Source organism: Arthrobacter sp. TMS2-4, from assembly GCF_054511075.1.
Map to the genome: position 1 here is coordinate 55,931 of NZ_JBTNDI010000008.1, position 111,029 is coordinate 166,959.

General features: G+C 69.1%; 103 protein-coding genes and 2 riboswitches (2 of these 105 running past the window's edge). Of the genes, 50 read left to right on the forward strand and 53 right to left on the reverse strand.

The annotated features are described in order from the left end of the window. Together ACX80F_RS11540 and ACX80F_RS11545 are read right to left on the reverse strand one after the other, a co-directional pair. Positions 1 to 145, reverse strand: partial view of a class I SAM-dependent methyltransferase gene (locus ACX80F_RS11540; RefSeq protein WP_459336537.1) — the beginning only. 584 nt of this gene lie to the left of the window's left edge; the window shows 145 of its 729 coding nt (coding positions 1–145); the start codon lies at positions 143 to 145; the stop codon falls past the left edge of the window. Next, positions 142 to 1,419: a type III polyketide synthase gene (locus tag ACX80F_RS11545; protein ID WP_459336538.1), complete on the reverse strand. Its 1,278-nt coding sequence runs from the start codon at positions 1,417 to 1,419 to the stop codon at positions 142 to 144. The genes ACX80F_RS11540 and ACX80F_RS11545 overlap by 4 nt, the downstream gene beginning before the upstream one ends. An 83-nt stretch (positions 1,420 to 1,502) precedes the next feature. On the opposite strand from ACX80F_RS11545, the gene ACX80F_RS11550 reads away from it, so the two are divergent. Together ACX80F_RS11550 and ACX80F_RS11555 are read left to right on the forward strand one after the other, a co-directional pair. Further along, on the forward strand, positions 1,503 to 2,402 hold the full coding sequence (locus tag ACX80F_RS11550; protein WP_459336539.1) for an SDR family oxidoreductase: 900 nt from the start codon (positions 1,503 to 1,505) through the stop codon (positions 2,400 to 2,402). Positions 2,403 to 2,524: 122 nt separating this feature from the next. Further along, positions 2,525 to 3,199 (forward strand): hypothetical protein, encoded by a 675-nt coding sequence (locus tag ACX80F_RS11555; protein ID WP_459336540.1) that lies wholly within the window; start codon positions 2,525 to 2,527, stop codon positions 3,197 to 3,199. 115 nt (positions 3,200 to 3,314) lie between these two features. On the opposite strand, the gene ACX80F_RS11560 is transcribed toward ACX80F_RS11555, so the two are convergent. Both ACX80F_RS11560 and fdhA read right to left on the reverse strand, forming a co-directional pair. Continuing rightward, the gene (locus tag ACX80F_RS11560) at positions 3,315 to 4,028 is read right to left on the reverse strand and encodes a transglycosylase family protein (protein ID WP_459336541.1); all 714 of its coding nucleotides are present in this window, start codon (positions 4,026 to 4,028) and stop codon (positions 3,315 to 3,317) included. A gap of 421 nt (positions 4,029 to 4,449) precedes the next feature. After that, positions 4,450 to 5,667, reverse strand: a complete 1,218-nt coding sequence (fdhA, locus tag ACX80F_RS11565) for a formaldehyde dehydrogenase, glutathione-independent (protein WP_459336542.1) — start codon at positions 5,665 to 5,667, stop codon at positions 4,450 to 4,452. Positions 5,668 to 5,867: 200 nt separating this feature from the next. Between fdhA and ACX80F_RS11570 the strand changes: the two genes are divergently transcribed. Further along, complete coding sequence (locus tag ACX80F_RS11570) at positions 5,868 to 6,632, forward strand: SDR family NAD(P)-dependent oxidoreductase (protein ID WP_459336543.1); 765 nt, start codon at positions 5,868 to 5,870, stop codon at positions 6,630 to 6,632. A 6-nt stretch (positions 6,633 to 6,638) separates the two neighbouring features. Here the strand turns inward: ACX80F_RS11570 and ACX80F_RS11575 are convergent, their stop codons facing one another. Continuing rightward, complete coding sequence (locus tag ACX80F_RS11575) at positions 6,639 to 6,950, reverse strand: hypothetical protein (RefSeq protein ID WP_459336544.1); 312 nt, start codon at positions 6,948 to 6,950, stop codon at positions 6,639 to 6,641. Positions 6,951 to 7,115: 165 nt separating this feature from the next. On the opposite strand from ACX80F_RS11575, the gene ACX80F_RS11580 reads away from it, so the two are divergent. The 8 genes from ACX80F_RS11580 to ACX80F_RS11615 all read left to right on the forward strand — a co-directional run bounded on the left by ACX80F_RS11580 (position 7,116) and on the right by ACX80F_RS11615 (position 16,475). Then, positions 7,116 to 7,379 (forward strand): YegP family protein, encoded by a 264-nt coding sequence (locus tag ACX80F_RS11580; protein WP_459336545.1) that lies wholly within the window; start codon positions 7,116 to 7,118, stop codon positions 7,377 to 7,379. A gap of 117 nt (positions 7,380 to 7,496) precedes the next feature. Continuing rightward, positions 7,497 to 10,340: an aconitate hydratase AcnA gene (gene acnA, locus ACX80F_RS11585; RefSeq protein WP_459336546.1), complete on the forward strand. Its 2,844-nt coding sequence runs from the start codon at positions 7,497 to 7,499 to the stop codon at positions 10,338 to 10,340. 99 nt (positions 10,341 to 10,439) lie between these two features. Further along, positions 10,440 to 11,105, forward strand: a complete 666-nt coding sequence (locus tag ACX80F_RS11590; protein ID WP_459336547.1) for a GntR family transcriptional regulator — start codon at positions 10,440 to 10,442, stop codon at positions 11,103 to 11,105. Between the two features lie 2 nt (positions 11,106 to 11,107). Further along, a complete protein-coding gene (locus ACX80F_RS11595; protein ID WP_459336548.1) occupies positions 11,108 to 12,148 on the forward strand; it encodes a nucleoside hydrolase in 1,041 nt (346 codons plus the stop codon). Positions 12,149 to 12,389: 241 nt separating this feature from the next. Continuing rightward, positions 12,390 to 13,328 carry an ECF transporter S component gene (locus tag ACX80F_RS11600; RefSeq protein ID WP_459336549.1) on the forward strand — a complete coding sequence of 313 codons (939 nt, stop codon included), beginning with the start codon at positions 12,390 to 12,392 and terminating at the stop codon, positions 13,326 to 13,328. Positions 13,329 to 13,331: 3 nt separating this feature from the next. Then, positions 13,332 to 14,078: an energy-coupling factor transporter transmembrane component T gene (locus ACX80F_RS11605; protein ID WP_459336550.1), complete on the forward strand. Its 747-nt coding sequence runs from the start codon at positions 13,332 to 13,334 to the stop codon at positions 14,076 to 14,078. Then, the gene (locus ACX80F_RS11610) at positions 14,075 to 15,571 is read left to right on the forward strand and encodes an ABC transporter ATP-binding protein (RefSeq protein WP_459336551.1); all 1,497 of its coding nucleotides are present in this window, start codon (positions 14,075 to 14,077) and stop codon (positions 15,569 to 15,571) included. Before ACX80F_RS11605 ends, ACX80F_RS11610 begins: the two co-directional genes overlap by 4 nt. A gap of 40 nt (positions 15,572 to 15,611) precedes the next feature. Further along, positions 15,612 to 16,475: an alpha/beta fold hydrolase gene (locus tag ACX80F_RS11615; protein WP_459336552.1), complete on the forward strand. Its 864-nt coding sequence runs from the start codon at positions 15,612 to 15,614 to the stop codon at positions 16,473 to 16,475. A 39-nt stretch (positions 16,476 to 16,514) separates the two neighbouring features. Here the strand turns inward: ACX80F_RS11615 and ACX80F_RS11620 are convergent, their stop codons facing one another. After that, complete coding sequence (locus ACX80F_RS11620; RefSeq protein ID WP_459336553.1) at positions 16,515 to 19,811, reverse strand: DEAD/DEAH box helicase; 3,297 nt, start codon at positions 19,809 to 19,811, stop codon at positions 16,515 to 16,517. Between the two features lie 222 nt (positions 19,812 to 20,033). Between ACX80F_RS11620 and ACX80F_RS11625 the strand changes: the two genes are divergently transcribed. Continuing rightward, positions 20,034 to 21,335, forward strand: coding sequence for a cation:proton antiporter (locus ACX80F_RS11625; protein ID WP_459336554.1), 1,302 nt, complete (start codon positions 20,034 to 20,036; stop codon positions 21,333 to 21,335). A 4-nt stretch (positions 21,336 to 21,339) separates the two neighbouring features. Here the strand turns inward: ACX80F_RS11625 and ACX80F_RS11630 are convergent, their stop codons facing one another. After that, entirely contained in the window at positions 21,340 to 22,527 is a 1,188-nt protein-coding gene (locus ACX80F_RS11630) for a benzoate/H(+) symporter BenE family transporter (protein ID WP_459336555.1), read from the reverse strand. A 78-nt stretch (positions 22,528 to 22,605) separates the two neighbouring features. On the opposite strand from ACX80F_RS11630, the gene ACX80F_RS11635 reads away from it, so the two are divergent. Next, positions 22,606 to 23,154, forward strand: coding sequence for a helix-turn-helix domain-containing protein (locus ACX80F_RS11635; RefSeq protein ID WP_459336556.1), 549 nt, complete (start codon positions 22,606 to 22,608; stop codon positions 23,152 to 23,154). An 11-nt stretch (positions 23,155 to 23,165) separates the two neighbouring features. On the opposite strand, the gene ACX80F_RS11640 is transcribed toward ACX80F_RS11635, so the two are convergent. The 6 genes from ACX80F_RS11640 to eat all read right to left on the reverse strand — a co-directional run bounded on the left by ACX80F_RS11640 (position 23,166) and on the right by eat (position 29,253). Next, positions 23,166 to 23,324 (reverse strand): hypothetical protein, encoded by a 159-nt coding sequence (locus tag ACX80F_RS11640; RefSeq protein WP_459336557.1) that lies wholly within the window; start codon positions 23,322 to 23,324, stop codon positions 23,166 to 23,168. Between the two features lie 97 nt (positions 23,325 to 23,421). Beyond that, on the reverse strand, positions 23,422 to 24,219 hold the full coding sequence (locus tag ACX80F_RS11645; RefSeq protein WP_459336558.1) for a 3-oxoacyl-ACP reductase: 798 nt from the start codon (positions 24,217 to 24,219) through the stop codon (positions 23,422 to 23,424). A 28-nt stretch (positions 24,220 to 24,247) separates the two neighbouring features. Next, complete coding sequence (locus ACX80F_RS11650) at positions 24,248 to 25,630, reverse strand: aldehyde dehydrogenase family protein (protein WP_459336559.1); 1,383 nt, start codon at positions 25,628 to 25,630, stop codon at positions 24,248 to 24,250. Further along, positions 25,627 to 26,394, reverse strand: a complete 768-nt coding sequence (locus ACX80F_RS11655) for a gamma-glutamyl-gamma-aminobutyrate hydrolase family protein (RefSeq protein WP_459336560.1) — start codon at positions 26,392 to 26,394, stop codon at positions 25,627 to 25,629. The genes ACX80F_RS11650 and ACX80F_RS11655 overlap by 4 nt, the downstream gene beginning before the upstream one ends. Before the next feature lie 9 nt (positions 26,395 to 26,403). Continuing rightward, complete coding sequence (locus ACX80F_RS11660) at positions 26,404 to 27,777, reverse strand: glutamine synthetase family protein (protein WP_459336561.1); 1,374 nt, start codon at positions 27,775 to 27,777, stop codon at positions 26,404 to 26,406. Between the two features lie 42 nt (positions 27,778 to 27,819). Next, positions 27,820 to 29,253, reverse strand: a complete 1,434-nt coding sequence (eat, locus tag ACX80F_RS11665; RefSeq protein ID WP_459336562.1) for an ethanolamine permease — start codon at positions 29,251 to 29,253, stop codon at positions 27,820 to 27,822. Between the two features lie 196 nt (positions 29,254 to 29,449). Between eat and ACX80F_RS11670 the strand changes: the two genes are divergently transcribed. The 3 genes from ACX80F_RS11670 (at position 29,450) to ACX80F_RS11680 (ending at position 31,725) form a co-directional block, all read left to right on the forward strand. Next, complete coding sequence (locus tag ACX80F_RS11670; protein ID WP_459336563.1) at positions 29,450 to 30,181, forward strand: FadR/GntR family transcriptional regulator; 732 nt, start codon at positions 29,450 to 29,452, stop codon at positions 30,179 to 30,181. Positions 30,182 to 30,321: 140 nt separating this feature from the next. Further along, a complete protein-coding gene (locus tag ACX80F_RS11675; protein ID WP_459336564.1) occupies positions 30,322 to 31,317 on the forward strand; it encodes an LLM class flavin-dependent oxidoreductase in 996 nt (331 codons plus the stop codon). A gap of 204 nt (positions 31,318 to 31,521) precedes the next feature. Continuing rightward, positions 31,522 to 31,725: a cold-shock protein gene (locus ACX80F_RS11680; RefSeq protein WP_026533290.1), complete on the forward strand. Its 204-nt coding sequence runs from the start codon at positions 31,522 to 31,524 to the stop codon at positions 31,723 to 31,725. Between the two features lie 87 nt (positions 31,726 to 31,812). Here the strand turns inward: ACX80F_RS11680 and ACX80F_RS11685 are convergent, their stop codons facing one another. Beyond that, the gene (locus ACX80F_RS11685) at positions 31,813 to 35,502 is read right to left on the reverse strand and encodes a TM0106 family RecB-like putative nuclease (RefSeq protein ID WP_459336565.1); all 3,690 of its coding nucleotides are present in this window, start codon (positions 35,500 to 35,502) and stop codon (positions 31,813 to 31,815) included. Between the two features lie 166 nt (positions 35,503 to 35,668). Here ACX80F_RS11685 and ACX80F_RS11690 point away from each other — a divergent pair, with 166 nt between their 5' ends. From ACX80F_RS11690 to ACX80F_RS11710, 5 genes are read left to right on the forward strand one after another with little or no spacing between them, the layout of a single operon-like run. Further along, positions 35,669 to 36,127, forward strand: a complete 459-nt coding sequence (locus ACX80F_RS11690) for a DUF3817 domain-containing protein (protein WP_459336566.1) — start codon at positions 35,669 to 35,671, stop codon at positions 36,125 to 36,127. Positions 36,128 to 36,134: 7 nt separating this feature from the next. Continuing rightward, positions 36,135 to 36,503, forward strand: coding sequence for a 2-polyprenylphenol hydroxylase (locus ACX80F_RS11695; RefSeq protein ID WP_459336567.1), 369 nt, complete (start codon positions 36,135 to 36,137; stop codon positions 36,501 to 36,503). After that, positions 36,496 to 36,852: a DUF3253 domain-containing protein gene (locus ACX80F_RS11700; protein WP_459336568.1), complete on the forward strand. Its 357-nt coding sequence runs from the start codon at positions 36,496 to 36,498 to the stop codon at positions 36,850 to 36,852. Before ACX80F_RS11695 ends, ACX80F_RS11700 begins: the two co-directional genes overlap by 8 nt. A gap of 28 nt (positions 36,853 to 36,880) precedes the next feature. Then, a complete protein-coding gene (locus tag ACX80F_RS11705; protein ID WP_459336569.1) occupies positions 36,881 to 37,498 on the forward strand; it encodes a glycoside hydrolase family 2 TIM barrel-domain containing protein in 618 nt (205 codons plus the stop codon). After that, a complete protein-coding gene (locus ACX80F_RS11710) occupies positions 37,491 to 38,180 on the forward strand; it encodes a phytanoyl-CoA dioxygenase family protein (RefSeq protein WP_459336570.1) in 690 nt (229 codons plus the stop codon). The genes ACX80F_RS11705 and ACX80F_RS11710 overlap by 8 nt, the downstream gene beginning before the upstream one ends. 104 nt (positions 38,181 to 38,284) lie before the next feature. Here the strand turns inward: ACX80F_RS11710 and ACX80F_RS11715 are convergent, their stop codons facing one another. Continuing rightward, on the reverse strand, positions 38,285 to 39,313 hold the full coding sequence (locus ACX80F_RS11715) for an isopenicillin N synthase family dioxygenase (RefSeq protein WP_459336571.1): 1,029 nt from the start codon (positions 39,311 to 39,313) through the stop codon (positions 38,285 to 38,287). A 44-nt stretch (positions 39,314 to 39,357) separates the two neighbouring features. Beyond that, positions 39,358 to 39,936: a YkvA family protein gene (locus ACX80F_RS11720; RefSeq protein WP_459336572.1), complete on the reverse strand. Its 579-nt coding sequence runs from the start codon at positions 39,934 to 39,936 to the stop codon at positions 39,358 to 39,360. Between the two features lie 201 nt (positions 39,937 to 40,137). Between ACX80F_RS11720 and ACX80F_RS11725 the strand changes: the two genes are divergently transcribed. Next, complete coding sequence (locus ACX80F_RS11725) at positions 40,138 to 40,458, forward strand: putative quinol monooxygenase (protein ID WP_459336573.1); 321 nt, start codon at positions 40,138 to 40,140, stop codon at positions 40,456 to 40,458. Here ACX80F_RS11725 and ACX80F_RS11730 read toward each other — a convergent pair. Together ACX80F_RS11730 and ACX80F_RS11735 are read right to left on the reverse strand one after the other, a co-directional pair. Next, a complete protein-coding gene (locus ACX80F_RS11730) occupies positions 40,455 to 41,165 on the reverse strand; it encodes a GNAT family N-acetyltransferase (protein ID WP_459336574.1) in 711 nt (236 codons plus the stop codon). The genes ACX80F_RS11725 and ACX80F_RS11730 overlap by 4 nt on opposite strands. 96 nt (positions 41,166 to 41,261) lie before the next feature. Further along, positions 41,262 to 43,064, reverse strand: a complete 1,803-nt coding sequence (locus tag ACX80F_RS11735; protein ID WP_459336575.1) for a bifunctional metallophosphatase/5'-nucleotidase — start codon at positions 43,062 to 43,064, stop codon at positions 41,262 to 41,264. A gap of 157 nt (positions 43,065 to 43,221) precedes the next feature. On the opposite strand from ACX80F_RS11735, the gene ACX80F_RS11740 reads away from it, so the two are divergent. Next, on the forward strand, positions 43,222 to 44,208 hold the full coding sequence (locus ACX80F_RS11740; RefSeq protein WP_459336576.1) for an alpha/beta hydrolase: 987 nt from the start codon (positions 43,222 to 43,224) through the stop codon (positions 44,206 to 44,208). Between the two features lie 110 nt (positions 44,209 to 44,318). Here the strand turns inward: ACX80F_RS11740 and ACX80F_RS11745 are convergent, their stop codons facing one another. The 4 genes from ACX80F_RS11745 to ACX80F_RS11760 form a co-directional block, all read right to left on the reverse strand. After that, positions 44,319 to 44,882, reverse strand: a complete 564-nt coding sequence (locus tag ACX80F_RS11745; RefSeq protein ID WP_459336577.1) for a dihydrofolate reductase family protein — start codon at positions 44,880 to 44,882, stop codon at positions 44,319 to 44,321. Positions 44,883 to 45,113: 231 nt separating this feature from the next. After that, positions 45,114 to 46,181, reverse strand: coding sequence for an alpha/beta fold hydrolase (locus ACX80F_RS11750; protein WP_459336578.1), 1,068 nt, complete (start codon positions 46,179 to 46,181; stop codon positions 45,114 to 45,116). Next, positions 46,178 to 47,029: an SDR family NAD(P)-dependent oxidoreductase gene (locus ACX80F_RS11755; protein ID WP_459336579.1), complete on the reverse strand. Its 852-nt coding sequence runs from the start codon at positions 47,027 to 47,029 to the stop codon at positions 46,178 to 46,180. Before ACX80F_RS11755 ends, ACX80F_RS11750 begins: the two co-directional genes overlap by 4 nt. Continuing rightward, positions 47,026 to 48,549, reverse strand: coding sequence for a flavin-containing monooxygenase (locus ACX80F_RS11760; protein WP_459336580.1), 1,524 nt, complete (start codon positions 48,547 to 48,549; stop codon positions 47,026 to 47,028). Before ACX80F_RS11760 ends, ACX80F_RS11755 begins: the two co-directional genes overlap by 4 nt. Before the next feature lie 97 nt (positions 48,550 to 48,646). Between ACX80F_RS11760 and ACX80F_RS11765 the strand changes: the two genes are divergently transcribed. Both ACX80F_RS11765 and ACX80F_RS11770 read left to right on the forward strand, forming a co-directional pair. After that, the gene (locus tag ACX80F_RS11765) at positions 48,647 to 49,669 is read left to right on the forward strand and encodes an AraC family transcriptional regulator (protein WP_459336581.1); all 1,023 of its coding nucleotides are present in this window, start codon (positions 48,647 to 48,649) and stop codon (positions 49,667 to 49,669) included. 37 nt (positions 49,670 to 49,706) lie between these two features. Next, a complete protein-coding gene (locus tag ACX80F_RS11770) occupies positions 49,707 to 50,690 on the forward strand; it encodes a LacI family DNA-binding transcriptional regulator (RefSeq protein WP_459336582.1) in 984 nt (327 codons plus the stop codon). A gap of 284 nt (positions 50,691 to 50,974) precedes the next feature. Here the strand turns inward: ACX80F_RS11770 and ACX80F_RS11775 are convergent, their stop codons facing one another. After that, on the reverse strand, positions 50,975 to 52,870 hold the full coding sequence (locus ACX80F_RS11775) for an adenylyl cyclase (RefSeq protein ID WP_459336583.1): 1,896 nt from the start codon (positions 52,868 to 52,870) through the stop codon (positions 50,975 to 50,977). A gap of 214 nt (positions 52,871 to 53,084) precedes the next feature. Between ACX80F_RS11775 and ACX80F_RS11780 the strand changes: the two genes are divergently transcribed. Next, positions 53,085 to 53,399 carry a DUF6457 domain-containing protein gene (locus ACX80F_RS11780; protein WP_459336584.1) on the forward strand — a complete coding sequence of 105 codons (315 nt, stop codon included), beginning with the start codon at positions 53,085 to 53,087 and terminating at the stop codon, positions 53,397 to 53,399. Between the two features lie 108 nt (positions 53,400 to 53,507). On the opposite strand, the gene ACX80F_RS11785 is transcribed toward ACX80F_RS11780, so the two are convergent. The 5 genes from ACX80F_RS11785 to ACX80F_RS11805 form a co-directional block, all read right to left on the reverse strand. Then, positions 53,508 to 54,818, reverse strand: a complete 1,311-nt coding sequence (locus ACX80F_RS11785; RefSeq protein WP_459336585.1) for an MFS transporter — start codon at positions 54,816 to 54,818, stop codon at positions 53,508 to 53,510. A gap of 343 nt (positions 54,819 to 55,161) precedes the next feature. Continuing rightward, positions 55,162 to 55,479, reverse strand: coding sequence for an SHOCT domain-containing protein (locus ACX80F_RS11790; RefSeq protein WP_459336586.1), 318 nt, complete (start codon positions 55,477 to 55,479; stop codon positions 55,162 to 55,164). A gap of 12 nt (positions 55,480 to 55,491) precedes the next feature. Continuing rightward, on the reverse strand, positions 55,492 to 55,953 hold the full coding sequence (locus tag ACX80F_RS11795; RefSeq protein WP_459336587.1) for a DUF6325 family protein: 462 nt from the start codon (positions 55,951 to 55,953) through the stop codon (positions 55,492 to 55,494). A gap of 69 nt (positions 55,954 to 56,022) precedes the next feature. Then, positions 56,023 to 56,304 (reverse strand): hypothetical protein, encoded by a 282-nt coding sequence (locus tag ACX80F_RS11800; protein ID WP_459336588.1) that lies wholly within the window; start codon positions 56,302 to 56,304, stop codon positions 56,023 to 56,025. Between the two features lie 215 nt (positions 56,305 to 56,519). Then, positions 56,520 to 58,931 (reverse strand): FdhF/YdeP family oxidoreductase, encoded by a 2,412-nt coding sequence (locus ACX80F_RS11805; RefSeq protein WP_459336589.1) that lies wholly within the window; start codon positions 58,929 to 58,931, stop codon positions 56,520 to 56,522. 286 nt (positions 58,932 to 59,217) lie between these two features. Between ACX80F_RS11805 and ACX80F_RS11810 the strand changes: the two genes are divergently transcribed. The 6 genes from ACX80F_RS11810 (at position 59,218) to yicI (ending at position 67,911) form a co-directional block, all read left to right on the forward strand. Then, on the forward strand, positions 59,218 to 60,930 hold the full coding sequence (locus ACX80F_RS11810) for an MFS transporter (protein ID WP_459336590.1): 1,713 nt from the start codon (positions 59,218 to 59,220) through the stop codon (positions 60,928 to 60,930). Between the two features lie 218 nt (positions 60,931 to 61,148). Then, positions 61,149 to 62,165, forward strand: coding sequence for a LacI family DNA-binding transcriptional regulator (locus tag ACX80F_RS11815; RefSeq protein WP_459336591.1), 1,017 nt, complete (start codon positions 61,149 to 61,151; stop codon positions 62,163 to 62,165). Positions 62,166 to 62,270: 105 nt separating this feature from the next. Beyond that, positions 62,271 to 63,572: an ABC transporter substrate-binding protein gene (locus ACX80F_RS11820; protein ID WP_459336592.1), complete on the forward strand. Its 1,302-nt coding sequence runs from the start codon at positions 62,271 to 62,273 to the stop codon at positions 63,570 to 63,572. Between the two features lie 96 nt (positions 63,573 to 63,668). Next, complete coding sequence (locus ACX80F_RS11825) at positions 63,669 to 64,625, forward strand: carbohydrate ABC transporter permease (RefSeq protein ID WP_459336593.1); 957 nt, start codon at positions 63,669 to 63,671, stop codon at positions 64,623 to 64,625. Continuing rightward, entirely contained in the window at positions 64,625 to 65,521 is an 897-nt protein-coding gene (locus ACX80F_RS11830; RefSeq protein ID WP_459336594.1) for a carbohydrate ABC transporter permease, read from the forward strand. The genes ACX80F_RS11825 and ACX80F_RS11830 overlap by 1 nt, the downstream gene beginning before the upstream one ends. Before the next feature lie 2 nt (positions 65,522 to 65,523). Beyond that, entirely contained in the window at positions 65,524 to 67,911 is a 2,388-nt protein-coding gene (yicI, locus tag ACX80F_RS11835; RefSeq protein ID WP_459336595.1) for an alpha-xylosidase, read from the forward strand. Between the two features lie 19 nt (positions 67,912 to 67,930). Here the strand turns inward: yicI and ACX80F_RS11840 are convergent, their stop codons facing one another. Continuing rightward, on the reverse strand, positions 67,931 to 68,650 hold the full coding sequence (locus ACX80F_RS11840) for a VIT1/CCC1 transporter family protein (RefSeq protein ID WP_459336596.1): 720 nt from the start codon (positions 68,648 to 68,650) through the stop codon (positions 67,931 to 67,933). A 77-nt stretch (positions 68,651 to 68,727) separates the two neighbouring features. Here ACX80F_RS11840 and ACX80F_RS11845 point away from each other — a divergent pair, with 77 nt between their 5' ends. Next, a complete protein-coding gene (locus ACX80F_RS11845) occupies positions 68,728 to 69,462 on the forward strand; it encodes a glutamine amidotransferase (protein WP_459336597.1) in 735 nt (244 codons plus the stop codon). A 34-nt stretch (positions 69,463 to 69,496) separates the two neighbouring features. Here the strand turns inward: ACX80F_RS11845 and ACX80F_RS11850 are convergent, their stop codons facing one another. Then, positions 69,497 to 70,753 carry a polysaccharide pyruvyl transferase family protein gene (locus ACX80F_RS11850; RefSeq protein ID WP_459336598.1) on the reverse strand — a complete coding sequence of 419 codons (1,257 nt, stop codon included), beginning with the start codon at positions 70,751 to 70,753 and terminating at the stop codon, positions 69,497 to 69,499. A 180-nt stretch (positions 70,754 to 70,933) separates the two neighbouring features. On the opposite strand from ACX80F_RS11850, the gene ACX80F_RS11855 reads away from it, so the two are divergent. The 3 genes from ACX80F_RS11855 (at position 70,934) to ACX80F_RS11865 (ending at position 74,028) form a co-directional block, all read left to right on the forward strand. Beyond that, the gene (locus ACX80F_RS11855) at positions 70,934 to 72,151 is read left to right on the forward strand and encodes an NAD(P)/FAD-dependent oxidoreductase (protein ID WP_459336656.1); all 1,218 of its coding nucleotides are present in this window, start codon (positions 70,934 to 70,936) and stop codon (positions 72,149 to 72,151) included. Between the two features lie 62 nt (positions 72,152 to 72,213). Further along, on the forward strand, positions 72,214 to 73,215 hold the full coding sequence (locus ACX80F_RS11860; protein ID WP_459336599.1) for an acetamidase/formamidase family protein: 1,002 nt from the start codon (positions 72,214 to 72,216) through the stop codon (positions 73,213 to 73,215). Positions 73,216 to 73,266: 51 nt separating this feature from the next. Continuing rightward, on the forward strand, positions 73,267 to 74,028 hold the full coding sequence (locus ACX80F_RS11865) for an SDR family NAD(P)-dependent oxidoreductase (RefSeq protein WP_459336600.1): 762 nt from the start codon (positions 73,267 to 73,269) through the stop codon (positions 74,026 to 74,028). A 123-nt stretch (positions 74,029 to 74,151) separates the two neighbouring features. On the opposite strand, the gene ACX80F_RS11870 is transcribed toward ACX80F_RS11865, so the two are convergent. Next, positions 74,152 to 74,985 carry an alpha/beta fold hydrolase gene (locus tag ACX80F_RS11870; protein WP_459336601.1) on the reverse strand — a complete coding sequence of 278 codons (834 nt, stop codon included), beginning with the start codon at positions 74,983 to 74,985 and terminating at the stop codon, positions 74,152 to 74,154. A 94-nt stretch (positions 74,986 to 75,079) separates the two neighbouring features. Between ACX80F_RS11870 and ACX80F_RS11875 the strand changes: the two genes are divergently transcribed. After that, complete coding sequence (locus tag ACX80F_RS11875; RefSeq protein WP_459336602.1) at positions 75,080 to 75,658, forward strand: TetR/AcrR family transcriptional regulator; 579 nt, start codon at positions 75,080 to 75,082, stop codon at positions 75,656 to 75,658. On the opposite strand, the gene ACX80F_RS11880 is transcribed toward ACX80F_RS11875, so the two are convergent. Then, positions 75,655 to 75,948 carry a GNAT family N-acetyltransferase gene (locus ACX80F_RS11880; protein WP_459336603.1) on the reverse strand — a complete coding sequence of 98 codons (294 nt, stop codon included), beginning with the start codon at positions 75,946 to 75,948 and terminating at the stop codon, positions 75,655 to 75,657. The genes ACX80F_RS11875 and ACX80F_RS11880 overlap by 4 nt on opposite strands. 126 nt (positions 75,949 to 76,074) lie before the next feature. Between ACX80F_RS11880 and ACX80F_RS11885 the strand changes: the two genes are divergently transcribed. After that, complete coding sequence (locus ACX80F_RS11885) at positions 76,075 to 76,833, forward strand: SDR family NAD(P)-dependent oxidoreductase (RefSeq protein WP_459336604.1); 759 nt, start codon at positions 76,075 to 76,077, stop codon at positions 76,831 to 76,833. Between the two features lie 64 nt (positions 76,834 to 76,897). Here the strand turns inward: ACX80F_RS11885 and ACX80F_RS11890 are convergent, their stop codons facing one another. Together ACX80F_RS11890 and ACX80F_RS11895 are read right to left on the reverse strand one after the other, a co-directional pair. After that, positions 76,898 to 77,116, reverse strand: coding sequence for a hypothetical protein (locus tag ACX80F_RS11890; RefSeq protein ID WP_459336605.1), 219 nt, complete (start codon positions 77,114 to 77,116; stop codon positions 76,898 to 76,900). Next, entirely contained in the window at positions 77,113 to 77,733 is a 621-nt protein-coding gene (locus ACX80F_RS11895; RefSeq protein ID WP_459336606.1) for a helix-turn-helix domain-containing protein, read from the reverse strand. Before ACX80F_RS11895 ends, ACX80F_RS11890 begins: the two co-directional genes overlap by 4 nt. 188 nt (positions 77,734 to 77,921) lie before the next feature. Continuing rightward, a riboswitch (SAM riboswitch) is annotated at positions 77,922 to 78,035 on the forward strand. Between the two features lie 36 nt (positions 78,036 to 78,071). On the opposite strand from ACX80F_RS11895, the gene ACX80F_RS11900 reads away from it, so the two are divergent. Both ACX80F_RS11900 and ACX80F_RS11905 read left to right on the forward strand, forming a co-directional pair. Further along, positions 78,072 to 79,460 carry an LLM class flavin-dependent oxidoreductase gene (locus ACX80F_RS11900; protein ID WP_459336607.1) on the forward strand — a complete coding sequence of 463 codons (1,389 nt, stop codon included), beginning with the start codon at positions 78,072 to 78,074 and terminating at the stop codon, positions 79,458 to 79,460. 257 nt (positions 79,461 to 79,717) lie between these two features. Continuing rightward, entirely contained in the window at positions 79,718 to 80,371 is a 654-nt protein-coding gene (locus ACX80F_RS11905) for an SDR family oxidoreductase (protein ID WP_459336608.1), read from the forward strand. Positions 80,372 to 80,526: 155 nt separating this feature from the next. Here ACX80F_RS11905 and ACX80F_RS11910 read toward each other — a convergent pair whose 3' ends face one another. From ACX80F_RS11910 to ACX80F_RS11950, 9 genes are all read right to left on the reverse strand, one after another. Next, complete coding sequence (locus tag ACX80F_RS11910; protein ID WP_459336609.1) at positions 80,527 to 82,161, reverse strand: HNH endonuclease signature motif containing protein; 1,635 nt, start codon at positions 82,159 to 82,161, stop codon at positions 80,527 to 80,529. 208 nt (positions 82,162 to 82,369) lie between these two features. Then, positions 82,370 to 83,638, reverse strand: a complete 1,269-nt coding sequence (locus tag ACX80F_RS11915; RefSeq protein ID WP_459336610.1) for an acyl-CoA dehydrogenase family protein — start codon at positions 83,636 to 83,638, stop codon at positions 82,370 to 82,372. Beyond that, a complete protein-coding gene (locus ACX80F_RS11920; RefSeq protein ID WP_459336611.1) occupies positions 83,635 to 85,437 on the reverse strand; it encodes a dipeptide ABC transporter ATP-binding protein in 1,803 nt (600 codons plus the stop codon). The genes ACX80F_RS11915 and ACX80F_RS11920 overlap by 4 nt, the downstream gene beginning before the upstream one ends. A gap of 2 nt (positions 85,438 to 85,439) precedes the next feature. After that, positions 85,440 to 86,339: an ABC transporter permease gene (locus ACX80F_RS11925; protein WP_459336612.1), complete on the reverse strand. Its 900-nt coding sequence runs from the start codon at positions 86,337 to 86,339 to the stop codon at positions 85,440 to 85,442. Further along, entirely contained in the window at positions 86,336 to 87,337 is a 1,002-nt protein-coding gene (locus tag ACX80F_RS11930; protein ID WP_459336613.1) for an ABC transporter permease, read from the reverse strand. The genes ACX80F_RS11925 and ACX80F_RS11930 overlap by 4 nt, the downstream gene beginning before the upstream one ends. Next, a complete protein-coding gene (locus ACX80F_RS11935; protein ID WP_459336614.1) occupies positions 87,334 to 88,998 on the reverse strand; it encodes an ABC transporter substrate-binding protein in 1,665 nt (554 codons plus the stop codon). Before ACX80F_RS11935 ends, ACX80F_RS11930 begins: the two co-directional genes overlap by 4 nt. A gap of 105 nt (positions 88,999 to 89,103) precedes the next feature. Further along, positions 89,104 to 89,202, reverse strand: a riboswitch (SAM riboswitch). Positions 89,203 to 89,301: 99 nt separating this feature from the next. Continuing rightward, entirely contained in the window at positions 89,302 to 89,847 is a 546-nt protein-coding gene (locus ACX80F_RS11940; RefSeq protein WP_459336615.1) for a heme-degrading domain-containing protein, read from the reverse strand. Between the two features lie 151 nt (positions 89,848 to 89,998). Next, positions 89,999 to 91,012, reverse strand: a complete 1,014-nt coding sequence (locus tag ACX80F_RS11945) for a matrixin family metalloprotease (protein ID WP_459336616.1) — start codon at positions 91,010 to 91,012, stop codon at positions 89,999 to 90,001. A 307-nt stretch (positions 91,013 to 91,319) separates the two neighbouring features. After that, on the reverse strand, positions 91,320 to 92,276 hold the full coding sequence (locus ACX80F_RS11950; RefSeq protein ID WP_459336617.1) for a pullulanase X25 domain-containing protein: 957 nt from the start codon (positions 92,274 to 92,276) through the stop codon (positions 91,320 to 91,322). A 277-nt stretch (positions 92,277 to 92,553) separates the two neighbouring features. Here ACX80F_RS11950 and ACX80F_RS11955 point away from each other — a divergent pair, with 277 nt between their 5' ends. Beyond that, a complete protein-coding gene (locus ACX80F_RS11955) occupies positions 92,554 to 93,030 on the forward strand; it encodes a DoxX family protein (protein ID WP_459336618.1) in 477 nt (158 codons plus the stop codon). A 67-nt stretch (positions 93,031 to 93,097) separates the two neighbouring features. Further along, a complete protein-coding gene (locus tag ACX80F_RS11960; protein WP_459336619.1) occupies positions 93,098 to 93,967 on the forward strand; it encodes a Rieske (2Fe-2S) protein in 870 nt (289 codons plus the stop codon). Positions 93,968 to 94,194: 227 nt separating this feature from the next. Here ACX80F_RS11960 and ACX80F_RS11965 read toward each other — a convergent pair whose 3' ends face one another. Continuing rightward, positions 94,195 to 95,634 (reverse strand): sodium:solute symporter family protein, encoded by a 1,440-nt coding sequence (locus ACX80F_RS11965; protein WP_459336620.1) that lies wholly within the window; start codon positions 95,632 to 95,634, stop codon positions 94,195 to 94,197. A 124-nt stretch (positions 95,635 to 95,758) separates the two neighbouring features. Beyond that, positions 95,759 to 96,622, reverse strand: a complete 864-nt coding sequence (locus ACX80F_RS11970) for a MurR/RpiR family transcriptional regulator (protein ID WP_459336621.1) — start codon at positions 96,620 to 96,622, stop codon at positions 95,759 to 95,761. A gap of 78 nt (positions 96,623 to 96,700) precedes the next feature. On the opposite strand from ACX80F_RS11970, the gene ACX80F_RS11975 reads away from it, so the two are divergent. After that, positions 96,701 to 97,939: a metal-dependent hydrolase family protein gene (locus ACX80F_RS11975; protein ID WP_459336622.1), complete on the forward strand. Its 1,239-nt coding sequence runs from the start codon at positions 96,701 to 96,703 to the stop codon at positions 97,937 to 97,939. Positions 97,940 to 98,096: 157 nt separating this feature from the next. Here the strand turns inward: ACX80F_RS11975 and ACX80F_RS11980 are convergent, their stop codons facing one another. Both ACX80F_RS11980 and ACX80F_RS11985 read right to left on the reverse strand, forming a co-directional pair. Beyond that, a complete protein-coding gene (locus ACX80F_RS11980; protein ID WP_459336623.1) occupies positions 98,097 to 98,567 on the reverse strand; it encodes an excalibur calcium-binding domain-containing protein in 471 nt (156 codons plus the stop codon). A gap of 128 nt (positions 98,568 to 98,695) precedes the next feature. Further along, the gene (locus ACX80F_RS11985) at positions 98,696 to 99,019 is read right to left on the reverse strand and encodes an NIPSNAP family protein (protein ID WP_459336624.1); all 324 of its coding nucleotides are present in this window, start codon (positions 99,017 to 99,019) and stop codon (positions 98,696 to 98,698) included. A 199-nt stretch (positions 99,020 to 99,218) separates the two neighbouring features. Here ACX80F_RS11985 and ACX80F_RS11990 point away from each other — a divergent pair, with 199 nt between their 5' ends. Next, positions 99,219 to 99,740: a hypothetical protein gene (locus ACX80F_RS11990; RefSeq protein WP_459336625.1), complete on the forward strand. Its 522-nt coding sequence runs from the start codon at positions 99,219 to 99,221 to the stop codon at positions 99,738 to 99,740. Between the two features lie 104 nt (positions 99,741 to 99,844). On the opposite strand, the gene ACX80F_RS11995 is transcribed toward ACX80F_RS11990, so the two are convergent. Further along, positions 99,845 to 100,642, reverse strand: coding sequence for a nitrilase-related carbon-nitrogen hydrolase (locus tag ACX80F_RS11995; RefSeq protein ID WP_459336626.1), 798 nt, complete (start codon positions 100,640 to 100,642; stop codon positions 99,845 to 99,847). 134 nt (positions 100,643 to 100,776) lie between these two features. On the opposite strand from ACX80F_RS11995, the gene ACX80F_RS12000 reads away from it, so the two are divergent. The 5 genes from ACX80F_RS12000 (at position 100,777) to ACX80F_RS12020 (ending at position 104,971) form a co-directional block, all read left to right on the forward strand. Further along, positions 100,777 to 100,947 carry a hypothetical protein gene (locus tag ACX80F_RS12000; protein ID WP_459336627.1) on the forward strand — a complete coding sequence of 57 codons (171 nt, stop codon included), beginning with the start codon at positions 100,777 to 100,779 and terminating at the stop codon, positions 100,945 to 100,947. After that, positions 100,944 to 102,431, forward strand: a complete 1,488-nt coding sequence (locus ACX80F_RS12005) for a purine-cytosine permease family protein (RefSeq protein ID WP_459336628.1) — start codon at positions 100,944 to 100,946, stop codon at positions 102,429 to 102,431. The genes ACX80F_RS12000 and ACX80F_RS12005 overlap by 4 nt, the downstream gene beginning before the upstream one ends. After that, complete coding sequence (locus tag ACX80F_RS12010; RefSeq protein ID WP_459336629.1) at positions 102,428 to 103,525, forward strand: alcohol dehydrogenase catalytic domain-containing protein; 1,098 nt, start codon at positions 102,428 to 102,430, stop codon at positions 103,523 to 103,525. The genes ACX80F_RS12005 and ACX80F_RS12010 overlap by 4 nt, the downstream gene beginning before the upstream one ends. 155 nt (positions 103,526 to 103,680) lie before the next feature. Further along, on the forward strand, positions 103,681 to 104,304 hold the full coding sequence (locus ACX80F_RS12015; protein ID WP_459336630.1) for a TetR/AcrR family transcriptional regulator C-terminal domain-containing protein: 624 nt from the start codon (positions 103,681 to 103,683) through the stop codon (positions 104,302 to 104,304). Positions 104,305 to 104,404: 100 nt separating this feature from the next. Then, positions 104,405 to 104,971 carry a DUF7010 family protein gene (locus ACX80F_RS12020; RefSeq protein ID WP_459336631.1) on the forward strand — a complete coding sequence of 189 codons (567 nt, stop codon included), beginning with the start codon at positions 104,405 to 104,407 and terminating at the stop codon, positions 104,969 to 104,971. A 67-nt stretch (positions 104,972 to 105,038) separates the two neighbouring features. Here the strand turns inward: ACX80F_RS12020 and ACX80F_RS12025 are convergent, their stop codons facing one another. The 4 genes from ACX80F_RS12025 to ACX80F_RS12040 form a co-directional block, all read right to left on the reverse strand. Continuing rightward, the gene (locus ACX80F_RS12025) at positions 105,039 to 106,130 is read right to left on the reverse strand and encodes a class I SAM-dependent methyltransferase (protein ID WP_459336632.1); all 1,092 of its coding nucleotides are present in this window, start codon (positions 106,128 to 106,130) and stop codon (positions 105,039 to 105,041) included. Between the two features lie 281 nt (positions 106,131 to 106,411). Next, a complete protein-coding gene (locus ACX80F_RS12030) occupies positions 106,412 to 108,040 on the reverse strand; it encodes a LuxR C-terminal-related transcriptional regulator (protein WP_459336633.1) in 1,629 nt (542 codons plus the stop codon). 90 nt (positions 108,041 to 108,130) lie between these two features. Beyond that, entirely contained in the window at positions 108,131 to 108,472 is a 342-nt protein-coding gene (locus tag ACX80F_RS12035; RefSeq protein WP_459336634.1) for a hypothetical protein, read from the reverse strand. Positions 108,473 to 108,596: 124 nt separating this feature from the next. Then, a complete protein-coding gene (locus tag ACX80F_RS12040) occupies positions 108,597 to 110,147 on the reverse strand; it encodes an alpha/beta fold hydrolase (RefSeq protein ID WP_459336635.1) in 1,551 nt (516 codons plus the stop codon). A 227-nt stretch (positions 110,148 to 110,374) separates the two neighbouring features. Here ACX80F_RS12040 and ACX80F_RS12045 point away from each other — a divergent pair, with 227 nt between their 5' ends. After that, on the forward strand, positions 110,375 to 110,809 hold the full coding sequence (locus tag ACX80F_RS12045) for a hypothetical protein (protein WP_459336636.1): 435 nt from the start codon (positions 110,375 to 110,377) through the stop codon (positions 110,807 to 110,809). Positions 110,810 to 110,887: 78 nt separating this feature from the next. Here the strand turns inward: ACX80F_RS12045 and ACX80F_RS12050 are convergent, their stop codons facing one another. Continuing rightward, positions 110,888 to 111,029, reverse strand: partial view of a hypothetical protein gene (locus ACX80F_RS12050; protein ID WP_459336637.1) — the 3' portion only. Its footprint extends 110 nt past the window's final position; the window shows 142 of its 252 coding nt (coding positions 111–252); its start codon lies off the right edge, out of view; its stop codon occupies positions 110,888 to 110,890.

Genomic DNA, 111,029 nt, shown 5'->3' on the forward strand with positions numbered 1-111,029 from the left:
AGGTGCGCCGCCAGCCGGACACGACGGCGTTGACCATGCCGAACTGGGCATACGTACGGTCGAGCCTGTCGGGGTCGCAATCGGGCCGGTCCATCTCCTCGACGGCATCCGGGTCACGCTCGGCAAGGAACCCCCGGGGCCTCATGCGCCCGCATCGGTGAGGATGGGCGCGAGATCGGCGGGCACGTCGTCCTCGGGGTCGCTCACGGAGTCGTTCACGCCCGTCGCTCTCGTCGGTGCCGGCGCCGTCGCCGTCGTCGGTGCCGCTTCCGGTGCCGCGGCGCCCGGCCCGGCACCGATCCTGGTGAGCAGGGCCGTCTCCACCGTGAGCCCCGGACCGAAGGCCATGGAGCAGATGCGGTCGTTCCCGTGGGAGGCGGGCTGGTCGAGGATGTGCTTCAGGACGAACATCACGGTCGCGCTGCTCATGTTGCCGTAGTTCCGCAGGGTCTCGCGGGCCGGGACGAGCTGCTCGCGGGTCAGGCCCAGCTTGGCCTCGACCTTGTCCAGGATGCTCCGTCCGCCGGGGTGGATGGCCCAGTGCTCGATCTCCGAGTAATCGAGGCCCTGCAGCGACGCATCGCCTGCGAGCAGGGGTTCCAGGGCCCCGATGATGTGGTCGTCGATGATGTGGGGGACGTATGTGCCGAGGACCATCTCGAACCCCTCGTCGCCGATGTTCCATGCCATGGACTCCTCGCCGACCGGGGTCAGCACGGTCTCGAAGTGGTCGAGGGTCAGGGCCGGCCCGGTCAGGGGAAGATCCCGGGCGGAGACGATCGCCGCTGCGGCGCCGTCGGCGAACAGCGACGAGCCGACGATGGTGTCGGGGTTGTTGGAGGACCGCACGTGGAGCGAGCACAGCTCGGCGGCGATCACGAGGACGACGGCGTCGGGGTCTGCGTCGCAGAAGGCCTTGGCCGCGCGCAGGGCCGGGAAGGCCGCGTAGCAGCCCATGAAGCCGAGGTGGTAGCGCTGCACCGAGGGCGCCAGGTCCAGCGCACGCACCACCTTGTAGTCGGGGCCCGGGGCGAAGAAACCGGTGCAGGACGCGGTGACGACATGCGTGACGTCCGCCGCCTCGATGCCCCCGGCCGCGTCCAAAGCCTTCCGGGCCGCCTCGACGAAGAGCTTCGTGCCTTCCTCGGCGTAGACCTCGTTGCGGGTCTTCGTGCTCGGCGTCAGGATCAGCAGTTCCTCCTGGTCGAAGAACACGGGGTCCTCGGACGCGCCGTCGAGGGTGAGTTCCTTGACGGCGGTGTAGCGCGTCTCGATACCGGAGGAGTCGAAGGCCGCGCCGACCAGGCGCTGGCCGAGCCGCGTGAGGCCCGGTTGTGCGGCGAAGACATCGCGGACCTGGGATTGCACCATGATCGTTTCGGGTACGGCGGTTTCGAGGGACCTCAGGATCACAGTCATATGTCCATTACTAGAGGACTGACGCCGCAAACACAATGCGCAGTAGGCTTAGTATTCACCCTCCCACTGCCACCAGGAGCATCATGTCGAACGAACCATCGGGCACCCTCGACCACGACGACCCGCGCGGGCCCGCCGTCGATCCCTCGACCGAGTTGCAGCAGTATCCCGGGTTCACGGAGCGCATGGATCCGCGCCCCGACCACGGCGAGGACAGCTACACCGGGCACGGGCGCCTCAGCGGCCGACGCGCGTTCATCACCGGCGGCGACTCGGGCATCGGCCGGGCCGTGGCCCTTGCCTTCGCGCGGGAGGGGGCCGACGTCGCCATCGGGTACCTCCCCGAGGAGGAGGAGGACGGCGCCAGCTGCCTCGAGCTGATCCGCGCCGAGGGCCGGACGGCCCTGGCCGTGCCGGGCGATCTCCGGGACGAGTCCTACGCACCCTCGGCGGTGTCCCAGGTGGTGGACGGCCTCGGCGGTCTGGACATCCTCGTGAACAACGCGGGCTACCACATCGCCCAGCCGAACGGCCTTCCCGACGTCGACGCCGACCAGCTCCGGCGCACCTTCGAGACCAATGTGTACGGGACGATCTGGCTCACGCAGGCCGCCCTGCCCCACCTGAGCGCCGGGGCGTCGATCATCAACACCACGTCCGTGCAGGGCTACCACCCGTCGCGGAACCTCATGGACTACGCCGCCACGAAGGCCGCCCTCAACAACCTGACGTCCAGCCTGGCCGAGCTGCTCGGGGAGCGCGGCATCCGCGTCAACGCCGTCGCCCCCGGCCCCGTCTGGACGCCCCTCCAGCCCGCGACGACGACCAGTGAGAAGCTGGAATCCTTCGGTGAGGGCACACCACTCGGACGCATGGGGCAACCGGCGGAACTGGCCGGCGCCTACGTCTTCCTCGCCTCCAACGACGCCCGGTACGTCTCCGGCGAGATCCTCGGCGTCACCGGCGGCACGCCCCTCGCCTGAGGGCCCGCATCCGGTGGCGGGGTGATCGCCCCGCCACCGGACCAAGCCGCCGCGGGGTGCGGAACGAATCCCAGGCACCAGCGCCGGTCCTCCGGCGGCCGGCCGACATGAATGGGCTCACCGTGAAACTCCTGACCGCACTGCCACGCCGTCGCGGCCCCGCGTTCCTCGCCGTCGCTCTCGCGTCGTCCCTGGCACTCGCCGGCTGCGGGTCCGTCGAGGAGAACCCGCTCGGGGTGAACACCACGGACGTCGGCAGCGGATCGGCAACCGACCCGGCCGGTGGTCGGGACGGCAGCCGGGCGGAGCCGGTGGGCAGCGACCTCGGCGATGATCCCCTCAACGTGGGCGTCGACGGCGCGGAACTGTGCGGCGTCCAACCCCAGGACAGCCGCCTGCGCTACACCGTCATGCTGCACAACCCGACCCTCGAGACGTTCACGTTCGGCGAGATGGCGCTCGGCAGCCCCGACGGCCTCGAGCTTCTGTCGGCCGAGGTGCAGACGGCGAACCGCGAGGGACACCACCACGCGGGACCCGCGACGGGCGGGCACGAGGAGCACGCCGCGTCTCCTCCGCCGACCAGGGCGGCCGAACCGATCGGGCCGCCCGTGCCTGCGGAGGGCTATCGCTTCCTCCCCGACGCGCATGTCAACATCATCGTCACGGTGGAACTCGCCGACGGAGTGACCCACGGCAGTGCCGACAACATCGTCGTGGCGTTCTCGTCCCCGGACCGCGACTACTCCGTGGCCCACAATCTCGGCATCGACGTCGACGCGACCTCGTGCAGCTGAATCCCCGCACCGGTTAACGCACCGGAGCCCCCGTCGTGATGACGGGGGCTCCGGTGATTCGTGCAGTGCGGGCGGCAGCGTCTCTGGGAGCTACCGGATCCGGGGTGCTCCTGGACTAGGCCGGGAGCTGCAGGACGTGGCCCGTGAAGATCAGGTCCGCGTGGATGACGGTGTCGGTGTTCGCGGCGAACAGGGCCTGCCAGCCGCCGTCGATGCCGAGCTTCGCGGCGATGGAGCTCAGGGTGTCACCGGACTGGATGGTGTAGGTCTGGCCGCTCAGTGCCACGGGGGCGGCGACGGGAGCCTGGGCGACCGGGGTCTGGACGACGGGGGCGGCGACGGGTGCCTGGACGACCGGGGCCTGGACAACGGGGGCGGCGGGTGCCTGGACGACCGGGGCCTGGACGACGGGCGCCTGGGCAACCGGAGCCTGGACGACGGGAGCCGCGACAGGCGCCGGGGCCTGCTGGGCGGAGACGTAGCCCGTGGGCGAGCCGCCGTTGAGGCCGAGCTTGGCCGAGCAGGCGGGCCATGCGCCCCAGCCCTGCATCTGCTGGAGCTCCGCGGCGACGCGCTTCTGCTCGGCGACGCTGGCTCCGGCGGGCGAGCCCTGACCGCCAGCGGCGATCCAGCTCGACTGGGAGAACTGCAGGCCGCCGTAGTAACCGTTGCCCGTGTTGATGCCCCAGTCCCCGCCACTCTCGCACTGTGCGAGCTGGTCCCAGGTGTCCGCGCTGGCCGCACCGGCCGCTGCGCCGAGGCCGAGGCCGGTGAGTGCTACTGCTGCAAGTCCGCGACGGGCGGCGGTGCTGAATTTGGTAGTGTTCATGGCGTTACGATGCTCCGAGAGGCCACCCGCACTAGGTCCGTCCCCGGACTTCTTCGCGCCGCTGCTCACCTTGACGGTATTGAGGTCATGGTTCGGCAGCCGCCTGTTGAGCAACGAGCGGTGGAGGGGCGGCGCCGGGCATTCCCGCTGCTCGCCGTGCGGCAGCGTTTTCGCTTCCCCTGACGGGGAACTACCCCTACCGTAGAGTAGTTTTCTTTCGTTGCCAAATCGGTACTGAGTCGTGCTTGACTTTCCACACAAACAGGAGTTTTTACTGGACCGATCTCGATTTGTCTGCCACACTCACCCGCACTGGGTGATCCGGCCGTCGCCGGGAGGGGCTGCGTGCCCACGAAAAAGGGGGCCCGGACCATGACGGTCCGAGCCCCTTTCCGTTCCGCTCAGGCGGACGACCCCCCGCTCAGGCGGCGACCATCCCGTGGGGATCGAGCACGTACTTCGTCGCAGCTCCGGCGTCGAACTCCTCGTAACCGCGGGGTGCGTCCTCCAGGCCGATCGGCTTCGCGTTCACGGCCTTGGCGATCTGCACGCGGTCGTGCAGGATCGCCATCATCAGACCGCGGTTGTACTTCATCACCGGGCACTGGCCGGTGGTGAAGGACAGCGACTTCGCCCATCCGGTGCCGAGGCTGATCGACAGCGATCCGACCTTCGCGGCCTCGTCGATGCCTCCGGGGTCACCCGTGACGTACAGTCCCGGGATGCCCAGGGCGCCGCCGGCCGTGGTGATGTCCATCAGGGAGTTCAGGACCGTGGCGGGCGCCTCGCTCGCAGAACCCTCGCCGTGCCCGCGGGCCTCGAAGCCCACGGCGTCGACGCCGCAGTCGACTTCCGGTGTGCCCAGGAGCTGCTCGATCTGGTCCTTGGGGTGCCCCTTGGAGACGTCCACGGTCTCACACCCGAAGCTGCGTGCCTGCGCCAGCCGGTCCTCGTTGAGATCACCGACGATGACGACGGCTGCTCCCAGCAACTGGGCCGAGACGGCGGCGGCGAGGCCCACCGGGCCGGCTCCTGCGACGTAGACGGTCGAGCCGACGCCCACCCCTGCCGTCACGGCCCCATGGAACCCTGTCGGGAAGATGTCCGACAGCATCGTCAGGTCCAGGATCTTCTCGAGGGCCTGATCCCGGTCGGGGAACTTCAGCAGGTTCCAGTCCGCATAGGGGACCAGGACGTACTCGGCCTGCCCGCCCACCCAGCCGCCCATGTCCACGTAGCCGTAGGCGGCTCCGGGCCGGGCGGGATTGACGTTGAGACAGATGCCCGTCTTCCGTTCCTTGCAGTTCCTGCACCGCCCGCAGGCGATGTTGAAGGGGACGGAGCAGATGTCACCCTTCTTGATGAATTCGACGTCACGCCCCACCTCGACGACCTCGCCGGTGATCTCGTGTCCGAGCACGAGGTCCGCGGGCGCCGTCGTGCGCCCGCGGACCATGTGCTGGTCCGAGCCGCAGATGTTGGTGGTGACGGTCTTGAGGATCACCCCGTGGTGGAGGGCCCGGCCCACGTTGGCCGGATTCACCCCCGGCCCGTCCTTCAGTTCGAATGTGGGGTAGTCGGTGTCGATGACCTCGACCTTCCCCGGTCCCTTGTACGCAACAGCTCTGTTACCGCTCATGGAACTTCCTCTCATGACGCATCGGTCGCGCCGGTTGGGGTCGGCGCTGGACTCGACGGACAGAGCGCGCACGCAGGCGTCGCTCGACCGCCGGTAGCGCCGAACGTACACCGCAGGGGGTCGCATCGACGTTGCATTGCCGACGGCGGGTGCATCGGCCCGCGCTTGTGCTGCCGGCCACCGTCGGGGAGGGTGGTGGAATGACCGACACCGTACTGATCACCGGGGCCACCTCGGGGATCGGCGCCGAATTCGCACGCCAGTTCGCAGCGCAGGAATGCGACCTGGTGCTGGTCGCCCGGTCCGAGGGCCGCCTCGAGGAGGCAGCGGCCGCGTATCGGGCGCAGGGCGTCGGGGTCGAGGTGATCGCGGCGGATCTGCTCGACGACGACGGCCGCGCCCGCGTGCTGGACCGGCTGCGTGCCGCGGGGGACGACCGCGCACCCGTGACGGTGCTCGTCAACAATGCCGGGTACGGTCTGGTCGGGTCGTTCGCGGACAACACGCTCGACGACGAGATCCGGCACCTGAGGATCCACGTCGAGGTGCCTCTGGCCCTCGCGCACGCCGCCCTGCAGTCGATGCGACCCCGCCGTGCCGGGACGGTCATCAACGTGGCCAGTGTCGCCGGCTTCACCCCCCGGGGTACCTACGGCGCGGCGAAGGCGGCGATGATCAGCTTCAGCCGGTGGGCGAATCTCGCCTACGGACGGGAGGGGATCCGGGTCACCGCCGTCTGCCCGGGTTTCGTGCGGACCGAATTCCACCAGCGCATGGGGGTGGAGCCATCGTCCGTCCCCGCCGGCCTGTGGCTCGTCGTGGGTCCCGTGGTGCGGGAAGCACTGCGTGACACAGCGGCCGGCAAGGCCGTCTCCATTCCCAGCCTCCGCTACAAGGCCCTCGTGGGACTGGCGCGGTTGGCGCCGTCCTTCCTCGTGGCCCGACTCGCGGCCCGGGGGCGCTGAGCGCCGTCAGCGCCCTGCGCTTCCGCCGTCCCAGGCATCGTGCTCGGAGAGGGCGTCTTCGGGATGGCGTGGACGACCGGCGCCGTCGGGCCCGTCCGCCGTTCCGTCCCCGTCGAAGGCGGCAGGGACGGCGCCTGCCTCGTGGATCCCCTGCTCGTCCCTGATGCTCTCGGCACGGTGGCCCCGAGCTCCGGGAGACGGTTCGAGGATCTCCTCGCGCCGGTCGCGGTCCGGGTGGCCGTCCGAGGGTCCGTCGGATGCAGGCCCGTGCGCGCGGCGTACTCCGTCAGGGGTTCCTGTGCTGCTCGACTCGGTCATGGTGCTCCTTCTGCCGCCCGGCGCGCCTACCCTGCGCGGGCGCCGGTCATGGGCGGCCGGACCCTCCATCAGGAGCATCCGGCGACCCCGTGTCAGAGGCGGTAAGTATGCTTATGATAGGGGATCACAGATTGCTGAAGTTGCCCCTTACAAGGAGGTAAGACGATGGCTGGATACTTCAAACTGGTGGACGCTCACGACGACGGTTTCCGGGTGAAACTGACTGCCCCGGATGGGACCCTCGTCGCCGTGTCCGCCTACTACGCCACGAAAGAGGAGGCGGTCGCGGGGATCGAACTCATCCGCGAGATCGCCGGTACGGGCCCCGTGGTGGACCACAGCCGCGTCGAGTCCTCGGAAGAGGCGGCGTTCCTGTTCGGCCTGAGGGCCGGCCAGGACGGTGAAGGCACACTCCGTCACCGGCCCTGAGTCTCCCTCGCGGGCGTCCGGAGAGTTCCGGGGACACGGTGTACGACTGTATACAGTGTCCCCGCTCGTGGAATAGGATGGAGTCATTCCACAACCTCTCTGAAGGGAGCCAACGTCATGTCGACCGCGGACTCATTCGGCGCGAAGGGCGTTCTCGACGTCGCTGGCGCCAGCTACGAAATTTTCCGGCTCAGCGCGGTTGACGGCGCCGAGAACCTTCCGTTCAGCCTCAAGGTCCTGCTGGAGAACCTGCTCCGCACCGAGGACGGCGCGAACATCACGGCAGACCACGTCCGCGCCCTGGCGCAGTGGGACGCGGCGGCGGAGCCCAGCACCGAGATCCAGTTCACCCCGGCACGCGTGATCATGCAGGACTTCACCGGCGTGCCCTGCGTCGTCGACCTCGCAACGATGCGTGAGGCCGTCGCGGACCTCGGCGGCGATCCCAAGCGCGTGAACCCGCTCGCACCCGCCGAGATGGTCATCGATCACTCCGTCCAGATCGACGTGTTCGGCAATGCCGGCGCCCTCGAGCGCAACATGGAGATCGAGTACCAGCGCAACGGGGAGCGGTACCAGTTCCTCCGCTGGGGGCAGACCGCCTTCGACGACTTCAAGGTCGTCCCGCCGGGGATGGGCATCGTGCACCAGGTCAACCTGGAGTACCTGGCCCGCACCGTCATGACCCGCGAGGTCGACGGCGTGCTCCGCGCCTACCCCGACACGTGCGTGGGCACCGACTCGCACACCACCATGGTCAACGGTCTCGGCGTTCTCGGCTGGGGCGTCGGCGGCATCGAGGCCGAGGCGGCCATGCTCGGCCAGCCCGTCTCCATGCTCATCCCGCGCGTCGTCGGCTTCAAGCTCACCGGGGAGATCCCGGCGGGCGCCACCGCCACCGACGTCGTCCTCACCATCACGCAGATGCTGCGCAAGCACGGCGTGGTCGGCAAGTTCGTCGAGTTCTACGGGGAGGGCGTCGCATCCGTGCCGCTCGCCAACCGCGCGACCATCGGCAACATGAGCCCCGAGTTCGGCTCGACCGCCGCCATGTTCCCGATCGACGACGTCACACTCGACTACCTGCGCCTCACCGGCCGGCCGGCCGAGAACGTGGCACTCGTCGAGACCTACGCCAAGGAGCAGGGCCTCTGGCACGATCCCTCCCGCGAGATCCGCTTCTCCGAGTACCTGGAACTGGATCTGTCCACGGTGGTCTCTTCCATCGCCGGGCCCAAGCGCCCGCAGGACCGCGTGGAGCTCAGCAGGTCCAAGGACCAGTTCCGTGAGGACCTGCGCAACTACTCGAACGACCCCGACCTGTCGTTCGCGCCCGGTGGCACCGTGGATGAGTCCTCGCAGGAGAGCTTCCCCGCCTCCGACGCGCCGAGCTTCACGCCCGGGACGACGTCGACGGTCACGGACGAGAACGCGGAGCCCCGCGAGACGGTCGGCGCCGAGGCGAACGGCTCCTCCCGTCCGTCGAAGAAGGTCGCCGTGACCATGAAGGACGGACGCGAGTTCGAACTGGACCACGGCGCCGTCAGCATCGCGTCGATCACGTCCTGCACCAACACGTCCAACCCGTCGGTCATGCTCGCCGCGGCCGTTCTGGCACGCAACGCCGTCGAGAAGGGCCTCGTGTCCAAGCCGTGGGTCAAGACCTCCGTGGCTCCGGGGTCCAAGGTCGTCACCGACTACTACGAGAAGTCGGGTCTCATCCCGTACCTGGAGAAGCTCGGCTTCTTCACGGTCGGATACGGCTGCGCCACCTGCATCGGCAACTCCGGTCCGCTGGAGGAGGAGATCTCGCAGGCCATCCAGGACAACGACCTCGCCGTCACCGCCGTCCTCTCGGGCAACCGCAACTTCGAAGGCCGCATCAACCCGGACGTGAAGATGAACTACCTGGCGTCCCCGCCCCTGGTGGTCGCCTACGCCCTCGCCGGCACCATGGACTTCGACTTCGACACCGAGCCCCTGGGCCAGGACGACGCCGGCAACGACGTCTTCCTGAAGGACATCTGGCCCAACCCGGTCGAGGTCCAGGAGGTCATCGACTCCTCGATCGACGAGGAGATGTTCACCTCGAGCTACAAGACCATCTTCGAGGGCGACGAGCGCTGGAAGTCCCTGCCGACGCCCGACGGCGACACCTTCGCCTGGGATCCCGAGTCAACCTACGTGCGGAAGCCGCCGTACTTCGACGGCATGCAGCGCGAGACGAGCCCGGTCGAGGACATCGACGGCGCCCGCGTGCTGCTGAAGCTCGGCGACTCGGTCACCACCGACCACATCTCGCCCGCGGGCTCCTTCAAGTCGGACACCCCGGCCGGCCGGTACCTCACGGAGAAGGGTGTCGAGCGCAAGGACTTCAACTCCTACGGCTCGCGCCGTGGCAACCACGAGGTCATGATCCGCGGCACCTTCGCGAACATCCGCATCAAGAACCAGCTGCTCGACGGCGTCGAGGGCGGGTTCACGAAGGACTTCTCGCAGCCGGACGCGCCGCAGGCGGCCGTCTACGACGCCGCGGAGAACTACCGCGCGGCGGGCACGCCGCTCGTGGTCCTCGCCGGCAAGGAGTACGGTTCCGGGTCCTCGCGTGACTGGGCTGCCAAGGGCACCGCGCTGCTCGGTGTCAAGGCCGTCGTCGCCGAGAGCTACGAGCGCATCCACCGCTCGAACCTCATCGGGATGGGCGTCCTGCCCCTGCAGTACCCGGAGGGCCAGAACGCCGAGAGCCTCGGCCTCACCGGCACGGAGACCTTCGCGGTCAGCGGCGTCACCGAGCTCAACGAGGGCCGCACGCCCCGGACGGTGAAGGTCACCGCCACCCCGGCCGACGGCGGGACGCCGATCGAGTTCGATGCCGTCCTGCGCATCGACACCCCGGGTGAAGCGGACTACTACCGCAACGGCGGCATCCTGCAGTACGTGCTGCGCCAGCTCGCGAGCTGACGCCGGCCGATCCGGGCCGGGAGGCCTGCCTCCCGGCCCGGACCGTCCCCGGGGCAGCAGCCCCGACATCCGACCCACGAGACCTCCGAGGAGGGCGCCATGGCAGAGTCCGCGGAACTGTCGGCGCGCGTGGACGGCGATGCGATCTTCCGGGTCCTCCGCAGCGAGATCCTCGCCGGGGTGCACCCGCCCGGGACAGCACTGCGGGAGGTGATGATCTCGGAGCGGTTCGGGGTGTCGCGGACCCCCGTGCGCGAGGCGCTCAGCCGGCTGCAGCACGAACGGCTGCTCGAGCGCGCCGCCCGCGGCCTCCAGGTGCCGCAGATCGACCCGCAGGAGGTCATCCAGATCTACGACCTCCGCGTGATGCTCGAGGAGGAAGCCGCCGGGCAGGCCGCCCTCAACCGCGGTACGGCCGACATCATGCGCCTCGAGGCGCTGCTGGAACGCGACCGCGCCGTCGTCGACCCCGATGACACCACCAAGGTGACCAACAACCTCGAGTTCCACACCTCGCTCTGGGCGGCCGCGCGCAACCCCATCCTCATGGACCTGCTGCAGCGGCTCTCGACCCACCTCATCCACACACCGCGCTCCACGCTGTCGGTGGGGAACCGCTGGCAGGAGGTGCTCCTCGAGCACGAGGCGCTGATCAGCGCCATCACCGAGCGGCGCAGCGACGACGCCCGGGCGATCGCGCGCCGGCACATGGAGACGGCCCGCACCATCCGCCTGCAGCTGCTCCGCACCACGGCCGCGGACTGACGGTGGAGCACGAGGGCGGTCGGCACCGCCTCCTGCTCGACGCCGACACGGGCATCGACGACGCCGTCGCCCTCCTGTACCTCCTCGGGACGCCGGGCGTGACGCTGGAGGCCGTCACCTGCACCGCGGGCAACGTCGGTGCCCGCCAGGTCGCCGCGAACAACCTTGCCCTGCTCGAATTGTGCGGCCACACCGGCGTGGAGGTCGCCATCGGCAGCGAGGTGCCGCTGGAGATCCCCCTGGTCACGACCGAGGAGACGCACGGCGACCAGGGCATCGGCTACGCCGTCCTGCCCGCACCGCGCCGAGGAGTGTCGGAGCGCCACGCCGTCGACGTCTGGGTCGACACCGTCCGGAACCACCCCGGGCAGGTCACCGGACTCGTCACGGGTCCGCTCACCAACCTCGCGCTCGCGATCCGCGCCGAACCGCGACTCCCGATGCTGCTGAAGGGCCTCGTCATCATGGGCGGGGCGTTCAACTATCCGGGGAACACGACCCCGGTCGCCGAATGGAACACGCATGTGGACCCCCATGCGGCGAAGGAGGTCTACGCGGCCTACGAGGGCCTGCCGTTCGGGAAGCTGCCCGTCGTGTGCGCGCTCGAGACGACGGAGCGGATCGAGTGCACCCCCGCGCACGTCGACGCGGTGTCGCGTGCTGCCGGCGCCGGGGCCGAGGTGCTCGATCCGGGCGAGGCCGAGGGGACGCGCAGCAGGAGCGGGAACGCCGTCGTCGCCTGCGTGTCCGATGCCCTCCGGTTCTACATGGAGTTCCACCGCCTGTACGACCAGGGGTACGTCGCGCACCTCCACGACCTGTTCGCCGCGATGGTCGCGACGGGGGAGGCGGGCTTCGAGGAACGCCTGGCGACCGTGGACGTGGAGACCGGATCCGCGCTGACCTTCGGGCAGACGGTCGCCGACGTCGCGGGGATGTGGAAGCGGGCGCCCAACGCGAGGATCGTCACGGGCAACGACCCCGCGGCGGTGTTCGAGGTGATGGTGCGTAGGCTGTCCGACGTCGCACGCCGGCACGGCTGAGGTTCTTCGCCGGCCCGGTCCGGTTGAAGGCTGTCGTCGCTCCGCTGGGGCCGTCGTCGCTCCGCTGGGGCGGACCGCCGCGGCGGCGGTGCGGACCCGTGGGGGCGTTCCCCCGGGTCCGGGCACCCGCCGCGGCGGTGCAAGCCCCCGGTACACTGGGAGCTGCCACGCACTGCTGCGCGGCCGGCGCCGAGGTGACATGAGGTGCGTCCTCATCCCTCCACCGCGCCCAAGGAATATCGTGAGTTCATCCCTGACCCAGGCCTCCGAGCCCGCCGCCCAACGGCCGCGTCGCCTCCTCATCGTCCTCGGGGCTGCCCTCATCGCCGCCACGTACGTATTCCTCGTCGTGGTCCAGCCTGCCGAGATCGCCGGCGGCGTGGGCAGCACGGCGTCGCTCGTCTCGCTCTTCGGCTTCCTCGGGGGCGGAGCACTCCTGGTCGGGGGCATCCTGCCGATGCTCACCACGAGCTCGCTGGTGATCATGCCGCTGGGCATCGCCCTGAACATCGCGGTCGGCCAGATCGCCGGATCCTTGGGCATGCAGATCTACCTCGACGCCATCGGCACCGTCCTCGTCGCCGTCCTGGCCGGCCCTGCCGCGGGCGCTGCGACGGGTGCGATCAGCAACGCCATCTGGGGACTCTTCAATCCCTTCGCGCTGCCCTTCGCAGCTGGTGCCGCCCTCATCGGGCTACTCGCGGGCCTGGCCGCACGGTACGGAGCCTTCCGCAGCCTGTACTCCGTACCCGTGGCAGGGCTCGTCGTCGGCGCGGTCGGCGGCCTCGTCGCCGCACCGGTGGCGGTCTTCATGTTCGGTGCCGCCGGGACGTTCGGAACCAACGCGATCATCGCGGTCTTCCGTTCGATGGGGGACAAGCTGCTGGTCGCGGCGACGAAGCAGGGCCTGCTGTCCGACTCCCTGGACAAGATCGTGGTGTTCGTCATCGTCGCCCTGATCGTCTACTCACTGCCGCAGCGTGCCGTCCGCCAGTTCCCCTTCGCCAGGACGTACCGGGTTCTCGGTCACCGGATGGGTACCACGCGTGACCGCGCCGGTACCGGCAGCGGCACGGCCTCCGGCCCGGGCTCCAGCAACGCCCGCACCACCGGGAGCACCGGTACCACCATCGACGCAGCGCCCACTCCCGCCCGCGGGAACGGCACCGGCACCGACTGAGCCATGCCCCGCCGCAGGATCTACAACCCCCTGACCGAGCTGCTCGCCGCAGTCCTGCTGGTGGTGCTCGTCCTCGTGGTGAACCGCTGGGAGTTCTCCCTCGCGATGCTGGTCCTCGTCGTACTCCCGGCCGTGCTCCTGTCGGGCCGGCCCCGCCAGATCGGCCTGGCGATCGCCTTGGTCGCGGGGCCCCTGCTCGTCTCCTCCCTGCTGCTCCACGGGCTCTTCTTCCCGGAGGGCACCACGGTCCTGGCCGACCTCGGCGTCGCCCGCGTGACCGCCGAGGGCCTGACCTTCGCCGCCGTCATGGGTCTTCGCATGACCGTGTTCACTGCGGCACTGCTGACGGCGGCCATGACACTGGACATCTCCGACCTCCTGGCCACCATGACCCACCGCGGCTGGAACCGGAAGCTCGTCTTCGTCGTCGGGTCCGCCGTCGGGCTCCTCCCGCACGTCGCGCAGCGCGCACGCCGCATCACGCGGGCCCAGCAGGCCCGCGGCCTCGTCGTCGGGCGCGGACCGCTCTCCCGGGTGCGGGCCCTGCTGGCCGTGCTCACACCGCTCGTCATCGGGCTGCTCGTGGACGCCTCCGAGCGCACCCGCATGCTCGAGGCGCGTGGCTTCTCGTCCCCGGGCCCGCGCACGAGCTATTCGCCGGACTCCGACACCGCCCGCCAGCGTGCGGCACGCCGCGCGATGGTCGCCGTCGTCGGCCTGTTCTCCGCGGCCTGGCTGGTCGCGGGATGATCGCGCTCGACTGCACGGCCTTCGGGCACGACGACGGCGCCGCGGTCCTCTCCGGTGTCGCCCTCACCGTGGAGGCGGGTGACCACGTGGTGGTCGTGGGGGCCTCCGGGTCCGGCAAGACGACGCTCGCCCGGCTGCTTGCGGGCATGACGGGTACGGACACGGGCTCCGCGTTCACCGGAGCGATCACGCTCGACGCCGAGACGGTGCGCTTCCGGGGGACGCCGGGCGATCCGCGGATCGATCCCGCCCGGTGGAGCGCGAGGGTGGCGTACGTCGCCCAGGGCGCCTGGGGCCAACTGTCCATGATGTCCTCCACGGTCGGGGAGGAGATCGCTTTCGGCCCCGCAAACCGTGGCATGCCCGCTCGGGAGATGCGGCGGGCCGTCGATGACATCGCGGCCGCCCTGAGGCTGACGCCCCTCCTGGGGCGTGATCCCCGCAGGCTCTCGGGCGGGCAGCTGCAGCGCACCATCATCGCCGCCGCCGTGGTCCAGCGACCCGCGGTCGTCGTCCTCGACGAGCCGTTCCAGGGGCTCGACGACGACGCCGCGCAGGATGTCGCCGAGGCGCTGGAAGGGCTGAGGCGGACCGGGACGGGTGTGGTGGTCTGCGCGCCCGTGCTGCCGCGCCACGCACCATCGGGTGCGCGCGTCCTGGCGCTCGACCGCGGCCGTCCGGTGTTCGACGGGCCGCTCACCGAAGCGCGCCGGGCGGGGCTGCGGCGCGTCGATATCGGCACGGAGGGGGATCCGCTCCGACTGGACGACGACGCCACCCCGCTTCCCGTCGATTTCACGGGTCACGAGCTCGTCACGCTACGGGATCTGGACTACCGCTACCCGGCTGAGTCCGGTTCTGCGGTGCCGCCGGCGGGGCTGTCGGGCGTCGACCTGTCCGTCCGGGCGGGGGAGGTGGTCGCCCTCCGCGGCCCCAACGGGTGCGGCAAGTCGACCGTGCTGCAGCACCTCAACGGGTTGATCCGGGCGGACCGCGGTACGGTCACGTCGGGCGGCGTGCGGATCGGCCGTCAGCCGACGGGCGCACTCGCTGCCACCGTCGGTTACCTGTTCCAGGACACGGACCAGCAACTCTTCGAGCGCACGGTCCTGCGCGAGGTCTCCTACGGTCCGCGAGCTGCAGGGCTGCGGAAGGACGACGCCGCACGGCGGGCCGCGGCGGCCCTCGACTCGCTGGGACTCGCCGACCTCGCGGAGGCACACCCGTACGAACTGGGTTTCGCGCAGCGGCGCATGGTGGCGCTGGCCTCCCTTCTCGCCACGGGTCCGGCCGTCTGGGCGCTCGACGAGCCCACCGCCGGCCTCGACGACCCGGCGAGGACCCTGCTGGCGGGCGTCCTCTCCCGTCACGCACGGGGTGGCGGCTGTGTCCTCATGGCGACGCACGACGTCGGTTTCGCCGACGCCGTCGCGCACCGGAGCGTCTGGCTCGACGACGGCAGGATCCATCCGGAGGCTGCGACGCCGCGCTGAGTCGCCTCCGCCGGACCGCCACAGCCCCTAGGGTGGACCCATGGACCTACTGCGCGAACGGCACCGGACGATCGAGTCGGACGGCGCCGAGCTGGCCGTGTTCGAGTACGGCCTCGACCCGGACCCGTCCACGCCGACGATCGTGTTCCTGCACGGCTACCCCGACGACCATCGCGTCTTCCACCCGGTCCTCAGGGAGCTCGCCCCGACGCACCACCTGGTCGCGTTCGACACCCGCAACGCCGGCCGGTCCCGTGCCCGCGAAGGCGCCGGGTTCACCCTGGCAGAGCTCGTCGATGACCTCTTCGCGGTGCTTGACGCCGTGGACACGCCGGGCGGTGTCCGGCTGGTGGGCCACGACTGGGGCTCGATCCAGGGCTGGGCCGCAGTGCAGGACGAGCGTGCGCGGGGGCTGATCCTCGACTACACCAGCATCTCCGGACCCGATCTGCGGCACTTCTCCCGGTGGCTGCGGGGGCGCCTCAGCACCCCCCGGCTGGCTCCCCAGGGCGTGGGCCAGCTGCTGCGCAGCTGGTACGTCGGCTTCTTCCGGCTCCCGGTGCTGCCCGAAGCGCTCTGGAAGCATGGGCTGACACGGCAGTACGAGCTGACCGCGCGACGCAATGTGGGGTCCGACCCGGTACGGGGCCTCGCGCTCTACCGCACCAACATGTCCGCCGCGGTGCGACCGCCGCGCCGGCGTCCCGTCACCGTCCCCGTGCAGGTGATCGTCCCGCTGAAGGATCCCTTCCTCTCGCCGCACCTCGTGGACGGGCTCGAGGACTGGGTGTCGGATCTGACCGTCACCCGCGTGCCGGGCGGCCACTGGTGGATTGCGGCCCGACCCCGCGCCTTCGCCGAACTGCTCGACCCCGCGCTCCGGAACCAGGACGGGCACGACTGACCTCGGCGTGCGCTGCGCGGATAAGCACATCCAGGGGGCTCAGGCGTCCAGCAGGCCCCGGATGTCGTCCGCGGTCAGCGCGGAGGAGAAGACGGCGTCGTCGTCCATGACGGACGTGAACAGCTTCGCCTTCTTCTCCTTGAGCTTCATGACCTTCTCCTCGATCGTCCCCTTGGACACCATGCGATACACCATGACGTTCTTCGTCTGGCCGATGCGGTGGGTGCGGTCCACGGCCTGGGCCTCGGAGGCCGGGTTCCACCACGGGTCCAGCAGGAAGCAATAGTCGGCCTCCGTCAGGTTCAGGCCGAACCCGCCGGCCTTGAGGCTGATGAGGAACACGGGGGCCTTGCCGTCCTTGAAGGAGTCGATGACCTCGCCGCGGCTGCGCGTGGAGCCGTCCAGGTAGGCGTACTCGACGCCGCGGGCATCGAGCTGTTCGGCCGCCTTCTTGAGGTAGGACGTGAACTGGCTGAAGACGAGCGCCCGGTGCCCTTCCGCGAGGACGTCCTCGAGGTTCTCGAACAGGACGTCGAGCTTCGCGGACGGGACGCCCTGGTGCGCGGGGTCCACGAGCGAGGCGTCGAGGCTGAGCATGCGCAGCAGGGTCAGGGACCGGAACACGATCATGCGGTTGCGGTTCATGTCCTCGATCAGCCCGAGGAGCTTCTGACGCTCGCGCTGCAGGTACGTCTCGTAGATGTGCCGGTGCTCGGGGTGGAGCTCCACCTCGAGGACCTGCTCCTGCTTCGGCGGGAGATCGGAGGCGACGGCCTCCTTGGTGCGGCGCATCATCAGCGGACGGATGCGCTTGCGGAGCCGCACGAGCGGCCGGTTGTCGCCGATCTTCTCGATCGGCGTGCGGTAGTCCTCCGTGAACTTCCGGGCCGAGGGGAAGAGGCCCGGGGCCACGATGTTGAACAGCGACCACAGCTCCATGAGGTTGTTCTCCATGGGCGTGCCGGTGATCGCGAGCTTGAAGGGCGCGTCGAAGTCCTTCGCCGCCTGGTGCACCTTCGACGCGCGATTCTTCACGAACTGCGCCTCGTCCAGCACGAGGCCGGACCAGGCGAGGTCCTGGTAGGCCGGGAAGTCGAGCCGGAAGAGCGTGTACGAGGTGATGACGACGTCGGCGTCGCCCACCTGCGCGTCGATCGGGACGCCGGAGGCACCCTGCGTGTCGGTGATCGTGACGACCTTGAGGCCCGGTGCGAAGCGTCGCGCCTCGTTGGACCAGTTGGGCGCCACGGAGGTCGGGGCGACGACGATGAACGGTGCGTCGAGCCCCGATGTCTCCTTGGCATGGATCATGAGGGCCAGGGCCTGCAGGGTCTTGCCGAGCCCCATGTCGTCGGCGAGGACCCCGCCGAGGCGGTGCCGCCAGAGGAACGCGAGCCAGCTGAAGCCCTCGGCCTGGTACGGGCGCATGTCCGCGGTCAGGCCCGACGGCGCGGGAGTCGCCGCGACGTCCTCGAGCTCGAGCAGTCCGCTCACGGCGTCGCGCCAGGACTGCGCCTGCTCGGTCTCCTCGGCGAGGTCCTCGAACTCGGCCCACAGCCCGGCCTGGTAGCGGCTGATCTGCAGTCCCGACTCGGGGTCCCACTCGCTCAGCGCCCGGGCTTCCTCGATGAGCTCGCGGAGCTGGTCGAAGACGGGCTGGTCGAGCGAGAGGTAGCTGTTGTCGACGAGCTTCAGCTTCTTCCGGCCCTGGGCCAGCGCCCGGAAGACGGAGTCGAAGGGGATGGTGCGGCCGCTGACGGTGACCATCACGCCGAGATCGAACCAGTCGCGGTCATCGGTCTCCACGGTGCTGATCCGCAGGGTGGGTGTCTCGGTCAGTTCCTGGTAGTCCGGCTTGTCACCGACCACCTCGACGCTGACGCCGTCGAGTTCGGCGAGCCGCGGCAGGACGTCCTCGACGAACTCGACGGCCTGCATGTCCTCGAGCCGGAGCGCCTTGATCGGGATCGCCCCGAGGACCTGGCGCGCGGAGGCTGCGAGGGTGTCCTCGACGTCGGTCTCGCGGTAGCCGTCGTCGCTGCCGGGACCTCCCCGGCGGAAAGGCCGGCGCTGCACGGCCTCGCCGAGGGTGTAGTCGAAATGCCAGTCGAGGGCCACCGAGCCGTCCGCGCCGTAGGCGGTGGTGAGGACGAGCGCCGGGGGCTGGATCTCGGGGAGTTCGACGCTGCCGTCGCTGCTGTCCACGTGGATGGACTGCCGCAGTTTCGGATAGTAGTCCTGCAGGAAGAGGGACTTCTCCTCCTCCGGCACGACGACGGCGTGCCCGCGCTGGAGGAGCTCGATGTCCTTCGTCGTCAGCCTGCGCGAGGTCGGGGCGAGGGTGATCGTGTCGTCGGGGGCGACGGTGTAGATGCCGTGCGTGCTGATGACGTGGGCCGTCTCGGACGGGTGGGGGCGGCCGTCGACGTCGAGGGCAGGAGACAGCCGCAGCGCACCGTCCTCCGTCTCGGTCGCGTCGAGCTTCAGGACGGCACGGGCCGCGAGGTCGATGGTGACCGACTTCTTCGACCCCACGAAGGCGATACCGAGTCGCTGCGCCTCATCCAGCAACTGCCAGAGCAACGGGTTGCTGAAGTCGTCGAGGTACAGCCAGGAGTCGTTGTTCCCGAAGTAGTTGACGCCGGTGCCGCGGTGCAGCGCCGGGAACTGCGAGAACCATCGGTGCTGGTCCGGGTCCAGCGTCAGTCCGTAGGTCTGGTAGCTGATGCTGCCCCAGGACAGGTTGTTCTTGATCCACTTGCCCTTGCCGTTCTGGCTGACGGGCCGCACCCCGAGGCGTGTGTTGAGCGTGCGCTGGCCCTGGCGTTCGGCGGCGGACCCCCACCGCTGCACGGCGACCTCCGGGGTGCGCAGCTCGAACTGCAGACCGAGGGCCGTCCGCGGGGCAGGCGGGGCGTCGACGGCGGGGTCGGCGTCCAGGAGATCGGTGAGGGAGGCCTGCCAGCCCTCGGGGACGGAGGTGCGCGCAGCGGATCGGGCGCCGAGATCACGCTCGTGCTGTGCCAGCAGGTTCTCGGTGTTGCTCTGCAGGGCCGTGGCCGCCACGTGCTTGCAGTCCGCGCCGATGGGGCAGCTGCAGAAATTCTCGAGGGGGCGGAACCGGCCATCGCCCTTGAGTCCGAGGCGCAGCTTGGTCCGGTAGTCGTTCGGCGCCGTGCCGCGGACCTTCCCGGTCAGCAGCCGTGATTCGGCGTCCCAGGCGAGGGAGCTGACGGCGCCGTCCTTGGCGTAGGTCTGCCCACGCTGGAACGCAGCGCCGCCCACGATCCGGATGATATCCGTGACATCGACCATGGGGTGGGTGGAAATGGGCATAATTCCATGCTCTCATGCGGCGGTGACGCTCCCCTCGCCAGGGGCTGCGTTTCACCCGCGGCCGCAGGCAACCGGCGGGCGATCGACCAGAAACGACCGAACAGTCTACCCCTCGCCGACCGGCAGGCACGACCAGGCCACCGCGATCCTGAGGCACGTCCGCCTGACCTATCCTTGGCGGGGGCTGATCGCCAGGTTGCAGGGAAACGGAAGAGGTTGCACGTGTTCGAGGCTCCAAGCGTCATCTATGCGGCGGCCGGGCTCGCCGTGTTCGCGGCAGCACTCCTGCCCCGCCTGCTCATGCGCGCCCCGGTGTCGATGCCCATGGTCTTCTTCGCCGCAGGCATCCTCATCTTCACGTTCGCCGGCGACCTCCCGGACCCCGATCCCATCAAGTACAGCGACGTGACCATCCACCTCAGCGAGGTCTGCGTCATCATCTCGCTCATGGGCGCCGGGCTGGCCCTGGACCGCAAGCTCGGCTGGCGCCGGTGGTCCACCACCTGGCGGCTCCTCGGCATCGCGATGCCCCTGTGCATCCTCGGCCTGACCCTCATGGGTATGTGGGTGCTCGGCCTGGGTGTCGCGTCCGCCCTGCTGATCGCCGCGGCCCTCGCGCCGACCGATCCCGTCCTGGCCTCCGAGGTGCAGGTCGGCGAGCCGTCCGAGTCGGAGGAGGACCTGGACGCCGAGGACGAGGTGCGTTTCGGGTTGACCTCCGAAGCGGGCCTGAACGACGGGCTCGCCTTCCCGTTCGTCTACCTCGCGATCCTCCTGAGCACGGTGGGGCTCGCTCCGTCGGCCTGGTTCCCGGAGTGGGTGCTGCTGGATGTGCTGTGGCGCATGATCATCGGCTGCGCGCTCGGCGTCGGCATGGGCAAATTCCTCGCCCGCATCTTCTTCCGCACGCCCATGAAGAGCGTCCGGCTCGCCAACCACTCCGAGGGCTTCGTCGCCCTCGCCGCCACCTTCCTGACGTACGGGGTGACCGAGGCGGTCGAGGGCTACGGCTTCATCGCCGTCTTCGTGTGCGCCCTCACCATCCGCGCCGGGGAGCAGACGAACGGCTACCACGGGGTCCTGCACAGCTACATCGAGCAGCTCGAGCGCCTGCTGACCGTAGTCGTGCTCGTCCTGCTCGGAGGCGCCGTGGCCCGAGGCCTCTTCGAGGGCCTCCGCCCGCTCGAAGTGTTGGTCGCCGCCGCGTTCATCCTCCTGGTCCGGCCGATCACCGCCTGGCTCAGCCTCGCCCGGGGGAAGACCGGTCCGAGGGAGCGCCGCACCCTCGCCTTCTTCGGTGTGCGCGGCATCGGCTCCATCTACTACCTCAGCTACGCGCTGTCGAAGGGCGAATTCACGGCCGACGAGTCGACCCTGTGGCGGATCGGTGCGCTGGTGATCGTGATGTCGATCGTGGTGCACGGCATCACCGCGGCGCCGGCCATCAATGCGCTGGACCGGGCACGGCAGCGCAAGGCCCGTGAACAGGGCGACGAGGCGCAGGCGCCCACCACGGCCGTCTGACCGGTCAGGTCGGCCGCCTCCGCTCGATGGCGGCCCGCACCGCGAGCCCCCCGATGAGTGCCCAGAAAGCCCCGCCGATGCCGAGGACGGAGAGGCCGGACGCCGCGAGAAGGAACGTCACGGCGCCGCTCATGCGGCCGGTCTCCTCCCGGAAGGATGCCGTCACCGCCGTCGCCATGGTGCCGATCAGGGCGAGTCCCGCCACCGCCTCCACGAGCCCCGCCGGTGCGGCACCCACGACGGTGACGAGCGCGCCCGAGCAGGCGGCGAGCACCAGGTAGGACAGGCCGGCGGTCAGGGCCGCGATCCACCGGCGGTCGCGGTCCTCGCCCGCTCCTTCGCCCGCGGACAGTGCGGCCGACAGGGCCGCGAGGTTGACCGCGTGTCCGCCGAAGGGCGCGACGACGGCGGTCCCGGTTCCCGTGACGGCCAGTGCGGGACGCCAGGGTGCCCGGTAGCCGAAGGACGAGAGCACGGCGACGCCCGGAAGGTTCTGCGACGCCATGGTGACCACATAGAGCGGCAGGGCGATGCCGATGACGGCGGCGGGCTCGAGCGCCGGCACGGTGAAGACCACGGACGGCGCCAGGGACGACGCGTCGATGGCGGTGCCTGCGAGCCCGAGCTGAATGCCGATCACGGCGAGGGCCGTGGCGAGCGCGAGCGGGACCGACCACTTCGGGGCGAGGGCCGATGCGACGAGCCAGACGAGGATCACCGGCAGCACCAGGAACGGGATGGTGCCGAGCGACTGGAACGGCGCCAGGCACAGGGGGAGCAGCACGCCCGCGAGCATCGCCTGCGCGAGATGCTGCGGGATGCGGGCCACCAGCCGGCCCAGCCACGGCACCGCCGCGGTCAGTGCGATCAGGACGCCCGTGACCAGGAAAGCGCCCACCGCCGCGGGCCAGCCGCCGGACGGGATGCTGGCGCCGGCCAGCAGCGCGGCTCCCGGGGTGGACCAGGAGAGCGTGACGGGGATGCGGTACCGCAGCGACAGCAGGACGGTCCCGAGGCCCACGACGACGGTCAGCGCCAGCAGTCCGGAGGCGGCCTGCTCCGGCGACGCGCCGGTGGCCCGCAGGCCGGCGAGCACGACGGCGAACGACGACGTGAAGCCCACCAGGGCGGTGACGACGCCGGCGAGGACGGGTTCGTGCAGGCCTGACCGGACGGAGGATCGGGTGTTCACCGCGGGGCTCCTGTCGGGGACGCCGCGGCGTCCGCCAGAATCGTTCTGTATACGGAACGGCCAGAGTAGGATGCAGGGATGCCCCAGGACAAACCGGCCGCCGATGTGTCGCTGCGCTCCGCCGTCGCGAGCAGGATCACGCGGCTGCGCCAGGACCGGGGGCTCTCCCTCAGCGGCCTGGCCCTGCAGGCCGGCATCGGGAAGGGCACGCTGTCCGAACTGGAGGCAGGGGCTCGCAACCCGACCCTGGAGACCCTTTACGCGCTCGCGGGACCCCTCGGGGTGCCGCTCACCGGGCTCGTGGGCGACGAGCCGGGGCGCGGCGTCTCCGACGGCGTCGTCGACACCCGGCTGCTCACGGTACGCACACACGACGACGGCGGGACCACCGAGGTCTTCTGGCTCATCATCTCCCCGACGGGGACACGGGTGTCACCGGCCCACGGGTTCGGGACGGTGGAGCACCTCCGGGTGGTGCGGGGCCATGCCCGCGTGGGGGTGCTCGGCGCGGAGCAGGACGCGGGGCCCGGCGACGCGCTGTCCTGGCACGCGGATGTGGTCCACTCCTACGCGTCGACGGGCGGGGGCGCGGAGGGGGTCCTGACCATCGAGACGCCGGCGCCCTGACCCGGGGTCGCTCAGGTGGTGCGCCGCTGCTCGAGCGTGCGCTGGATCGCCTCGAGCTCGTCACTGAGGGTCTGCAGGCGCGCGGAGTTCTGCTCCACCGCCAGTTCGCGGACGAGGAGGTCCTGGCGCTCGCGGAGTGCGGATTCGGAGGTCGGGAGGTCGCTGGGCATGGACCCAGTCAAGCAGATCGGGTGCCGGCCAGGGGTCCGGGCTCCGTCACGCAGGCGTGACGGAGGCGCCGGAGCCGACCCAGGGGTCTGGGCTCCGTCACAGGGGCGTGACGTAGGCGCCGGCAATACCGCCGTCGACCATGAACTGGCTCGCCGTGATGAAGGAGGAGTCGTCGGAGGCCAGGAAGGCGACGGCGGCCGCCAGCTCGTCCGGTTCGGCGAAGCGCCCCAGCGGGACATGGACGAGCCGGCGCCGGGCCTGCTCGGCGTCGCTGGCGAACAGCTCCCGCAGCAGGGGGGTGTTGACGGGCCCGGGGCAGAGCGCGTTCACGCGGATTCCCTGCCGGGCGAACTGGACCCCCAGCTCACGGCTCATGGACAGTACGCCGCCCTTGGACGCGGAGTAGGAGATCTGGGACGTGGCGGCGCCGAGGACCGCCACGAAGGAGGCCGTGTTGATGATCGATCCCCGTCCCTGCGCCTGCATGTAGGGCAGGACGTACTTGCAGCAGTAGTACACGCTCGTCAGATTCACCTCCTGGACGCGGCGCCAGGCATCGATCCCCGTGTCGAGGATGGAGGAGTCGTCGTCGGGCGAGATCCCTGCGTTGTTGAAGGCGATGTCGATGGATCCGTAGGTGGCGAGGGCGAACGCGTACATCGCCCGGACGTCATCCTCGCTCGTGACGTCGGCACGGATGAAGCTGCCGCCGAACTGCTCCGCCAGCCCCTCCCCGACAGCGTCCGGACAGATGTCCGCGATCACCACGTGCGACCCCTCGTGGGCGAGGCGCCGGGCGGTGGCAAGACCGATCCCGGAGGCGCCCCCGGTGACGACCGCAGTGCGCCCCTGCAGGCGATTGGTCACGAGCCCGTTGTACGGCAGAGCTGTCATGAGGCCTCTTTCGTGGGAGGGACGCCGCTCAGGCGTCGGTGGCTAGGAAGACGTTCTTGGTCTCGCTGAACGCGTCGAGGGCCTGGGGGCCGAGTTCCCGGCCGAGGCCGGACTGCTTGAAGCCGCCGAACGGTGTGGAGTACCGGACGGAGGAGTGCGAGTTCACGGAGAGGTTCCCGGCGTCGATCGCGCGTGAGACACGGAGCGCGCGCCCGACGTCGCGGGTCCAGATGGACCCGGACAGGCCGTAGGCCGAGTCGTTGGCGATCCGCACGGCGTCCGCTTCGTCCTCGAACGGGACGACGCAGACCACCGGGCCGAAGATCTCATCGGTGAAGGCGGCGGACCGCGGATCCGACGGTGTGATGACGGTGGGCGGGAACCAGAAGCCGGGCCCGTCGGGAACTGCGCCCTGGAACGCCACGTCGGCCACCGGCTTCCCGTCCGAGTCGTGGACGAAACGGGCCACGGACTCGCGCTGGGCTGCCGAGATCAGCGGTCCCATGTGCGTCTCCTCGAGCCGTGGGTCGCCCACCCGCACGGATTCGACCGCGGCTCCCAGCATCTCCAGGACGTCGTCGTACACGGAGCGCTGGACGAGCACCCGGGACCGGGCGCAGCAGTCCTGCCCGGCATTGTCGAAGGCGCCGTCGGGCACCGCGGCGGCGGCCTTCTCCAGGTCCGCGTCGGCGAAGATGACGTTGGCGCTCTTCCCGCCGAGTTCGAGGGTCACCCGTTTGACCTGGTCGGCGCAGCCGGCCATGATCTGCTTGCCGACGCCGGTGGAACCCGTGAAGACGACCTTGCGGACCGCCGGGTGGGTGACGAAGCGTGCACCGACGACAGACCCCTTGCCCGGCAGTACGGTGAAGACGCCCTCGGGGATCCCGGCCTGCAGGGCGAGCTCTGCGAGCCGGATGGCCGTCAGGGGGGTGAGCTCGGCCGGTTTCAGGACCACGGTGTTGCCTGCGGCGAGCGCAGGGGCGAAACCCCACGCTGCGATCGGCATCGGGAAGTTCCACGGCACGATGATGCCGACGACGCCGAGCGGTTCGTGGAAGGTCACGTTCACGCCGCCCGCGACGGGGATCTGCTGCCCGGTGTGGCGCTCGGGGGCCGCCGAGTAGTACGTCAGGACGTCCCGCACGTTCCCGGCCTCCCAGCGCGCGTTCCCGATCGTGTGGCCCGCGTTGGCCACCTCGAGCGCGGCAAGCGCCTCGATCTCGGCGTCGACGGCCGCGGCGAAGCGCCGGAGCAGCAGCGCGCGGTCCGCAGGGGATACCTGCCGCCATGCGGGGAAGGCGGCGGCCGCACGCAGGATCGCGGCATCGGTATCGTCGGGTCCCGCCATGGTGACCGTCGCGATCGCCTCCTCGGTGGCGGGGTCGAGGACGGGATGGGTGGAGCTCATGACGCGGTCCTTTCCGGGGTTCTGGGGTGGGATGCGTAGGTGCGGGCAGCGTCCACGAAGCCGCCGAACAGGCGGCGGTCCTGTCCGTTCTCCTCGGGATGGAACTGGACGCCGAGGGTCCACCCGGCGGGGCCCCCGACCGCCGCTTCGACGACCTCCACCGTGCCGTCGTCGGCAAGGGCCGTCACGCACAGTCCGTCGGCGATCGTGTCCAGGCCCTGGTGGTGGTAGCACGGGCTCGACGCCCGCTTCCCCAGCAGCTGCCGGGCGATCGATGTGGGTTCGGTGGTGAAGTCGACGCTGCCGAAGACGCCAGGGGCGGGCTGGTACCGCGCTGCGTCCCTGCGTACCTCCGGCAGGTGCTGGTGCAGCGTGCCGCCGAGGGCGACGTTGAGGATCTGCGCCCCGCGGCAGATGGCGAACAGGGGGAGAGCAGCGGCCAGCGCGGCCCGCGTCAGCGCGAGATCGTGGTCGTCGCGTTCCGGCTGGGCCACCGTGGTCGGATGCGGGACGGCACCGTAGTGCCCTGGATCGACGTCGACGCCGCCGATGACGATCAGACCATCGAGCAGATCGAGGACACTGGTGTCGGTGCCGACGGGTGGCAGCAGGAGGGGTGTGCCGCCGGCGTCGACGACGGCGCTCACGTAGGCACCCGGGACGATGGCCGCGGTCCCGTCCCAGACACCCCACGCCGCGGACTGCCAGTAGGTGGTGAGTCCCACGCGGGGCCGGTAGGTGCCGTGCGCTGACCCTGTCGTCACCGGAACGCCCTAGTGTCGTTCAAACCCGCGCCGCACTTCCCAGTCCGTGACCGCTGCGTTGAACTGCGCCAGCTCGACGTCGGCGTAGTGGGTGTAGTGCTCCACCACCTCGTCGCCGAACACCTCGCGCGCGATCGCGGAGCCGGCGAAGAGGTCGCGGGCCTCCTTCATGGTGGCGGGCACGTGGTCGGCGTCCGACAGGTAGGCGTTGCCGTCCATGCGCGGTGGCAGCTCCAGTTCGTTCTCGATGCCGTACAGCCCGCCGGCGAGCATCGCGGCCAGCGCGAGGTAGGGGTTGGCATCCGCGCCCGGGAGTCGGTTCTCCAGGCGGGCGGAGGAGTCGTGGCCCACGAGGCGGACGGAACAGGTCCGGTTGTCCAGCCCCCAGGCCACGGCCGTGGGCGCGAAGGAGCCTTCGGCGAAGCGCTTGTAGGAATTGATGTTGGGCGCGTAGAAGAGTGTGAACTCGCGCATGGTGGCGAGCACCCCCGCGATGAAGTGGTCGTAAAGCGGCGTGCGCCGGTTCGCGGCCTCGTCCCAGAACACCAGTCCGCCGTCGTCACTCCGGAGCGACATGTGGATGTGGCAGGAGGAGCCCTCCCGCTGGTTCGGCTTCGCCATGAAGGTCACCGACTGCCCCCGCTGCGATGCCATCTCCTTCGCCGACAGTTTGTAGACGCTGTGGTTGTCGGCCGTCACGACGACGTCGTCGTACTTGAAGGCGATCTCGTGCTGACCGAAGTTGCACTCGCCCTTGGCCGACTCGACGATCATGCCCGCCTGGTACATCGCGTTGCGGATGTCCCGCAGGAGCGGTTCGACGCGCAGGGATCCCAGGATCGAGTAGTCCACGTTGTACTGGTTGGCGGGAACGAGATCGCGATAGTGCTTGAGGCCGGCATCCTCGAACGAGTCGTTGTAGACGATGAACTCGAGCTCCGTACCGGAGAACGCCCGCAGGCCGCGCGCCGCGGCACGCGCCGACTGGGCCTTGAGGATGCTGCGCGGGGCGACCCTGACCGGTTCCCCGGTGGTGAAGGACAGGTCCGTCTGGATCATGACCGTCCCCTCCCGGTAGGGGAGACGCCGGATCGTGTCGAGGTCCAGCTCGAACACCATGTCCCCGTACCCGGTGTCCCAACTGGACATCGCATACCCGTCCACGGTGTTCATGTCGGTGTCGACCGCCAGCAGGTAGTTGCACCCCTCCGTGCCGTGGCCGAGGACCGTGTCGAGGAAGAACCGGCCGTGGATGACCTTGCCCTGCAACCTGCCCTGCATGTCGGTGAACGCCAGGACCACCGAGTCGATATCACCTGCCTCGACGGCCGAGACGAGTTGGTCGACGGTGAGCATTCGTTCGCTGCGGGGATGCGGGGCCATGAGCTTCCTTCTGTCCTGGGGGTCATCACGGGCGGGGTCGGGTCAGGTGAGGTCCTGTTCCTCCTTCTGCAGCAGGGCGAATTCCTCCTCCGGGGCGCTCGCCACCAGGTGATGCCGGCTGTAGAACCAGAAGTAGGCGAGGGCGCCGAGGAAGATGGCGGCGGTGATGGAGGCCGCGAGGATGTCGACGAAGAACGTGGCGATCAGGGCGACGACGGCGAGGACGAGGGCGACGCCCGTGGTGACCACACCGCCCGGTGTACGGTACCCCCGCTCGAGGTCGGGTTCCCGGACCCGCAGGAGGATGTGCGAGAGGTTCAGCAGGACGTAGGACACCGTGGCGCCGAAGACGGCGATGTTGATGAGGAGTCCGCCGTTGCCGGTCAGCGCGGCCAGCAGGAACCCGATGGTCCCCGGGACGAGGAGGGCCACCCAGGGTGTGTGCCGCTTCGAGGTCAGGGAGAGGATGCGGGGGAGGTATCCGGCCCTGGAGAGGGCGAAGAGCTGCCGTGAGTAGGCGTACACGATCGAGAAGAAGCTCGCGACGAGGCCGGCGAGTCCTGCGTAGTTGACGAAGTCGGCAAGGACGGAGTCCCCGCCCGCCGCCGTGCGCAACGCTTCCGGGAGGGGGGAGTCCGACTGGCCCATCGCTTCGGCGCCTGCTGCCCCCGGCACGAGGAACAGCATGAGCGCGCCGAAGACCAGGAGCAGCAGCATGGCGACGATGATGCCGCGGGGCATGTCCCGCTTCGGGTCGTTCGATTCCTCGGCGGCGAGGGGGACGCCCTCGATGGCCAGGAAGAACCAGATCCCGAACACCAGGGCGGCGAGGACACCCGAGAACCCGTAGGGCAGGAAGGCCGACGATCCGACCGACCCGTCGGGGACGATGTCGAAGAGGTTGGCGGTGTCGAAATGCGGCAGGAGCCCGACGGCGGTCACGATCAGGGCGACGACGGCGACGACCGTGATGCCGACGATCAGCTTGAGCGCCTCACCGACGCCGTAGAGGTGGATCCCGATGAACACCACGTAGGTGACCAGGTAGACCGGCCAGGAGTTGGTGATCCCGAAGAGCCCGAGCGCCTCGATGTAGCCGCCGATGAACGTGGCGATCGCAGCGGGGGCGACCGCGTACTCGATGAGCACCGCCATGCCGGTGGCGAAGCCGCCGAGCGGGCCGAGGGCGCGGCGGGCGAACCCGTAGCCGGCGCCGGACGTCGGGAGCGTCGACGACATCTCGGCGAGGCCGAAGACCATGCACGTGTACATGATGCCCATCAGGATGAAGGCGATGAGCAAGCCGCCCCAGCCGCCCTCGGCGAGTCCGAGGTTCCAGCCGGAGAAGTCCCCGGAGATGACGTAGGCGACTCCGAGCCCTGCCAGCAGGACCCAGCCGGCGGCGCCGCTCTTGAGCTTCCGGTGCTTGTGGTACTGGTCGTCGACGGCGGTGTAATCGATGTTCCTGCGTGCCACGTGTACCCCTTGGTTGGACGGCCGGATGGAGGACGAGTAAGCCGGACTTCGTTCGGTGGAGTTGATTCACGCCTTCGTCATTGGACTGAAATCAGTCCAATGGATGCCCCCATGGTGGTGGCCCCGATCCGGTTCGTCAAGAGGGTGACCGGCGGGCAGGGGTAAAGGGGCACCGGCCGATGCGTAAGCTGGAACCATGGACGACCCCGAGGAGGACGCGTTCCGGCTCATCCAGCCGGCACGCAGGGGGAACGCGTTCGAGGAGACGGTCGAACGGCTCCTGCATGCCATCAAGCTGGGGGTGTTTCCCGCCGGGTCCCGCCTTCCACCCGAGCGGGACCTCGCCGGGCACCTGGGTGTCTCCCGTTCCACCCTGCGCGACGGACTCGCCGACCTGCAGACCGCCGGTTACCTCACCGTCCAGCGCGGCCGCTACGGCGGCGCCACCGTGAGCGCGACACTGCCGACCAGCGGCAACGGTCCTGCCTCCCTCCGGCGCTCCGAGGTGGAGGACATTCTCGCGTTCCGTGCCGTCGTCGAGCCCGGCGCAGCCCGCCTTGCCGCCCAGGCGGCATCGACGGAAGAGGTACGCGGCGGCCTCCTCGAAGCACTGCGGGCAGTGGCCGACGCGGACGCAGCGACGTACCGACCCCTCGACGCCCGGCTGCATCTTGCCATCGCGGAGGCGGCGGGCTCGCCGTCGTTGGCGCTCGCGGTGGCCCAGGCGCGGTTCCGTACCAATGACATGCTCGACCGCATCCCTTTCCTGGCCGTGAACATCAACCATTCGAACCGGCAGCACGCCGCGATCGTGAAGGCCGTGCTCGGCGGCGATGCGGAGCGTGCGCAGGCCGAGATGACCGCCCACCTCGAGGGCACCGCGGCGCTCCTGCGCGGATTCCTCCTCGACGAGGAGGAGGGGGAGTAGCGCTCCTCGCGGCGTGAGGAGAACCACGCCCGGGAACGCCCGGGGCCGGGACCACCGGGAAATAGATGTGCGCGGGCAACCGTTCCTCCCAGAGGTCCGCGACACACCCCGCCGTGGTTCCCGAATCGGAAGGTGTATCCATGACTGTCCCCCTGTCCATCCTGGATCTGGCCCAGGTCGCCGAAGGCTCCACGCCCGCGGAGACGTTCGCCTCGAGCGTGTCGCTCGCCCAGCACGCCGAGCGGTGGGGGTACCGCCGGATCTGGTACGCGGAACACCACAACATGGGCAGCATCGCGTCGTCGGCCACGAGCGTGCTCATCGCCCACGTCGCAGCGCACACGTCCAGCATCCGCCTCGGCTCCGGCGGTGTGATGCTGCCGAACCACTCGCCGCTCACCATCGCCGAGCAGTTCGGCACCCTGGAGAGCCTGCACCCGGGCCGGATCGACCTCGGCCTCGGCCGCGCCCCCGGCAGCGACCAGGTCACGGCCCGTGCCCTGCGCCGGGACCCCACGGCTGCCGACAGCTTCCCCCAGGACGTCCTCGAACTGCAGGGCTACCTGACCGGTGAGAGCCGTGTGTCCGGAGTCCAGGCGACCCCGGGCAAGGGCACGAACGTGCCGCTGTACATCCTGGGATCCTCGCTGTTCGGCGCCCGGCTCGCCGCCGCCCTCGGCCTGCCCTTCGCCTTCGCGTCGCACTTCGCACCCCAGGCCCTGCAGGACGCGGCGGCCCTCTACCGCCGGGAGTTCACCCCGTCCGCGCAGTCGGCGGAGCCGCACTTCATCGCCGGGGTGAATGTCATCGCCGCGGACAGCGCGAACGACGCGCACCACGAGTTCCACGAGGGGATGCTGCGCCGTGTGAGCCTCCTGCTGGGGCGTGGGCAGACCTTCACGCGGGAGGAGTCCGAGGCCATTCTCGCGTCGCCGGGCGGCCAGCAGATGGCCGGCATGGCGCGGTACAGCGCCGTCGGGACCCCCGACGTCGTCCGCGACTACCTGGAGCAGTTCGCCGAGCGGTTCGGGGCCGACGAGATCATCGTCGCGACCCAGGCGGAGAGCACCGACACGTGGCTGCGCTCCTTCGAGTTGCTCGCCGATGCGATGCACCCGATCGCCGCGCAAGCATAGTCGATCGAAGAACTTTGGCTTCCTGCTTGCCTTTACCCTCCATGGTTTGGTTAAGTGGGTGTCAGTTGTAGTGTTGCGCATTTGTATTTCACGCGGTCCGGCCTTCACGGGACGGAACGTGTCTCTGAAAAAGCGGACAAGCACGCCGCGACTGGGGCGCTCCGAAAGCCGGGGTGCGTCTGAATTTCAGAAGGATAAACAAAAATGGCAACAGGTACCGTGAAGTGGTTCAACGCTGAAAAGGGCTTTGGATTCATTGCTCCCGACGACGGAAGTGCAGACGTGTTCGCACACTTCTCCGCCATCAACGCGAGCGGCTACCGCTCGCTGGACGAGAACCAGAAGGTCAGCTTCGACACCGAGCAGGGCCCCAAGGGTCCTCAGGCGTCGAACATCCAGCCCCTCTAAGGCTGAGATCTTCCACTAGATCTTGAACGAAGAAGCAGGTCGGACCCCCGGGTCCGGCCTGCTTCTCTCTTTGACCCCGGACGTCCTTCAGCCCCTCCCGTCGGGCTCCCCGACGCAGAGACCGATGAACGCGCCCAGCTCCTCCAGCGCGGCCGGGGTGGAGGGCATGTGCTCGGTCAGCCGAGGGGACCTGACGACGACGGCGCGCCACTGCCCCCGCGAGACGGCGACGTTGACCCGGTTGCGGTTGAGCAGGAACCCGACGCCGCGTGCCGCTTCCGCCGCGGAGGACGCCGTCATGGTGACGATCACGACGACCGCCTGCTGACCCTGGAAGCGGTCCACCGTACCCACCCTGACGTCCCCGAACCCGGCCGCCCCCAGGGCCTTCCGGGTGAGCTGCACCTGGGCGTTGTACGGGGCGACCACCAGGATGTCCTCCTGCCCGAGCGGGCGCGCGACGGCGCCCGCCTCCGGGATCCACGAAAGACCGAGGTGACGCCGCACCTGCGCCACGACCTCCGCCGCCTCCTCCGCCGACACCGTCGCGTTGTCCGCATGGTCGACGAGGACGCAGTCGATGCCGGCCCGCTCATCCGCCAGGTGCCGCCCGCGCGCTGCTGCAGCCGTGGTGAGCCGGCCGTCGTAGGCGAAGACCGACACCGCGCGGCACAGGTCCGGATGCATGCGCCAGGTATCCGCGAGGAAGTAGCCGAACTGCCCGGGCAGTGTCGCATGCCCGGCGGACAGCCAGCCCAGCGCGGACTGGTCGACCGGTTCCGGGTGGGTGCCCTGGGTGACCTGGGGGAGCTGCTGGGGATCGCCCAGGAGGAGGAGCCGGCGTGCGGCACGGGCCACGGCCATCGTATTGGCGAGCGAGAACTGTCCGGCCTCATCGATGACCAGGAGGTCGAGGGAGTGTGCCGGGACCTTGCTCCCGGTCATCGTCCAGGCGGTTCCTCCTACGAGGCAGCCGCCGGGTCCGCCGATCAGGCGCGCGACGTCGTCGTCGGACCGCTGGGCCCACGGTGCGTCGGGCGCCGCCGTCCGTTTGGCCACCCGGTCGGTGGGGACGCCGGCCTCGATGGCCCGGCGCAGCAGATTCTCGACGACGGCGTGCGACTGCGCGACGACGCCCACCTTCCACCCGAGGCGGACCAGGCGCGCGATGACGTCCGCGCCGACGTGCGTCTTGCCGGTCCCGGGCGGGCCCTGCACCGCGAGATACGAGTCCTCGAGGAGTTGCAGGGCCGCGGTGATGGCCTCGGCGTACCCGTCCCCGTGCAGCGGCGCCGCGGGGAGCCCGGCACCGCCGGCGAGGCGCGGGGGGATGCGTCGGAGGAGGTCGAGCGCGGGATCTCCGGGTACGTCCGGCAGTGCCCGACCCACCCGCTCCGCCAGGGCGGTCAGCGCGCCCTCCATCGACGTCGTCATGAGCGGCTGGTCGGGGGCCAGGGCCAGCGGACGTTCGGCGCGTTCCGGTGCTCCGCGGCGCAGCTTCTCCCGGAGTACCACGGTCACGAGCCCGTCCGCGTCCTCGGACAGCTCCGTCACCTCGACGCCGAACCAGCCGCCGCGTCCCGCGCCGCTGTCGATGCTGTCGGCATCCGGAGGGACGGGCGCATCGTAGATCGCGAAGAATGTCGAGCCCTCCCGGAGGTCGGTGCCCGCCGTCAAGGTTCCGGTCGCCCTGAGCAGCCGCACGGGGTTCGAGCGCGACGTCGGCCTGGCCCAGTCCTGCACCACCTCGAGGGTGCGGAACACGAGCACGTCACGCGCGGTGTCCCAGTCCGCGGGTGAGGCGAGCCGGTCGAAGTGGGACCACCAGAACTGCTTCCGCTCCCGGCGGTGATATCCGACGGCCGCCGCGACGAGGGCGATGGCCCGCTGGTCCGCGTCCCTCCCGGCACCGGCCGGCAGCTCGGCGAGGTACGCCAGCAGCCGGGCTTCCTCCGGTGAGGGTCCGTGGACAGGAGGTTCCGCGTCGTCGGAGGTGGCGGCGTCGGGCGCAGCCACCGGGAGGGCTGCGGTGGCAGGAACCACCCCGGCGGCACCAGGGGGTGTGCTCCCCGCAGCAGCCGCGGACCGGCTCGATGTGTCCTGTGGGGCGGCGCGGTCGCCGCCCCGCTCGGGAGCGTGCAGCCCGGCCCCGTGCTGGACCTCGAGGGAGAGCAGCCAGTCCCGGAGCCGGAGCGTCGAGAGGCAGTCGTAGCGGTTGTAGTCGCTGATGCCGGCCAGGATCTCCGCCGCGGCGGCGCCGTCCCCGGCGTCGCGCGCAGCGCAGTAGGCGGCATAGGCCACGACCGACGCCCCGGCGTCGGTCACGTCTCCGGTGCGCAGGGCACCGCCCATGTAGAAGGGCTCGAGCTTCTTCAGGCTGTAGGAGCGCTCGGAGATGCGGAGGCTGTGACGCACGGTGTCGTAGAGGTCCACGAGCACGCCCTCGCGGAGCAGGGTGTCCACGGCCTCCTCGCCGATCACGTGGACGAGGGACAGCCGCCGCAGGGCGCTCTTCTCATAGGCCGCGTAGTGGTAGACGTGCAGGTCCGGGAACTGCCGGCGGCGCTCCCCGACGTAGTCGAGGAACCGGACGAAGGCTGTGCGCTCCTCCGCCCTGCTGTGGGCCCAGAAGGGACGGAACGGCGGCTCGCCGTCGTCGTCCACGGGTTGCTCGACGACGCCGAACAGGTATTCGATGCCCCAGCTGTTGTCCCCGGGATCCTGCCAGAGGGGATCGCCCTCGAAGTCGAAGAAGATGTCGCCCGGGCTCGATGCGGGCAGGGACCCGAGCGTGTGCTGCGGGAGGACGCGGTAGGACAGGGTGTGCTCGTCGCCGCCCGCGTCGCGGTAGGTGACTCCGCCGTCCCCGGCGACCGCCCCCACCTGCAGGCGGGCCTGCTCCTGCAGCCGCACCAGGGTGGCGTCCGCACGGCTGTCGGGCAGGGCCGCGAGGTCGTCGATCGTGATGACGCCCTGGGTCCGGAGCCGTGCCCGGCGCTCGCCGGTCATCCCGGCCACCAGCAGGAGGTCCCGCGACGCGGTCACCTGCTCGGTGCAGTAGTCGCACCGCCCGCACGCGGCGACACCGGGCGCACCCCAGCTCACGGCGTCCGGCTGCCCGCGGTGGTCGTGGACGAGGTCGAGGAAACGGGCGCGACGCTCGCGGAACACGGGCAGGAGATCGGGCAGCCGATGGACGCTGCGGCTGCGGTCGCCGAGGACGAGCGTCACCTCGTCCGCCGTCGGGATGCGCGCCGCCTGCAGCTGGTCGCCGTACGCGGCGAGCTGCAGCAGGGCGCCGACCTTCGCGTGGCGGGCGAGCTTCGTGTCCCAGACGGCGTAGGCGCCGTCGTCCTGCCGGACGAGGAAGTCCGAGCGCCCGTGGAACACGCCGTCGAAGAAGGCCGCCTGGAACACTACGGCCGCGCCGGAGTGCAGGGCGCGGAGGGACTCCTCGTGCTTGGCCGCCAGGGTGGTGCGGTCCATGGACGCCGCCGGTTCGACGTCGTACACGCCCGACGGATTGCCGGGAGACCAGAGGCCGTGCTCGGCGACCAGCCCGTCGAGGACCCGGTGCTCGTGCACGTCCCCGAGGGCCGCGGCGCGCTGCAGCATCTGGTCCACGGGGAAGTCCGCCCGTGGAACCCGCCCCAGCTTCTCGTCGAGGATCCGCAGGAGCCGGTAGCCGCACTCCGACGCCGTGACCAGGTCCGTCGCCGAGAACACGAGGTCGGGGGAGGTCGTGTCCGCGCTGCCATCGGCGTCGAGCAGGAACATGGGCAGCGTGACCTTTCGTGGTGCCGGTGGGACACCAGTCCACCACGGAACGACGACAATCCTGTGACCGCGGTCATAGGCTGCCCTGCCCGGTCGCCGTCGGGCACGCGGGTGACGGAGGTCTGGGAGAATTGGAGGCACCGACCGCCGACCGACCAGGAGCTCCATGAACCCCCGCACGCTTTTCCGCACCGTCGCCGTCGCGGAGGCGGTGACCTGGGCCTTCCTGCTGCTGGGCATGTTCCTCAAGTACGTCACACGGACCACCGAGGCCGTCGTCCCACCGGCGGGAGCCGTGCACGGCTTCGTCTTCCTCTGCTTCGTGGCGGCCACGGTCTTCATCTGGGTCAACCAGCGCTGGTCGGTGGCGACAGGCCTGCTGGGTATCGCCGCGGCGGTCGTCCCGTTCGCGACCATCCCCTACGAGCGGTGGATCGAGCGCCGCGGGCAACTCGCCGGTGCGTGGCGCCTGGCCCCGGGCGCCGAGGCGCCGCGCACCCCCGTGGAGCAGCTCCAGGCATGGGTGCTCCGCAGCCCACTCGTCGCGCTGCTGGTCGCCGTCGTCGGGATCTCCGTGGTCTTCGGCGTCCTGTTGCTCGTCGGCCCTCCCGGATCCTCGAGCTGAGGCCCCCATGAGCGACCTGGGGAACACCACGGACGACGAACGGTTCTTCCTCCACAGCGGCCGCCGCTGGCGGAAGACCGACCCCTCGCTGCCGGAGGAGGTCAAGGCGCGCCTCATGTCCCACCTCGGGCGCGGACGCTCGGGCGTGCGCAACAGCGCCAAGGGCGACGACGGCGCGGCCCTGCCTCGTGCGCGGCGCACCGTCCAGCTCGCCAAGGAAGGGCTCGGCGAGCGCGGGACGCCGTGGTGGGAGCAGTCTGCGGCCGAACGCACGGCCCGCTGGACGGCAGCCCTGCAGGAGCTCGACCGCCTGCATCCGAAGAAGCCCGGCGGCTCCGGGGACCGCCCGGCGGGCGAGGTAGCCGGCGATGGCTGACGGGGTCGCTGACGGGATGGCTGACGGGGTCGCTGACGTGGTCGGCGATGCCGAGCTGCGGGCCGAGATCCTGCGGATCGCCGCGCATCGTGGCAGCGCGAAGACGCTGTGCCCGTCCGAGGCCGCGCGCAGCATCGGCGGGGAGGGGTGGCGTGATCTGATGCCCGCTGCACGCCGCATTGCGTTCGAGCTGGCCGGGGAGGAGCTCGTCCACGTCACCCAGCACGGCGACCCCGTGGCGCCGGATGTCCGCGGGCCCATCCGCATCCGCTGGATCGACGGCGGGGCAGTACCTCGGGCGGGAACGACGGACGACGGCGTCCCGAGGGGAGCGCCGCCGTCCGGGTGATGCTCGTGCCCGCCGAGGGGCGTGGCTCATGCGGGACCGGTCCCACCCGTGCATCGTCACCTGGGTTCCCCTCAACGAGAGCTGGGGGGTACAGCAGATCTCCCACAGCCCGGAGCAGAAGCATTTCGCGCAGGCCATGTACCACCTGACGAAGGCCCTCGACGGATCCCGGCCGGTCATCTCCAACGGCGGCTGGGAGCACGTGGAGTCGGACATCTTCACCATCCACGACTACGCGACGAACTACGACGACCTCCATGCGAACTACCGGGACCTGCCGGCCTTCCAGTCGCTCGTCGACGGCGTGGGGCCTGCCGGGCGCCGGCTCAGCGTCCTGCCGGGCCTGCCGAGGACGGAGCCGGTCATGGTGTCCGAGTTCGGCGGGATCCTCTACGCGCCGAACAGCCCCATCGAGACGTGGGGCTACTCCACCGCGGAGTCCGGCGAGGACTTCGCCCGGCGCCTGGAGGCACTCTTCTCGGCCCTTCAGGACAGCCCGTTCCTGTCCGGGTTCTGCTACACGCAGCTGACGGACACGCTGCAGGAGGCCAACGGCCTCACGGACGAGAACCGTAAACCCAAGCTCCCCGTGGCAGAAATCCGCAAGATCGTGATGGGCAACTCCTGGAGGCCGGACCATGCATGATTCCACCCGTAAGCACGAGCCGGTCGCATCCCGTATCCCCGAGGGGGCGTCGCCCGAGGCGGCCGCCGCGGTCGAGGGACTGTACACGCGTGGCGTGATCGCCGAGCAGGGCGCCTTCACCCGCGAGTGGGCGGCGCAGATGCGCGAGGACATCGACGCGGCCTTCGCCGAGGCGCTTGCGCGACCGAACGGCGCCGTGGGGCGCGGACCGAAGCGGTACTACGTCGAGATCCATCCGGAACAGCTGCGGGGTTGGGTCGAGCTCGTGGACCACCCATGGGTGCGCATGGTGTGCGAGTCCGTCCTCGGCCCGGATTACGAGATCGTCGAACTCGGCTTCGACATCCCGGGCCCCGGTGCCGTCAACCAGCCGTGGCACCGCGACTTCCCGATGCCCGAGGAGACGCGGGAGACCGGGCGGCTGACGTCGCTGGCGTTCAACCTGACGGGCGTCGACACCGAGGAGGACATGGGACCCTTCGAGGTCGCTCCCGGAACGCAGTGGGACCTGCCCGAGGAATTCGACCACGGGATGTTCCCGCCGAGGTCGGCCTACCCGCGGTACGAGGGGCGAAGCCCTTCTTCGATGCCCTGCCGGAGCGGGTGCGCCGCCACGTGGTGTGCCCTCTCGTGGACACCCTGGTCCCGATCACCCAGAAGCACTCCATCGAGGGCCTCATGATGGGCGAGGCCTGAGCGCCTCCCCGGCAAGACCCTGAACGACGACGGCGGCACCCGGGTGGGTGCCGCCGTCGTCGTCCGTCCCGGGGGTGGGGCCCCGCGAGGCTATCTCCGTGCGAGCTCGGGGTGGTGCAGTTCGGTCACGTCGGGGTGGGCGCGCACCCGCCCCTTGAGGACGTTGGAGCCGTAGGAGGAGAGCATGGGGTTCTCGGGATCGTCCGAGATGCCGCGGGCCGCGGCGCGCAGGTCGTCGGTCAGGGGGACGGGATCGATCACCGCGTCGAGGCGCGGGGACCAGAAGAACGGGACGGCGTAGCGGTCCACGCCCGGCGCGGGGGCTGTGACGCGGTGGATGGTCGCCGCGAGGTAGCCCTCGGTGGCGACCTCGAGCATCTCGCCGAGGTTCACCACGAGAGCCCCGGGGATCGGGGTGACCGGGACCCACTCGTCGGCGCCGTGGGGGAGGACCTCGAGCCCACCCACCTGGTCCTGCAGCAGGAGGGTCACGAACCCGTAGTCCGCGTGCGCTCCCACGCCCTGCGAGCCGGCTCCCTCGACGACGCCGCCCACGTAGTGCACGAGCTTCGCCATCCAGGCCGGGGTGCCCTCGAACGGCTCGGCGAAGTGGTCCTCGGGGAGGTGCAGGGCGACGGCGATGGCGGACAGGAGTTCGGCGCCGACGCGCGACATCAGGGCCGCCCACGCCATGGCCTGCTCCTCGAGCTCGGGCAGCGCGGTACGGGGCCACAGGTTCGGGCCCTGCAGGAGCCAGTACGGCTCGTCGGCGGGGTAGTCCGCCAGGGGCTCGCGTTCGGGGGAGAAGTCGATCTGCTCGCGGGCGTCGGGGCGGCCGCGGGTGATCTCGGTGCCGAGGCCCGCGTAGCCGCGGAAGTGCGGCGAGGACCGGTTGTGGAGGCGAAGGCGCTCCTCCAGCGGAAGGTCGAAGAAGCGGCGGGTGACGTCGAAGAGGTCAGCGGCCTGCGTGGGGGTGGCACCGTAGTTGACGATGTGGAAGAAGCCGACGGTGTGGGCGGCGTCGCGCAGTTCCTCGATGAACCCGGGGGTGAAGGATCCATCGGCGGAACGGGCGGTGCTGAGGTCAAGGGTGGGGATCGATCCCGTGGACTGCTGCATGCGCGAGAGACTACGCCTGTTGAAAAATGGTCCCACCCTTTGCGTTACGCCGTATTTCGGCCGACTGCGTCGGTCCCGGCGCTACCGTCCGTACCGTCACCGGCGTCGGGCTCATCCCTGGTCCCGTCGGGGGCCTCGTCCGCGCCGTCCCCGCCGCCCGCCCGATGGCTGCCATTCGTGCTGACGCCGCGGTCGGCAGGTCCATCGGCGGCAGGCTCTCCCACTCCCGCCAGCGCACGGACGGCGCGGAGGCCGGCATCGGATCCTCGCCAGTGGCGGGCCAATGCCTCCGGGCCCGTGGCCCGGACCACAGCCCGCAGCGTCATGGCGAGCACGACGACGTCGTCCGCGTAGCCGATGACGGGCAGGAAGTCCGGGACGAGGTCGATCGGGATCACCAGGTACACCGCGAGGAGACCGAGCAGCACGCGAGCCCGCACCGGGACGGACCGGTCGGCGCTCAGGCGGCGGACGAGGCCGAGCAGGCCCGGCACGAGGCGCAGCGCGTCCTGCAGTGAGATGACGTCGGGGTGCCGCCGGGCGTAGGTCGCGAGACAGACCAGGAGGGCCCCATAGGCGGCCAGCATCGCGATGACGAGGTGGAGGACCGGCTCCCAGCCCATCACTCTCCTCCCGTTCGGTCCTGCTCCCGTGTGCAGGTTCCGACGTCGGCGCCGCCGGGTCGGGGCGGTGATCCGACCCCCGTGCGCGCGACGTCCCCTGCACCCGACTCCTCCTGCACACGAGGCAGGGCGGCATGCGGCCCGGAAGGGGACTGTATAGGTTGGAGAAATACCGAGCATCCACCAGGAAGGCGTAATCCCATGATTTTCATCGTCGTCAAGTTCACCGTGAAGCCCGAGTGGAGTGATCGCTGGATCGACCTGACGCGCGACTTCACGGAGGCGACGCGCCGGGAACCGGGCAACCTTTGGTTCGACTGGTCCCGCAGCGTCGAGGACCCCCACCAGTTCGTGCTCGTCGAGGCGTTCCAGGACGACGCCGCGGAGGCACACGTGAGCAGCGCGCACTTCTCCCAGGCGATGCTCGACATGCCGCAGGCACTCGTGGAGACGCCGGAGATCATCAGCGAGCGGATCGGCGCCGAGGGCTGGGGTCGGATGGGCGAGCTCACCGTCGCCTAGCCTGCCTGTCCTGGCTCGCCGGGAAGCGCCTGTTCCAGGATGTAGTCGTCCTCGAAGCGGTCACCGAGCAGGAATCGTTTGCTCCCGACGCGCCGGAAACCATGCTTGGTGTAGAACCGGAGGGCCCGCGCGTTCTCCTGGTTCACACCGAGCCAGACCCCGGGCAGTCCGGATCCGGCGGCGAGGTCGAGGGTCCGCCGCATCAGGGCCGCCGCCGCACCGCGCCCGTGGTGGTCGGGGTGGACGTAGAACTTGCTGAGCTCCACGGTCGGTGAGATCGAGAGGGCGGCGAGGACGTCCGGGTCGGTGGGCTGATCCAGCACCACCATGCTCCAGCCACCGATGCGATCGCCCGCACGGAGGCAGAGGATGGTGTGCCGGGGCGATTCGATGTACGCGGCGAAGCGTTCCGCGGAGAGCTGGGTCGCGATGTGCCGCGCGATGTCCTCGGGGAGCGAGTCGGCCGGACATGCCAGGGGAAAGGTGACGGCCGCGACCGCGGCGAGCTGTGCGGCGTCGGCAACGGTCGCCGTCGTGATGGCGATCGGTGCGCCGGTGCCGTCGCCCGTGCTCATGCCGGTGCCGTCGCCCGTCTGGTCACTCGCGCCGGTGAAACCGGCCGTCTGGTCACTCGCGCCGGTGCCGTCGTCCGTCTGGTCGCCCCTGCCGGCGTCGCGGGGCCTGTCCATGGTCCTGTCGGTGCTCATGATGACAATGTAGGCCGAACCGCAGCAGGACGCGGACCATAGGGTTCGCGTCCTGCTGCGGACACAGCCCGGGAAACCCCGGGCTCCGTCGAGGGGCTAGTCGAAGACCGGCTCGCCGTTGCGGGTGAGCTTCCAGTTCTCCTCGAAGAAGGCTGCCGGGTCGATGGTGCCTTCGGCGATCAGGTAGTCGATCAGCAGCTGCCGGATCTCCGTGGTCTGTTCCACCAGGACCGGAGCCGTGGCGATGTGCGGGAAGTTGCCGCCGCCGGACTGCCGGTAGTTGTTCGTGGCCACGGCGAAGCGCTGCTCCGGATCGATGGGCTCCCCGTCGTAGCTGAGGTTCACGATGCGCTGACCGACGGGCTTGCTGATGTCGATGTCGTAGGAGACGCCGGACATCATGTCGTAGTTGTAGTCCGGGGTGCCTGCCGCGTTGGTCAGTGTCGCCGGGTCCACGGTGGTGCCGGGAGCGGTCTGGTTGAAGTACTTCGCCGAGTACTCGAGGTAGTCCTTGACCTGGGCACCCGTCAGTTCGACCCCGAACAGGGTGTTCGGGAAGACGTACAGGCCCGCCATGTCACGGATGGTGACGGGCCCTTCGGGGATCACGGCGGCACGGTTGAACGGTGCCACGATCGAGAGCACCGGGAGATCGGCGTTCGGAGTCCCGTCGAGCGCCTTGTCCACCGCCTCGGCCTGCACCGTGTTCACGAAGTCCATGACGGCGGTGTCGCGGAAGCGTGAATCCGCGGCGGACATGGTCTGCGTCGTGGTGCCGATGGCGGTGTTCACGTAGTCGATGACGCGCTGGTGCTGGTCGGCCACGATCGAGGAGATAACCGGATCCGCGGGAACGGTGTTGGCGTTCAGCAGCTCTGAGCCGGCCGACGTGACGTCCCACTGGCCGTGCACCTTGGTCAGTTCGAAGTCCATGACCGAGAGCCGCATGCCCCAGTTCTTCGGTTCGGTCAGCAGCACCTGCTCCCCGGTCTGCGTGTTCGTGACGAACCGCTCCGGGATCTCCTGGTGCTCGTGACCGGCGAGGATCGCATCGATCCCGGGGACCTGCTCCGCGATCAGCGTGGAGGCGTTCTCGACCGGCAGGGCGTCCCCGTAGGAGGACGTGCCGGAGGGGCCGGAATGCGAGCTCACGACGACGACGTCGGCGCCCGCCGCCTTCATCTCCGGCACGTACTTCTGCGCCTGCTCCACCAGCCCCTCGAAGCGGAGTTCGCCGTCGACGGTGTTCTTGTCCCAGATCGCGCTGCCGGGCGTGGTCAGCCCCAGGATGCCGATCCGGAGGGGCTTCTGCCCCTTGAGCTTGACGGTCTTGAGGACGTACGGCGTGAAAGCGTCCTCGCCCGTGTCCCAGTCCTTGACATTGGCGCCGAGGAGGGGGAAGTCCAGTTGCTCCTCGAAGGTGCGCAGGAGGGGCAGGCCGTAGTTGAACTCGTGGTTGCCGAGCGTGGTGGAGTCGTAGCCGATGGCGTTCATCGCAGCCGCCACCGGGTGGGTCTCGCCGGTCTCGGACACGGGTTCGACGTTGGCGAAGTAATCCGTCAGGGACGTGCCCTGGAGGATGTCGCCGTTGTCGATGAGGAGGGTCGATTCCTCACCGCGGTCCGCCCGCACCTGGTTGACCAGCGTGGAGATCTTGGCGAGTCCGACGTCGTTGTGTGCCGCGTCGTCGTACTCGGCGTTGGTGAAGTAGTCCCAGTTCTCGACGTAGCCGTGCACGTCGCTGGTGCCCATGACCGTGATCGTGGTCGTGGCGTCCTTGGGACCCTTGGCTCCGCCGGGTGCGGCGGATGCGGCGGGCGCGAGTCCGAGGGTTGCGATGCAGCCGGCGGCAACAGCCGCGGCGATGCGGCGATGCCCCCTGATGGACGATAGTGACACGTGGAATCAGCTCCTGTTGGTGGTGCGGTGGCGCCAGCCTATCGGTGACGGATGACACACTGGTGACGCCGGGGTGACCCCGGCGACAAGTGTCCGCGAACGGCCGCCCGCACTGTGCCGGCGGTCGTCCGGCAGGAACAGACCCACGAGGATCACGATGACGACCGAGACGGAACAGCAGGACACCTACCGCGGGGACATTCTCGGGGCGGGTTACGAGGTGCGGACACTGGCGCTGCGCCCGGATGAGGAGGGCGATGTCGTCGCGACGCTCGTGCGCCGCAGCCTCCCCGCCGGCTCGCGGCGGGCCGTGCTCTACGTGCACGGGTTCGTCGACTACTTCTTCCAGACGCACCTCGCCGACGCCTGGCTGGAGGCCGGGTTCGACTTCTATGCACTGGATCTCCGGAAGTACGGGCGGTCCCTGGGGGAGCACCAGACGCCGAACTACATCACGTCGCTCGAGGCGTACGACGAGGAGCTCGACGAGGCGGCACGCATCATCCGCGAGGAGGAGGGCCATGACGTCCTCGTGGTCATGGGCCACTCCACGGGTGGCCTGGTCACGACGCTGTGGGCGCACCGCCGCCGCGGGCAGGGCGTCGTGGACGCCGTCGCCCTCAACAGCCCCTGGTTCGACCTCAACGCGAGCCTGTTCCAGCGCACCCTCGGCACTGCGGCGGTCCACCGCCTCGGTACACTCAGGCCGCGCGTCGTGGTCGGGAAGCTCGGTACCGCGTACGGCCGGTACCTGCACCGGGAGTCGGGCGGGGAGTGGGACTACGATCTGGCGTGGAAACCCCACACCGGGTTCCCCGTCGTCGCCGGCTGGCTGCGTGCCATCCGCCGCGGTCACGCCGAGCTGAACCGGGGACTCGCGATCGACTGCCCCGTATTCGTCGCGTGCTCGGACGCCACCTCGAATCCCGCGACGGAGCCCGAACGCATCTCGTCCACCGATGTGGTGCTCGACGTCGCGCACATCGCCGGCCGGGCGCCGAAGCTCGGCAGGCACGTCACCCTCGTGCGCATCGCGGGCGGTATCCACGACCTTGCGCTCTCCCCGGAGCCGGCCAGATCACAGTTCTTCGAGGAACTGGGGCGGTGGCAGGAGACCTACGTCCCGGGTGCGGACCGGGGCTGACGAGCTGCGGAGCCCTTCGGTGGCGGCGCCGTGGTGGCGCTCATCGGGGCGGTCCGGATCATCCAGCTCCGCGCCGCGACACGACGCAACCGCCGCTGAGTGCAGGCGGCCTAGCGGTTCTCCGTTGCGACATCGTAGGTCAGGACGGCGAACTGCCCCTGCTGCTCGACGGATCGCAGCTGCAACCGATCCGATTCGACCCGAAGGGGCAGCAGCGGCGCTCCCCCCACGAGCGCGACCGGAGCGACGGCAATCCGGATCTCGTCGAGCAGGCCGGCGGCGAGGAACTGCCCCGCGAGATCACCGCCCCCGACCACCCAGATGTCCCGCGACCCCGCCGCGTCGCGCAGCCGCTCGAACACCGGCCGGACGTCCCCTGACACGAACCGCACGTCCGCGCCCTCCGGAACCGGCAGCTCCCTGCTGGTGAACACGAACGTGGGGCGGTCGCCGTACAGCGCACCCCATTTCATCGGCTCGTCCACCAGCCGCTCGAAGTCCAGCACCCACTCGTACGTCGTCGACCCCTCCACCAGCACCCCCACGCTGTCGAAGAAGCGCTCGTGCTGCTCCGGGGGAGGGGGCTCGACGGCGAACAGCCACTCCAGCGAGTTCTGCTCGTCCGCGATGAAGCCGTTCAGTGTGGTGGCGGTATAGAAGATGACCCGTGCCATGGTTCATTCCACCACGCGGTCCGGGCGCGAGTAAGGGGATGGCGCCCCATCGATTCCGACCGGATCCGCCCACCGGACGCGGCCGTCCGCTGTGCATGTGCGTCTATGCCCACTGGAGGCGGACGCCTGATGGGCAGGTCCGTCCATCACGGGCGCAGTCCCTGGGACTCGGGCGACGCGGCCCACTGGAGGGGGACACCGGACGGGCAGGTCCGCCGACGGGGCGCGCCCCTACCCCTGCGCCTCGACCTGGTGGACGAACGTCCGGACGAGGGCGTCGAACTCGTCCTCCCGCTCGATCTGGGGCATGTGGCCGCACTTCTCGAACAGGCGGACCTCGGCGTGCGGGAACACCGTCCGGGCGTGCTCGAGGTGCGATGCCGGCAGGATGCGGTCCTCGTCGCCCCACACCAGGAGGGTGGGTTTGTGCTGGGCGGCGACCGTGCGGAGGAGCTCGGTCCGCCACCGACGGCGTACGCCGCGGACGGTGCCGAGGTGGCGGGCGACGGCGAGCAGCACGTCGTCGTACGCCGGGTTCCGGCCCACCTCCTGCGCGTGGTCGAGCCGTTCCTCCGTGACGAACCGCTTGTCGTAGAACAGGGCGCGCTCCGTCCGGTAGGCGGCCTTGCGGGACTTGTCCTTCATGAGGTGGCGGCCGAGCGGCCGGACTGCGAGCAGGCGGAGCGCGATCGTCACCTCCTTGCCGAAACCGGCACTGTTCGCGAGCACCAGGCTCCGCACGCGCTGCGGCTCGATGGTGCTGATCTTCATGGCGACCGCACCGCCGAGCGAGTTGCCCACCACGTGCAGCGGCCGGTGTTCCCCGAGGACGTCGAGCGCCGCGATCACGAAGCGTGCCAAGGACTCCATCGAGTACCGGCCTGCCGTGCGCTCGGACAGGCCGAAGCCGGGCAGATCCACGCTGATGACCCGGTGGTCCGGGGCGAGGCGCCCGTAGAGCCCCTCCCAGTCCTCGAGGCTGCGGCCGATCCCGTGCAGCAGCAGTACGGGCGGCATCTCCCGGGCGCCGGCGTCGCGATACCGCACGCGGACACCATTCACCCGCAGGTAGCCGTCGTCGCTCCCGGAGGTGCTCTCCAGGGTGCTCTCCGGGGTGCTTCCCAGCGTGCCCACCGAGGCGCGCCCTGGGCCGCCCGCCGCTGGGGACGTCCTGGACGGGACGGTCTCTGACGGGACGGTTTCCGACGCGGACGTCCCCGACGGTGCAGTCTCCGACGCGGACGTCCTCGACGGTGCGGTCCCGGTGGCCGAACCCGCGCCGGGCTGTCCGCCGCTCATCGACGTGCCTTGCCGACGAGGCGCGCGAGGCCTGTGACGCGGCGCTCGAGGGTACCGAAGGACATCGGTGCCACGCGGGCGACGACGTCGGGCAGTTTCGCGCTGAGGCCGATCAGCAGCCGGGCCTTCCGGGCCTTGACCGCCTCGAGCATCAACTCGGCGGCGCGGTCGGCGGGGAAGGTGAGGAGTTTGTTGAACTCGTCCTTCGCGCGGACCACGTCGGAGTCGCTGAGGCTCCCGCCGATCCGTGCGTTGAGGGCGATGTTCGTCCGGATGCCGCCGGGGTGCACGCTGGTGGTGCCGATCCCGCGGGGGAGCAGCTCGTTGCGGAGGGCCTCCGTGAACCCGCGCAGCGCGAACTTGCTGGCGGAGTAGGCGGTCTGGCCCTTCGGTCCCACGAGGCCGAACAGGCTCGAGACGTTGAGAATGTGCCCGCCGGGCGCGATCCGCGGGAGCAGCCGGTGCGTGAGCAGCACGGGCGCGGTGAAGTTGATGGCCATCACCCAGTCGAAGTCGTCCATGCTGATCTGGTCGAAGCGTCCCGCGAGGGCCACCCCGGCGTTGTTGACGAGCAGGTCCACGCGGTCGGTGGCGGCGAGCAGGTCGGTCGCGAGGCGCTCGACGGCGCCGCGGTCGGCGAGATCGGCGGTGAACGTCGTGACGCTGCTGCCCGGGTAGGTGGAGCGGATGGAGGCGGCGACGGCGTCGAGCCGGTCCGTGTCGCGGTCCACGAGCAGCAGTGTGCTGCCCCGCTCGGCGAGGCCGCGGGCGAGGTGCTCGCCCATGCCTGCGGCCGCGCCGGTGACGACGGCCGTGGATCCGGCGAACTGGAAGGGTTGGATGCTCACGCGTGGATCTCCTGGAGGTCGGGTGCCGGGGTGGCCGGCGGGGTGGGGGCGTCGAAGACCATGTTCTTCGCGAGGCTGCCGTGCAGAGCGGTGGGGGCGTCGAGCAGGTAGTTCTGCCGCATGGTCCACGGCTGCCGGTCGCCCTGCTTGGGGAACGCCGAGACGGCGCGCTGCACGTAGCCGGAGGTCAGGTCCAGGATGGGCCGTGCCTTCATGGGCCCGTTGACGGCCGGCGCGGCGGAGCGGTGACCATGGCGGTCCATGTACCGGATGAGGCGGCACACGTACCGGGAGCTGAGGTCCGCCCGCAGCGTCCACGAGGCGTTCGTGTAGCCGACGCACAGGGCGAGGTTCGGGACGCCGCTGACCATCAGCCCCCGGTACACCCACGAGTCGCCGAGGTTCACGGGGACGCCGTCGACGGTGAACGTCGCGCCTCCCAGCGGCAGCATCGAGAGTCCGGTGGCGGTGACGACGACGTCGGCATCGAGTTCCTGCCCCGACGCCAGGCGGATGCCGTGGGACGTGAACGTGTCGATGGTGTCCGTGATGACGGACGCCGAGCCCTGCTTCATGGCCTTGAAGAAATCCGCGCTGGGAGCCACGCACAGGCGCTGGTCCCAGGGGTTATAGGCGGGCGTGAAGTGCTCCGCGACCGTCGACTCGTCACCGAGGATCCGCGCGGTCTGGGTGCGGATGAGCTTCTTCGCGATCTCCGGGCGGCGCCGGCACAACTGGTAGAACGCCTGCGTGAACAGCACGTTCTTGGCTCGCGCCACATGGTGCGCGATCCCGGCGGGCAGGTGGCGGCGCGCGGCGTCGGAGAACCTGTCGCGGCTCGGCACCGCCGTGATGTAGGTGGGGGAGCGCTGCAGCATCGTCACGTGGGCGGCGTCCTTCGCCATGGACGGGACGAGGGTGACGGCGGTGGCTCCGCTGCCGATCACGACGACGCGCTTGCCGGTGTAGTCCAGGTCCTCCGGCCAGAACTGGGGCCGCACGATCTCGCCCTGGAAGGCCTCGACGCCGGGGAAGGTCGGCTCGTGGCCGCGGTCGTAGTTGTAGTACCCGCTGCAGAGATAGAGGAAACCGCACGTGAGCCGGCGTCGTTCCGTCGTAACGGGATCGGTGCCGTCGTCGACCGTGACGTCCAGGTCGAGGGTCCACCGGGCGTCCTCCGAGGACCAGGCGGCGCCGACCAGCTTCGTGGAGAAGCGGAGGCTGTCCCGGATGCGGGGTTCCTCGGCGGTGTCGCGGATGTACTGCAGGATGGACGAGCCGTCCGCGATCGCCTTGGCCTCCGTCCAGGGGCGGAACGGGTAGCCGAGCGTGAACATGTCGCTGTCGGACCGCACGCCCGGGTAGCGGAAGAGGTCCCACGTGCCGCCGATCGCGCCGCGGGCCTCGAGGACGGCGAAGCTCTTCCCCGGCAGTTCCGTCGCGACCCGGTAGGCGGCGCCGATGCCGGACAGGCCGGCGCCCACGATGACGACGTCGAGGTGTTCGATGCTGGAGTCCATTGTTCCCATTCTTCCCGTGCTTCACGTACCTCTCATTGTTCCCGGCGATCGCCCGTCGAACTTGACTTCGTGCGACAGGTATTTACCCTTGGACGACATGGGATCCGTCATCCGTTCGGCCGGCATGCGCGGCTTCCGCGACGTCGTCGAGCAGTTCGGGGGCGACGCCGCTGCGCTCGCGGCGCAGTACCGCGTGCCGCTGGAGGCGATCGACAGCGACGACGTCCTCGTCTCCGACATCGCGATGGCGAAACTCCTGGAGGGTGCCGCCCGTTCCCTGCCCTGCCCGGACCTCGGCCTGCGGATCTCGGAGTACCAGGACATCGGCATCCTCGGCCCGCTCGCGGTGGCCATCCAGAACTCACCGACCGTCGGCGCGGCCCTGGAGTGCGCATCCCAGTTCCTGTTCCTCCACAGTCCGGTGCTGCGGTTCACCATCGTCGCGGACCCCGAGGGGCGGCCGGGCGACGTCGGTCTCTGCTACGGATCCTCCGAGGGTGCTCCGCCGCGGCAGGCCATCGACGCGATTCTCGCGTTCTCGCACCGCATGATCCGCTTTCTGGTGGACGGGCCGTACGGCCTGCACTCGGTCCATCTCTCGCACCTGCCGAAGGCGCCCGCCGCACGGTACACGGAGTTCTTCGGGGCGGAGGTGCGGTTCGGCCAGGCCGCGTCCCTCCTGCGCGTGCCGAGGAGCCTGCTCGACCGCCCGCTCGCCGGGGTGGACGGGACGCTGCGGGAGATCGCCCTCGACTACCTGCACACCCACTTCCCCGAGCCGGGGCGGGTGGTCGCTCCGCAGGTCCGCAACACGATCGACCGCATGCTGGGCACATCGCCCCCGCGCATCGACTCCGCGGCGCGGCTCCTCGGTATGCATGCCCGGACCCTCCAGCGCCGGCTCGCCGCGGAGGGCACGTCCTTCGAGTCCCTGCTCGACGACGCCCGCCGCGATGCGGCGCTGCGGCTGCTCACCCGGACGGATCTGCCGCTGCAGCAGGTCGCCGCCCTCGTGGGACTGTCCGAACAGTCCGCCCTCACGCGGTGCGTCCGCCGGTGGTGCGGGACGACGCCGCGGGCGGTGCGCTCCGGGGGACTTGCGGAGCAGGGTCGCACCTAGACTGGCAGGCAGGAATCGGGTGCGGGAAGGGGAATCGGTGGCCGGGATCACCAGCGCTGACGTGGCCCGTGAGAGCGGGGTGTCACGGACGACCGTCAGCTATGTCCTTACCGGTCGGCAGGGCGTCACCATCTCCGAGGAGACCCGACGCCGTGTGCGGGAGACCGCGTCGCGGCTCGGCTATGCGCCGTCGGCTGCGGCCCGCGCCCTCCGCACGGGTCGCAGCGACCTCGTGCTGTGCCTCCTGCCCGACTGGCCCGTGGGTCCGGTGATCGAGACCCTGCTGGACGAACTCGCCGACGAACTGTCCGGCCGCGGGCTGTCCGTCCTCGTGCATCACGGGCGGGGGACCCGTCCGCTCGCCGAGCTGTGGCGTGCCGTCACCCCGCGGGCGGTGATCGGTTTTGCACCCTTCCCCGACGAGGACCTCCGCATGATGCGGCAGGCCGGCATCCAGGTGCTCGGGACCCTCGGTGAGGAGCATCAGGCCGACCGGGCCCGGCCGTCGGACACCCAGCTCGCCATCGGCGCCCTGCAGGCACAGCACCTCGTCGGGCGTGGGGCCGAGCGTCTCGGCTACGCATGGCCCACCGATCCGCGGATCGAGGACTTCGCGAGGGATCGCCTGCTCGGTGTGCAGCGTGCCTGTGCTGACCTCAACCTTCCGGAGCCGTCCGTCCGACCCGTCGCGCTCGACGTCGCCGCCGCGGCCGCCGCTGCCCGTGCCTGGCGGGACCAGGGGGTCGCCGGTGTGGCTGCCTACAACGACGACGTCGCGCTCGCCGTGCTCGCCGGTCTGCGCGCCGAGGGGCTGTCCTGTCCCGGCGACGTCAGCGTGGTCGGGGTCGACGACGTCCCCGCGGCGGCACTGGCAGCGCCTCCGCTCACGACCGTCGCGCAGTCCATCGAGGTGCAGGCACGCTATCTCGCGGCTCTCGTCCTGGCGGATCTCGACGGGGCGGTGGAGAAGCCCGAGCATCCGGGTGACGGGTTGCGGCTCGTGGAGCGGGAGTCGGGCTGACTGCAGTCCTGGGTGCACCAGCTCGTGCGGCACCGGGATGCGGGCCCACCTAGGTCGGCAACCCGGCGCGGGTGCACCGCCACCTCGAGCATCAGCTAAAGATGCCGTTGTATCGCACCACCACATGCAGGAAGGGCCGGAGCAATCGATCCGCTCCAGCCCTTCCTGACCCTGCCGGCCTACGGTGTGGACCGCGCCGGCCTACAGCGCAGACCGCGCCGGATTCACGGCGCGGCCCGCACCAGGTCTACGGCGCCGCCCACACGAGAAATGCGCAGTCCGCACTACTGAGCCGGGTACCGCACCACGTAGCTCGGCGTCCCGGTGTTGTCGTTGCTGACCGGAGCGCCGGTGTTGTTGACCACGTGGTCGATCGTGCCCGCCCCGAGGTTCACGGTCAGGAGGTGGTTGAGCACCACGCCGGGAGTCTCCGGCACCTCGAATCCGCGGGTGGCGTGGATGCTCGGGTCCACGTTCGTGAAGACGTACGAGCCGCCGCCCCACAGGGTGTGGGTCTCGACGTCGTCGGCCACCTTGTAGCCGGCCCAGCCGAGAACGCCGTCGTGCTGCCAGGCGGCCTGGTTGGGTGGATCGTAGGGGAGCTCGTTCTGGAAGAAGACCGTGCGACCCCTCTCCCCGTTCCAGATGACGTTGTACTCCTGGTAGTGCTCCACGAAGAGGCCCGTCGCGGTGACGTCGTCACCGTTGACGATCACGCCGTTCCGGCCGGTGCTGACGTCCCAGCCGAACGATCCCTCGTTGCCGTGATCCGCCCGCCACACCCAGGTGTGGTCGATCAGCACGTGGTCGCTGTTGATCTCGAGGCTCACATCGGCCTTGCCCACGTGCGGGCCGCCGATCCGGAAGTAGACGTCGCTCAGCGTCGTCGGGTTCGACGGATCGCTGTGCTTGGCCCCGTTGTTGCCGTTCTTCGTCCCCACCTGCAGCAGGATCGGCGAGTTCACGGTGCCGCCGTCGATCGTGACGCCGGCGATGACGACGCCGGGCACGTCTGCGACGCGCATCGGGATGGCGCCGTCGACGGCGGTGAGGGTCGCGTGACCGAGGCCGAGCACCACCGTGTCGGCACGCTTCACCGCGATGGTCGTGCCGATGTCGTAGACGCCCGGGGTCAGGAGGAGGTGCTTGCCGCGGACGAGGGCGTTGTTGATGGCCTGGACGGAGTCGCCCGGGCGTGCCACGAAGAACTCGGACAGCGCGATGGTGCGCCCGGCCGTCAGTCCGTCGCCCCAGGAGATGCCGCGCGACTCGGTCTGAGCGGCGGGCACACGCACGTTGTAGGCACCGGACCCGTCGGCGAAGAGGTAGGGCTTCTCGCGGCTGACCAGCGTGCGGTCGAGGGTCGTGTAGGGAGGAGAGGGGAAGGACCCGTCCGTGGGGGCGCCTTCGGTGCCGGAGAACACGGCGTTCCAGACGCCGTTGGACCAGCTGCCGATCTCCGCATTGCGGGTGAACCACTGCTGCTGCGAACCGTTGACGATGTCGCCGGCCTTCGAGTCGGCGAGGTAACCGCCGCTCGCGTACTGCGGGCCTGCGGTGCAGTAGTCCATCAACGAGAGCGTGCCACCGGTGACGTTGACGCGCCGGAGCGAGACGGCCTGGGATACGGCCCAGAAGTTCGCCGTCGAGCGGCAGCCGTCCTGGCCTGCGCCGTTGATCTCGAGCGTGAGGTTCGAGAGGGTGCGCCAGAAGTTGTTGAGCGCGATGCAGTTGCTGGTGCCGTTGTCCTCGAGGCAGCGGTTGTAGACCTCGATCTTGCCGTTGATCGTCACGTCCGAGGGGGATGCGCCGAGGCCGGCGACCTCCGTGTAGTAGCCGACCTTGAACTGCAGGGGTTGGGCATCCGTACCGTACGTGCCCGGCAGGAAGAGGAGGGCTTCGCGCTCGGTGCCCATCTCGTTGTCGATCTGCCGGGCGTTGACGGCGTCCACGGCGGCCTGGATCTCGCTGACGGGCATGCTCGGATCGAAGATCGTCACATTGGGCCCGAAGTCGGGAGCAGTCGCCGGGGGAGCCTTCTTGGTGGTGACCGGCGTCGTACCTTCCGGAGCCGGCGCTGCGATCGCGGCGACTCCGGTACTGCCGGCCAGGAGCACGGTGGCTCCGAGGGCCGCGGCGAGGCGCGTACGCCCGGTCCGGGTCGAAGGGGGGATGGTCATGCGGGGAGGTTCCTCTCCGTCGAGGTGGTCCTGAACAAGGCAACTGGTGAATCGTGTCACCGGTCGTCTGTGCAGTACATCTCCGAACGCGGGTGAAGTCAAGGAAAGCAGGGGATCGCGGTGTCGGCGTTGAACGGCAGCGGCGCCGGTGATAGAGCTTGGTAGGCGCAGCCGATCGCAGGCAGCCACGACCGCCCCGAACCGAGGAGACACCATGGCAACGCCCGACGACGAACAGCGCACCCTCAACGACTGGAGCCGCACGCTCGGCCAGGCCCTTCAGGTCCTCGACCTCGAACTGGATCACGCCAGGATCGTGGAGCTCGCGGACCGTACCTCGCGCATGCTGACGACCGACGCCGGGACGATCAGTGCCTTCATGGTCGGCTATGCCGCGGGGACGGTCACCACGAACGGGCGCGCCGAGACGGACGCGGCGATCGAGAAAGCCGTGAAGACGGTGCTGACCGTCATCGAGAAGGACGAGCAGACCGAGGAGCAGAAGGGCTGGACGGGTACGGCCCAGTAACGCCCGCGGCGGCGGGCGCGGCGCGCGCTCGCCGCGCCCGTCAGCGCCGTCAGCGTCCGTCAGCGTCCGTCAGCGCCGTCAGCGTCCGTCAGCGTCCGTCAGCGTCCGTCACGCCGGCGCGGGTTCACCGCGCCGCGTCGACGCTAGGCGGGTGAGGGTCCAGGCCACGACGACGGCGACGAGCACCGCGGAGGCCAGGCCGAGACCCGCGTAGCCGAGCAGCACGAGGGCGGGGCCCGCGAGGGCTCCGCCGAGGGCTCCGGCTGCATTCATCAGGAGGTCGGACGTGCCCTGCACAGGCGCCCGTTCCGCCGCTCCCACCGAACCGGTGAGGAGCGCCGACGCCGAGACCACGCAGGCCGACCAGCCGAGGCCGAGCAGCACCAGGCTCGTGGTCACCCAGCCCTCGGACTCCGATCCACGCCATGCCGTCACGAGGGCCAGGATCAGGAGGACCTGACCGCACAGGATCCCCTGCGTCTTCCCGAAGCGGTCCGCGATCCACCCGAACACGGGCGACAGCGCGTACATACCGGCCACGTGCAGGCTGATCGTCAGCCCGACGACGGACAGCCCGGCGCCGTGGTCGTGGAGGTGCACCGGGGTCATGGCCATGAGCGAGACCATGGCGGCGTGGCTCACCGCGATGGTCACCACTGCGAAGCGGGCTGTGGAGTTCTCGGCCAGGATGCGCAGGCCGTTCCGGTGCTCCGGCGGTGCGCTGCCGGCGGATCGGGTGGCCTCCTGCCGGGCGAGTGCCGTCAGGAGCGGGTCGGGTCGGAGTCCCACTGCGTAGACCGTAGCCGCGCCGATCTGCGCCGCTGCGGAGAAGACGAAACCGCCGCTGAGCGGCGGGATACCCAGTACCAGTGCGACCGCCGCACCGGGTTCGAAGAGATTCGGTCCCAGCACCGCGCCGATGGTCGTCGACCACACGACGAGGGCGAGGCTCCGCCCGCGGGTCCCTTCGGTGGCGAGGTCGGTGGCGGCAAAGCGTGCCTGCAGTCCCGTGGCTGATCCCACACCCAGGAGCGCCAGCGCGAGGAGCAGCAGGGGGAACGCGGCGAGTGATGCCGCGACAATGGCCAGCAGTGCGCCGATTCCGGACACGACGGCGCCCGTGGCCAGGGAGATCCTGCGTCCCCTGCGCTGAGCGAGCGACGCCAGGGGCACGGCCGCAGCGGCAGCGCCCAGCGTGGCCATGGTGGCGGCCATCCCGGACCATGCACTCGATCCGGAGGTCTCCGCGGCGAGCAGCGCCCCGAGGGAGAGCGTGGCCCCGGCCCCGAGCCCGCCGAGGACCTGCGCGGCCACGAGGACACGCAGGACGTGGCGCTGCTGGATCTGCTGCTCGTCCGGCTGCTCGATGGGTTGTGGGGTGTGCTGCCCCGAGCGCGGCATGGCCGGCTTCTCCTTCACAGCGTCCGCTCCTTCCGGTCGTCGCGACCGGTGCAGTCTATCTGCGCCGATGCCGGGTCGGAGGAAACATGCGGCAGTCGGTCTGCGGGTCAACCGCGGGGGGTGATCCCCTCGAACCATCTCCACCGCGGACGCCCACAGTGCATCGGTGAGCGAGGTTCCGACGAGGCGCGCGACAGTGCCGTAGGGCTGGATGCAGGCACGACGGCGTGACGTATCCTCTGGCCATGACTGAGTCAGAAGTGGCCGAAGCGGACGGCCCGAGGATCGGCACCGGCTTCGTATCCGAGGAGGCCGTCTACGCATTGATCCTCGTCGCAGGGATCATCGTCACCCGCCGCCGTCAGCCGAGGAGCTTGGCCTTCTGTGCTGCGAACTCCTCGTCGGTGAGGATGCCGTCCGCCTTCAGTGCTGCCAGCTCCCGGAGCTGGGTGATCATGTCCTGGTGCGGCTCCTGCGCGGCGGGTGTTGGCGGAGCGGATTCCGGCTCCGCCGCCTGGCCGGCCATGTCCTGTTCGTAGGCCCGGCTACGGTCGGCGGCGATGTGCGCATCGCGGCCGGCGAACTTGGCTGCCTGTCGGCGCTGCACCCGTCCGCTTACCGCGGTGGCGGTGCCGGCGACGACGGCGGTGCGGGCTACCCCGCGCAATAGACCTGGCATGGCGTGCTCTCCTCAGGTGGTTTCGTCGAGCGCATTGAGCGCCTCGATGAGGTCGGTGGCGGGGATCCGTGCGCTGGCGATCAGCTCGCCACCACTGGCGCGGACAGCGGCCACGAACCGTGCGGCCCACGTGTTCTCGTAGACGATGAGCGCAGCCACCGTGCCGGGCGTCATGGCTTCCGTCGCCTGCCGGATGTCCTCCTGGTCCAGGATCCCGGAGGATGCCCCGGCGAAGGTCGAGAACCCTCCTCGCTCCGAGAGGGGGTCGGAGAACTCGACGATGTCGACCGTCCCGTCCTCCGCCTTGCGGATGATCAGGAGGTCGAAGAGGCGGATTACTCCGCGGTCCACGAGGTCCATGAGCGCGGGGGCGGCGTCACCGGTGAGGCGATCGGCCGAGAATTCGAGAAGGACGAAGTCGATCGGGGCGACGAGAGTCTCGTCGTCGACTGCTGGGGTTTCGGTGGTGGTCACTGCGGGTCCTCCTGGTAGTCGGTGGGTGACGGGGGTTGCCCGTCGCTGGGCGGGGTGTAGGGCGAGTCGTCAGTGGAGTGCCTTCTCCCTGAGTGAGGCGTAGTCGTCCGCCGCGATCGATCCGCTCTCGGAAAGGGACGCCGCCCTGCCGCGAATCATCACGTAGACGAGCGCCATGATGAAGGGAACGAACAGGAGGAAGAGCAGCCAGACCGCTGTGGCGAAGCCGCCGAGCTCGCGGTCGCGGAACAGATCGCCGATGATCGGGAACAGGACCATCAGGTACGCGACGAAGGCGAAGGTCCAGAAGAAGAACCGGACCGCATCCCGGATGCCGTCAAGAACGTCCATGGCCGATCTCCTTGTATCCCCCGGTGGGCACCTCGGTGCGGGAGTGCACGAGGGCGGCTCCGTCGCACGTAGGCATCAGGCTAGGGTCCCGGATGGGGTTCGGACAGGGCCGATGGTCCTACGACCGATCCGGCCCCGTGAACGGCCCGGACAGAACAGAAGACCCCCGGCCGTAGCCGGGGGTCTTCGGTTCTGCATCTGTCAGGCGGCAGCGGTCAGGCGTTCGCCACCGTCTTCGCAGGCGTCGTCGTACCGTTGGTCGGGAAACCGTCCGGTTCGACGTCGTGCGTCTGCGCGGTCGCGACGTGGTCGTGGGACGCCGGTGCTGTATGGGTGCTCTTCTCGAAGCGGACGATGATCTGCTTCGACCGCGGGGTGTTGCTGCCCTCCGCGACCTCGTCGAGCGGGACCAGCACGTTGGCCTCCGGGTAGTACGCGGCGGCGCAGCCGCGCGCCGTCGGGTACGAGACGACGCGGAAGGCGCGGAGCACGCGCTGCACACCGTCGTCGTACACGCCGTGGATGTCGACGTTCTGGCCGTCCTCCAGGCCCAGTTCGGTGATGTCCTCGGGGTTGATGAACACCACGTGGCGGCCCTTCTTGATGCCGCGGTAGCGGTCGTTGTGACCGTAGATGGTGGTGTTCCACTGGTCGTGGGAGCGCAGCGACTGCAGGATCAGCGTGCCTTCCGGACGCTCGAGGTACTCGAGGTCGTTGACGGTGAGGACGGCCTTGCCGGTGGGCGTGTTGAACGTCCGCGAGTCGCGCGGTCCGTTCGCCATGATGAAGCCGCCTTCCCGGCGGATCTTCTGGTTGTAGTCCTCACAGCCTTCGACCACGTGGGCGATGTGCTCGCGGATGAGGTCGTAGTCCTTCTCGAAGCCTTCCCAGTCGGCGTTGATCCTGCCGTCGATGGTGGCGCGCGCGAGACGGCTGATGATCGCGGGTTCGGAGAGCAGGTTGTCGGAGACGGGTTCCACGCTGCCCCAGGAGGGGTGGACGGCGCAGACGGTGTCCTCGACGGAGACGAACTGCTCACCCGTCGCCTGGCGGTCGATCTCCGTGCGGCCCTTGCAGGGGAGGATGAGCGCCTCCTTGCCGGTGATGAGGTGGGAGCGGTTGAGCTTGATGGAGATCTGCACCGTCATGTCGGTGTTCTCGAAGGCCTTCTCCGCCACCTGCGTGTCGGAGATCGCCGAGACGAGGTTGCCGCCGAGTGCCACGAGCACCTTGACCTGCCCGTCGCGCATGCGGCGGATGGACTCGACCGCATCGACGCCGTGCTCGCGGGGCGGTTCGAAGCCGAACTCCTTGCCGAGGGCGTCCATGAAGGTCTCCGGCATCTGCTCCCAGATGCCCATGGTGCGGTCGCCCTGCACGTTGCTGTGGCCGCGGATGGGGGACGCACCGGCGCCGCGCTTGCCGATGTTGCCGCGCAGCAGCAGGAGGTTGATGATCTCCTTGATCGTGGCGACGCCCTTCTTCTGCTGCGTGATCCCCATGGCCCAGGTGATGATCACCTTGTCGGCCGCGAGGTAGCGGGCAGCCAGCTCGTCGATCTCCTCGATCCGGAGACCGGTCGCCTCGATGACCGTGGCGTCGTCGAGCTTCATGAGGTAGTCGCGGAGCTCGTCGAGGCCCTCGCAGTGCTCCTCGAGGAAGGCATGATCCAGGACCGTGCCGGGGTTCTTCGCCTCGGCCTCGAACACACGCTTGGACACGGCCTGCAGCAGGGCCATGTCGCCGCCGAGCCGGACCTGGAGGAACTGGTCGGCGATCTCGGTGCCCTTGCCCGCCACACCCTTGACCTTCTGCGGGTTCTTGTAGCGCTTCAGCCCGGCTTCGGGCAGCGGGTTCACGGCGACGATCTGGCCGCCGGTCTCCTTGCACGCCTCCAGCTCGGTGAGCATGCGCGGGTGGTTCGTGCCCGGGTTCTGGCCCATCACGATGATGAGGTCCGCATCGGCGTAGTCGTCGAACGTGACCGTCGCCTTGCCGATGCCGATGGTCTGGCCCATCGCCCAGCCGGAGGACTCGTGGCACATGTTGGAACAGTCGGGGAGATTGTTGGTGCCGAAGCCGCGGACGAACAGCTGGTACAGGAAGGCGGCCTCGTTCGAGGTACGGCCACTCGTGTAGAAGGCGGCGTCGTTCGGTGCATCCAGGCTCTTGAGCTTGTTCCCGACGATCTCGAAGGCCTCGTCCCAGCTCACGGGCCGGTAGTGGTCCTCACCGGCAGGCTTGTACACGGGCTCCACGAGCCGTCCCTGCATGCCCAGCCAGTACTCGGAGCGCTCGCGGAGGTCGCTGATCGAGTTCTCGGCCCAGAAGTCCGAGTCGATCACCACGGGCGCTGCTTCCCAGGTGACGGCCTTGGCGCCGTTCTCGCAGAACTCGAAGGTCTTGCGCTTGCCGGGGTCGGGCCAGGCGCAGCTCGGGCAGTCGAAGCCGTCCTTGTGGTTCATCTTGAGGACGGTCTGCAGGGTGCGCTTCACGCCCATGTGCTCGATCGCGGGCTTCATGGAGTGGTAGACACCCGGCAGTCCGGCAGCCCAGTCCTTGGGTCGCTTCGAGACCTCGATGTCCTTCTCGTCGACTTCGTTCACACGGGGTTCACTGCGCGTCATCGCGGACGTCCTCCTTCGCGGCCCAGGTTCGGGCACTCCTCGACAGGTGGTCTACCCGCCTGATACCTCAGGCCTAGCAGGCTATCGGGTGCAGCCGCAAGCTTCGGGCGACCGTCCGGCGCGGTTTGACTCGGGAAGGTCGATTTCTTCGGTGAGGGACGACGGTTTAGTTAGTTGACCTAACGAAACGGTGAGCGTATCGTTACTCCGAGCAACAATTATGAGGACCGGGAGTCTGGCCGTCATGACCCGCACCCACGTCCAGGATCGGTAAGGAAGAACGTCGATGGCCACCCACCCCGCCGAGAAGGCAGCAGCAGGAGTCTCCCAGCGGCGGCCGACGCCGCAGCCCGGGGCCGACGGGCCCATGACCCATCAGCAGATCCTGCAGGCACTCACCGGCCTGCTCGCGGCTCTGTTCACGGCAATCCTCAGCAGCACGATCGTCGCGAACGCCCTTCCGACCATCATGAGCGACCTCAACGGCTCGCAGACGGACTTCGCGTGGGTCATCACGGCTGCGCTGCTGGCCAATGCGGCGACCACTCCCATCTGGGGCAAGTTCGCCGACCTGTTCGACAAGAAGGTCCTGGTGCAGCTCAGCATCGTGATCTTCGTGGCCGGTTCGGTCCTGGCGGGGCTCGCCCAGACCATTCCTCTGCTTCTCGCGGCCCGGGTCGTCCAGGGAATCGCGATGGGCGGCCTGACTGCCCTGGCGCAGGCGATCATCGGTACCATCATCGCCCCGCGGGAGCGCGGCCGGTACTCGGGCTACATGGGTGGCGTCATGGCTGTGGCGACGGCCGGTGGGCCGCTTCTCGGCGGCTTCATCGTGGACTCGCCCCTCGGTTGGCGCTGGACGTTCTTCGTCTGCGTGCCGCTCGCGATCATCGCCCTGGTGCTGCTGCAGGTCACGCTGAAGCTTCCCGATACGCGCCGGAAGGCCAGCATCGACTGGCTCGGATCGATCCTGCTGACGGCAGGAGTCAGCCTGCTCCTCATCTGGGTCTCCTTCGCGGGGAAGGAGGGCTACTACGACTGGTTCTCCCGTGAGAGCGCCCTCATGGTCGGCGGCAGTGTCGTCCTGCTCGCGCTCCTCCTCGTCGTCGAGTCGAAGGCGACGGAGCCGATCATCCCGCTGAAGATCATCTCCCAGCGCACCACGGCCCTGGCCATCATCGCGTCGATCACGGTCGGCGTCGCCATGTTCGCCAGCTCGAGCTACCTCGGCCAGTACTACCAGGTGGCACGCGGCGCGACGCCCACCGAGGCCGGGCTCCTCACACTGCCGATGATTGCCGGGAACCTCATCGGGTCCATCGGCGCGGGATTGCTCGTGACCCGGTTCGGCAAGTGGAAGCGGTTCCTGATCGCCGGCTCGCTCTTCCTCATCGTGGGTCTCGGTCTGGCCGGGACCATCGACCACCTGACAGATCTGTGGGTCGTGGGCGTCTACACGTTCGTCTTCGGTCTGGGCCTCGGACTCCTGCTCCAGAACCTCGTCCTGGCGGTGCAGAACACCGTGGCGGTCAGGGACATCGGCACGGCCAGTGCGTCCGTCGCCTTCTTCCGCTCCATGGGCGGGGCGGCCGGCGTCGCCGTCCTGGGAGCCATCCTCGGGACCCAGGTGGAGGATCGGACCACCGAGGGGCTCACTGCGGCCGGGATCCCGGTCAGTGGTGGTGCGGCGGGCGGATCGCTCGACCTGGTCGACCTGCCGGCCCCGATCGCCGAGATCGTACGGGCAGCGTACGGCGACAGTACGGCCCTGATCTTCCTCATCACGGCGGCCATCGCCGTCGTCGGACTCGTCTGTGTCCTGTTCATCAGGGAAGCGCCGTTGCGCCGGACGGTCGATGTCGCCCAGGCCGCTCCGGCCGGTCCCGCGGCATCCATGTCGTCCGCGGCCACCGGGACGACGCCGATCGCGGGTGCGCAGTCCGCCGGGTTCCACGCGTCCGACGCCGATCTCGACGACCATGCGGGGGCCGGTCGCTGATCCGCGCCGGGCGGCCCGGCACGAGCCATCCGCCGGGCTGAGGGGTGAATCTGCGGGTCCGGAGTGATCCATCCGCCGAGATTTGTTCCTAGGCTCGACAAATCCCTTGTCCTGCCTCTCGATGTGACGTACCTTGGTCTCAATCGCTCGTCGAAACGTTTAGACGGGCGGTGCCGGACAGGCATATCGACAGCCCACGAGCAGACATCGGAGTCAGCATGGCCAACATCCACGACGTCGCACGCGTCGCCGGAGTGTCCATCAGCACGGTGTCCTATGCGCTGAGTGGCAAGCGCCCGATCGGTGAGAAGACCAGGCTCCGCATCGACAAGGCGGTGCGTGAACTCGACTACATGCCGAACGCCGCCGGCCGGATGCTGGCGGGAACCAGGACGCGGATCTTCGCCCTCACGGCCCCGCTGCGCAGCGACACCTATGCGCCTGCACACATGGCCTTCGTCCTCGCCGTGGCCACAGCCGCGAGGAAGTACGACTACGACGTCCTTCTGTTGACGGAAGACGAAGCGATTGCCGGGCTCCGGCGCGTCTCGGCGAGCAGGCTCGTGGACGGCATCATCGTCCTCGACGTGTCCATCAACGACGAGCGGGCGGATCTGGTGCGCTCGCTCGGCATCCCGGCGGCGCTCATCGGCGTACCGGGGAGGGCCGAGGGCCTGGTCTGCGTGGACCTCGACTTCGAGGCTGCTGCAGCGCTGGCGGTGGACCGGCTGGTGGACGCCGGACACTCGTCGCTGGCGCTGCTGGGTCACCCGGAGGCGGTTTACGAGCGTGGCTCGAACTTCCCGACGCGCTTCCGGGACGGCTTCCTGCGCAGGGCCGCCGACCGCCAGGTGCAGGCGCGTTTCTCGATGGCGGAAACGGGTGCCTCATCGGTCCGGGAGGCACTCTCCAGGCTCCTCGATGCTGACACGGTTCCCACGGGGCTCGTCGTCCATGCGGAGGAGGGTGTTCACCGGACGGTTCTGGACGCCCTCGCCGAGCGCGGATTGTCCATCCCGCGGGACCTCTCCGTGATCGCAGGCGTGCCGACCTTCGATACGTCCATGTTCACGCCGCCGCTCGACGTCATCCCGTTGATCCCGGCGGATTCCTGCACCCGCGCCGTCGAGCTGGCGGTCCAGCAGCTCGACGGCACTGTTCAACCACGCGTCGAGCTCATCGCTCCCGTCTACCGCGACCGGGGTTCGGTCGCGGCACCCCGCTCGGGCCCATAGCGCCGGGTTTCCCCCTGGCCTCTGGGCGCCGATCGACAGTCCCCATTATCGAAACGTTTCGACTATCGGCCGCATCGCGGTCACCACCACTACGAGGGAGTAGGCATGACGAAGAACAGATTGATCCTGGGCGCGGCCCTGACGGCGGCCGCGGTTGCACTGTCGGGGTGCTCGGGCTCCCAGCCCGACGCCGGATCGGGCGGCGAAGGTGACACGCTCAAGCTCTGGCACTTCGAGAGCGAGACGAGTGCCATGGGCATCGCCTGGACGGAAGCCATCGAGATCTTCGAGGAGGAGACCGGTGCGACGGTCGAGTTCGAGGAGCGCAGTTTCGAGCAGATCCGCTCCACGGCCAGCCAGGTGCTGAACTCGGACGAGGCCCCGGATCTGCTCGAGTACAACAAGGGCAACGCCACAGCAGGTCTGCTCTCCAGCCAGGGCCTGCTCACCAACCTGGATGACGCCGTCGACCAGTACGGCTGGGACGACAAGCTGGCGCCGTCGCTGCAGACCACCGCCAAGTACGACGAGCGGGGCATCATGGGGTCCGGCAGCTGGTTCGGCGTCCCGAACTACGGCGAGTTCGTCGAGGTCTACTACAACAAGGACATGTTCGCCGACGCCGGCCTCGAGGTGCCCACGACACTCGACGAGTTCGAGGACGTCCTGCAGGCGTTCACGGACGAGGGCATCACCCCGATGGCGGAATCGGCAGCCGAGTACCCGCTGGGCCAGCTCTGGTACCAACTCGCCCTGACCCAGGCCGACCGCAGCTGGGTCGAGGACTACCAGCTGTACAAGAACCCCGTGGACTGGCAGGGCGAGGAGATCTCGTTCGCCACGGAGACCGTCAAGGACTGGACCAAGAAGGGCTACATCTCGACCAACGCCACGGGGTCGACGGCGGAGGACGCCGGCACCGCGTTCATCAACGGCACCAACCCGATCTTCTTCTCGGGCAGCTGGTGGCACAACCGCTTCACCACCGAGGCCACCGGATTCGAGTGGGGCACCTTCCTCTTCCCCGAGGCCGAGCTCGCTCCGGGGTCCGCGGGCAACATGTGGGCCGTGCCGGAGAACGCGGCCAACAAGGAACTGGCCTACAAGTTCATCGACATCACGATGCGCCCGGAGATCCAGAACCTCATCGGCAACAACGGGGGTGTCCCCGTCGCTGCGGACCCGGCGGACATCACCGACGAGAAGAGCTCGGAACTCATCGCCAACTTCAACGAGCTCACCGAGAAGGACGGCATCGCGTTCTACCCGGACTGGCCCACGCCCACGTTCTACGACGAGCTGAACGCCGGGCTGCAGGAACTGCTGAACGGCACGAAGTCGCCGGAGGAGTTCCAGGAGCAGATCGGCGAGCAGTACCAGAGCGGCGTCGACGACATCGTCGGCTGACCCCGCATCCCCTCGGCCGCGCCGCCACGATCCGTTCCCGGACCGGAGGCGCGGCCGGGGCTCCCTGACTACCCCTGCCCTGGAAGGTGCACGCCCATGGCGATCACAACCCGGTCGAAAGGGCGCTCCACGCGTCCCGTCACCAGTCTCATCCCCGGCTCCGGCCGCAACTCCTTCTGGTTGTACCTGCTGCCCGGCCTCACCCTGCTCACGGTCATCATCGTGATTCCGCTGCTGTGGAACGTCTACCTGACCTTCACCTCGTACCGGGGGATCCGCCCACCGGAGTTCATCGGCCTCGAGAACTGGGTTGAACTCTTCGACGACACCACGTTCTGGACCTCGTTCCGCAACTCCATGGCCATGATCGTGGCGATGGTGGTCGTGCCGACCGTCGTGGGCCTCGTCCTCGCAGCGATGCTGTTCGATCTCATCGGGCGGAAGTTCGGCGGGCGCCTCGCGAGCTTCCTCCGCGCCACGTACTACCTGCCGCAGATCCTGCCCGGCGTCATCGCGGCCATCGTGATCGGCTGGATCCTCCGGCCTGAGAACGGCGCGCTGAACCAGGTCCTTGCCGCCGTCGGTCTCGGTGGGCTGCAGGGCAACTGGCTCGGGGACCCGGACACGGCGCTGCCCAGCATCATGGTGATCATGGTCTGGGTCCAGCTCGGCTACCCCGTGGTCATCTTCATGGCGGCCCTGCAGCGGGTGGACCCGGAACTCTATGAGGCCGCGGAGCTCGACGGTGCCAACTGGTTCCAGCGGTTCCGCGCCATCACGGTCAGCATCATCCGCCCCGAGATCTTCGTGGTCACGCTCACCTGCGCCATCGCAGCGCTCAAGGTCTTCGGGCCCATCTACGCCCTGACCGGGGGCGGACCCGGCACCTCCACGATCGTGCCCGCCTACTACGCGTACAGCGAGTTCTTCCAGTCCCAGCAGGTGGGCTACGGCGCGACGATCGCCACCGCGCTGACGGTGGTCATCGCCGTCGTCAGCATCATCTTCGTCCTCGTGCAGACGAGGCTCGAGCGCAGTGAGGAGGCACGCTGATGGCCGTTCCCACACTGACCGCGCCGGACGCGGTGCAGGAACCGCCCCGACCACGACGGCGCTCCGGCCGGTCCCGCACGACCGCCGGCGACTGGCTCGTGCTGGGGGTGGCAGTGCTGATCGGACTGCTCATCGCCGTCCCGTTCCTCCTGATCCTCGCCAATTCCTTCAAGTCGCCCACCGATTACGCGTCGGGTGGCCCGCTCTCGTTGCCCTCCGCCCTCTACTTCGACGGCATCACCGCATTCTGGGAGCGCGTGGACTTCCCCCGGAAGCTCTGGAACAGCTTCTTCATCAGCTCGGTGGTCGCCGTGCTCGCCGTCGGGATCTCGATGTTCAACGCCTTCGCCCTGGGCATCGGACGGGTGCGCGGACGGACCTGGCTGGTGCTGCTGATCCTGCTCGCGAACATGCTGCCGCAGGAGGTGCTGCTCTACCCGCTGTACTTCATGTTCAGGCAGGTCGGCCTCTACGACAGCGTCTGGGCCGTGATCATCATCTTCACGGTCATCCAGAGCGCGTTCGGCACCTACCTGCTGGCCTCCGTGTACGGGACGTTCCCGAAGGAGCTGCTGGAGGCGGCATCGCTCGACGGTGCAAGCCGGTGGCAGATCCTGTGGCGCGTCATCTTCCCCATCTCACGGCCCACCCTGAGCGTGCTGCTCATCTTCTTCTTCATCTGGACCTGGAACGAATTCCTGATCCCGTTGACCTTCCTGGTGGGCAACGACAACCAGACAGTCCCGGTGGCGATCACCGTGCTGCAGGGCGATCGGCTCATGGACGTCACCACGACGAGCGCGTCCGCACTCCTCGGGCTCCTTCCCACCCTCATCTTCTTCCTCATCTTCCAGCGCACCCTCACCCGGGGCATCACAGCAGGAGCAGTCAAGTAACCATGAAATTCACCGACGGATTCTGGCATGTCCGCCCCGGCGTCGATGCGCAGTACGCGCAGGAGGCCTACGACATCGAAGCGGTGGACAATCGGCGCCTCGTCGTCTCGGCGCCCACGAAGGTCATCGAGCGGCGTGGGGACACCCTGAATCGCGCCCTGCTGACGGTCACGCTCAGCACCCCGCTCGACGGCGTGATCGGTGTGCGGATCGAGAACCACCGCGGTGACACGCCGCACCGGGGCTTCGACCTCGTCGGCGCGGTGGAGGGGCTCGGCGCCGCGAAAGCGGACGACGACGGTGGCGTGCTCACCGCGGGCGGCCTCACCGCGCGCATCCGCCGGGGCGCCCCCTGGGACCTGTCCTTCGAAGCGGACGATCGGACGCTCACCTCCAGTGGCCACAAGTCGGTGGGCCGGATGGGCCTCGCCCCGGACGCACCGGTGACCGCCGAGCCGACCGGTGTCACCGGCGTGACGGCGACGGGCCGTGCGCCGGCGTCGTCGTACCTGCATGCCCAGCTCTCGCTCGGTGTCGGGGAACTCGTGTACGGGCTGGGCGAGCGCTTCGGGCCGCTCGTGAAGAACGGGCAGACCGTGGACATCTGGAATGCCGACGGAGGGACATCCAGCGAACAGTCCTACAAGAACGTCCCGTTCTACCTGACGAACCGCGGCTACGGGGTCTTCGTGAACCACCCTGAACACGTCTCCTTCGAGATCGGGTCGGAGTCCGTGGAACGCGTGCAGTTCTCCGTGCCGGGGGAGACGCTCGAGTACTTCGTGATCCAGGGTCCTACGCCGGCGGACATCCTCGAGCGCTACACCCGCCTGACGGGACGGCCGGCGCGGGTTCCTGCCTGGTCGTACGGCCTGTGGTTGTCCACGAGCTTCACCACCGACTACGACGAGGCCACTGTGGCCCACTTCGTGGACGGCATGGCCGCGCGGGACCTGCCGCTGAGTGTCTTCCACTTCGACTGCTTCTGGATGCGCGAGTTCAACTGGACGGACTTCGAGTGGGACGCTCGTGTGTTCCCGGATCCGGAGGGCATGCTGGAACGCCTTCACGGCAAGGGACTGCGGATCAGCGCGTGGCTCAACCCGTACATCGGGCAGCGGTCGTCTCTCTTCGACGAAGCCGCGGAGGCCGGGTACCTCGTGCGTCGCGAGGACGGCACCGTGTGGCAGTGGGATCTGTGGCAGGCGGGCATGGCATTGGTGGACTTCACCAATCCCGATGCCACGGCCTGGTTCCAGGACAAGGTGCGGACCCTGCTCGGCCAGGGTGTCGACGCCATCAAGACGGATTTCGGGGAGCGGATCCCGCTCGGCGTCCGCTGGCACGATGGGACACCTGCGGAGACCATGCACAACCTGTACCCGCAGCTGTACAACCGGGCGGTCTTCGATGTCCTCGAGGAGGTCCGCGGCGAGGGCGAGGCGGTCCTCTTCGCCCGATCCGCGACAGCCGGCGGGCAGCAGATGCCCGTGCACTGGGGTGGTGACAACTCGTCCTCCTTCGAGTCGATGGCCGAGACACTGCGTGGTGGCCTCTCCCTCGCGCTGAGTGGCTTCGGGTTCTGGAGCCACGACATCGGTGGTTTCGAGGGGTCGCCGGATCCTGCCGTCTTCAAGCGCTGGGTCGCGTTCGGCCTGCTCTCGAGCCACTCCCGTCTCCACGGCTCCACCAACTACCGGGTGCCATGGGCCTTCGACACCGGCGACGAGGCGGAGGGACAGAGCGCCGTCGAGGTCACGCGGACCTTCGCGCGCCTGAAGGCGTCCCTCATGCCCTACCTGTACGCCGCGGGGATGCAGGCCCACAGGACGGGTAGGCCCGTCATGCGACCCATGCAGCTTGCCTTCCCGGAGGACCCCGCCGTCGCGCACCTGGACCGGCAGTACATGCTCGGACCCGATCTGCTCGTGGCTCCGGTCTTCTCCGCCGACGGCCGCGTCGAGTACTACCTCCCGGCGGGGTCGTGGACGCATCTGCTCACGGGAGAGGTCGTTGCCGGGGGCGGGTGGCGGCGGGAGGTGTACCGCTTCGAAAGCCTCCCCCTGTGGGTGCGGCAGGGCGCGGTCCTCGTCACCGGCAGGACCGACGATCGGCCCGACTACGACTACCTCGACGATCCGCTGGTCACCGTCTACCCGGGAGCCCTCGAGGGACCCGGTACCGGGACCACCGTCCGTGTGATCACCCCGACCGGTTCGGAGGGCGAGTTCCAGGTGGCCCCCGTGTCCTCCGGGTACCGTGTGACCGGCCCCGCCGGCGTCGTGTTCCGGGCGCGCATCGCGGGGGGCGCGGAACGCCGCTCCGACGATGGGGCCGTTGATCTGCCCGTCCCGCCCGTCCCGCCGGGACCGGCGGGGGCAGGCGGCTAGGTCGCTCCGGCCGGGGCGGCTACGCGATGCCGGTGGTGCCGAGCAGCGATCCGACCAGGTAGGTGAACGCCATGGCCAGCGCGCCGCCGATCACGAGGCGGATCGTCGCGCGACGTCGTGAACTCCCGCCCACCTTGGCGCTGATCGCCCCCGTGATGGCCAGGGCGACGAGGACCGCCACGAAGGTGATGGGGATCCGGAGTTCGGCCGGCGGGAGGAGGATCGCGAGCAGTGGCAGGACCGCGCCGGCCGCGAAGGCCGCGGCCGAGGCGAAGGCGGCATGCCAGGGGTTGACGACCTCGAGCTCGTCGATGTTCAGTTCCGCCGACAGGTGGGCTGCGAGGGCGTCGTGCTGTGTCAGTTCGACAGCGACCTGGCGGGCCGTCCCCGGCGTCATCCCCTTCTGCTCGTAGAGGCCCGCGAGTTCCTCGAGTTCGCCGTCGGGATCCTCTGCGAGCTCCCGGCGTTCCTTCTCGATCAGGGCTTCCTGACTGTCTTTCTGGCTGCTGACGGAGACGTACTCACCCAGCGCCATGGACACGGAGCCCCCGACGACGGCGGCTGTCCCCGCCACCAGGATGGGCGCGACAGCATTCGTCACCCCGGCGACGCCGACGACGGTCGCGGCGGTGGACACGATGCCGTCGTTCGCGCCGAGGACGGCGGCACGCAGCCAGTTCAGGCGTCCTGCCACGCTGCTGTCATGGGGTTCGCTGCGCTGCATCGGAGTATTCGTCATCGCAGCAGTAAAGCACCGGCGCCCTCGTCCGGCTACGGAGGATCGGCTTGCCTTGCCAACCCCAGTAGCATCGAGGAGTGAAACCGTTCCTGCTCCTGGCCACCCGCGTCGACGACTACGCAGCCGACGCCGAATACCAGAGCTTCCTGAGCTTCGGCGGCCTTGCCGAGGGCCAGCTGAGGCGTGTCCGGCTCGAGACCGAGTCCCTGCCCGGACTGGACCTCGCGGACTATTCGGGGATCTTCCTCGGAGGCAGCCCCTTCAACTCCTCGGACCCGGAGGAGTCGAAGAGCGCCGTCCAGGTGCGGGTGGAGAGTGAGCTCGGCCGGCTGCTCGACACGGTGGTCGCCGAGGACTTCCCGTTCTTCGGTGCCTGCTACGGCGTCGGGACGCTCGGGCGGCACCAGGGCGCCGTCGTCGACACCACGTACGCCGAGCCGATCGGTGCCATCGACATCACCCTCACCGACGACGGCCTGGCCGATCCGCTGCTCGCGGGACTGCCGTCGTCGTTCTCCGCGTATGTGGGGCACAAGGAGGCGTGCACGGTGCTGCCGCCATCGGCGGTGCTGCTGGCCTCCTCGGCGACGTGCCCCGTGCAGATGTTCCGTGTGCGCGAGAACGTGTACGCCACCCAGTTCCACCCCGAGCTCGACGTCGAGGCGCTCGTCGGCCGCATCAGGACCTACCGCCACGCAGGATACTTCCCGCCCGAGGAGGCCGACGACTACATCGAGCGGGTTCGTGCCTCCGCGGTCGCCTACCCCGCAGCGATCCTCGGGGCGTTCGTGCGGCGGTACGCGCGGGACTGAGCCCGGCGCCGGAGGGGCGCGTCAGGGAGCGTGCTCAGCCTCGCGTGCGTTCGTCCTGCCTCACCGCGGTCCGGAAGCCCCGGGCGATGCGCAGGGCAGAGGTACGACGTCGGTCGTCCGCCCGGCTGCGGTCGGATCCTCCGGGGACGGGGTACAGGCCCAGCGCCTCCTGGCGTTTCTGCTCGGCCCTGGACGCGATGTCTTCCGTGAAGCCGGCCGCAGGTGAGCCGGATGCGAGGGCGTCGGGGGCGTTCTCCTGCGAGGCGGGCCGGTAGGACCAGCCGGTGCCGAGATCCATCAGTGACCGGTGCTTCACGTCGTAGAAGCCGTCCTTGACACCGATGGCGGTCCCGGCCGCACCGGCTGCAGCCGCCAGGAAATGCAGGTGGAACCGCGTGGTGACCCAGGTCTGGTCGGCCCGCAGCGGCAGCCCGTCACGCCACACGGACATGAACGGGATGAAGGAGTCGGGATCCATCAGGTCGCCCAACGCGTCGAAGGCAGGCCGGTCCACGCCGGGAATGGCTTCGACGTACTGGATCGTCCTGCCCTGGGCGCGGGCCGCCGCCACGGTGGCCCGGACGTCGTCGATCACCTTCCTGCTCTGCTCCTCCGACTGCAGGTCGCTCTGGAGGCAGAGCACGAGGTCGGCGCCACCACGGGCCAGTCCTCTCCTGCGCTCCTCCAGCACGCCCAGGAAAGCGTCGTCGAGACCGAGGGTGACCCCGAGGACATCCGCCGATGCCTGGTCCCGGACGCTGACGTGGTCGAAGTGCTGCAGCAGCTCGACGACGGTTCGCGGGTGGCCGACGCCGTCCATGCCCGTTCCCGTGTCGATCATCGGCACCACCGAGAGCCCGGTGCCGTACAGCTTCGCGCCGGTGAGTGCCTGCACCGCGACGGCGCCGGCTACGAGGCCGGCATGGAACGGCCAGAGGTTGTTCAGGTAGCCGCCGCCCAGGAGGTGGAGGCTCTCAACCTTCCGAAGCCTCTCCAGCCCGAGGTCGTAGGCCGGCGAACCGAAGTTCCTCACGAGGTCGACGACGCGTGTCATCACCACGTCGGGGTCGGTCGAAGGAGCCTCCCAGCAGGACCGCCACAGTGTGTTCGTCACGCGGAGCCGTGGGTGCAGGCCGTGGAAGAGCTCGGATGCCAGGCCGGGGTTGGGGCAGTCCAGCCACACCTCGTCATCCGGACGGGTCTGCGCCAGGTGCTTCAGCCAGGCCGCAGCGATGAGCTCGTCACCGAAGTTCGGGTGGCCCGCCGGTGATATCAGGTAGATCGAGGACATGACTCGTGAGCCTATCAAGTAGCGCGGAGGCATCGTCCGTGCACCACAGCAAACGTGTCCTGACGGGGGTCGGTGCCGGGAGGTACTGTCGGGAGAGATGCCGCGCAGGGCGACACAGAAGAGGTGGCTGTCATCCGTTTCAGAGCGAGTACGAGCACCGCACCGTCCGGCACGGACCCCGTGCGGCCGGCTCCGGGCGAGAAACGCCACCACCAGGTCCTGATCATCGGTGGCGGTAATGCCGGTGTCTCCCTGGCCGGCCGGCTGCGCCGATACCGGATCAAGGACGTCGCCGTCATCGAGCCGCGGAGCCGGCACCTCTACCAGCCGCTGTTCTCGCACATCGCCGGTGGCACGGCGGACGCTTTCGACGCCGTGCGACTCCAGGCGGAGGTCATGCCCAAGGGGGTCACCTGGATCCAGGACAAGGCCACGGACGTCAGCACCGGTACCAACACCGTGCTGCTCGAATCCGGCAGTGCCGTCACCTACGACCACCTGGTGGTCTGCCCTGGGATCCAGAACGACTGGACCGCCATTCCCGGCCTCAAGGACGCCATGGAGGGGCCGCACGGAGCGTCGAACTACGAATACGAGCTCGCTCCCAAGGCCTGGAAGCTGTTTCGGGACCTCACCGAAGGCACTGTCGTCTTCACCCAACCGCCCGGTCCGGCGTCGTGCGACGGGGCCGCGCAGAAGCCCATGTACCTCGCGTGCGACCACTGGCAGCGCCAGGGTGTGCTCGGGGACATCCGTGTGGTCCTCGCAGTGTCCACGCCCACCATCTTCGGGATGGACATCATCGACGAGGAACTCAACCGCAAGATCGAGGAATACGGCATCGAGGTCCGGTACAGCACCGAACTCGCATCGGTCGACCCGGAGGGCCGGACCGTCGAGCTGACCAACACCGTCAGCGGTGCCTCGGAGACCCTGCGCTACGACGTCCTCCACGCCGTCCCGCCCCAGTCCGCCCCCGAATGGCTGAAGTCCACGGACCTGCCGACGCCGGGTAACCGGGCAGGATTCGTCGAGGTGGATCCCGTGATCCTCCGGCATCCGCGCTTCCCGAACATCTGGTCCTCGGGCGATGCGGCGTCGACACTGAACTCGAAGTCCGGTGCCGCACTGCGCATGCAGACGACGGTCCTCGCGAAGAACCTCCGGGCCGCGCTCAAGGGGAAGAAGCCCACCGCACAGTACAACCACTACTCGGCGTGCCCGTTCGTGGTCAGCCGCGGCACCGTGGTCTTCTCCGAATTCGACGACAAGTACGCTCCGATGCCGACCGTGCCGGGCTGGGACAACCTCGCCCGGGAACGGCGACTCACGTACGTGGTGGAGCGGTTCGTGCTGCCGAAGGTCTACTGGAACCTCATCCTCAAGGGGCGGGCCTGAGCGCTCGGGCACGTGGTGTTCCCACCCTTGTCGAGTCCGGAGCCGGCCCGTAGCATCCGGTCATGGAGATCATCGAGTACCACCCCCGGCGTGATCAGCTCGTGTACACCTTCGGGGGTAGTGCTCCCGTCCTGACGGTCCGGCCCGGCTCCGCACTCCGCCTCTGGTCCGAGGATGCGTTCAACAATGCGCTCACCTCGGTGGACGACGTGTCGGGCGAGAAGGTGGATCTGAACTTCGTCAATCCGCAGACCGGACCGTTTCACGTCGAAGGGGCGGAGCCGGGGGACACGCTGGCCCTGCACGTCGTCGACCTCACTCCGGCACGTTCCTACGGGGCCTCCGCGACCATCCCGTTCTTCGGGGGACTCACCAGTACCGACCGCACCGCGTCCCTGCACGACCCCCTGCCCGACACCACCTGGATCTACCACGTGGACACCGAGCGGCGGACGGTCGGCTTCCAGTCGCGGCACGGGGACCTCGAGGTCGCCCTGCCGCTCGAGCCGATGCTCGGGACCGTCGGCGTCGCTCCGCCCGGCGGGGAGGTCCGGTCGTCGCTGGTGCCCGAACGGTTCGGCGGCAATATGGACGCGCCGGACGTCAAGGCGGGCACCACGGTCTACCTCGGGGTCAACGTGGAGGGGGCACTGTTCTCCATCGGTGACGGCCACTACCGCCAGGGTGAGGGAGAAGCCTGCGGCACCGCCGTCGAGGGAGCGATGCACTCGACGATTATCGTCGAGCTCGTCAAGGGCGGGGCCCCGGCATGGCCGCGGCTCGAGACGGATTACCACTGGATGGCCGTCGGGTCCTCCCGCCCCATGGAGGACTCGTGGCGGATCGGCCAGCTGGAGATGATCCGCTGGTTCCAGGACCTGTTCGGGTTGCATCAGCTGGATGCCTACCAGCTCCTGACCCAGACCGCCCTCGCGCCGATTGCGAATGCCGTCGACGCCAACTACAGCGTGGTGGTCAAGGCTCCCAAGGCACTTTTCCCCTCCGTCGATGCGTATGGCGGCCTCCACGCACATCTGCGACGGCAGGGCGCCGAGCTCCGCTGATACCCGGACACGACCCCGATCCCGACACCGACAGCTCACCGAAGGACAGCCATGGACCTGCATCTCGACGGCACCACCGCGATCGTCACCGGCGGCACGAAAGGCATCGGCCGCGCCATCGTCGAATCGTTCGCCGCGGAGGGCGCGAACGTCGCGTTCTGTGCCCGGAACGCCGAGGAGGTCGAAGCGACCGAGGCGGCGCTGTCGTCGTCGGGCGGTCGGGTGATCGGCTACGTGGTCGATGTGGGGGACGGTCCGGCGCTCGCCGCCTGGGTCGCGGCCGTGGCGGACGAGTTCGGCGGCATCGACTCGGTGGTGAGCAATGTCAGCGCCCTCGCGATCGAGGACTCGGAGGAGAACTGGGAGGCCAGCCTGCGGGTCGACCTCATGGGTACCGTGCGCCTGGTCAAGGCGGCCCTGCCGCACGTGGCGCGGAGCGCGACGCCGTCGATCACCGCGATCTCGAGTGTCTCCGGCCGCGAGGTGGACTTCGCCTCCGGTCCGTACGGGACGGTGAAGACGGCGCTGATCGCCTACATGGCGGGCCTCGCCTTCCAGCTCGCCGAGCAGGGGATCCGGGCCAACACGGTCTCGCCCGGCAACACCTACCACGAGGGCGGGGTGTGGCCGAGTATCGAACAGGGCAGTCCGGAACTGTTCGCGACAGCGCTGGCCCTCAACCCCACGCGACGGATGGGCACTCCGCAGGAGGTGGCCGACGCCGTCGTGTTCCTCGCGAGTCCGCGCTCGAGCCGCACGACCGGCGCCAATCTCCTGATCGACGGCGCACTCACGCGCGGCATCCAGCTCTAGCGGGTTCTGGCCCGCGACGACGGAATCGCGCGCCCCGCCTGTCCGATTCCTGGCTCGCACCACGACGGAGCGACACGACGACGGGACGCCGGACGTGGCGGCGTCCCGTCGTCGGTCGGTGACCTACTTCGACAGGAAGCCGAGCAGGATCTCGTTGATCTCGGCGCCGTGCGTCCAGAGCATGCCGTGCGGTGCGTCCTCGATCTCCACGTAGTCGGCGGAGGGGAGTCGCTTGGTGAACTCGCGGCCGGTGGAGTCGATCGGGAGGATGCGGTCGTCGGTCCCGTGCACGATCAGGGCAGGGACCGTGACCTTCTCGATGTCGCTCCGGAAATCGGTCAGCCAGGAATCGACGACGGCGAACGACGCATACCAGGAGGCTCCCGACGCGACGTTCCACGCGTTGCGGAGTGCTTCCTCGCTGAGGCGGTTGCCGAGGAAGTTGTCCGTGTTGAAGAAGTCGTTGTAGAAGTTCGTGAACCAGGCGTACCGGTCCTCGATCGCGGCGCTCCGGATGCCGTCGAACACCGAGGCCGGGACGCCGGAGGGGTTGTCGTCGGTCTGGAGCAGGAACGGCTCGAGTGAGGCGAGGAATGCGGCCTTCGCCACGCGGGCCTCGCCGTAGGTGCCGATGTAACGGCCCACCTCGCCCGTGCCCATCGAGAAGCCGACGAGTACGGCGTCGTTGAGATCGAGCGTCTCGAGGACCGTGTTCAGGTCCGCGGCGAACGTGTCGTAGTCGTAGCCCGTGGTGGGCTTGCTGGACCGGCCGAAACCGCGCCGGTCATAGGTGATGACGCGGTAGCCCGCTGTGAGGAGAGCGGCGGTCTGCTTCTCCCACGAGCCGCCGTCGAGGGGATAGCCGTGGATCAGGACGACGGGCTGGCCCGTGCCGTGGTCCTCGTAGTAGAGCTCGATGTCCGTACTGTTCTCGGTGCCGACCGTGATGAAGCCCATGTGCGTCGTCCTTGTCTCGAGCGGGGAGAACGTTCGTTCTCCCTCACCGGCCAATATAGAGAACGTTCGTTCTCGATTCAAGTAGAATGCCTGTATGTCCGATTCCCAGATACGCAGCCGCATCGTGGCGACGGCGGACGGGCTCTACAACGCAAAGGGCATCCACGCCGTCGGTATGGACGAGCTGCGCGCCGCCGCGGAGGTCTCGCTCAAGCGGCTCTACCAGGAGTTCCCCTCCAAGAGCAGCATCGTCATGGCCGTCCTCGAACACCGCCACGAATCCTGGACCCTGGGGCTCGACGCGAAGGTCCGTGGCGTGGATGGTCCGCGGGCCCGGCTCCTGGCGATCTTCGACTATCTCGCGCAGTGGTTCGGTGAGGACTCGTTCCGTGGCTGCGGCTTCATCAACAGCTTCGCCGAGCTCGGGGCTGTCAGCCCGGAGGTCGCCGAGTACGCGAGGAAGCACAAGGAGTCCTTCCAGCACTACGTCGGGGATCTGTCGGAGGCGGCAGGGGCGCCACCGTATCTGGCGCCGCAGTTGTCGATCCTCGCCGAAGGCGCGCAGACGACGGCGGCGATCGCCGGGTCTCCGGAAGCAGCGGGTCAGGCGCGCCGCGCAGCGGAGGTGCTCATCGATGCAGCTCTTCGCCAGGGGGTCCGGGGAGCGGCCTAGGCTGTCAGGTCCTGGTAGTCCGGGTGCTCCTGAATGAAGGCCGCCACGAACTCGCACCGGGGGACGACAGCGAGGTGCTGCCGACGGGCGTCGTCGAGCGCGTACCGGATGAGGGTGCTGCCGATGCCCTGCCCCTCGGCGTCCGGGTCGACGACCGTGTGGGTGAACGTGATCGTATCCCCCGACCGGTCGTAGGCGGCGGTGCCGACGCGACTGCTCCCGAGGATGGCCTCGTAGCGATTCTCGGCTTCGTTGTTGCTGATCTGGACGTCGGTGGTGTCTGTGCTCATCCAGCCACCCTCGCACCCGTGCCGACCGGGGGTCAACGTGTCCGTTCCGGTCGGTCGGCGTTCGCTTCTCCGGTCGGCGACCAAGCGTCCCCGCTGGGACGCCGCACACGTTGTACCGTCTGAACCATGACGTCGAACATTCTGGTGACCGGTGCGAGCAGGGGCATCGGCGCGGCCATCGCGCATGATCTCGCAGGACGGGGACACCGCGTTGCTGTCCATGCAGGCCGTGACGGGCGCGCCGCGGCGGCTGTGTGCGAAGCGCTTGCCGGTGATGGCCATGTGGTGGTGGTCGGGGACGTCGGTGACCCCGAGGCCTGCAGGCGCGTGGTGGAGGAGGCGGTGGGCGGACTGGGTGGGCTCGATGTCCTGGTGAACAATGCCGGCATCTTCGAGGCGCATCCCATCGAGACCGTGTCCTTCGAGGACTGGCAGGAGGCGTGGCGGAGCACGCTGGACGTGAATCTCGTCGGGCCGGCAAACCTGGCATGGCTCGTCGCCCGGCACCTCCTCGACCGGCCGGCAGGCCCGGAGGGTGGTCGGCTCGTCAGTGTCGGATCGCGGGGTGCGTATCGGGGTGAGCCCGCCACGCCGGCCTACGGGGCGAGCAAGGCGGCGTTGCACTCCATGACGCAGTCCCTGGCCGTGGCACTCGCTCCGCACGGCATCCTCGCTGCCGCCGTCGCGCCGGGGTTCGTCGAGACCGACATGGGCAGAACCGTGCTGGACGGGCCGGGTGGTGACGCTGTGCGTGCGCAGAGTCCGTTCAACCGTGTCGCGACGCCGGAGGAGGTAGCGCAGACGGTTGCCTGGTTCGCAACCGATGCTCCGCTCTGGGTGAGTGGCACCGTGGTCGACGTCAATGGGGCGTCCTACCTGCGGTAGTTCCCGGGGTGCGACTGGGCGAGGTGCTCGTCGTGGTCGGAGGGCGATGGTCGCCGCCGCGCGGCTAGAGAAGGTTGATACCGCTGTGGGCGAGGGCTTGCAGGTCCGTCCGGCGCTCGAGGTGGCGGTGAAGGAGTTCTGCGTTGGTGCCCTCGACGGAGGCGAGTGACGATCCTGCTGCGATGAACGCGGCGCCCAGGCGGAAAAGGGTCCGCGACGCGAGCCCTGCATGGGATGGTGCCGTGAGCACCGGGTATCCGACGGGAAGGGTTGCGCTGGTCATGATGTCTCCTGGGAGTCGATGAGGGGGAATGCGTTGAAGTGCAACTGGACGGGTCGGGTGCCCGGGGTGCCCGGTTCGGCACGGTAGGCGTCGAGCTTCTCGCGAAGGATCTCGCTCATATCGCGGGCGAGGGTCGCGAGTTGCTCTGCCGTCAGATGGGCGTTCATTGTTGCGATCATGGCTGCGTCCGCCCATTCCGGCGGGACGGCCTCGCAGCCACTGGCCATGAAGGTCGCGAGAGCTTCCGCCCGGCCGCGTTCGAACTGGCGGTTCACCTGCCGGGTGGCTTCCCGGGTGGTGGGGTCCTGTTCGAGTTCGGGGGTGCTGAGGGTCAGCGACCCGCGGGGGCGTTCCCACCACCGCTCGCGGGCGGAACCGCGATCCTCCACCTCGCGAACGAGGCCGTAACGGGCCAGCTGCCTCAGGTGGTAGCTCGTCGACCCACTCGACTCTCCGACCCGCTTGGCGATGCTGCATGCGGTCTGCGGACCGTAGCTGGACAGGACCTCCAGCAGCTGGATCCTGAGGGGATGGGCAAGGGCCTTGAGTGCTGCCCCGTCGAGGACGCGGTTGCCGTCGTCGACGGGGTGTCCTGCTTCGCTCATCGTCTCTTCCATGCGATCAGTGTGCGCTTGCAAAGAAGTCTTTGCAATACTTTCTTTGCAACTTCTGGGGTCTCTTCGCCGGAGGGTGTCGACCGCCGTCGTCGGGCCCTCCTACGGGTGCACGGAACGCTTGATGCATGACGCACCATGACGGCGGTAGGTGGACGACGGCGTGCGTGCCCACCTACGCTCGGAACCAGAATCAAGAGTTCCAACGCAAAACCCTGGTTTGTTGGACGGCAACCCTCTCGCTGTAGTGGGGTGCCCCAGGTGAGGATTCGGCCCGGCACGGCCAGTGCGGGCAAGTATGGCGCTTCCGCCACGGCAGTGCCCCGACATGAGGATTTTTCATGCCCACAGCTCCGCGCCGTATCCGCTTCAATGCCTTCGACATGAACTGCGTGGGACACCAGTCCCCGGGTCTGTGGCGCCACCCCGAGGACCAGTCGTGGCGCTACAAGGACCTGAGCTACTGGGCTGATCTCGCGAAGACCCTCGAGAAGGGCTTGTTCGACGGCATCTTCATCGCCGACGTCCTCGGCACGTACGACGTGTATGGCGGTTCCAACGAGGCCACGTTGCGGCAGGGGACGCAGACCCCGGTCAACGATCCCTTCCTGCTCGTCTCCGCCATGGCCCTCGTCACCGAGCACCTCGGGTTCGGTGTCACCGCGGGCACCGCCTACGAGCACCCCTACCCCTTCGCGCGTCGGCTCTCCACCCTGGACCACCTCACCAAGGGCCGCGTCGGCTGGAACGTGGTCACCGGCTATCTCCCGTCTGCCGCGCGCAACATGGGCCATGAGGACCAGCTCGAGCACGATGCGCGGTACGACCACGCCGACGAGTACCTCGAAGTCCTCTACAAGCTGCTCGAAGGATCGTGGGAGGACGACGCCGTGGTGCGCGACCGCGAGACCGGCGTCTTCACGGACCCGGCCAAGGTCCACGAGATCGACCACGATGGCAAGTACTTCACGGTTCCGGGAATCCACCTCAGTGAGCCGTCACCGCAGCGGACGCCGGTCATCTTCCAGGCGGGAGCATCCTCTCGTGGCATCGCCTTTGCAGCCGGCAATGCCGAGGCCGTCTTCGTTGCCGCACCCACGAAGCAGAAGCTGAAGGACGTCGTCACGAAGATCCGGGATGCGGTCGAGGCCGAAGGCCGTGACCGCTACTCGGTGCGGATCTACACGCTGCTCACCATCATCACGGACGAGACGGAGGAGAAGGCCCAGGCCAAGCACGACGATTTCCAGCAGTACGTCAGCTACGAGGGAGCCCTCGTGCTCGTCTCGGGGTGGCTCGGTGTGGATCTCTCCGCCTACGATCCGGACGAGCGGCTCGGCAACGTGAAGTCCAACGCCATCCAGTCCGCTGTCGCGAACTTCCAGAAGGTGAACGACGACGGCTCGCCGTGGACCGTGCGGGACATCGCCGAGTCCGCGGGGATCGGTGGGCTCGGGCCCCGCATCGTCGGCTCGGGTGTGCAGGTCGCCGATGAGCTCCAGGCATGGGTCGAGGAGACCGACGTCGACGGCTTCAATCTGGCCTACGCGATCACGCCCGGGACCTTCGAGGACATCATCGAATTCGTGGTGCCGGAGCTGCAGAAGCGTGGTGTGTACCCGACGGAGTACGTCGAGGGAACACTGCGGGAGAAGCTGTTCGGTAAGGGCGACCGGCTGCCGGAGGAGCACCGTGGTGCGCGGTATCGACTCCAGGCGATCCGCCCCTGACGTGTGTCGGCTCATCGGTCCGTTGGCCCACCTCGTCCGTCCGTCGGCTCGTCGGTCCGTTGGTCCACCCCGTCCGTCCGTCAGTTCGTGGGGTGCCGCTCTCCTCGGCTGCTCCGGGAGTTTCTTGAGTATCGATGGCGGTACCCGGGAATAGGCCTCCGCTCGCGGCAGAACACCCCGACGAAGGTGGTCAGGCCGAGGGTTCGGGGACTAGCGTCGAAGACAAGGTATCCAGTCATTCGACAGAAGGAGTTCCCATGTCACGAGTAGCCATTATCGGTGGGCACGGAAAAGTAGCCCTGCACCTCACGAAGATCCTCACGAGTCAGGGTCATCAGGTCAGTTCGATCTTCCGTAACCAGGACCACAGCGGTGACGTCGAGCAGGCGGGCGCAACGCCTGTGGTAGCGGATGTCTCCGAGCTGTCGGTGCAGCAGATGGCGGATGTCTTCCGTGGCCACGACGCTGTCGTGTGGTCTGCCGGTGCGGGTGGTGCGAGCCCGGAGGCGACGTATGCCGTGGATCGGGATGCTGCGATCCGTTCCATGGACGCGGCCCAGGAGGCGGCTGTGGGGCGCTACGTCATGGTGTCCTACCTCGGTGCGCGCAAGGACCACGGGGTGCCGGAAGACAACAGCTTCTTCCACTACGCCGAGTCGAAGGCTGCGGCTGACGAGCACCTGCGCAACTCGGAACTCGCCTGGACCATCCTGCAGCCGGGAGCCCTGACGACGGATCCGGGGACTGGGAAGATCGAGGTGTCAGCCGAGCCGCAGCAGGACTCCGTGGCCCGTGAGGATGTCGCGCTCGTAGCCGCAGTCGTGCTCGGCAACCTCGGCACGGTCGACAAGACCATTCAGTTCAACAGCGGTGAGACGCCTGTTGCGGAGGCCATCGAGGCTGCGCTGTAGTCTCCGATACCAATCGTATGAAGGCGGTGCCCTTGGTATGGGCGCCGCCTTCTGTGTGCGTGGGCGACCGACTCCGTTCATGCGGGAGGCCTGTCCAGTTCCACGAAAGGTCGCCCACGGTGCTCCGGTCGTAGCTGACAGGCCCGATGCTCCGGTCATCCGGGACTGTGCTCCAGGACATCTGTGTTGTGCTCGGAAACCTCTGGCCTCGGCCCGGAAGCATGGCCGACCACTACTTCGTCGACTGCTTGTCCTGCCTGCCAGTACCTGTTCCGCCGCGCAGTCCTCGGAGGGCCAAGGGCCCGGGGAGCGGTAAACCACGGAATGCCATTGCGGGACTCGACCGTCCAGCCGCCCTGATGAATGACGTGGTGATGGCGTGAACACAGCAGGACGCCGTTGGCAATGCTGGTCGTGCCGCCATGGGACCACGGCTTGATGTGGTGCGCCTCGCACCAGCTGGCCGGGATGGAGCAGTCAGGGAAGGCACAACCCTTGTCCCTGGCGACGAGCGCTCGCCGAAGGTGCGGCGGAAAGAGCCGCTGTGCCCGTCCGACATCGAGGACCTGACCGCTACTACCCAGGACCACCGGAATGATGTCGGCATCACATGCTAATTTCCTGATACTCCCGGCACTCATCTGCCCCGAGAAGACTGCATATCCGGCTCGGTGCGTCGCGCTGACGAGATCCTGCTGATCGATGGTCACCATGACCTGCGGTCGGTAACCGCCCGTCGACGGGAGGGTGGCCGTGCTCAGTGCAACCCGGCAAGCTGCAACGAGTCCATCCAGGAGAGTCTGAGCCCTCGTTGGAGCTGGAGGATCACCGAGAGCGCTCACGGATTCCTGCGCGTCGTGACCGAACGACGCACAGCTGTCAGGGTCGCTCGGGTGGTGCTGGTCGCTGAGCTCATTGATTGCTCGGCCGGGCACGGCCTCACCGGCTTGGCCCGGAACGCAGCGGGGGTTCGCGGTCGAATTCATGACCGTTGCAAGATGTTCGAACTGCTCGTCCGTGGCGCCGATCTCGAGGAAGTGCAGTCCGTGACGCCGTCCTTTCAGGAAGACGCCCTGCCGTGCACGCAGCACCTTGTCCGTGGGTTCCCGCCCGTCCTGGTCGAGGACGCTCTCCCAGCGACGAGCCAGCACACGGAGGATGTCCTCGTCGGCTTCCATCCCCTGCCGTGTCAGGTGGTGTTCCATCGACTCGAGGTGTTGAGGTGTCGCGAACGAATCCACCCGGTGTAATGCCTGAGCGATGACGGTTGCGGCCCGCCCGCTGATATGGCCGGAGGTCATAGCGGCCCCGAGCACAGTGAGGCGGGGAGGAACCGGAGCGCCGGTGGGCGATATCCGGGGAAGCACCAACTCTGCAAGCGTCAGCCGACGCTTCGCTTCTGCCCTGCTGATGCCCAGTGTGGCACGCAGATACTCTGCGCAATTCCTGAATCCGTTGTCCGACGCAACGGGCTGGCCTTCACCCTCCTTGCCAGAATGCCCGTCCGAACCGAGCGACTGTTCGGCGCGCACCAGGAGCGCACCCCCCGCACGCTCATCACCGTCGGTGTCCGCCAGTTTGTGCTCCTCCGCCAGGCGGGCCGCCAGGATCTGCAGATAGTCCACGATCTTCGAGGCATGCTCGACCTCGACGATGAACTGCGCAGCTTCCGTCCTGGTCCTGATTCGGTGGTTCAGACCTACATCCCGTGCGCACTCCGCAAGCGCCTCGCGCGCCCAGCCCAATGGACTGGGTGTCGCAAGAATCGGCTCGATCGGGGCAATTGCCATGCTTGAATTTTATCGAACACGTCTACTATTTCTGAGGCTGGGAGGGCAATGTGGAGGAAGAGTGGCTTCTCGTTGTCCACATAAGCGGGATGCTGTGGACGCGCAAAGGGACGACAGCATGGCGCACCGGCGCACCGGCGCACCGGCGCACCGGGCGCTCGAACACGCGCCGTGCCGGACACCGCGCGCACCCCGCCGTCGTTCGCCTTTATGAAACGGCCTCCCGACCCTCCGCCGACGAAGTACCCGGCGCGTCACCCGCCCGCCACACGAAGGCCGGCACCGTTCCGTTGATTTCCCAGTCGCCCACGATCCTCGACTTGTAGATCACCGGATTATGCGAGGAGACGGTGCGGGCGTTCCGCCAGTGCCGGTCGAGCTGCAGGCTTCTGCGGGTCGACGACGCCCCGAGCGCGTTGAAGATGGTCGCGGCTGCACGCTGGACCTGCTCCGTCACCACGATCTGTGCCTGCGAGGACGCGAACTCCACTGCTACTGCAGCGGAGTCCGCGTCCACCTGCGGGAGACCTACGAGGTGTGCCTCGTAGGCCTCCTGCAGCAGTTCGGCCACCCGGAGTGCAGCAGCCTCGGACGCGAACGCGAGTGCCGAGACTTCCCCCACTACCTGCTGCACCTGGATGTCCTCACTGGGTCTGGTGCCGTTCCCGTGGCTGAAGGTGCGGGTCCGCCCGCGCACCTCTGCAGCCACGTCCCGGACTGCCGAACGCGCGATCCCGGCAAGGGTCGCGACATGGACGAGCTGATACACCCCGGTGTCGTACGGCGGATGCTCCGTGTCGGTGATGACGTCCGCCGCGGGCACGACGACGTCCCGGAAGATCGACGTACCGCTCGCCGTCAGTCGCTGGCCGAAACCGTCCCAGTCGTCGACGACCTCGACCCCCGGTGCGTCCCGCCGCACGAGCGCGATGACGTCGACGCCGTCGGATGTTCGCGCACCCGTCTGGATCCAGTCCGCGTACAGGCTCCCGGTGGTGTAGTACTTGGTGCCGTTGACCCGATACGCGTCGCCGTCGCGCTCGATGGTGGTGCTGACACCGCCCACAGGTACCGGTCCGGTCTCCGTCCATGCGTTGCCGAGCACCGCACCGCTGGCGACGCGGCGAAGCCAGACCGGATCGTCGGCATAGAGACGGTCCTCGACGAACGCGATGTGGCAGCGTAGCGCCTGTGCGAGGTTCGACTCGGCGGCGGCGAGCTCGATGAGCAGCCGGAAGAACTGCGGAGCACTCACTCCGCCACCGCCGTGCTCGACCGGCACCCGCAGCGCCGTGAACCCGGCGTCCGCGAGCGTGCGCACCTGGGTGTGCAGGAGGATCCGCTCGTCCTCGCGCTTCGCCGCACCGGCGGCGATCTCCTCGAACAACGGGCGGTAGTGTTCGGCCAGCCGGGTGTAGGTGAGCGGGACGTCGACAGCCTGAGCGTCGGTCGGGGTTGTAAGGGTGTCTGCGGTCATCGGTCGGCTCCTGCCGGGTCGTGGAACGGGGTGGATGCGGGCGCGCCGCCGGCGCCACGAGTAAGGCCGGGAACGACGCCGGTCGCGTCGTGATCGCCGTGAGCGGCGCCGATGGGATCCCGAGCCGGCATGTCGGGTACGGCGTCGAGCAGGGCCCGGGTGTAGTCGGTGGCCGGAGCCGTGAAGATCGAAGACGCCGTCCCGGACTCCATCACGCGGCCGTCCTTGAGCACCAGGACGTCGTCGCTCACGTGGTGGATGACGCCGAGATCGTGGCTGATGAACAGGTAGCTGAGCGCGAGTTGCTCCTGGAGGTCCGCCAGGAGGTCGAGGACCTGCGCCTGGATGGAGACGTCGAGTGCGGAGACGGGTTCGTCGAGCAGCAGGACGCGTGGCTGGAGTGCCAGAGCACGGGCGATCGCGACACGTTGGCGCTGACCGCCGGAAAGGGTGAGAGGCCGCCGGTCGACGAGATCCAGTGACAGACCCACCTGCCCGAGGAGTTCGGCCGCGCGGTCGCGTCGCTCACCGGGGACGCCGATGGAGCCGGCATCCAGGGCATCGGTGATGATGCGGCCCACGCTGAAGCGAGGGTCGAACGAACTCAGCGGGTCCTGGTTGACGAGCTGGATATCCGGCCGGTGGGGGCGGCGGAGAGGTTCCGCGATGGTGCTTCCCACCCAGGGCAGACCCCCGAGGGTGACGGTCCCGGCGTCGGGCTCGGTGAGGCCGAGCGCGATCCGCGCCGTCGTCGACTTGCCGGACCCCGATTCACCGACGATCCCGAGCGTCCTCCCCGCGGCGAGCGTGAAGGAGACGTCGTCGACGACGGTGCGGTGCGTACCACCCGGGCCGGGATAGGTCTTCACCAGATTGCGCGCCTCGAGGGCAGGGGCATCATCGGAGAATGCCGAGGGCCGCGTGGGCCGGGCTTCCACGGACACCCGGGGGACCGCCGAGAGCCGGGTGCCCTTGCCTGCTGCGGACGGGACGGCGTCGATCAGCTGGCGTGTGTAGTCGTGGCGCGGGTTGCCGAGCACCTCCGATGCCCGCCCGGACTCGACGATCCGCCCGTGCTGCATGACGGCGATCTCATCGGCCAGGTGGCTCACCACGGCGAGGTCGTGCGAGATGAAGATGAGCCCGCGGCCCTGCTCCTTGAGTTCGGCGAGCAGTTCGAGGATCTGCGCCTGCACGGTGGCGTCGAGGGCGGTGGTGGGCTCGTCCGCGATCACGAGCCGTGGGTTGAGCACCGTGGCCTGGGCGATCAGCGCCCGCTGTCGGAGCCCGCCGGACAGTTCGCCGGATCGCTGGCGGGCGCGGACCTCGGGGTCCGGGATCCCGGCGTCGCGCAGCGCGGTGTGGACCCGCTCCTGCCGTTCGGCCCGGCCGCGGACCCCATGGGCGCGGAGGGTCTCGTCGATCTCCTGGCCCACCGTGCGCAGGGGATCCAGGGAGACGAGGGCGTCCTGCAGCACATAGCCGATGTCCTTCCCGCGTAGTCCCCGCCACTGCCGCTCGGACAGCCGGGTGGCGTCGTGGCCGAGGACGTCGAGGCGGTCGGCCGACACCCTCGCGTTCGGAGCGTTCAGCCCCACGAGCGTGCGGGCAGTGACGGTCTTGCCCGAGCCCGATTCGCCCACGAGGGCGAGCGCCTGGCCGGGTGCGAGGGCCAGCGAGACCTCGCGGACGACGTCGACCGCGCCCCGCGGCGTGGTGAAGGAGACGCTGAGGTTGTCGATTGAGAGCAGGGGCTGCCCGGCGGTGCTCCCTGAGCCCGTATTCGTGATGTCAGTCATGGTCAGACCTCTGCTTCGAGTCGGCGCTGCAGGTGGTGTCCCACCACAGTGGTGGTCAGTGCGGCGAGCGTGATGAAAATGCCGGGGAAAGCCGCGATCCACCAGGCCACCTGGAGGTAGTTCCGGCCGTCGGCGAGCATGGCGCCCCACTCGGCGGCCGGGGGCTGCGCGCCCAGACCGAGGAAGCTGAGCGACGACGCCCAGACGATCGCCTGGCCGATCCCGAGGGTGGCGAGCACGAAGAGGGGCCGCGCCACGTTCGGGACGATCGTGTGCCAGAGGATGTGGGATCTCGACCGGCCGAGCGACAGGGCTGTTTCCACATACGGGGCCGCGACCACCTGGAGGGTCTGCGTCCGCAGCATCCTTGCATAACCGGGGGCAGAACCGACCCCGACGGCGATGGCCGCGGTGACAACACCGGTGCCGGACACCGCGATGACGATCAGGGCCAGGAGCAGGCCCGGAAAGGCGAAGAGGATTTCCACGAACCGGCAGATCGCCGAGTCCACCCACCTGCCGGAGACCCCTGCGGTGATGCCGAGGGCGCCGCCGAGGACCAGGCCGATCGCCGTGGCGGCGAGACCGAGCAGCAGGGACTGCCCCGTGCCGGCGATCACGCGGGAGAACACATCGCGCCCGTTCTGGTCGGTACCGAACAGGTGCGCGCCGCCCGGGGACTGGAAGGCGTTGGCGGGGTCGATCTCGAACGGGTCCTGCCGCAGGAAGACGGACGGTACGACGGCGGCGAGCACGAGGAAGGTGAAGAGTGCGGCAGCGATCCAGACCCCGATCGGGGTGTTGCGGACCAGGCGTCCGGCGCGGGAGGGGACGGGTGACGGCGCGGTCGGAGCGCCGGTGCCGGCCGCCGCCGTCGTCGTGGGGTCGAGGGTCAGGCTCATGCTGCGGATCCCTTCGGGTTCGTGCGGGGGTCGACCACGCGGTAGAGAACATCCACCACGAGGTTCACGAGGATGTAGACCGCGGCGATGATGACCACCACGGCGAGGGTGACGGGCAGGTCGCGGTTCACGATGGCGTCCACCAGGGACCGGCCGAGGCCAGGCCTGGCGAAGATGATCTCGGCGACGACGGCGGAACTGACGAGCGAGCCCACGGCCCACGCGGAGAGCGTGAGGCCGGGCAGGATCGCGTGGCGCAGGGCGTGGGTCAGTCGTACGGCCGTATCGCTCAGGCCACGGGCCCGGGCGCTGAGGACGAACGGCTGGGCGAGAGCGTCCTCGAACGAGGACCGGGTGACCTGGGCGATGAACCCTGCCAGGGGGATCGCGAGGGAGAGCGCGGGCAGCACGAGCGACCTGAAACCGTCGTTGCCGGCAACGGGGAACCAGCCGAGGGTGACGGCGAAGACCACCGCGAGCATGATGCCCACCCAGAACTGGGGGAGGGAGGCGAAGAACACCTCGACGGCGCGGCCGGCGCCGTCGAGCACGCGCCCACGTCCCACCGTCAGTAGGGTGAACGCGAGGGCGATGACCCACGCGAACACGAGGGCCAGCCCCGCGAGCTGCAGGGTGGGCAGGATCTGCGGGCCGATGATCTCCAGGACCGGGACCTTGAAGATGTAGGACACCCCGAAGTCTCCCGTGGCGAGGTTCCCCAGGTAGGAGAGGTACTGGACGAGGACGGGCCGGTCGAGCCCGTACTCGGCGCGGACGGCCGCGACCGTCTCGGGGGACGGCGAGGATCCCGCGCCGCCCAGGATCGCGGTGATCGGATCGCCCGGCGTGAGGCGCAGGACGAAGAACGTCAGGGTCACGGCCGCCCAGAGGACGAAGAGGCTGCCGGCCGCCCGCTTCGCGACGACCTTCCCGGCGGTGCCCGCCGTCGCCGTCGTGCGGGGTGCTGCGCTGAGGGAATCGAGGGACTGGGTGCTCATTCTGAATCCACCGCCGTGACGTCGTAGAGGTAGGGGAGGGACAGGCTCGGCTCGAGGGTGAGATCCCGATAGCGGTCGGTCCGGAGCGCCACCTGGCTGGCCTGGTTGTAGAGGGGCAGTTGCAGCGCGTTGTCACTGACGATCTGCTGCGCCCGGTAGTAGAGGTCTTCCCGCGTCCCGGGGTCGTCCGTCGCGAGGGCGTCATTGAGGATGCCGTCGAGTTCCGGGTTGCGGAAACCCGAGCCGTTGGGCACGAAGCCCGCGGACTCGGTGTACTCGGAGGAGAAGACGATCCGCAGGACGTCGGCCGTGTTGGTGTTCCAGTAGTCGGCGCGGAGATCGTAGTCGAAGGTGTTGCCGAGTTCGCTGACGGTTGCGCCGTCACCGTTCTCGATGAGCACCTCGAAGCCGGCCTTCTTCGCCGTCGCCTGGATCTGCGTTACGAGGGCCTGATGGGCAGTGGGCCACGCGCCGGGTGTGTAGGGGAAGTGCACGGTCAGGCGCGCGCCGTCCTTCACGCGGTAGCCCTCGTCGTCCCGTTCGGTCCAGCCGGCCTCGTCGAGCAGGCGGGCTGCCTCGTCCGGGTCCGGGTCGTGGACGTGCTCGAAGTCGGGGGAGTAGAAGCCGGTGGTGGAGCTGAGCGGTCCGCCGGCCCGGGTCACGGTGCCGAAGTAGACGCTGTTGATGCCGGCGTCGACGTACGCGCTGCGGAGGAAGGCCTTCCGGACCCGGAGGTCGTCGAACGGTGCGCGTGTCGTGTTGAGGATCAGGTTGGTCGGGTTGCCGGGCCTGTCCTGCAGGATGAGTCCGACGTCCGGGTCCGCCTCGGCCTCACCGAAATGGACGGACGGCATGAGGTCCAGGGCGTGCACCTGCCCGGCGCGCAGCAGCCCGTAGCGCGTGGAATCCTCGGGGACGATCCGCCACTCGATCTTCTCGATGTGCGCCGGCCCCTCGTGCTGCGCGTACGGCGGGGCCGAGTTGTAGTCCTCGTTGCGGACCAGGCTGACCCTGGACTGCGGCACGTAGTCCACGATTCGGTAGGGCCCGGTTCCCACGGGGGCGTTGCAGTTCTCGGCCTGCGGACGTTTGAGCGCCTCCGGTGACTGGATACCGAGGAACGGCTGCGCGAGCACCTCGAGGAACGCAGCGTATGGGCGGTTGAGGGTGACGACGGCTGTGGTCTCGTCCACCACCTCCGTGCCCACGTAGGGTTTGAGGTAGCCGCCGGCCGTCCCTGACTGTGTATCGGGGTCGATCATGTGGTCGAGGTTGGCCTTCACCGCCTCTGCGGTGAGCCTGGTGCCATCAGTGAACCGGACGTCGTCGCGCACCGTGAAGGTGTAGGTGAGGCCGTCGTCGGAGACCGACCAGTCCGTGGCCAGCCAGGGATGGATGGCACCCTCGCTGTCCTGGGAGACCAGGGAATCGAGGTAGTTCGCCGCGATGGACGCCTGCGGCATGTCCCCGTTGACGTGGGGGTCGAGGCAGGAGATGTCCTTGCCCGTCGCGAAGACGAAGGTGTCGTCCTCGCCTGCGGCAGCGGAGCCTCCGCAGCCGCTCGCGGTGAGCGCCATTGCCGCCGCGACGGCGGACAGGACAATGCCGCGGGGTGCGCATCGGGGGAAGGATCGGGGTGTGCTGGGGCTTGCTGTTCTCACGCGGGGCTCCTGAATCATCGCCCGATGGAGGGCTGATACAGGTCGCCGGCAGGCGCCCCGGGCGTGCAGGAGCACGGAGGGACAGACCAACGAAAGCGTGTAGCTTCTCCATCGGTCCTGGCAGTAGCACCGTTCCCCGTTGCTACGCGGGGAGGGTTGCTGCGGCGTCGTCGATCCAGGTCTCTCGGCCGCTCGGGATGGTTATGGCTCCAGCTAAGCGCACGGGGCGGCGGCAGCGCCAGCGGTCCCCGTCATATTCGGTTACGCGGCGTCATGCGAAGACGCACGACGGCGTACCACGGGCTACAGGCCGGCAGCGGCGTGGAAGGTCCGGAGCGCCTCGACGACGAGCTTGTGGTCCTCGAGCTGCGGAAGGCCGGAAACCGTCACGGTGGCCACCGGTCCGACACCCTGGATGTACAGCGGGAAGGAGCCGCCGTGCGCTGCGAACACCGTCGTGTCGAACAGCGGATCGTCCTCCACCCTCCCGCCGTTGCGGCGTCCCCACAGGCCGACGAGCAGGGAAGGAACGAGGTACCGTTCGGCGGTGCGGCTTTTCGCGTCGAGCCAGTAGTCGTTGTCCGGCGTGGTGCCGTCGAGCGCGGCCCGGAACAGGATGTGGTTCGGCCGTCGGATGCAGACGGCGATCGGCAGGTTGCGACCCGCTCCCAACTGAACGATCAACTGCCCCAGCGCGACGGCGTCGTCGTTCGTGAAGCGTGTGAATTCGAGTTCGGCGACTTCCCTCTCGACCGTGGCGATGAGCGCCTCGAGTGCCTCGGCAGACTGGTCGCTGCCGCCGTCGGGATCGAACGGTTGGACGGCTGTCGGGAGGGCATCATTGCTCATCTCCTTAATTTACGTTGTCGGCGCGCCATGGCGGACTTTTACTCAGTTGTTTAGCAGATTTCTCCGGGAGTGGACGCGGGCGAGCAGGACGGCGCGTGCGACACATGCGCCGTCGCGGATCGCTCCGGCCTGACCTTCAGGGAATGGGAGTTCACAGTCCGGGCGCGCAGGGTCCCGAACCGAGGAGTGCGAGGCCGGCACGGTCGCCCTCGCCGAACGAGACCCGCCCCATGTTCTGCTCGTACATCAGCTCGCCGGGATCATCCACATGATCGAGCCCGACGACGTGCGCGAGCTCGTGCATGATGATCGCTCGGAGCTGCGCCCGCCCGTCCGGGTAGCTGAGCGACCGGGCGGCGTCGGGCGCATCGAGCTGCACCTGCCCACCCGCGTAGACCAACGGCTGCCCGGGCGCCTGGGCGTAGTCGCTGCCGCCGAGTCCCGCGATGTCACCGGCGAGTCCTGGGATCTCGGCCTCACTGGTCCAGGTGATGAGCACCGGCACCCAGGTCTTCCCGTACAACTCCGGCTGGTACAGGTCGCGGTCCTCGCTCGGCGCCTCCGTGGTCACGCCGTCGTCGATGAACTGCAGGCCCGTGGCAACGGACACCGCAGCGACTGCCTCCTGCACCAGTCCCTCCGACCCGGCCGGCGCGTTGTCGGGCCGGACGACGTAGTGCACGGGGCGGCACGGGTCATAGGCGATCCACTCCTGCTCCTCGACAGGCGAGTCCAGCAACGCGAACGCCGTCGACGCCGGTGCCGGCGGTGGTGTCCCGAGCGGCGCATCGCCGGCCCCGACCCCGCGGGGCGGCACGTCGGCCCCGGGCAGGTAGGGCAGTGCGACCGGCAGGACGAAGCGGTCGAACAACGACGGCATCGCGTACAGGGCGGCGACCAGGCCGACGCCCGCCACGGTGCCGAGCCGTCGCATACGTCGTCTGCGAGCCGGCGCGCGCTCCCGGGCCCGTGCCCGCCCGGAGCGCGACGCCTGCTTCGAGGCCGGCCCGTAGGTCGGTGCGGCCCGCCACGGTGGGGGAGCGGACGGTGTGCCGAGGGCGTCGTCGAGCGCCCACCCCGGAATCCTGCCCGACGGCGACCGTTGGACGGCCTTCATCCGCGCATCGCGGCCCTCGTGGAACCACTCGCGATCCATTGCGCCCATGCGCCCCGCACTTCCCCCGGTCGACTGATCTCTGCCCCATCCTGCGGGACCGTCGGTGCCGGGTGGGGGAGTGTCGCGAGTCCTTGGGGAAACCTGAGCGAAGGCTGCCCCTCGCCAGCGCGTCAGCCACGCCGTCGTTCCCGCCTCTGCCTGGCCCGAAGCGCGACACTCGGCGTGTCCCGACCCGACACGCACCCGGAGGGCGCAAACCCGGGAACGACAGCGGGAACAAGGGCAGGCCCCAGGAACGACGTCGGCCCCGTCCGCCACCCGGAGGCAGCGCACGGGGCCGGAACCCGATCCTCGACTAGGAGGTCCGGATGTCCTTCGTCCCGTAGTCGAACCGGAAGGTCACCGTGGTGTCGGTGATCAGGTGCAGCTCGTGGTTGGCGCCGTCACGCACACCGAAGCGGCCGTAGTTCTCCTCCCACGATCCGTTGACGAGGATCTTGAACTGGTAGGTCCCGGCAGGCAGCTGCAGGATGTGCAGCCACAGGTTCTCCGTCGGCTCCCAGTCGAAGCGCAGCTCGCGGAGATCGGTGCTCCAGTGGCCGGCGTCGCCGAACAGCGGAGCGAAGTCACCGGACAGGGCCACGGACTGCGGCTGGTCCTGCCACGCGACGTCGGCGTCCGAACCGGCAGGAGTGTCGTCGGTCGAATCCGTCGTCGCGTCAGTCGGCGACGCCGCGAGCGCCTCTGCGGCAGCGGCGACGAGCTCGGGCGGAGCCTCCTCGGCCACGGCCTCGGGCGAGACATCGAGAGTTGGGGTGACGTCCGGCGGCGTCGGATCCTCGGCCGGTGAAGCGTGCGCCTCCTCGCCCAACTGCTCCGGCGCCTGTGGAGCGTGGCCGGCGGCCTGCTCCGGCACTCGAGCACCGCTGGTCATGGCCTCGATGAACTGGTCAGGGTCGGTGAAGGCTGCGACGGCACGGATGCCCTCGTCGGTGGCGGTCCAGCCGCTGCGGCCCTTGACGAGCCAGCCGGCTTTCACGAGCTTCGACGTCGCCGTCGTCAGGGCCTTGAATCCACGGGGGACACCGCCGGAGAGGAGTTCCGCTTCCTTGTCGTCGAACGGGACGTCCGCGACGGCCTTGGCCATCAGTTCGCTGGGCGCGACGACGGAACCGGACACCTGGTGCTCGGCCAGCAGGGCGAGGGTGGTGCGCAAACGGGCATTGAGGCGGTTGCGAGGGGCGATGACGATCTCCTTCGTGGTGTTCCTGCGACTGACTGCCGGGCATCGTGACCGGTCGGCCGCACTCATGGCGGATGTGGTCCGGGTGGGATCTCCTACAGGAGGCAGGGTACGTGGTTCGAGGTCCGATGACGACACCCTGATTTTATCGTCAGCACGGCACCGCTTCGTGCGCGCGGCACACACCGTCAACTTTTCCCCGTATGACCGAACAGTGCTCGTCAGACTCTCGACCACTGCCAAATCCCTGAGGAGGAAAAACGATTGCATGATCGAGCCGAGCACCGACCCGTTCCAGCCCGCCACAACGGCTGAACACCATCGCGTCGATGCTATCGTGCGCAGCATGGCGTCACCCGTAGCACTGCAGCGCACGTCCACCGCGAGGACGACGGCGCGGATCGTGCTCGGCGCATTCCTCCTGTTCGCCGGCACGGCCCACCTGACACTGGCCCGGGCCGAGTTCGCTGCCCAAGTCCCGGCGTGGTTGCCCCTCGAACCGGATTTCGTGGTCGTCGCATCCGGCGTCGTCGAACTGGTGCTCGGCGCCGCACTGGTGGCCCTCGGTCGGTATCGCGTGATCGTCGGCTGGGTGGTCGCGGCTTTCTTCGTCGCGATCTTCCCCGGCAACATCGCCCAGTACGTCGACGGCGTCAGCGCCTTCGGGCTCGACACCGACGGCGCACGCCTCACTCGCCTGTTCTTCCAGCCCGTGCTCGTCGTTTGGGCGCTGTGGTCCACCGGCGCGTGGCGGGACCGGCGCACCCTGCTGGGAGCGGTCGACGACGGTGAAGCACCTAAGTCGACCGGCACCCGTCGGTGATCCTCAGTATGCTTCGTAAATGAGGCGCTAGCTCCGCTGCTGCCCACCTGCAACTTGAGGAGACACCATGAAGACCCTCCGCCCCCTGCAATCCGTCGAGAAGCTCGAGAACGCCACCGGGCTCGATCCGATGGTCACCAAGATGCGCGGCGTCGTGCAGTCGGTGATCAAGCCCGGCGCAATCCGTGACATCCTCCACGGCGTGCCGATCGGCCACCCGCTGCACCCGCTGATGATCCTCGTGCCCACGGGCACCTGGTTCTCCGCGGCCATCCTCGATGCGATCCCCGGCTCGAAGAAGGCCTCCGCGATCCTCATCGGCACCGGCGTGATCACCGCCGGTCCCACTGCAGTGGCCGGCTGGACCGACTGGTCGGAGGGACACGAACAGCAGCAGCGCGTCGGTATCGTGCACGCCGGGGCGAACGTCGTCGCCACCGGGCTGTACGCGCTCTCCCTCGTCCAGCGCCTGCGCGGGAAGTCCGGAAAGCTGCTCTCCTACACCGGCCTCGTCGTCGTCTCCGCGGGCGGATTCCTCGGCGGGCACATGTCCTACCGGCAGTCACTGGGCGCGAACCACGCCGAGGACGTCCCGCACCGCGTGGAGCCCGGCTGGCACGCGCTCGGTGCGCTCGCCGACCTCCCCGAGGGGAAGCTCGAGCGGAAGATGCTCGGCGAGGTCCCACTCGTGGTCCTCCGCCAGGGCGACGACGTGTCCGTCCTGTCGGACACCTGCAGTCACCTCTCCGGGCCGCTCAACGAGGGCGAGTTGACGTTCGACGACGGCAACGCCTGCGTGGTCTGCCCCTGGCACAAGAGCACGTTCTCGCTGAAGACCGGCGAGGTCATGCAGGGTCCCGCGACGTCGCCCCAGCCGTCGTTCACGACCCGCGTGGTCGCCGGACTGGTCGAGGTGTCGCTGCCGCACGCCGGCTGACCTCCTGTGCCCGGGCTGCCGGCGGCTGCGTCAGGGCAAAGCACGGGGTCCACTGCAGGTTCCGGGGAATTCGAGGCTGCATGCGGATCGCCGACGGGTGAGACGTTGACGATCCGCTGGAAGCGGATAAGAAGCCCCCCGACCGGGAGTGAATACTGTCGGCCGCACCCGGCTCCGGGTGCGGCCGCCGTCGAGCAGGGCCCTGTGCAGAACCCAGCGGGTCGCCGTCAGGCCGCGTGGGCGCCCTCGGTGGTCTGCTCGTCCGTCCCGGTCGGGGCACCATCCGTCGCCGATGTGCGGGTCAGCAGGCTCACGACGACCAGCGCCGTCACGGCGAGAGGGAGTGCGACGACGACGGCGTTGATGTCCGCGGATCGGCCGGTCGACTCCCAGGCCACAGTGGCGACTCCGCCGACGACCATGCCGGCGATCGCGCCCCACGACGTGGCACGCTTCCAGAACAGGGCGGCAAGGACCACGGGAGTGATGGCCACGCCGTACATCGTGTAGGCGTACATCTGCAGGGCGAGCACGCTCGGGAAGAACTGGCCGAGCACGTACGCGAACACCGTCACCGCGAGGACGGCCCAGCGCCCCAGCTTCAGTGCCTTCTGTGCGTTCCGGGCACTGCCGCGGCGCTGGAATACGAGGTCGTAGACGATGTTGCCGGAGCAGGTGAGCAGGTAGGACGACCCGGTGGTCACGATCAGCGCGAAGGCGCCGGCGAGGAGCAGGCCGCCGATGCCGAGGGGTACGAGGTCCGTCCCGGCGAGGCCGAGGATGGCCTGGCCCGGCTCGATGCCGGGGAGGAGGAAGGACGACGACGACGCCAGCAGGATGATCGTGCCCAGCAGCAGGATGGCGCCACCGAAGAAACCGATGGTGGCCTTCCGGGCCGTGCTCTCGTCGCGGCCGGAAGCAAGCCGCTGGTGCATGTTCTGGTCACCCAGGATGAGGAGGAACAGGGGCAGGAAGTAGCCGAGGAGCTGGACCGGAGTGAGCGTGCCGGTCAGCGAGGTCAGCGCGGGGTCCAGGCGCTCGACGTAACCGCCGATCCCACCGACGTCGGCGATGAAGACGACGGCGAGTGTCCCGACCAGCGCGACCACGATCACGACGACTGACACGAAGTCGGTCCAGGCAACCGATTTCAGGCCGCCGCCGAGGGCGAGGAAGGTGATGAGGACGGCGGCGACGATGGTTCCCTGCGCGGGGCTGAGCGGCGTGATGATGCTGAGGATCGAGCCCGCGCCGGTGAACTGGTAGGCCGTGATGCCCACGAAGGCCACCAGGATGATGATCGTCGCGAGGACCCGGACCGGCCTGCCGAAGCGCACTTCGAGCATCTCCGGGATGGTGTGGTGGGACAGCCGCCGAACCTTGGTGGCCATGAAGTACAGGCAGACGATGCCGACGACGGTACCGGCGAAGAAGAAGATCCCGGCGACGGGGCCGTAGGTGTAGACGAAGCTGGCCCCGCCGATGATGGAGCCGGACCCGACGAAGGTGGCCAGCAGCGTCCCGGCCAGGACGGGCGCGGGCAGCGAGCGGCCCGCCAGCATGAAGTCGTCACCGTCGGCGATCGCCTTCTTGCGGCTGAACCACGCCCCGACCAGGACCATAAGCAGGACATAGCCCACGAGGATGAGAACGTGCACAGGTTGCATGGGGAGCCTCTCGCTGATGCCGGCCGGGCGCCGGTACTCCAGAGCAGTCTGGTGTGATCCAGCTCCTATTGCAATAGTTGTTGCAGAATGTCATGCGACCGAAACATGAGCCGACAACTGCTTCTCACGCCGGATCCACGAGGTCGAGCTCGCTCCAGAGCTCCTCGGCGCCACGAAGGGCTGCCATGGTGCGGGCCGGGTCTGCGGCCGAGAGTTCGGCCAGCAGGGCCTGGACGGTCGCGACCGCCGCAACGGTGCTCGGCATGAAGGTTACGCCCTCGCTCGGTACCAGCAGGGCTACCTCCGCCAGATCGGTGATCCCCGTCTGGCGGTCCGCTATCGCCACGATCCGGATGCCCCGCTGCGCCGCGACGCGCACCACGTCCAGGACGAACTTACTCGCGCGCCACAGGTTGCAGCTTACGAGGCAGTCGCCCGGCCCGAGCCTGAGCAGCCGGTTCACGAGGGCGGTCCCCGAGGCGGTGTGCAGCTCCACGTCGCGGCCCATCCACTGGCCGACGTGGGCGAGCTGGAAACCCGCGGCCGCATAACTGCCGGTGGCCAGGACGATGGTGCGCTCGGCCGAGGCGAGGATCGCCGCTGCGCGGCTGATGCCCTCGGGGTCGATGCTGTCGGCGAGGCGCGTCACGTTGCGGAGATCGTTGGCCAGGGAGGACTCGACGAGGCCGCCGGCCGGTACGGCGCGCTCGGTGAGGAGCCTCTCAGCGGTCAGGGACGCGAGGTACCGGTGTCGCAGTTCGGACTTCAGGGCCGACCATCCGGAGAAGCCGAGGAACTGGGCGGCCCTCACCACGGTCGCCACATTCACGTCCGCTCGCGAGGCGAGCTCCTGGGTGGACATGAAGGACGCCCGCGCGGCGTCAGTGCGCATGACCGCGAGGACCGCCTCGATCCCGGGGCTCGCCTTCCGCCCCAGCGCGAGGCCCTCGAACCATTCGGCGATCTGCACCACTCTGCCTCCCCTCATGCAACAGCTGTTGCATGTTGTGCTCGAAGTTGCCAGTATCGGATGAGGCGTCAGCCACACCACTCTTCGAGGAGCACCATGCCCGAGACACAACACTTGCACATCACCAACGCGACGGTCCTTGATCTCGCCGACGGCACCTCGTCACCCGGCCGGAGCGTCCTCATCGAGGACGGGCTGATCACCTGGGTGGGCCCGACCGCTGAGGTCCCCGCCGACCGCCCCGCCGGGGAGACGATCGATGCCGGGGGCAAGTACGTGCTACCGGGCCTCATCGACGGACACGTGCACGTCACCGCGGCGACGGCGGATCTCGGCGCCATGGCCGAATGGTCACCCACCTATGTCGCCGCGCATACGGCCCGGAACATGAAGGCCATGCTGCACCGCGGCTTCACCACCGTCCGCGACGTGGCGGGCGCGGACTTCGGCGTCGCCATGGCCGTGGAGGAAGGGCTGTTCGAGGGCCCGCGGGTGATCTTCGGTGGCAAGGCCCTCTCGCAGTCCGGCGGACACGGCGACATGCGGGCGATGGGCTCCAGCACCCTCGACCCGCACCAGTGCTGTCCCTCCATCGGCATTGTGTGCGACGGCGTCGACGCCGTCCGCAAGGCCGCGAGGGATCAGCTGCGGACCGGCGCGCACCACATCAAGATCATGCTGTCGGGGGGTGTCGCCTCACCCACGGACCGCGTGGACTCCACACAGTTCTCGGAGAGCGAGATCCTCGCCGTCGTCGAGGAGGCCGAGGCCTCCAACCGCTACGTCTGCGGTCACGCCTACACTGCCCGCGCCGTCAACCGCGGACTGCGCCTCGGTGTCCGTTGCATCGAGCACGGCAACCTGATCGACGACGAGAGCGTGCGCCTGTTCGTGGAGAAGGACGCCTTCCTCGTGCCGACCCTCATCACCTATGAGCGCCTCAAGGCCGACGGCGAGGCCGCAGGCCTGCCTGCGGCCAGCCGCGAGAAGGTCGACACGGTGCTCCACGCCGGCCTCGAAGCCCTCGACCGTGCGAACAAGGGCGGGGTGAAGATCGTCTTCGGTACCGACCTGCTGGGGGCGATGCAGGTCCACCAGAGCCAGGAGTTCCGGATCCGCGCCCAGGTGCAGTCGGCACAGGAGGTGCTGCGCTCCGCGACGCTCACCGCCGCCGAGCTGATCGGGCTCGAGGGGAAGCTGGGAGTCGTGGCGCCCGGCGCCTTCGCCGACCTGCTGATCCTGAACCAGAACCCGCTCGACGACGTTACCGTGCTGGCCGATCCCGAGTCGTCCATCAGCGCCGTGATCAAGGGCGGACAGGTGGTCGGCGGGTAACCGGCTCGCGTCGCGCGGCCTCGGCACGCTGCCGGGTCGAGTGACGCGACCAGCGGGATTCCCCGGTCCATTGCGGCACGGTCCAGGGAATGAGGAGAGCCCCAGGCGTGACGATGCCCGGCACGAACCGTGCCGGGCATCGTCGTCGGTTCGTTGATCAGCCAGCGGCAACCGCACGACGGCGGACGACAAACGCTCCGCCCAGTGCCGCAAGCACCAGTCCGCCGCCCAGGGCCAAGGCGCCTGAGTCGTCCTGCGGAGTCTGGGCCACACCGGTCTCGGCTCCACCAACCGGCATCTGAGCAACCTGCCCGGGGACCGGCTGCGCGACGGGTGGCACAGGCTGGGCCACGGGCGGCGTCACCGGAGGGGTGTTCTGAGCGACGATACCCGCCACGATGCTCGCGTTGTAGGCAGGTGTTCCTGCTGCATCGCAACCGAAGCCGTCCTTGTCGGCGTCGAGCCCTGGCTGGTAGCCGGGGGTGCCGAGAGGGATGTTGTAGACGCCGACGTTCGCGGCTTCCGTGCAGTTGTTGAACGGGAGGCCGACGGCGAGGGCGGGTGAGGCGGACAGCAGGGAGGCGCCGGCGACAGCCGAGGTGGCAACGACGATGGATAGCTTCTTCATGGGATTACTCCTGAGACCTGGTCGGAATGATGAGCCGACTGTAGGTTCCCGGAGAACTCGACGAACAGCTTCCCGGCCCGGCGTCCGCTTTGTTGCGTTCTGCAACCAACCCCTGTAAGAGGCCGGGCCTACCGCGCCTGCGCCACCGGGTACAGATCCGTCGCCTCGAGCAGCGCCGAGTCGATGCGTGCCGCCAGGACACCATCCGTCTCGGACGACGCCTTCGCCTCGGTCCACCGCGGATCGGCGCCGAACGCCGTCCAATTGGCTTTCGGGTCGCCGTCGTGCTCGAGGAGATAGACGAGGACGTCGTCCGTCCCGACCGGCGTCCAGTAGCCGAGGCTCTTCATGTTGTGCTCGGTGAAGAGGTCGATGGTCGAGGAGCGGAAGCGCTCCACGAGGGCGTCCATCTTGCCGGGGTTGGCGGTGTATGTGCGGAGTTCGTAGGTCATGGGTCTCCCGGTGCTTACTGGGCTGGTGGTCAGACCCACACTAAACCCACCGAGGAGCGCTTTCAGGGCGGACTTCTTCTGCCGGCCATTCAGCCGGTTCCGGTCGTCGAACAAGGAATCGGTCCCTGCCGCGACAGAGAAGGAATGTCGGTGGCACGGGGAATCATGAAGTAATGCTTACCGCCTGAAAGGAGCCCGGATGTCCGGAAGTCTCGTTGCGGGAAACGCAATCATCACCGAAATCGGCTGCGCACTATCCGTCACTGCGCCCGTCGAACAAACCCTCTTGGACCTGCTCCTGCATCCGGCCGTTGAGGAAGCCTTTCAGTGGATGGTCAGCGTCGACGGTAACTGCAGTAACTGGCGAGACCTCGAATCGCGGGCCGAAGTGGTCCGTCTGGTCAGGCTGATCGCCACCAGTGGTGACTGGCTGGTCATCCAGTCCAAGAACCTCGATCTCGGTCCTTCAGGCCGATACGCCCAGGTCATGAACACGGGGAGCGGCTACCTCGTGGAAATCGCGTACTGCGATGGTGGAGCAGTTCACAACTGGCGGATCGGACTGGGCGCCGAGGCGGACGACGCCGGGAACAAGCCCCACAGCGCCGTCGCACCGATCCAACAGCTCAGATTCGCGGCGGTGACCGAGGTGCTGGATTCCTGGCTGCGCGGCTACGGCATGCCGCTCGGGTACGGCGGGGCACTTCACGTGTACGGGTGACCTTCCCGGACGGCCGACGGCGCGGTGCCCAGGTGCCGGCACGGAACACCTGGCAGAAGTGTGGCGAACAACTCCAGACACCGGCACGAAACAGCCGGTCGCATTCAGCCGAAGAGCTCCGGACGCCGGCACGTCAGGTAGGTGTTGAGCTCCCTGGCACGGCGAACCTCGGCCGGGTCCACGCCCGCGAAGAGCAGTTCCTCGCCGTCCCCGGCAAGGCCGAGGAACGTCCCGTACGGGCTCGCGATGCAGCTCAGTCCTGTGAAACCGGGCAGCGTGTGGTTCGCGTAGGCGATATACACGCCGTTCTCGAGGGCCCGCGCCGGCACCAGCAGCGTCGAGATGCGCTCCGCGTTGTACGTGTGCGCCGGAGGCCGGTTCCCGACGTCGCCCGTGGCGGGCACCGCCGTCGGGACGAGCAGCAGATCGGCGCCGCGCTGGGCCGCGCTCCGCACGAATTCCGGGAACTCGACGTCGTAGCAGATACCGAGCGCCACCGTCATGCCCAACAGCCGCACCGTCTCGGGACGCTCGTCGCCCGGGACGAAGACCGACTGCTCCTCGGCCCCGAACAGGTGCGCCTTCCGGTAACGGGTCAGCTCCGCGCCCTGGTGGTCGAACAGGGACGCGGTGATGTGCCGTGCGTCGGGGGTGGTCTCGACCGACGATCCGACCAGCACGATCCGGTACCGCCGAGCGATGCACGCGAGCGCGTCCCGGACACCCTGCCCGTCGGACTCCGCGGCGGAGGCAGGAGCGTAGCCGGTGGCGAAGAGCTCCGGGGTCACGAGGATCTCCGCACCCTGGGCGGCGGCGCGCGCCGCGTACCCGTCGAGGCGACGCAGGTTCTCCTCCACGGCGCCGACCGTCCCTGCAGCCTGGAGCACAGCGAGAGCGGGCACCACGACTCCTTCCGGGAAGCCGGCCGGCTGGCAGGTGGTCTGCGCAGAATCCGACGGCCGATCCATTGACAGCCCTCATGATAGGCACAACGATGTACCCGAACCGAATGACATTCGATTATTGGAGAAACGCAATGGTTCCCACCGACGCGACGGCGCGAGACCTGCATCACCGACTCGGCGAGATCGCCGCCCACGAGCACGACGACGCCTCACGCGCCGCCCTCTCGGGGCGGCACCTCGGCCTGTACGCCCTCGTGACCCTCGGGATCACGCTCGCCGGGTTCCTGGTGCTGGCGCTGTGAGCACTGAAAGCACGCGAAGCACCGGCGGCACGCAAAGCGCCGGCGGCACGAAGAACGACGCCGGCGACGGCGGGTCGCTCGGCTCGCTGCCCCTGCTGCGCAGCGAGCGCATCTGGAACGGCGCCGACTTCACCGGCGTCAACATCAGCCTCGCCATCGCCACGTGGGCGTTCCTCGTCGGAGGGTCGACGGCGCTGCTCGTCGGCTTCCAGCAGGGCATCGCCGCGATGATCATCGGCAACGCGATCGGCCTCGGCTTCATGGTCCTGGCCAGCGTCGTCGCCAGCCAGCGCTACGGCGTGGAGCAGTACACCATCCTCAGGCCCGTCTTCGGTCTCGTGGGTGTGGGATTCCTCGTCTTCACCGTCATTCTGATCACCGAGATGGGCTGGTCCTCGCTGCTGGCGATCATGGTCGGCCGGGCCGTCACGCAGGTCTCCAACTCGACGTTCGGTACCGGCTTCGGCCCGGAGAGCCTCATGGTCACGGTCTTCGCCCTCGTCGCGATCGCCGTCTCCTGGTGGATCCTCTCCCGTGGACCCGTGACCATCGGCCGCTTCAACAAGTTCATCGCCCCGGGCCTGATCGTCGTGACCGTGTTCCTCATGGTCTTCCTGGTCCTCAACACTTCGTGGGACGCACTGTTCAGCGCCGCACCGCTCGCCCCGTTCGAGGACGAGCGTCTCAACTTCGCCCTCGCCGTCGAGTTCAACGTGGGCGTCGGCGTGTCCTGGTACCCGGTCATGGGATCGCTCGCCCGGCTGACCAAGACCCCCAAGGCCGCCCTCTGGCCGTCCTACCTCGGGCTGTTCGGCGCCACGCTGATCGCTCAGGTCGTCGGCATGGCCGCGGCCCTGACCCTCGGCGATTCCGATCCCACCGTCTGGATGCTGCCGTTCGGCGGCCCGGTCCTCGGCGCGTTCATCCTGCTGTTCATCGCCTTCGCGAACATCACCAGCACGTCCTCGATCGTCTACTCCACGGTGCTCGCCCTCCGGCAGGCCAGCGGGAATCTGCTCTCCGGGGTCCGGTGGGCGTGGCTGTGCGCAGCGTTCTTCGTCCTGCCGGCCGTCCTCGCGTTCTTCCCGGGCTTTATGTACCAGCGGTTCATGGTGTTCGTGACCCTCAGCGGCGCGTTCCTGGCGCCCATGTGCGGGGCGATCATCGCCGACTACTTCCTGCTGCGCCGCCAGCGCGTCGTCCTCGAGGACCTCTACCGCCACCGTCACGAGAGCGCCTACCACTTCCACGGTGGCGTCAACTTGGCCGGCATGGCCGCCGTCGTCGTCGGAGCCTCCTTCTACCTCGTGATCTACAACCCGGTCACGCTCACCGCCCTGCCCGTCTTCGGCTACATCACGGCGTCCTTCCCTGCCGCGATCGTCGGCGGAGTCGTCTACTACGTCCTCGCGAAGGTCCTCTACGTGCGCCGCGGCGTCGGCGGCTACGCGGCGGACGTGGAGAAGGTCGACGGTCGCGCGTGAGCCGCACGTCCCGCGCCGCCGTCCACCGCACCGGGTCGCAGGACCTCGACCTGACCACCGTCGACGTCGCCGACCCCGGTCCGGGCACCGTCCTCGTCCGGATGGGCGCGTCGGGGGTGTGCGGATCGGACCGCCATGTGCTCGACGGCGACTGGACGCTGCCCTCGCCCACGGTAATGGGCCATGAGGGCGCCGGCACCGTCGAGGCGATCGGCGACGGCGTCACCGACGTCGCGGTGGGCGACCACGTGATCCTCTCCTGGTTCTACCCCTGCCGGCGCTGCACCGCGTGCCTGTCGGGGAAGTCCTACGTGTGCACGGGCAGCCGGTCCGAGGAGTGCCTCCTGCCCGACGGCACCAGCCCGCTCACCCTCGGCGGCGACCGCGCGTTCCCGTACCTGACCGTGGGGTCCATGAGCGAATACGCCGTCGTCCCCGAGGCCGGCGCCATCCGCATCCCCGACGAGGTCCCGTTCGACGTCGCCAGCCTCATCGGCTGCTCCGTCGCCACGGGCTTCGGAGCCGTGGTGAACGACGCCGGCGTGGAGGCGGGCACGTCCGCCGTCGTCGTCGGGACCGGCGGCGTGGGGCTCTCGATCATCATGGCGCTGCGGCTCGTCGGGGCGAACCCGATCATCGCCGTCGACCTCAGCGAGGACAAGCTCGCTGCGGCGCGGGAGTTCGGTGCCACCCACACGCTGGTGCCGTCGGAAGGACTCGCGGAGGAAATCGCCGCGATCACCGGGGGAGGCGCCGCCTACGCGTTCGAGGCGATCGGGAGGGTGCAGACCATCGAGTCCCTGCCCTCGCTGATCGCCCCGGGCGGCAAGGCCGTGATCGTGGGCCTGCCGCCGGAGGACAGCCCGGTCTCCATCGACGCCCTGATGCTCGCGGAGAGCGGGAAGTCGCTCATCGGCTCCAACTACGGTTCGACCGTGCCCGGGCGGGACTTCCCGCGCCTGGCCGCGCTGTACCTCGCGGGGCGCCTGCCCGTGGACCGGCTCATCTCGCACCGGATTAGTCTGGACGAGGTCAACGAGGCCTTCGACGCGATGCGCCAGGGCGAGCGCGCCCGTAGCGTCATCATGTTCTGAGCACGACGAGAACGACGACGACGTTTGGAGCGACCCCGGCCACGACGACGGCAGCCACGACGGCGGCCACGACGGCGGCGTCGGCGACGGTAGCGTGGCCGGCACGCTAGGGACAGAACGCAGAGGGCGGCTCAGCCGCCGGTACAAGGGGGACCATGGGGCGGCCACGCCAGGCGATTCTGTCGCCGGAGAAGATCTATCGGGCAGCACTGGAGCTGGTCGACGAGTTCGGGGACTTCACCCTGCCCGGGCTGGCGAAGAAGCTGTCGGTCAGCCCGTCCTCCATCTACCACCACGTGCACGGGCGCCCCGAGATCATCAACGGGATCCGGTCCGTCATCGGCTCCGACGCCCTGGCGGCGGGGGACTTCTTCACGGCCGGCCCGGACTGGCGCGACCGGGCGGCCGCCTGGGCGAGGAGCTACCGCAGCGCCCTCGGTCAGCATGCGAAGGCCATCCCGCTGCTCGTGGGGGAGGCCGTGACGGACACCGCGACGCTCGGCATCTACGAGCACCTCGCCGCGGTGTTCGTGGAGCAGGGCTTCGCTGCGAACGACGTCGTGGTCGCCGTGACCGTGCTGGACAGCTTCATGCTCGGGTCCGCGCTGGACATGGCGTCACCGGAGCTGTCCTGGCTCGCCGACGCCGAAGGCCAGCCCGCGCTGCACGGTGCCTTCGCCGGGGCGTCACTGGACGGGAAGCGCTCGGACCTCGGCTTCGAGGCGGGCGTGGCGGCGATCATCGCGTACCTCGAGACAATGCTGCCGGTTCGCTCCTGACCGCCGGGCGTCCCAGCGCGGTTCGCCGCCACTATGGTTAGGGTCAGCGGACAACCGGCGCGCGGTCGACGATCGCCCCCGGTGTCACCGGGAGGGACGCATGCTCATTGCCGCAGCTCAGGAGGACGTACGCCGGGTCTACCGTCGAGGGTCGGTAGGGCAGCTCGTCACGGCGCTCGTATGGGGAGTGTCCTCTATCGTCGCCTCGCAGGACTCCATGATCACCGCCGCGTGGGCCCTGTTCCTCGGAGGAATGCTGATCTTCCCGCTGACGACCCTCGGGCTCAAGGTCCTGAGCGGTCCGGCCTCGCTGCCGAAGGGTCACCCGATGTCCGCGCTGGCGTTCCAGCTGGCCATGCAGATCCCCCTCGGCCTCCTCGTGGTTCTCGCCCTCACCGCACCCCAGCCGAATCGTTTCTTCCCTGCGGCGATGGTGCTCGTGGGGGCCCACTACCTTCCGTTCGTGTATCTCTACGGCATGCGCTCGTTCCTGCTGCTCGCCCTGCCGCTGATCGTCGTCGGCGTGCTCATCGCCGTGGTGGCACCCGAGTGGTCGCTGGCAGGGGCATGGTTCACCGTCGCGGCACTCCTGGTGTTCGGCGTCGTCGAGTTCCTCCGTGACCGGCGGCTGTCCGCTGCGAACCGGGTCGGCACGGCGGACGCCTGACGCGCGGTTGGCGGGCGACTCTGACGGGCCGCCCGCCGAGCGCGGAGCAGGGTCCCGGAGGACCGGCTCACCCCTTCGACGCCGTGAAGTAGGCGTTGAACGGGTCGGAGGCGATCGCCTTCTCCTCGATCTCCGAGAACCCCGCCTCGCCGAGCATCGTCTGCGCGAGCTGCGTCCCCCACACGGTGCCGAGGCCGGCGCCGTCGAGCCCGAGCGAGACGCTCATGCAGTGGACGGTCGAGAGGGCGTACAGGAACGACGCCCACGGCAGCTCGATGTTGTCCTCCACGTTGCTCGAGGCCTTGATGTCCGCCATGAGGAGGCTGCCGCCGCTGCGCAGTGCGGTGAACATGGCGTGCAGCACACCCGCGGGGTCGGCCTGGTCGTGGATCGCATCGAAGACCGTGATCGCGTCGAAGGCATCGGTCTCGTCCAGCTGGGCGACGTCGCACAGGACGAAGCGGGCGTTGTCCAAGCCCAGGTTCGTGGCCTCCGCCCGGGCCGCAGCGATGGCCTCCTCGGAGAAGTCGTAGCCCGTGAACGTGCTCGCGGGGAACGCCTTGGCCATCAGGTTGACCGCGTGGCCGCTGCCGCAGCCGATGTCCGCGACCTCGATGCCCGCCCGCAGCCGCTCGGCAAGATCGGGGATCAGGGGCAGGATCGTGTCGATGAGCGCGGCGTCGTTCACCCCGGCGCTCTCCTCGGCCATGATCGAGTGGAAGCGCGGGTAGTCGGTGTAGGACAGACCGCCGCCGTTCCGAAAGCAGTCCACGATTCGCTGCTCCATCTCGCCCATCATGCTGACGTACTGCATGATGCGCGCCAGGTTGTCCGGTCCCGCGGCGGTGGTGAGCAGGGCTGAGTGCGTCGCGGGAAGCGCGAAGGTCCTGTCGGCCGGCTCGTAGGTGAGGACTCCGGCCGACGCCATGCCGCCGAGCCACTCCCGGACGTAGCGTTCGTTGAGGCCGGCGGTCCGGGCGATCTCCCCGCTCGTCGCGGCGGGCAGGGTGGCGAGGGCGTCGAACAGGCCCGTCTGGTGCCCGATGCTCATGAGGACGGCGATACTGCCGCCGTTGAGCAGGCCGATGCACCGCTCGCCGAAGGCTTCGACGGCCGCGAGGTCGGCGTCGGCGGTTCCGAGTTCCGTACTGACTGACATGGTGTGCTCCCAGGGTTCGTGCGGGCTTGTCCCGCTGCATCGAGCCTAGGAATCAGGTTCCCGGCGCTGCTTCGGGCGAACGCTGCATTCCTGCCGCGCGGCACTGGTGTGAATGATGCACGACGGCGAGGGGCGGAACGACGGCGACGGCGGAAGGGCGGCGACGACGGCACGCGGCACGACGGCGATGACGGAAGGGGCAGACCACGAAGGGGCGGACCACGAAGGGGCGGACCACGAAGGGGCGGACCACGAAGCGGCGGGCCAGCAGCAGCGGGCGATCAGCCGCCCGGGGCGACGCCGTTCTCGCGCGCCCAGGCGGCCGCGGCGGTGCGCGAGGTGACGTCGATTTTCCCGAAGATGTTCGCGAGATGCCGTCCCACGGTCTTCTCGCTGATGAACAGCTGCCGTGCAACCTCCCGGTTCGACGCGCCGGAGGTGATCGCGGCGAGCACCTCGAGTTCCCGCGCGGTCAGCCCGCCCGGTGCGCTGCGCGCCACCATGGGTCGCAGCTCGGCGGTGGCGCCGAGCTCCTCGAAGATGGTCCGCGCGGCCGCGGTGTTCCAGGCCGCAGCCTGCGGCTGGCCCAGCGCCTCGTACGCCAGGGCCTCCCACCGGTGGATGACGGCGCTCGGGTAGCGGGCCCGGGCGTCCTCGAAGAAGCGCCGGGCACCCTGGAATGATGCGAGGGCCTCGGCGGGGTTGGAGCTGGTGAGCAGCAGGATGCCCCGCGCCTTCTGCGCCCATGCGCGGAACCCGGCGCTCCCGTAGTGCTCGGCCGTGTGCTCGAGTTCGCTGCACAGCTCCTCGGCCTCCTGCCCCAGCCCGAGCCGCAGCGCCGCCTCGACAGCGGTACCCAGCAGCCGCGCCCGCGCGAGCCGGTCCCGTCCCTGCAGTGCGGCGAGGAGCCCGGCGTAGGCGGCCTCGTCGTCGCCGTCCGCTCCTTCCAGCAGCGCGAGCCCCGGCTGGGGCTCGATACCGCAGCTCCTCGCCAGCGCATACGCGGACCGAGCGCCGTCCGGGTCCCCGCGCATCCGCCGGATCTCCCCGAGCTGGTAGTAGCCCTCGCCGGCGGCCCAGGTGTCCCTGTCCACGAGATCGGCGCTGGCGCGCTCGATCTGCGGTTCGACGTCGTGCCAGCCGCCTTCGATGCTCAGCAGTTCGAGGCGGTGCACGCGGCAGACCCCGGTGTACATGACCTCGCTGCCGAAGCGGGCGCACCACCGTTCGGTGGCCGCGGTCCACGAGCGCATACGGCGGTAGTCGGCGAGCTCGTGGCACACGTGGATCACCGTGCAGTAGATGTCGCCCACCCATTCCAGGGCTATCCGGTTGGCGAGCACCGGCAGCATCGCCTCGTCCAGTTCGGCGAAGCCCCGCGCCGTCTCGCCGCTGCGCACGTCGGCGAGTCCGGACAGCACGAGCCCGAAGGACATCAGCGCGGGGTCGGCGAAGCGCTCGCTCATCGTGCGGAGCCGCGAGGCGTACGACGGCGGCGGGGCGGTGCCCGAGAAGTCCAGCTCCAGGACGGCCTCCAGATAGAGGAGATACCCGTGGGCAGGGCTCTCGGGCAGGTCCCGGAGGATGCGCCGGGCGCGGCTGATCCACCCGGAGCCGACGGCGAGGTCTCCCCGGGTCACCCAGAGGAGGGCGAGCTCCAGCGCCTTCATCGCGGCCCGCGGCAGAGATCCGTCCTGGCAGTGGTGCTGGAAGACCCGCTCCGAGACCTCGCAGTTCTCCTTCACGTTGCCGCTCCACCACGCGGCGCTGCCGAGCAGTTCGAGGTCGTCGACGGCCAGGGGAGTGGCGGCGTCGGCCGCGCTCAGGGCCTCGAACGCGGCGCGCCATTCGCCCCGGGCATGGGCCGCCCGCCCGGCGCTCAGGAGTTCGGTGATCTCCTCGGTCTCCATCAGGTCATCAACGGTAGTCCTGCGGGGCCTTCCGCACCACGGCATTTCTATCGGCTGGCCGGGGCCCTCGCGCAGCCGCCAGCGTGCGGGTCAGGCGTCGCGCCGGTCGGCGGCCGTTCCGCCGTCGGCGGCGGTTGTACCTGGAACGACGCCGGCGCCGCCCGCTGCTTGTGGTGTCCTCGAGAAGCGCAGGTACCAGACGAGCATGAGCGCCGTCGAGACACCATAGAACGCGTGGAGCATCCAGATGGGCCCCGCCGGCAGGCTGAAGACGTACACCGAGTGGACGACGTTGGCGACATTGCCGAGCACCATGTGCCCCAAGCTGTAGGACTCCATGTTGCGCGTGCGCACGGCCTTCAGCAGCATCGGCAGCGTCGACAGGGCGAACAGCACGGTCGAGATGATTCCGGCGATCACGGGAAGGTTCATGCGGACGACGCTATGAAGCCGGGTGCCTCTCCCGCGTCGGGCGAATCCTGTATTTGTGGCGGGGCCGGTCCTGCACACTGCTGCACCATCGGCGCGGACGTGCTGTCCTCCCGAGGCCGGCCGGTCAGGACGGCGGCGTCCTGACGAGCACGGTGTCGCGGAGATAGGCCACGAAGTCGTCGGGCTGCTCGAACAGCGGACGGTGTCCGGAGGTCGCGAGTTCGGTGGCCTCTTTGACCGGGGCCTCGAGCAGCTCGAACCATTCCGCGAACGGCTCGGCGCGGCCGCCGGCCTCGTGGGCGCCCTGCACGAAGTAGACGGAGACGTCGAGGCTGGTGACGTCGGTGCGGAAGTCGGTGTCCTGGAGCTGGGGGTAGATGACCGAGAAGGTGTCCATGAACGATCCGAGCAGATGGACCTGATCGGTGAGGGTGTATTCGGGGACGAGGAAGTTCTCCGAGAACCCGCCCTCGCCCTCCGAATTGCCGGTGTGGTCGTAGGGGTACACCTGGTGCTCGTAGGCCAGCGCGGTCTCGTAGTCCAGCATGTCCTCGTAGGGTGGCGGACCGATCCGTTCCAGCTCCTCCACCAGGGCCGTGTCGCCGGATCGCTCGGCCCAGGCGAGGGTGTCCTCGTAGAAGATGGTGTCGGTCTCGAGCGGGCTGACCATCTGGCCGGTACCGATGTACGCGTGGTAGAGCTCCGGCGCCTGCTGGACCGCGAGGACGCCGTAGATCGTCCCGCCCGACTGTCCCGACAGGTAGATCTTGTCCTCGTCGAAGCGCTCCCGCAGGACGTTCGTGACGGTGATCGCGTCCTCGACGGAGCTCTCGAGGGTGAGGGTGGACGCCGGATCCAGCTCGGAGTACGACGTGCCAGTACCCCGCTGGTCCAGGGTGGCGACGACGAAGTGCTCCTCCAGTTCCTGCAGATGGTTGCGCATCGCGCCCAGCTCGGACCCACCGGGGCCGCCGGCGAGGAACAGCAGGACGGGGTTTTCGACGTCGGCGCCGCGCAGCATGAGGCCGAGGTCCTTGCCTCCGGTCTCCACCGTGGTGAGTTCGGTGATGCTTTCGGTCACAGGCTCACCGTCCGCGGCCTCGATGGGGGCCGTGCTGGCCGGCCGGGCGAGAACCACCGCGAGCGCGATGATCGCCACCGCCGTGAGAGCCGCCACGGCACGGCGGACGACGACGCCGACACCCGCCCGGTGGGTCTGGTCGGGGGAGCGCGTGAGTCGTCGTGCCGCTCCGGCGCCGAGCGCTGCGCCCAGGATCATCGGGGGGAGGGCGAGGAGGGCGTGGAAACCACGCCCGACGATGAACGCGAGGATGCCGTAGGGGCTGGTGGCGATTTCGTCGACGGTGGGCCCGTCCGTGCCGATACGCGTGAGCTCGAAGACGACGACGACCACCACGGGCGCAGCCAGCATGGCCCACCGCGACTTGAGGATGAATCCGACGGCGGCGCCGACCAGCAGGCAGAGGACCATCGTGCCGAGCGACTCGGCGGTGGTGAGGGGTCCGCGGGGAGTCCACCAGCCCAGCAGGAGGCCGCAGCCGACGGTGACGGCCAGTGCCACGGCAGCGCCCACCCGGCGGTCGGCCCAGATGGGCTCCATCAACGTGCGTACACGGTGGGAGAAGGTGGGCTCTGCGTCGAGGCTCGTGGCCATGATGTGTCGCCTGCTTTCCGGAGGTACCGGGCCGGGATCCTCGTCCAGCATTACGGGACGGTCCCTTCCCTGACAGGGCCGAAGGTCCGCGGGACTGCGCGGGATGACGCGTAGGCGGGCTTCCGGCCGGGGACCAACGGCCCTGTGCTCCGTCGTTGCGGACACAACAATGGAAAGGGAGACGATCCGCCGCCCGTGCTGCGGCCCACCCGGAAGCCGAGGCGATCATGCTGAAGATCACGAAGGACAGGCCATCCGCTCCCGATCACAGCGAGGGCCGGACGCGGACGGGCCTGGTCCGGAAGATCGTGGGCGGGTTCTTCGTGTTCACGGGAGGAATTCACCTCGGGATCGTCATGGCCGATGCGCAGTTGTATGCGGACTTCGCCCAGGAGTCGTTCATCCCGCTCGTCGAAAGGGCCTGGGACAGCATCTTCATGGCCGCTCCGGCGCGCTGGGGACTCGCGCTCTCAGCGGGTGAGGCCACCCTGGGCGTCCTGCTCCTGCGCGGCGGCCAGTGGGCGAAGGCCGGCTGGATCGGCGTCATCGCGTTCCACGTGGGGCTCATGCTGTTCGGCTGGGGTTTCTGGCTGTGGAGCGTCCCGGCACTCGCCTTCCTGATCTGGGCAGCCCGGAAGGACTGGCGGTCTTTGGGCGCCTGACGGGCGGACTCCCGGTCCGGATCGCGGCCGGCTCAGGCTGAGGCCGCCGCAGTCCACGTCCGGGTCCAGCGCTTGAGATCAGGCGTCGTGACTTCCCGACGACGACCCCGTCGGTGAGCCAGACGATGGACCGGACGCCGATGGGCCGGACAATGACCGGGCGATCGCGCCGACGACGAGACCGACACCCGCCCCGATGGCGGCGCCCATCGCGATGCCG

What these genes read in the sequence shown, in the direction of transcription:
- ACX80F_RS11545 (WP_459336538.1), bottom strand. Translation starts at nt 1,419, where the DNA reads ATGACTGTGATCCTGAGGTCCCTCGAAACCGCCGTACCCGAAACGATC.
- ACX80F_RS11550 (WP_459336539.1), top strand. Translation starts at nt 1,503, where the DNA reads ATGTCGAACGAACCATCGGGCACCCTCGACCACGACGACCCGCGCGGG.
- ACX80F_RS11560 (WP_459336541.1), bottom strand. Translation starts at nt 4,028, where the DNA reads ATGAACACTACCAAATTCAGCACCGCCGCCCGTCGCGGACTTGCAGCA.
- fdhA (WP_459336542.1), bottom strand. Translation starts at nt 5,667, where the DNA reads ATGAGCGGTAACAGAGCTGTTGCGTACAAGGGACCGGGGAAGGTCGAG.
- ACX80F_RS11570 (WP_459336543.1), top strand. Translation starts at nt 5,868, where the DNA reads ATGACCGACACCGTACTGATCACCGGGGCCACCTCGGGGATCGGCGCC.
- ACX80F_RS11575 (WP_459336544.1), bottom strand. Translation starts at nt 6,950, where the DNA reads ATGACCGAGTCGAGCAGCACAGGAACCCCTGACGGAGTACGCCGCGCG.
- ACX80F_RS11580 (WP_459336545.1), top strand. Translation starts at nt 7,116, where the DNA reads ATGGCTGGATACTTCAAACTGGTGGACGCTCACGACGACGGTTTCCGG.
- acnA (WP_459336546.1), top strand. Translation starts at nt 7,497, where the DNA reads ATGTCGACCGCGGACTCATTCGGCGCGAAGGGCGTTCTCGACGTCGCT.
- ACX80F_RS11590 (WP_459336547.1), top strand. Translation starts at nt 10,440, where the DNA reads ATGGCAGAGTCCGCGGAACTGTCGGCGCGCGTGGACGGCGATGCGATC.
- ACX80F_RS11605 (WP_459336550.1), top strand. Translation starts at nt 13,332, where the DNA reads ATGCCCCGCCGCAGGATCTACAACCCCCTGACCGAGCTGCTCGCCGCA.
- ACX80F_RS11610 (WP_459336551.1), top strand. Translation starts at nt 14,075, where the DNA reads ATGATCGCGCTCGACTGCACGGCCTTCGGGCACGACGACGGCGCCGCG.
- ACX80F_RS11615 (WP_459336552.1), top strand. Translation starts at nt 15,612, where the DNA reads ATGGACCTACTGCGCGAACGGCACCGGACGATCGAGTCGGACGGCGCC.
- ACX80F_RS11620 (WP_459336553.1), bottom strand. Translation starts at nt 19,811, where the DNA reads ATGCCCATTTCCACCCACCCCATGGTCGATGTCACGGATATCATCCGG.
- ACX80F_RS11635 (WP_459336556.1), top strand. Translation starts at nt 22,606, where the DNA reads ATGCCCCAGGACAAACCGGCCGCCGATGTGTCGCTGCGCTCCGCCGTC.
- ACX80F_RS11640 (WP_459336557.1), bottom strand. Translation starts at nt 23,324, where the DNA reads ATGCCCAGCGACCTCCCGACCTCCGAATCCGCACTCCGCGAGCGCCAG.
- ACX80F_RS11645 (WP_459336558.1), bottom strand. Translation starts at nt 24,219, where the DNA reads ATGACAGCTCTGCCGTACAACGGGCTCGTGACCAATCGCCTGCAGGGG.
- ACX80F_RS11650 (WP_459336559.1), bottom strand. Translation starts at nt 25,630, where the DNA reads ATGAGCTCCACCCATCCCGTCCTCGACCCCGCCACCGAGGAGGCGATC.
- ACX80F_RS11660 (WP_459336561.1), bottom strand. Translation starts at nt 27,777, where the DNA reads ATGGCCCCGCATCCCCGCAGCGAACGAATGCTCACCGTCGACCAACTC.
- ACX80F_RS11670 (WP_459336563.1), top strand. Translation starts at nt 29,450, where the DNA reads ATGGACGACCCCGAGGAGGACGCGTTCCGGCTCATCCAGCCGGCACGC.
- ACX80F_RS11675 (WP_459336564.1), top strand. Translation starts at nt 30,322, where the DNA reads ATGACTGTCCCCCTGTCCATCCTGGATCTGGCCCAGGTCGCCGAAGGC.
- ACX80F_RS11680 (WP_026533290.1), top strand. Translation starts at nt 31,522, where the DNA reads ATGGCAACAGGTACCGTGAAGTGGTTCAACGCTGAAAAGGGCTTTGGA.
- ACX80F_RS11685 (WP_459336565.1), bottom strand. Translation starts at nt 35,502, where the DNA reads ATGTTCCTGCTCGACGCCGATGGCAGCGCGGACACGACCTCCCCCGAC.
- ACX80F_RS11690 (WP_459336566.1), top strand. Translation starts at nt 35,669, where the DNA reads ATGAACCCCCGCACGCTTTTCCGCACCGTCGCCGTCGCGGAGGCGGTG.
- ACX80F_RS11695 (WP_459336567.1), top strand. Translation starts at nt 36,135, where the DNA reads ATGAGCGACCTGGGGAACACCACGGACGACGAACGGTTCTTCCTCCAC.
- ACX80F_RS11700 (WP_459336568.1), top strand. Translation starts at nt 36,496, where the DNA reads ATGGCTGACGGGGTCGCTGACGGGATGGCTGACGGGGTCGCTGACGTG.
- ACX80F_RS11705 (WP_459336569.1), top strand. Translation starts at nt 36,881, where the DNA reads ATGCGGGACCGGTCCCACCCGTGCATCGTCACCTGGGTTCCCCTCAAC.
- ACX80F_RS11710 (WP_459336570.1), top strand. Translation starts at nt 37,491, where the DNA reads ATGCATGATTCCACCCGTAAGCACGAGCCGGTCGCATCCCGTATCCCC.
- ACX80F_RS11715 (WP_459336571.1), bottom strand. Translation starts at nt 39,313, where the DNA reads ATGCAGCAGTCCACGGGATCGATCCCCACCCTTGACCTCAGCACCGCC.
- ACX80F_RS11720 (WP_459336572.1), bottom strand. Translation starts at nt 39,936, where the DNA reads ATGGGCTGGGAGCCGGTCCTCCACCTCGTCATCGCGATGCTGGCCGCC.
- ACX80F_RS11725 (WP_459336573.1), top strand. Translation starts at nt 40,138, where the DNA reads ATGATTTTCATCGTCGTCAAGTTCACCGTGAAGCCCGAGTGGAGTGAT.
- ACX80F_RS11730 (WP_459336574.1), bottom strand. Translation starts at nt 41,165, where the DNA reads ATGAGCACCGACAGGACCATGGACAGGCCCCGCGACGCCGGCAGGGGC.
- ACX80F_RS11740 (WP_459336576.1), top strand. Translation starts at nt 43,222, where the DNA reads ATGACGACCGAGACGGAACAGCAGGACACCTACCGCGGGGACATTCTC.
- ACX80F_RS11745 (WP_459336577.1), bottom strand. Translation starts at nt 44,882, where the DNA reads ATGGCACGGGTCATCTTCTATACCGCCACCACACTGAACGGCTTCATC.
- ACX80F_RS11750 (WP_459336578.1), bottom strand. Translation starts at nt 46,181, where the DNA reads ATGAGCGGCGGACAGCCCGGCGCGGGTTCGGCCACCGGGACCGCACCG.
- ACX80F_RS11760 (WP_459336580.1), bottom strand. Translation starts at nt 48,549, where the DNA reads ATGGACTCCAGCATCGAACACCTCGACGTCGTCATCGTGGGCGCCGGC.
- ACX80F_RS11765 (WP_459336581.1), top strand. Translation starts at nt 48,647, where the DNA reads ATGGGATCCGTCATCCGTTCGGCCGGCATGCGCGGCTTCCGCGACGTC.
- ACX80F_RS11775 (WP_459336583.1), bottom strand. Translation starts at nt 52,870, where the DNA reads ATGACCATCCCCCCTTCGACCCGGACCGGGCGTACGCGCCTCGCCGCG.
- ACX80F_RS11780 (WP_459336584.1), top strand. Translation starts at nt 53,085, where the DNA reads ATGGCAACGCCCGACGACGAACAGCGCACCCTCAACGACTGGAGCCGC.
- ACX80F_RS11790 (WP_459336586.1), bottom strand. Translation starts at nt 55,479, where the DNA reads ATGCCAGGTCTATTGCGCGGGGTAGCCCGCACCGCCGTCGTCGCCGGC.
- ACX80F_RS11800 (WP_459336588.1), bottom strand. Translation starts at nt 56,304, where the DNA reads ATGGACGTTCTTGACGGCATCCGGGATGCGGTCCGGTTCTTCTTCTGG.
- ACX80F_RS11805 (WP_459336589.1), bottom strand. Translation starts at nt 58,931, where the DNA reads ATGACGCGCAGTGAACCCCGTGTGAACGAAGTCGACGAGAAGGACATC.
- ACX80F_RS11810 (WP_459336590.1), top strand. Translation starts at nt 59,218, where the DNA reads ATGGCCACCCACCCCGCCGAGAAGGCAGCAGCAGGAGTCTCCCAGCGG.
- ACX80F_RS11815 (WP_459336591.1), top strand. Translation starts at nt 61,149, where the DNA reads ATGGCCAACATCCACGACGTCGCACGCGTCGCCGGAGTGTCCATCAGC.
- ACX80F_RS11820 (WP_459336592.1), top strand. Translation starts at nt 62,271, where the DNA reads ATGACGAAGAACAGATTGATCCTGGGCGCGGCCCTGACGGCGGCCGCG.
- ACX80F_RS11825 (WP_459336593.1), top strand. Translation starts at nt 63,669, where the DNA reads ATGGCGATCACAACCCGGTCGAAAGGGCGCTCCACGCGTCCCGTCACC.
- ACX80F_RS11830 (WP_459336594.1), top strand. Translation starts at nt 64,625, where the DNA reads ATGGCCGTTCCCACACTGACCGCGCCGGACGCGGTGCAGGAACCGCCC.
- yicI (WP_459336595.1), top strand. Translation starts at nt 65,524, where the DNA reads ATGAAATTCACCGACGGATTCTGGCATGTCCGCCCCGGCGTCGATGCG.
- ACX80F_RS11840 (WP_459336596.1), bottom strand. Translation starts at nt 68,650, where the DNA reads ATGACGAATACTCCGATGCAGCGCAGCGAACCCCATGACAGCAGCGTG.
- ACX80F_RS11850 (WP_459336598.1), bottom strand. Translation starts at nt 70,753, where the DNA reads ATGTCCTCGATCTACCTGATATCACCGGCGGGCCACCCGAACTTCGGT.
- ACX80F_RS11860 (WP_459336599.1), top strand. Translation starts at nt 72,214, where the DNA reads ATGGAGATCATCGAGTACCACCCCCGGCGTGATCAGCTCGTGTACACC.
- ACX80F_RS11865 (WP_459336600.1), top strand. Translation starts at nt 73,267, where the DNA reads ATGGACCTGCATCTCGACGGCACCACCGCGATCGTCACCGGCGGCACG.
- ACX80F_RS11870 (WP_459336601.1), bottom strand. Translation starts at nt 74,985, where the DNA reads ATGGGCTTCATCACGGTCGGCACCGAGAACAGTACGGACATCGAGCTC.
- ACX80F_RS11875 (WP_459336602.1), top strand. Translation starts at nt 75,080, where the DNA reads ATGTCCGATTCCCAGATACGCAGCCGCATCGTGGCGACGGCGGACGGG.
- ACX80F_RS11880 (WP_459336603.1), bottom strand. Translation starts at nt 75,948, where the DNA reads ATGAGCACAGACACCACCGACGTCCAGATCAGCAACAACGAAGCCGAG.
- ACX80F_RS11885 (WP_459336604.1), top strand. Translation starts at nt 76,075, where the DNA reads ATGACGTCGAACATTCTGGTGACCGGTGCGAGCAGGGGCATCGGCGCG.
- ACX80F_RS11890 (WP_459336605.1), bottom strand. Translation starts at nt 77,116, where the DNA reads ATGACCAGCGCAACCCTTCCCGTCGGATACCCGGTGCTCACGGCACCA.
- ACX80F_RS11895 (WP_459336606.1), bottom strand. Translation starts at nt 77,733, where the DNA reads ATGGAAGAGACGATGAGCGAAGCAGGACACCCCGTCGACGACGGCAAC.
- ACX80F_RS11900 (WP_459336607.1), top strand. Translation starts at nt 78,072, where the DNA reads ATGCCCACAGCTCCGCGCCGTATCCGCTTCAATGCCTTCGACATGAAC.
- ACX80F_RS11905 (WP_459336608.1), top strand. Translation starts at nt 79,718, where the DNA reads ATGTCACGAGTAGCCATTATCGGTGGGCACGGAAAAGTAGCCCTGCAC.
- ACX80F_RS11910 (WP_459336609.1), bottom strand. Translation starts at nt 82,161, where the DNA reads ATGGCAATTGCCCCGATCGAGCCGATTCTTGCGACACCCAGTCCATTG.
- ACX80F_RS11915 (WP_459336610.1), bottom strand. Translation starts at nt 83,638, where the DNA reads ATGACCGCAGACACCCTTACAACCCCGACCGACGCTCAGGCTGTCGAC.
- ACX80F_RS11920 (WP_459336611.1), bottom strand. Translation starts at nt 85,437, where the DNA reads ATGACTGACATCACGAATACGGGCTCAGGGAGCACCGCCGGGCAGCCC.
- ACX80F_RS11925 (WP_459336612.1), bottom strand. Translation starts at nt 86,339, where the DNA reads ATGAGCCTGACCCTCGACCCCACGACGACGGCGGCGGCCGGCACCGGC.
- ACX80F_RS11930 (WP_459336613.1), bottom strand. Translation starts at nt 87,337, where the DNA reads ATGAGCACCCAGTCCCTCGATTCCCTCAGCGCAGCACCCCGCACGACG.
- ACX80F_RS11940 (WP_459336615.1), bottom strand. Translation starts at nt 89,847, where the DNA reads ATGAGCAATGATGCCCTCCCGACAGCCGTCCAACCGTTCGATCCCGAC.
- ACX80F_RS11945 (WP_459336616.1), bottom strand. Translation starts at nt 91,012, where the DNA reads ATGGGCGCAATGGATCGCGAGTGGTTCCACGAGGGCCGCGATGCGCGG.
- ACX80F_RS11950 (WP_459336617.1), bottom strand. Translation starts at nt 92,276, where the DNA reads ATGAGTGCGGCCGACCGGTCACGATGCCCGGCAGTCAGTCGCAGGAAC.
- ACX80F_RS11955 (WP_459336618.1), top strand. Translation starts at nt 92,554, where the DNA reads ATGGCGTCACCCGTAGCACTGCAGCGCACGTCCACCGCGAGGACGACG.
- ACX80F_RS11960 (WP_459336619.1), top strand. Translation starts at nt 93,098, where the DNA reads ATGAAGACCCTCCGCCCCCTGCAATCCGTCGAGAAGCTCGAGAACGCC.
- ACX80F_RS11965 (WP_459336620.1), bottom strand. Translation starts at nt 95,634, where the DNA reads ATGCAACCTGTGCACGTTCTCATCCTCGTGGGCTATGTCCTGCTTATG.
- ACX80F_RS11970 (WP_459336621.1), bottom strand. Translation starts at nt 96,622, where the DNA reads ATGAGGGGAGGCAGAGTGGTGCAGATCGCCGAATGGTTCGAGGGCCTC.
- ACX80F_RS11975 (WP_459336622.1), top strand. Translation starts at nt 96,701, where the DNA reads ATGCCCGAGACACAACACTTGCACATCACCAACGCGACGGTCCTTGAT.
- ACX80F_RS11980 (WP_459336623.1), bottom strand. Translation starts at nt 98,567, where the DNA reads ATGAAGAAGCTATCCATCGTCGTTGCCACCTCGGCTGTCGCCGGCGCC.
- ACX80F_RS11985 (WP_459336624.1), bottom strand. Translation starts at nt 99,019, where the DNA reads ATGACCTACGAACTCCGCACATACACCGCCAACCCCGGCAAGATGGAC.
- ACX80F_RS11990 (WP_459336625.1), top strand. Translation starts at nt 99,219, where the DNA reads ATGTCCGGAAGTCTCGTTGCGGGAAACGCAATCATCACCGAAATCGGC.
- ACX80F_RS12000 (WP_459336627.1), top strand. Translation starts at nt 100,777, where the DNA reads ATGGTTCCCACCGACGCGACGGCGCGAGACCTGCATCACCGACTCGGC.
- ACX80F_RS12015 (WP_459336630.1), top strand. Translation starts at nt 103,681, where the DNA reads ATGGGGCGGCCACGCCAGGCGATTCTGTCGCCGGAGAAGATCTATCGG.
- ACX80F_RS12020 (WP_459336631.1), top strand. Translation starts at nt 104,405, where the DNA reads ATGCTCATTGCCGCAGCTCAGGAGGACGTACGCCGGGTCTACCGTCGA.
- ACX80F_RS12025 (WP_459336632.1), bottom strand. Translation starts at nt 106,130, where the DNA reads ATGTCAGTCAGTACGGAACTCGGAACCGCCGACGCCGACCTCGCGGCC.
- ACX80F_RS12030 (WP_459336633.1), bottom strand. Translation starts at nt 108,040, where the DNA reads ATGGAGACCGAGGAGATCACCGAACTCCTGAGCGCCGGGCGGGCGGCC.
- ACX80F_RS12035 (WP_459336634.1), bottom strand. Translation starts at nt 108,472, where the DNA reads ATGAACCTTCCCGTGATCGCCGGAATCATCTCGACCGTGCTGTTCGCC.
- ACX80F_RS12040 (WP_459336635.1), bottom strand. Translation starts at nt 110,147, where the DNA reads ATGGCCACGAGCCTCGACGCAGAGCCCACCTTCTCCCACCGTGTACGC.
- ACX80F_RS12045 (WP_459336636.1), top strand. Translation starts at nt 110,375, where the DNA reads ATGCTGAAGATCACGAAGGACAGGCCATCCGCTCCCGATCACAGCGAG.